This window comes from Gelidibacter sp., assembly GCF_053579655.1.
In genome coordinates this window covers 1-114,356 of record NZ_JBMDWE010000003.1, presented here as the reverse complement: position 1 = coordinate 114,356, position 114,356 = coordinate 1, and the positions used below count along the sequence as shown (strand labels likewise).

The 114,356-nt window shown below is 37.1% G+C and carries 119 protein-coding genes and 1 tRNA gene (1 of these 120 running past the window's edge); 71 read left to right on the top strand and 49 right to left on the bottom strand.

Translation table 11 applies throughout. The features are described from left to right. On the top strand, positions 1-655 hold the 3' portion of the coding sequence (locus tag ACOH2D_RS02795) for a CaiB/BaiF CoA transferase family protein (protein WP_449534300.1). The gene continues 404 nt to the left of window position 1, outside the view; 655 of the gene's 1,059 nt are visible here — the last part of the coding sequence; its start codon lies off the left edge, out of view; it ends in the stop codon at positions 653-655. A gap of 127 nt (positions 656-782) precedes the next feature. On the opposite strand, the gene ACOH2D_RS02790 is transcribed toward ACOH2D_RS02795, so the two are convergent. Further along, positions 783-1,205: a DoxX family protein gene (locus ACOH2D_RS02790; RefSeq protein ID WP_449534299.1), complete on the bottom strand. Its 423-nt coding sequence runs from the start codon at positions 1,203-1,205 to the stop codon at positions 783-785. A gap of 483 nt (positions 1,206-1,688) precedes the next feature. Here ACOH2D_RS02790 and ACOH2D_RS02785 point away from each other — a divergent pair, with 483 nt between their 5' ends. Then, entirely contained in the window at positions 1,689-2,090 is a 402-nt protein-coding gene (locus ACOH2D_RS02785; protein WP_348062859.1) for a nuclear transport factor 2 family protein, read from the top strand. Positions 2,091-2,092: 2 nt separating this feature from the next. Here ACOH2D_RS02785 and ACOH2D_RS02780 read toward each other — a convergent pair whose 3' ends face one another. The 5 genes from ACOH2D_RS02780 to ACOH2D_RS02760 all read right to left on the bottom strand — a co-directional run bounded on the left by ACOH2D_RS02780 (position 2,093) and on the right by ACOH2D_RS02760 (position 7,770). Next, a complete protein-coding gene (locus ACOH2D_RS02780; RefSeq protein ID WP_449534298.1) occupies positions 2,093-2,914 on the bottom strand; it encodes an SDR family NAD(P)-dependent oxidoreductase in 822 nt (273 codons plus the stop codon). Between the two features lie 508 nt (positions 2,915-3,422). Beyond that, complete coding sequence (locus tag ACOH2D_RS02775) at positions 3,423-5,330, bottom strand: S9 family peptidase (RefSeq protein WP_449534297.1); 1,908 nt, start codon at positions 5,328-5,330, stop codon at positions 3,423-3,425. A 247-nt stretch (positions 5,331-5,577) separates the two neighbouring features. Then, a complete protein-coding gene (locus ACOH2D_RS02770) occupies positions 5,578-6,552 on the bottom strand; it encodes an NAD(P)H-quinone oxidoreductase (RefSeq protein ID WP_449534296.1) in 975 nt (324 codons plus the stop codon). An 82-nt stretch (positions 6,553-6,634) separates the two neighbouring features. Next, positions 6,635-7,228 carry an FMN-binding negative transcriptional regulator gene (locus ACOH2D_RS02765; protein ID WP_348038026.1) on the bottom strand — a complete coding sequence of 198 codons (594 nt, stop codon included), beginning with the start codon at positions 7,226-7,228 and terminating at the stop codon, positions 6,635-6,637. A gap of 89 nt (positions 7,229-7,317) precedes the next feature. Next, positions 7,318-7,770 (bottom strand): DUF1569 domain-containing protein, encoded by a 453-nt coding sequence (locus ACOH2D_RS02760; protein ID WP_449534295.1) that lies wholly within the window; start codon positions 7,768-7,770, stop codon positions 7,318-7,320. A 141-nt stretch (positions 7,771-7,911) separates the two neighbouring features. Here ACOH2D_RS02760 and radC point away from each other — a divergent pair, with 141 nt between their 5' ends. From radC to ACOH2D_RS02740, 4 genes are all read left to right on the top strand, one after another. After that, positions 7,912-8,610 (top strand): RadC family protein, encoded by a 699-nt coding sequence (radC, locus tag ACOH2D_RS02755; RefSeq protein WP_348038030.1) that lies wholly within the window; start codon positions 7,912-7,914, stop codon positions 8,608-8,610. Between the two features lie 240 nt (positions 8,611-8,850). After that, positions 8,851-10,152, top strand: coding sequence for a polysaccharide deacetylase family protein (locus tag ACOH2D_RS02750; protein ID WP_449534294.1), 1,302 nt, complete (start codon positions 8,851-8,853; stop codon positions 10,150-10,152). Beyond that, positions 10,142-10,831, top strand: coding sequence for a YjjG family noncanonical pyrimidine nucleotidase (locus ACOH2D_RS02745; protein WP_348062830.1), 690 nt, complete (start codon positions 10,142-10,144; stop codon positions 10,829-10,831). Before ACOH2D_RS02750 ends, ACOH2D_RS02745 begins: the two co-directional genes overlap by 11 nt. A 68-nt stretch (positions 10,832-10,899) precedes the next feature. Beyond that, complete coding sequence (locus ACOH2D_RS02740) at positions 10,900-11,787, top strand: hypothetical protein (RefSeq protein WP_449534293.1); 888 nt, start codon at positions 10,900-10,902, stop codon at positions 11,785-11,787. A gap of 411 nt (positions 11,788-12,198) precedes the next feature. Here ACOH2D_RS02740 and ACOH2D_RS02735 read toward each other — a convergent pair whose 3' ends face one another. Next, positions 12,199-13,479 (bottom strand): replication-associated recombination protein A, encoded by a 1,281-nt coding sequence (locus ACOH2D_RS02735; protein WP_348036045.1) that lies wholly within the window; start codon positions 13,477-13,479, stop codon positions 12,199-12,201. 524 nt (positions 13,480-14,003) lie between these two features. Here ACOH2D_RS02735 and ACOH2D_RS02730 point away from each other — a divergent pair. Beyond that, the gene (locus ACOH2D_RS02730) at positions 14,004-14,810 is read left to right on the top strand and encodes a rhomboid family intramembrane serine protease (protein WP_348036044.1); all 807 of its coding nucleotides are present in this window, start codon (positions 14,004-14,006) and stop codon (positions 14,808-14,810) included. A gap of 316 nt (positions 14,811-15,126) precedes the next feature. Here the strand turns inward: ACOH2D_RS02730 and rlmB are convergent, their stop codons facing one another. From rlmB to ACOH2D_RS02710, 4 genes are all read right to left on the bottom strand, one after another. Continuing rightward, positions 15,127-15,861: a 23S rRNA (guanosine(2251)-2'-O)-methyltransferase RlmB gene (rlmB, locus tag ACOH2D_RS02725; protein ID WP_449534292.1), complete on the bottom strand. Its 735-nt coding sequence runs from the start codon at positions 15,859-15,861 to the stop codon at positions 15,127-15,129. A gap of 161 nt (positions 15,862-16,022) precedes the next feature. Further along, complete coding sequence (locus tag ACOH2D_RS02720) at positions 16,023-17,603, bottom strand: SusD/RagB family nutrient-binding outer membrane lipoprotein (RefSeq protein WP_449534291.1); 1,581 nt, start codon at positions 17,601-17,603, stop codon at positions 16,023-16,025. Between the two features lie 6 nt (positions 17,604-17,609). After that, positions 17,610-20,825, bottom strand: coding sequence for a SusC/RagA family TonB-linked outer membrane protein (locus tag ACOH2D_RS02715; RefSeq protein WP_348038472.1), 3,216 nt, complete (start codon positions 20,823-20,825; stop codon positions 17,610-17,612). A 321-nt stretch (positions 20,826-21,146) separates the two neighbouring features. Then, positions 21,147-22,832, bottom strand: a complete 1,686-nt coding sequence (locus tag ACOH2D_RS02710) for a ShlB/FhaC/HecB family hemolysin secretion/activation protein (RefSeq protein WP_449534290.1) — start codon at positions 22,830-22,832, stop codon at positions 21,147-21,149. A 174-nt stretch (positions 22,833-23,006) separates the two neighbouring features. Between ACOH2D_RS02710 and rpsL the strand changes: the two genes are divergently transcribed. From rpsL to eno, 34 genes are all read left to right on the top strand, one after another. After that, positions 23,007-23,381 carry a 30S ribosomal protein S12 gene (rpsL, locus tag ACOH2D_RS02705; RefSeq protein ID WP_325449940.1) on the top strand — a complete coding sequence of 125 codons (375 nt, stop codon included), beginning with the start codon at positions 23,007-23,009 and terminating at the stop codon, positions 23,379-23,381. A 93-nt stretch (positions 23,382-23,474) separates the two neighbouring features. Beyond that, the gene (gene rpsG, locus ACOH2D_RS02700; RefSeq protein WP_348038467.1) at positions 23,475-23,951 is read left to right on the top strand and encodes a 30S ribosomal protein S7; all 477 of its coding nucleotides are present in this window, start codon (positions 23,475-23,477) and stop codon (positions 23,949-23,951) included. Between the two features lie 6 nt (positions 23,952-23,957). Next, positions 23,958-26,084: an elongation factor G gene (gene fusA, locus ACOH2D_RS02695; RefSeq protein ID WP_348038465.1), complete on the top strand. Its 2,127-nt coding sequence runs from the start codon at positions 23,958-23,960 to the stop codon at positions 26,082-26,084. Between the two features lie 11 nt (positions 26,085-26,095). Next, positions 26,096-26,401 (top strand): 30S ribosomal protein S10, encoded by a 306-nt coding sequence (rpsJ, locus tag ACOH2D_RS02690; protein WP_129018480.1) that lies wholly within the window; start codon positions 26,096-26,098, stop codon positions 26,399-26,401. A gap of 224 nt (positions 26,402-26,625) precedes the next feature. After that, the gene (rplC, locus tag ACOH2D_RS02685) at positions 26,626-27,240 is read left to right on the top strand and encodes a 50S ribosomal protein L3 (protein WP_348038463.1); all 615 of its coding nucleotides are present in this window, start codon (positions 26,626-26,628) and stop codon (positions 27,238-27,240) included. Next, complete coding sequence (gene rplD, locus ACOH2D_RS02680) at positions 27,240-27,869, top strand: 50S ribosomal protein L4 (protein ID WP_348038461.1); 630 nt, start codon at positions 27,240-27,242, stop codon at positions 27,867-27,869. Before rplC ends, rplD begins: the two co-directional genes overlap by 1 nt. Positions 27,870-27,875: 6 nt before the next feature. After that, complete coding sequence (rplW, locus tag ACOH2D_RS02675) at positions 27,876-28,166, top strand: 50S ribosomal protein L23 (RefSeq protein WP_027126033.1); 291 nt, start codon at positions 27,876-27,878, stop codon at positions 28,164-28,166. A 10-nt stretch (positions 28,167-28,176) separates the two neighbouring features. Next, positions 28,177-29,004, top strand: coding sequence for a 50S ribosomal protein L2 (gene rplB / locus ACOH2D_RS02670; RefSeq protein ID WP_348038459.1), 828 nt, complete (start codon positions 28,177-28,179; stop codon positions 29,002-29,004). Between the two features lie 10 nt (positions 29,005-29,014). Beyond that, positions 29,015-29,293, top strand: a complete 279-nt coding sequence (gene rpsS / locus ACOH2D_RS02665; RefSeq protein ID WP_129018485.1) for a 30S ribosomal protein S19 — start codon at positions 29,015-29,017, stop codon at positions 29,291-29,293. Positions 29,294-29,301: 8 nt separating this feature from the next. Beyond that, entirely contained in the window at positions 29,302-29,709 is a 408-nt protein-coding gene (gene rplV / locus ACOH2D_RS02660; protein ID WP_449534289.1) for a 50S ribosomal protein L22, read from the top strand. An 8-nt stretch (positions 29,710-29,717) separates the two neighbouring features. Further along, the gene (gene rpsC / locus ACOH2D_RS02655) at positions 29,718-30,452 is read left to right on the top strand and encodes a 30S ribosomal protein S3 (RefSeq protein WP_348038454.1); all 735 of its coding nucleotides are present in this window, start codon (positions 29,718-29,720) and stop codon (positions 30,450-30,452) included. Positions 30,453-30,471: 19 nt separating this feature from the next. Further along, complete coding sequence (gene rplP / locus ACOH2D_RS02650; protein ID WP_348038452.1) at positions 30,472-30,897, top strand: 50S ribosomal protein L16; 426 nt, start codon at positions 30,472-30,474, stop codon at positions 30,895-30,897. A 12-nt stretch (positions 30,898-30,909) separates the two neighbouring features. After that, a complete protein-coding gene (rpmC, locus tag ACOH2D_RS02645; RefSeq protein ID WP_299397421.1) occupies positions 30,910-31,101 on the top strand; it encodes a 50S ribosomal protein L29 in 192 nt (63 codons plus the stop codon). A 19-nt stretch (positions 31,102-31,120) separates the two neighbouring features. Beyond that, the gene (rpsQ, locus tag ACOH2D_RS02640) at positions 31,121-31,378 is read left to right on the top strand and encodes a 30S ribosomal protein S17 (protein ID WP_027126040.1); all 258 of its coding nucleotides are present in this window, start codon (positions 31,121-31,123) and stop codon (positions 31,376-31,378) included. A 2-nt stretch (positions 31,379-31,380) separates the two neighbouring features. Further along, positions 31,381-31,749 carry a 50S ribosomal protein L14 gene (gene rplN / locus ACOH2D_RS02635; RefSeq protein ID WP_348038449.1) on the top strand — a complete coding sequence of 123 codons (369 nt, stop codon included), beginning with the start codon at positions 31,381-31,383 and terminating at the stop codon, positions 31,747-31,749. A gap of 11 nt (positions 31,750-31,760) precedes the next feature. Next, on the top strand, positions 31,761-32,072 hold the full coding sequence (gene rplX, locus ACOH2D_RS02630) for a 50S ribosomal protein L24 (RefSeq protein ID WP_348038447.1): 312 nt from the start codon (positions 31,761-31,763) through the stop codon (positions 32,070-32,072). Positions 32,073-32,074: 2 nt separating this feature from the next. After that, positions 32,075-32,626, top strand: coding sequence for a 50S ribosomal protein L5 (gene rplE / locus ACOH2D_RS02625; protein WP_348038445.1), 552 nt, complete (start codon positions 32,075-32,077; stop codon positions 32,624-32,626). A 3-nt stretch (positions 32,627-32,629) separates the two neighbouring features. Continuing rightward, complete coding sequence (gene rpsN, locus ACOH2D_RS02620; protein ID WP_348038443.1) at positions 32,630-32,899, top strand: 30S ribosomal protein S14; 270 nt, start codon at positions 32,630-32,632, stop codon at positions 32,897-32,899. 88 nt (positions 32,900-32,987) lie between these two features. Next, on the top strand, positions 32,988-33,386 hold the full coding sequence (rpsH, locus tag ACOH2D_RS02615; protein ID WP_348038441.1) for a 30S ribosomal protein S8: 399 nt from the start codon (positions 32,988-32,990) through the stop codon (positions 33,384-33,386). Between the two features lie 12 nt (positions 33,387-33,398). After that, complete coding sequence (gene rplF, locus ACOH2D_RS02610; protein ID WP_449534288.1) at positions 33,399-33,941, top strand: 50S ribosomal protein L6; 543 nt, start codon at positions 33,399-33,401, stop codon at positions 33,939-33,941. A 10-nt stretch (positions 33,942-33,951) separates the two neighbouring features. Then, on the top strand, positions 33,952-34,308 hold the full coding sequence (gene rplR / locus ACOH2D_RS02605; protein ID WP_348038437.1) for a 50S ribosomal protein L18: 357 nt from the start codon (positions 33,952-33,954) through the stop codon (positions 34,306-34,308). A 6-nt stretch (positions 34,309-34,314) separates the two neighbouring features. Next, positions 34,315-34,839 (top strand): 30S ribosomal protein S5, encoded by a 525-nt coding sequence (rpsE, locus tag ACOH2D_RS02600; protein ID WP_348038435.1) that lies wholly within the window; start codon positions 34,315-34,317, stop codon positions 34,837-34,839. Between the two features lie 11 nt (positions 34,840-34,850). Further along, positions 34,851-35,033 (top strand): 50S ribosomal protein L30, encoded by a 183-nt coding sequence (rpmD, locus tag ACOH2D_RS02595; protein ID WP_325578262.1) that lies wholly within the window; start codon positions 34,851-34,853, stop codon positions 35,031-35,033. Between the two features lie 12 nt (positions 35,034-35,045). Continuing rightward, positions 35,046-35,498 (top strand): 50S ribosomal protein L15, encoded by a 453-nt coding sequence (rplO, locus tag ACOH2D_RS02590; protein WP_348038433.1) that lies wholly within the window; start codon positions 35,046-35,048, stop codon positions 35,496-35,498. A 13-nt stretch (positions 35,499-35,511) separates the two neighbouring features. Further along, complete coding sequence (gene secY, locus ACOH2D_RS02585; protein WP_449534287.1) at positions 35,512-36,858, top strand: preprotein translocase subunit SecY; 1,347 nt, start codon at positions 35,512-35,514, stop codon at positions 36,856-36,858. Between the two features lie 95 nt (positions 36,859-36,953). Continuing rightward, positions 36,954-37,169, top strand: a complete 216-nt coding sequence (infA, locus tag ACOH2D_RS02580) for a translation initiation factor IF-1 (RefSeq protein WP_169933369.1) — start codon at positions 36,954-36,956, stop codon at positions 37,167-37,169. A gap of 55 nt (positions 37,170-37,224) precedes the next feature. Next, positions 37,225-37,341: a type B 50S ribosomal protein L36 gene (ykgO, locus tag ACOH2D_RS02575; protein ID WP_008269159.1), complete on the top strand. Its 117-nt coding sequence runs from the start codon at positions 37,225-37,227 to the stop codon at positions 37,339-37,341. A 2-nt stretch (positions 37,342-37,343) separates the two neighbouring features. Then, positions 37,344-37,718 carry a 30S ribosomal protein S13 gene (gene rpsM / locus ACOH2D_RS02570; protein ID WP_348038428.1) on the top strand — a complete coding sequence of 125 codons (375 nt, stop codon included), beginning with the start codon at positions 37,344-37,346 and terminating at the stop codon, positions 37,716-37,718. Positions 37,719-37,824: 106 nt separating this feature from the next. Beyond that, a complete protein-coding gene (gene rpsK / locus ACOH2D_RS02565; protein ID WP_348038426.1) occupies positions 37,825-38,214 on the top strand; it encodes a 30S ribosomal protein S11 in 390 nt (129 codons plus the stop codon). 176 nt (positions 38,215-38,390) lie between these two features. After that, positions 38,391-38,996, top strand: a complete 606-nt coding sequence (gene rpsD / locus ACOH2D_RS02560; protein WP_449534286.1) for a 30S ribosomal protein S4 — start codon at positions 38,391-38,393, stop codon at positions 38,994-38,996. A 20-nt stretch (positions 38,997-39,016) separates the two neighbouring features. Further along, positions 39,017-40,009: a DNA-directed RNA polymerase subunit alpha gene (locus tag ACOH2D_RS02555; RefSeq protein ID WP_348038422.1), complete on the top strand. Its 993-nt coding sequence runs from the start codon at positions 39,017-39,019 to the stop codon at positions 40,007-40,009. 132 nt (positions 40,010-40,141) lie between these two features. After that, positions 40,142-40,666, top strand: a complete 525-nt coding sequence (gene rplQ, locus ACOH2D_RS02550; protein ID WP_449534285.1) for a 50S ribosomal protein L17 — start codon at positions 40,142-40,144, stop codon at positions 40,664-40,666. Between the two features lie 134 nt (positions 40,667-40,800). Continuing rightward, a complete protein-coding gene (gene carA / locus ACOH2D_RS02545; RefSeq protein WP_449534284.1) occupies positions 40,801-41,904 on the top strand; it encodes a glutamine-hydrolyzing carbamoyl-phosphate synthase small subunit in 1,104 nt (367 codons plus the stop codon). A gap of 224 nt (positions 41,905-42,128) precedes the next feature. Next, positions 42,129-43,421, top strand: coding sequence for a phosphopyruvate hydratase (gene eno / locus ACOH2D_RS02540; protein WP_449534283.1), 1,293 nt, complete (start codon positions 42,129-42,131; stop codon positions 43,419-43,421). A 202-nt stretch (positions 43,422-43,623) separates the two neighbouring features. Here eno and ACOH2D_RS02535 read toward each other — a convergent pair whose 3' ends face one another. Then, positions 43,624-44,379 carry a DUF481 domain-containing protein gene (locus ACOH2D_RS02535; protein ID WP_449534282.1) on the bottom strand — a complete coding sequence of 252 codons (756 nt, stop codon included), beginning with the start codon at positions 44,377-44,379 and terminating at the stop codon, positions 43,624-43,626. A 314-nt stretch (positions 44,380-44,693) separates the two neighbouring features. Between ACOH2D_RS02535 and ACOH2D_RS02530 the strand changes: the two genes are divergently transcribed. After that, a complete protein-coding gene (locus tag ACOH2D_RS02530; protein WP_348038412.1) occupies positions 44,694-45,980 on the top strand; it encodes a citrate synthase in 1,287 nt (428 codons plus the stop codon). A gap of 64 nt (positions 45,981-46,044) precedes the next feature. After that, entirely contained in the window at positions 46,045-46,959 is a 915-nt protein-coding gene (locus ACOH2D_RS02525; protein WP_348038410.1) for a dimethylarginine dimethylaminohydrolase family protein, read from the top strand. A gap of 588 nt (positions 46,960-47,547) precedes the next feature. Here ACOH2D_RS02525 and ACOH2D_RS02520 read toward each other — a convergent pair. The 6 genes from ACOH2D_RS02520 to rsfS form a co-directional block, all read right to left on the bottom strand. Continuing rightward, positions 47,548-47,817, bottom strand: coding sequence for an acyl-CoA-binding protein (locus tag ACOH2D_RS02520; protein ID WP_449534281.1), 270 nt, complete (start codon positions 47,815-47,817; stop codon positions 47,548-47,550). Further along, on the bottom strand, positions 47,814-48,467 hold the full coding sequence (locus ACOH2D_RS02515) for a phosphatidylserine decarboxylase family protein (protein WP_348038406.1): 654 nt from the start codon (positions 48,465-48,467) through the stop codon (positions 47,814-47,816). Before ACOH2D_RS02515 ends, ACOH2D_RS02520 begins: the two co-directional genes overlap by 4 nt. Further along, on the bottom strand, positions 48,457-49,278 hold the full coding sequence (locus tag ACOH2D_RS02510; protein WP_348038404.1) for a phosphatidate cytidylyltransferase: 822 nt from the start codon (positions 49,276-49,278) through the stop codon (positions 48,457-48,459). The genes ACOH2D_RS02515 and ACOH2D_RS02510 overlap by 11 nt, the downstream gene beginning before the upstream one ends. An 80-nt stretch (positions 49,279-49,358) precedes the next feature. Further along, positions 49,359-49,964, bottom strand: a complete 606-nt coding sequence (locus ACOH2D_RS02505; RefSeq protein WP_348038402.1) for an LUD domain-containing protein — start codon at positions 49,962-49,964, stop codon at positions 49,359-49,361. 108 nt (positions 49,965-50,072) lie between these two features. Beyond that, on the bottom strand, positions 50,073-52,088 hold the full coding sequence (gene ftsH, locus ACOH2D_RS02500; RefSeq protein WP_348038400.1) for an ATP-dependent zinc metalloprotease FtsH: 2,016 nt from the start codon (positions 52,086-52,088) through the stop codon (positions 50,073-50,075). Positions 52,089-52,098: 10 nt separating this feature from the next. Then, positions 52,099-52,470, bottom strand: coding sequence for a ribosome silencing factor (gene rsfS / locus ACOH2D_RS02495; protein WP_348038398.1), 372 nt, complete (start codon positions 52,468-52,470; stop codon positions 52,099-52,101). Between the two features lie 95 nt (positions 52,471-52,565). Between rsfS and ACOH2D_RS02490 the strand changes: the two genes are divergently transcribed. Continuing rightward, positions 52,566-53,297, top strand: coding sequence for a biotin--[acetyl-CoA-carboxylase] ligase (locus tag ACOH2D_RS02490; protein WP_348038396.1), 732 nt, complete (start codon positions 52,566-52,568; stop codon positions 53,295-53,297). On the opposite strand, the gene ACOH2D_RS02485 is transcribed toward ACOH2D_RS02490, so the two are convergent. Then, positions 53,294-53,689, bottom strand: coding sequence for an SRPBCC family protein (locus tag ACOH2D_RS02485; protein ID WP_348038394.1), 396 nt, complete (start codon positions 53,687-53,689; stop codon positions 53,294-53,296). The two genes, ACOH2D_RS02490 and ACOH2D_RS02485, sit on opposite strands and share 4 nt — an antisense overlap. Positions 53,690-53,811: 122 nt before the next feature. Next, on the bottom strand, positions 53,812-54,456 hold the full coding sequence (pyrE, locus tag ACOH2D_RS02480; protein ID WP_449534280.1) for an orotate phosphoribosyltransferase: 645 nt from the start codon (positions 54,454-54,456) through the stop codon (positions 53,812-53,814). A gap of 121 nt (positions 54,457-54,577) precedes the next feature. Between pyrE and ACOH2D_RS02475 the strand changes: the two genes are divergently transcribed. Further along, positions 54,578-55,162 (top strand): NUDIX hydrolase, encoded by a 585-nt coding sequence (locus ACOH2D_RS02475; protein ID WP_348038390.1) that lies wholly within the window; start codon positions 54,578-54,580, stop codon positions 55,160-55,162. 315 nt (positions 55,163-55,477) lie between these two features. Here the strand turns inward: ACOH2D_RS02475 and ACOH2D_RS02470 are convergent, their stop codons facing one another. Together ACOH2D_RS02470 and ACOH2D_RS02465 are read right to left on the bottom strand one after the other, a co-directional pair. Next, positions 55,478-55,711 (bottom strand): hypothetical protein, encoded by a 234-nt coding sequence (locus ACOH2D_RS02470; RefSeq protein ID WP_449534279.1) that lies wholly within the window; start codon positions 55,709-55,711, stop codon positions 55,478-55,480. A gap of 201 nt (positions 55,712-55,912) precedes the next feature. Next, positions 55,913-57,646: a M14 family metallopeptidase gene (locus ACOH2D_RS02465; protein ID WP_449534278.1), complete on the bottom strand. Its 1,734-nt coding sequence runs from the start codon at positions 57,644-57,646 to the stop codon at positions 55,913-55,915. Between the two features lie 103 nt (positions 57,647-57,749). On the opposite strand from ACOH2D_RS02465, the gene ctlX reads away from it, so the two are divergent. Beyond that, positions 57,750-58,682: a citrulline utilization hydrolase CtlX gene (ctlX, locus tag ACOH2D_RS02460; RefSeq protein WP_348038384.1), complete on the top strand. Its 933-nt coding sequence runs from the start codon at positions 57,750-57,752 to the stop codon at positions 58,680-58,682. A gap of 300 nt (positions 58,683-58,982) precedes the next feature. Here ctlX and ACOH2D_RS02455 read toward each other — a convergent pair whose 3' ends face one another. Continuing rightward, on the bottom strand, positions 58,983-61,040 hold the full coding sequence (locus ACOH2D_RS02455) for a tetratricopeptide repeat-containing sensor histidine kinase (protein WP_348038382.1): 2,058 nt from the start codon (positions 61,038-61,040) through the stop codon (positions 58,983-58,985). 620 nt (positions 61,041-61,660) lie between these two features. Between ACOH2D_RS02455 and argS the strand changes: the two genes are divergently transcribed. The 4 genes from argS (at position 61,661) to ACOH2D_RS02435 (ending at position 66,509) form a co-directional block, all read left to right on the top strand. Then, complete coding sequence (gene argS / locus ACOH2D_RS02450) at positions 61,661-63,439, top strand: arginine--tRNA ligase (protein ID WP_449534277.1); 1,779 nt, start codon at positions 61,661-61,663, stop codon at positions 63,437-63,439. A gap of 106 nt (positions 63,440-63,545) precedes the next feature. Then, the gene (gene ffh / locus ACOH2D_RS02445; protein WP_449534276.1) at positions 63,546-64,874 is read left to right on the top strand and encodes a signal recognition particle protein; all 1,329 of its coding nucleotides are present in this window, start codon (positions 63,546-63,548) and stop codon (positions 64,872-64,874) included. An 80-nt stretch (positions 64,875-64,954) separates the two neighbouring features. Then, positions 64,955-65,329, top strand: coding sequence for a four helix bundle protein (locus tag ACOH2D_RS02440; protein WP_348037473.1), 375 nt, complete (start codon positions 64,955-64,957; stop codon positions 65,327-65,329). Between the two features lie 298 nt (positions 65,330-65,627). Beyond that, on the top strand, positions 65,628-66,509 hold the full coding sequence (locus ACOH2D_RS02435; RefSeq protein ID WP_348037471.1) for a bifunctional 5,10-methylenetetrahydrofolate dehydrogenase/5,10-methenyltetrahydrofolate cyclohydrolase: 882 nt from the start codon (positions 65,628-65,630) through the stop codon (positions 66,507-66,509). A 125-nt stretch (positions 66,510-66,634) separates the two neighbouring features. Here the strand turns inward: ACOH2D_RS02435 and ACOH2D_RS02430 are convergent, their stop codons facing one another. The 7 genes from ACOH2D_RS02430 to ACOH2D_RS02400 all read right to left on the bottom strand — a co-directional run bounded on the left by ACOH2D_RS02430 (position 66,635) and on the right by ACOH2D_RS02400 (position 72,447). After that, positions 66,635-67,060, bottom strand: a complete 426-nt coding sequence (locus ACOH2D_RS02430) for a VOC family protein (protein WP_449534275.1) — start codon at positions 67,058-67,060, stop codon at positions 66,635-66,637. A 35-nt stretch (positions 67,061-67,095) separates the two neighbouring features. Beyond that, complete coding sequence (rluF, locus tag ACOH2D_RS02425) at positions 67,096-67,878, bottom strand: 23S rRNA pseudouridine(2604) synthase RluF (RefSeq protein WP_348037467.1); 783 nt, start codon at positions 67,876-67,878, stop codon at positions 67,096-67,098. 17 nt (positions 67,879-67,895) lie between these two features. Beyond that, positions 67,896-68,723 (bottom strand): alpha/beta hydrolase, encoded by an 828-nt coding sequence (locus ACOH2D_RS02420; RefSeq protein ID WP_449534274.1) that lies wholly within the window; start codon positions 68,721-68,723, stop codon positions 67,896-67,898. Between the two features lie 17 nt (positions 68,724-68,740). After that, the gene (locus ACOH2D_RS02415; RefSeq protein ID WP_348037463.1) at positions 68,741-69,109 is read right to left on the bottom strand and encodes a cupin domain-containing protein; all 369 of its coding nucleotides are present in this window, start codon (positions 69,107-69,109) and stop codon (positions 68,741-68,743) included. A gap of 177 nt (positions 69,110-69,286) precedes the next feature. Beyond that, positions 69,287-70,270: a YitT family protein gene (locus ACOH2D_RS02410; RefSeq protein ID WP_348037461.1), complete on the bottom strand. Its 984-nt coding sequence runs from the start codon at positions 70,268-70,270 to the stop codon at positions 69,287-69,289. A 17-nt stretch (positions 70,271-70,287) separates the two neighbouring features. Next, positions 70,288-70,842 carry a hypothetical protein gene (locus ACOH2D_RS02405; RefSeq protein WP_449534273.1) on the bottom strand — a complete coding sequence of 185 codons (555 nt, stop codon included), beginning with the start codon at positions 70,840-70,842 and terminating at the stop codon, positions 70,288-70,290. Positions 70,843-70,905: 63 nt separating this feature from the next. Beyond that, positions 70,906-72,447 carry a helicase HerA-like domain-containing protein gene (locus ACOH2D_RS02400; protein ID WP_348037475.1) on the bottom strand — a complete coding sequence of 514 codons (1,542 nt, stop codon included), beginning with the start codon at positions 72,445-72,447 and terminating at the stop codon, positions 70,906-70,908. Between the two features lie 57 nt (positions 72,448-72,504). On the opposite strand from ACOH2D_RS02400, the gene ACOH2D_RS02395 reads away from it, so the two are divergent. Continuing rightward, the gene (locus ACOH2D_RS02395) at positions 72,505-72,951 is read left to right on the top strand and encodes a RidA family protein (RefSeq protein ID WP_348037457.1); all 447 of its coding nucleotides are present in this window, start codon (positions 72,505-72,507) and stop codon (positions 72,949-72,951) included. A gap of 55 nt (positions 72,952-73,006) precedes the next feature. After that, positions 73,007-73,639 (top strand): 7-carboxy-7-deazaguanine synthase QueE, encoded by a 633-nt coding sequence (locus ACOH2D_RS02390; protein ID WP_348037455.1) that lies wholly within the window; start codon positions 73,007-73,009, stop codon positions 73,637-73,639. Between the two features lie 57 nt (positions 73,640-73,696). On the opposite strand, the gene ACOH2D_RS02385 is transcribed toward ACOH2D_RS02390, so the two are convergent. Then, entirely contained in the window at positions 73,697-74,239 is a 543-nt protein-coding gene (locus ACOH2D_RS02385) for a DUF2911 domain-containing protein (protein WP_449534272.1), read from the bottom strand. Between the two features lie 256 nt (positions 74,240-74,495). On the opposite strand from ACOH2D_RS02385, the gene asnB reads away from it, so the two are divergent. From asnB to secDF, 7 genes are all read left to right on the top strand, one after another. Beyond that, positions 74,496-76,166, top strand: coding sequence for an asparagine synthase B (asnB, locus tag ACOH2D_RS02380; protein ID WP_348037451.1), 1,671 nt, complete (start codon positions 74,496-74,498; stop codon positions 76,164-76,166). A gap of 460 nt (positions 76,167-76,626) precedes the next feature. Continuing rightward, on the top strand, positions 76,627-78,567 hold the full coding sequence (gyrB, locus tag ACOH2D_RS02375; protein ID WP_348037449.1) for a DNA topoisomerase (ATP-hydrolyzing) subunit B: 1,941 nt from the start codon (positions 76,627-76,629) through the stop codon (positions 78,565-78,567). 168 nt (positions 78,568-78,735) lie between these two features. Further along, on the top strand, positions 78,736-79,782 hold the full coding sequence (locus tag ACOH2D_RS02370) for a DUF6588 family protein (protein ID WP_348037447.1): 1,047 nt from the start codon (positions 78,736-78,738) through the stop codon (positions 79,780-79,782). 130 nt (positions 79,783-79,912) lie between these two features. Then, positions 79,913-80,833, top strand: coding sequence for a malate dehydrogenase (mdh, locus tag ACOH2D_RS02365; protein WP_348037445.1), 921 nt, complete (start codon positions 79,913-79,915; stop codon positions 80,831-80,833). 94 nt (positions 80,834-80,927) lie between these two features. Further along, on the top strand, positions 80,928-81,590 hold the full coding sequence (locus tag ACOH2D_RS02360; RefSeq protein ID WP_348037443.1) for a DUF4412 domain-containing protein: 663 nt from the start codon (positions 80,928-80,930) through the stop codon (positions 81,588-81,590). Between the two features lie 101 nt (positions 81,591-81,691). Next, positions 81,692-82,372, top strand: coding sequence for a hypothetical protein (locus tag ACOH2D_RS02355; protein ID WP_348037441.1), 681 nt, complete (start codon positions 81,692-81,694; stop codon positions 82,370-82,372). Positions 82,373-82,572: 200 nt separating this feature from the next. Further along, positions 82,573-85,560, top strand: coding sequence for a protein translocase subunit SecDF (gene secDF / locus ACOH2D_RS02350; RefSeq protein ID WP_449534271.1), 2,988 nt, complete (start codon positions 82,573-82,575; stop codon positions 85,558-85,560). Between the two features lie 451 nt (positions 85,561-86,011). Here secDF and ACOH2D_RS02345 read toward each other — a convergent pair whose 3' ends face one another. The 8 genes from ACOH2D_RS02345 to ACOH2D_RS02310 all read right to left on the bottom strand — a co-directional run bounded on the left by ACOH2D_RS02345 (position 86,012) and on the right by ACOH2D_RS02310 (position 93,901). After that, positions 86,012-86,506 carry a DUF192 domain-containing protein gene (locus tag ACOH2D_RS02345; RefSeq protein ID WP_449534270.1) on the bottom strand — a complete coding sequence of 165 codons (495 nt, stop codon included), beginning with the start codon at positions 86,504-86,506 and terminating at the stop codon, positions 86,012-86,014. Further along, positions 86,506-87,336 carry a prolipoprotein diacylglyceryl transferase gene (gene lgt / locus ACOH2D_RS02340; RefSeq protein ID WP_449534269.1) on the bottom strand — a complete coding sequence of 277 codons (831 nt, stop codon included), beginning with the start codon at positions 87,334-87,336 and terminating at the stop codon, positions 86,506-86,508. Before lgt ends, ACOH2D_RS02345 begins: the two co-directional genes overlap by 1 nt. 467 nt (positions 87,337-87,803) lie before the next feature. Further along, positions 87,804-88,037, bottom strand: coding sequence for a membrane protein insertion efficiency factor YidD (yidD, locus tag ACOH2D_RS02335; RefSeq protein WP_348036655.1), 234 nt, complete (start codon positions 88,035-88,037; stop codon positions 87,804-87,806). Between the two features lie 183 nt (positions 88,038-88,220). After that, positions 88,221-89,702 (bottom strand): cysteine--tRNA ligase, encoded by a 1,482-nt coding sequence (gene cysS, locus ACOH2D_RS02330; protein ID WP_348036656.1) that lies wholly within the window; start codon positions 89,700-89,702, stop codon positions 88,221-88,223. A gap of 248 nt (positions 89,703-89,950) precedes the next feature. Next, positions 89,951-90,124 carry a four helix bundle protein gene (locus ACOH2D_RS02325; RefSeq protein WP_348036657.1) on the bottom strand — a complete coding sequence of 58 codons (174 nt, stop codon included), beginning with the start codon at positions 90,122-90,124 and terminating at the stop codon, positions 89,951-89,953. A 116-nt stretch (positions 90,125-90,240) separates the two neighbouring features. Next, positions 90,241-90,918, bottom strand: coding sequence for a GTP cyclohydrolase I FolE (gene folE / locus ACOH2D_RS02320; RefSeq protein WP_348036658.1), 678 nt, complete (start codon positions 90,916-90,918; stop codon positions 90,241-90,243). 298 nt (positions 90,919-91,216) lie between these two features. Continuing rightward, positions 91,217-92,737, bottom strand: coding sequence for an OmpP1/FadL family transporter (locus tag ACOH2D_RS02315; RefSeq protein WP_449534268.1), 1,521 nt, complete (start codon positions 92,735-92,737; stop codon positions 91,217-91,219). Positions 92,738-92,767: 30 nt separating this feature from the next. Further along, positions 92,768-93,901: a hypothetical protein gene (locus tag ACOH2D_RS02310; RefSeq protein ID WP_449534267.1), complete on the bottom strand. Its 1,134-nt coding sequence runs from the start codon at positions 93,899-93,901 to the stop codon at positions 92,768-92,770. A gap of 100 nt (positions 93,902-94,001) precedes the next feature. On the opposite strand from ACOH2D_RS02310, the gene proS reads away from it, so the two are divergent. The 3 genes from proS to rpsT all read left to right on the top strand — a co-directional run bounded on the left by proS (position 94,002) and on the right by rpsT (position 96,018). Beyond that, on the top strand, positions 94,002-95,480 hold the full coding sequence (proS, locus tag ACOH2D_RS02305) for a proline--tRNA ligase (RefSeq protein ID WP_449534266.1): 1,479 nt from the start codon (positions 94,002-94,004) through the stop codon (positions 95,478-95,480). A 188-nt stretch (positions 95,481-95,668) separates the two neighbouring features. Continuing rightward, positions 95,669-95,740, top strand: a tRNA-Glu gene (locus tag ACOH2D_RS02300). 26 nt (positions 95,741-95,766) lie between these two features. Further along, a complete protein-coding gene (gene rpsT, locus ACOH2D_RS02295; protein ID WP_348036662.1) occupies positions 95,767-96,018 on the top strand; it encodes a 30S ribosomal protein S20 in 252 nt (83 codons plus the stop codon). Between the two features lie 200 nt (positions 96,019-96,218). Here rpsT and ACOH2D_RS02290 read toward each other — a convergent pair whose 3' ends face one another. Next, positions 96,219-97,541 carry a phenylacetate--CoA ligase family protein gene (locus tag ACOH2D_RS02290; protein ID WP_449534265.1) on the bottom strand — a complete coding sequence of 441 codons (1,323 nt, stop codon included), beginning with the start codon at positions 97,539-97,541 and terminating at the stop codon, positions 96,219-96,221. A 606-nt stretch (positions 97,542-98,147) separates the two neighbouring features. Beyond that, on the bottom strand, positions 98,148-99,926 hold the full coding sequence (gene rho / locus ACOH2D_RS02285) for a transcription termination factor Rho (protein ID WP_348036664.1): 1,779 nt from the start codon (positions 99,924-99,926) through the stop codon (positions 98,148-98,150). A 221-nt stretch (positions 99,927-100,147) separates the two neighbouring features. Here rho and ACOH2D_RS02280 point away from each other — a divergent pair, with 221 nt between their 5' ends. Further along, complete coding sequence (locus ACOH2D_RS02280) at positions 100,148-100,558, top strand: DUF4293 domain-containing protein (protein WP_449534264.1); 411 nt, start codon at positions 100,148-100,150, stop codon at positions 100,556-100,558. Between the two features lie 145 nt (positions 100,559-100,703). On the opposite strand, the gene ACOH2D_RS02275 is transcribed toward ACOH2D_RS02280, so the two are convergent. After that, positions 100,704-101,195, bottom strand: a complete 492-nt coding sequence (locus ACOH2D_RS02275) for a metallophosphoesterase family protein (RefSeq protein ID WP_348036666.1) — start codon at positions 101,193-101,195, stop codon at positions 100,704-100,706. 128 nt (positions 101,196-101,323) lie between these two features. Here ACOH2D_RS02275 and truA point away from each other — a divergent pair, with 128 nt between their 5' ends. Then, a complete protein-coding gene (gene truA, locus ACOH2D_RS02270; protein ID WP_449534263.1) occupies positions 101,324-102,073 on the top strand; it encodes a tRNA pseudouridine(38-40) synthase TruA in 750 nt (249 codons plus the stop codon). A 1-nt stretch (position 102,074) separates the two neighbouring features. Next, positions 102,075-103,844: an ABC transporter ATP-binding protein gene (locus tag ACOH2D_RS02265; protein WP_449534262.1), complete on the top strand. Its 1,770-nt coding sequence runs from the start codon at positions 102,075-102,077 to the stop codon at positions 103,842-103,844. A gap of 123 nt (positions 103,845-103,967) precedes the next feature. On the opposite strand, the gene ACOH2D_RS02260 is transcribed toward ACOH2D_RS02265, so the two are convergent. The 3 genes from ACOH2D_RS02260 to folP are packed head-to-tail and all read right to left on the bottom strand — an operon-like array spanning position 103,968 to position 106,295. Next, on the bottom strand, positions 103,968-104,750 hold the full coding sequence (locus ACOH2D_RS02260) for a diadenylate cyclase (RefSeq protein WP_449534261.1): 783 nt from the start codon (positions 104,748-104,750) through the stop codon (positions 103,968-103,970). 36 nt (positions 104,751-104,786) lie between these two features. Continuing rightward, positions 104,787-105,467 (bottom strand): hypothetical protein, encoded by a 681-nt coding sequence (locus tag ACOH2D_RS02255; RefSeq protein WP_449534260.1) that lies wholly within the window; start codon positions 105,465-105,467, stop codon positions 104,787-104,789. Positions 105,468-105,470: 3 nt separating this feature from the next. Next, positions 105,471-106,295: a dihydropteroate synthase gene (folP, locus tag ACOH2D_RS02250; protein ID WP_449534259.1), complete on the bottom strand. Its 825-nt coding sequence runs from the start codon at positions 106,293-106,295 to the stop codon at positions 105,471-105,473. A 165-nt stretch (positions 106,296-106,460) separates the two neighbouring features. Between folP and ACOH2D_RS02245 the strand changes: the two genes are divergently transcribed. The 6 genes from ACOH2D_RS02245 (at position 106,461) to ACOH2D_RS02220 (ending at position 110,663) form a co-directional block, all read left to right on the top strand. Further along, positions 106,461-107,000 carry a DUF1599 domain-containing protein gene (locus tag ACOH2D_RS02245; RefSeq protein ID WP_348036089.1) on the top strand — a complete coding sequence of 180 codons (540 nt, stop codon included), beginning with the start codon at positions 106,461-106,463 and terminating at the stop codon, positions 106,998-107,000. 235 nt (positions 107,001-107,235) lie between these two features. Then, positions 107,236-107,391 carry a four helix bundle protein gene (locus ACOH2D_RS02240; RefSeq protein WP_348036090.1) on the top strand — a complete coding sequence of 52 codons (156 nt, stop codon included), beginning with the start codon at positions 107,236-107,238 and terminating at the stop codon, positions 107,389-107,391. 52 nt (positions 107,392-107,443) lie between these two features. After that, positions 107,444-108,538: a BT_3928 family protein gene (locus tag ACOH2D_RS02235; RefSeq protein WP_449534258.1), complete on the top strand. Its 1,095-nt coding sequence runs from the start codon at positions 107,444-107,446 to the stop codon at positions 108,536-108,538. Between the two features lie 76 nt (positions 108,539-108,614). Further along, a complete protein-coding gene (gene tpiA / locus ACOH2D_RS02230) occupies positions 108,615-109,364 on the top strand; it encodes a triose-phosphate isomerase (protein WP_449534257.1) in 750 nt (249 codons plus the stop codon). Between the two features lie 84 nt (positions 109,365-109,448). Continuing rightward, positions 109,449-110,288: a 50S ribosomal protein L11 methyltransferase gene (gene prmA / locus ACOH2D_RS02225; RefSeq protein ID WP_449534256.1), complete on the top strand. Its 840-nt coding sequence runs from the start codon at positions 109,449-109,451 to the stop codon at positions 110,286-110,288. A 99-nt stretch (positions 110,289-110,387) separates the two neighbouring features. Then, positions 110,388-110,663 carry an ATP-dependent Clp protease adaptor ClpS gene (locus ACOH2D_RS02220; RefSeq protein WP_449534255.1) on the top strand — a complete coding sequence of 92 codons (276 nt, stop codon included), beginning with the start codon at positions 110,388-110,390 and terminating at the stop codon, positions 110,661-110,663. 92 nt (positions 110,664-110,755) lie between these two features. On the opposite strand, the gene ACOH2D_RS02215 is transcribed toward ACOH2D_RS02220, so the two are convergent. From ACOH2D_RS02215 to ACOH2D_RS02200, 4 genes are all read right to left on the bottom strand, one after another. Beyond that, entirely contained in the window at positions 110,756-112,162 is a 1,407-nt protein-coding gene (locus tag ACOH2D_RS02215) for an MBL fold metallo-hydrolase (RefSeq protein ID WP_449534254.1), read from the bottom strand. A gap of 301 nt (positions 112,163-112,463) precedes the next feature. Continuing rightward, positions 112,464-112,877, bottom strand: a complete 414-nt coding sequence (locus tag ACOH2D_RS02210) for a DUF6691 family protein (protein ID WP_348038209.1) — start codon at positions 112,875-112,877, stop codon at positions 112,464-112,466. A gap of 88 nt (positions 112,878-112,965) precedes the next feature. Next, positions 112,966-113,526, bottom strand: a complete 561-nt coding sequence (locus ACOH2D_RS02205; protein ID WP_348038211.1) for a YeeE/YedE family protein — start codon at positions 113,524-113,526, stop codon at positions 112,966-112,968. Between the two features lie 55 nt (positions 113,527-113,581). Beyond that, positions 113,582-114,220, bottom strand: coding sequence for a Crp/Fnr family transcriptional regulator (locus ACOH2D_RS02200; protein ID WP_348038213.1), 639 nt, complete (start codon positions 114,218-114,220; stop codon positions 113,582-113,584). Positions 114,221-114,356 lie beyond the last annotated feature (136 nt).

Genomic DNA, 114,356 nt, shown 5'->3' with positions numbered 1-114,356 from the left:
TTTAAAAGCAGGTCACGATATTAATTATTTAGCGACTTCAGGGCTATTGGATTTAAACCGAGATGAACAAGGAAAACCTGTGATTCCCGGTTTTCAAATCGCCGATATTGCAGGAGGTTCTTATATGTTGCTTTCGGCATGTACTTCAGGTTTGTTGGCTCAAAAAATGCAGCAAAAACCACAGTATATCGATTTGAGTTTGCTGGATGCCACTATTCCAATAAACGCCATTGCCCATAGTATGTCGCAAGGGGGAGCATCGTATAAACAAACACCGATTCTAAGCGGTATGCTTGTCAATTATAATGTTTATGATTGCTTGGATGGAAAATGGATGGCATTGGGCGCTTTAGAACTCAAATTCTGGAATGACTTCTGTCAAATGGTTGAAAAACCAGAATGGATAGCAAAATCAGAAATGGAACTTATCAACGGCATTTTTCCCAAAAAAGATTTAGAACTGCTTTTTAAAACTAAAACAAGAGACGAATGGGCAAGTTTAAGTAAGGATTACGATAATTGTTTGTCTCCAATTTTAGAACTTGAAGAAGTCACGCATCATAAGCAAATACAAGAACGCGAGGTTTTTAAAGAAACTACGGTAAATAATACCACCATAAAAACCTATAATTTCCCTTTCAAAACCTATAGCTAACTCCAAATCCTTTCGTTATTATGCCAGAAAATTTAACGCGATTATTCGATTTGCCCGAATATCAATTAAAGCATACGCCTCAAGAAAAGGCGAAATAATAGGTTTCAAAAGGACTTAGTGTTCGAGATTATTTGCTGATGACTTGGTCTAACTCCAAATATTTTTGTTTCATCGTACTTAATGCAAAAGCGCCGGCAGATGCAATAAATACGGAATAATCGAAGGCTCCTTTTATTCCGATTGAAAAGGTCATGGAAAACGCGAAAATTAGTAAAAGAAGTCCGCTCAATTTTGCAAATAGTTCTGTTTTAAATCCAATCAGGATACAAATGGCAAAGACAATTTCGGCTGCTGTGGCAATAATTGCAAGGGTTGGAACTAAGGCGCTCGGAAACCAAGGATTTATGACTTCAGTGTATTGTACAAAATTACCCCAAGTTCCCCATGCCGAAACTTCTTTGCTCCACAGTCCAAATCGGTCGGCAACCGCCGATAAAAATCCGAGTGCAATGGCAATTCTTAAAAATATTTTGACGCTGTTTTTAGTCATTATGATCAGTTGAATTTAGTTAACACTTCTTTTAAATGCGAAGCGGTCTTTGGAAATAAAATCAGGTTTTAAGGTTTTTTTCTCAAGACGTTACTGTTTTTTAAATGAGCTAGAAATCAATCGAATAGATGCTAAAATGCCACATCGATTCTCATCTTTCTTAAATTTATTTCTAAATAAATAAAGGTAAAACAAATTGAGCTATTGACATCTGTAAATGGGAGTTTTATGTCCGAAATTTATCCGTCGTTAACTTCCGCTTAAAAAATGGAACGCCAAATTCAGAAGTGTTTTAAAGGAAGCAAATCTACTTAGTGGAAAAATGATTTCTACAATTGTTAATCCAGCTGAGAAATAAATTATTGTAAATTTGAAGCTGATAAAAAAAAACAAGAAATGCATAAAATAAAAATCTTACCTCTGTTTTTAGCTCTGGTATTTGGATTGCTAGTTGTGAGTTGTGGTTCAAGAAAGAGTAATAAAATGACGGATTCAGAAAAGGAGCTTGTGATTGCACAACAGTATAGTGATGTTGCCGATAGTTATTTGCGTTATTTGAATGAAAAAAATTTAGAGGGTATTTTATCGCTCTATGCTGAGAATGCAACTGTTGAAGATCCCGTTGGCAGCGATGTCATTACTGGTAAGGTGGAATTGCGCAAATTCTACTCGAAGGCCGTTAACATGGACCTAGTGCTTACTCGTACTGGACAGGTTCGTGTTGCTGGAGTTGAAATAGCCTTCCCTTTTCAGTTACGCATGAATGTAGATGGCGTTCCAATGGTCACAGATATCATTGATGTATTCCGTTTTGACGAAGCCGGTAAAATCGTTTCCATGCGGGCGTTCTGGGGGCCATTTAATCATAAGCCAGCCAACGAATAATATTACTTTAACAAATCTTGAATTGTAAAATCAGGATCTATTACGTCTTCAATGATTTCTGCGGGATGATAAAAATCTTGAGGAGTTGATGGATAGTAGCTTCTTACAATTCCTTTGTCGATATAATACCCGATACGGGCATCTCTGGTAGGTGTTGTATCGGAAAGTAAATCAATAGCAGTATCCGCCACTGTCTCTGGGCTGACCGCATCTTTTACCTGGTTAGCTCTAACGGCATCCATCATTTTTTCAGTTGCGACAGTGTTGGGATATAATCGATATAGTTTAACATTTTGAATCCCCTCTTTTTGTAGTTCCTTTTCGATATGAAATAGTCCTGCAGCAAGCCCCATTTTAGCAACGCCATAGCCAAGAGAATTACCTAATACTTGAAGTGCCGCTTGAGAAACAATGGTCAAGATTCTTAAGTCATTGTTTTTCTCTTCCTTAAATCGGCCCGCTAAATAGTGTGCTATTTCATAAGGCGCTTTCATGTCGAGCTCTATCAGTTTCCATATATCCGCAAAGGGAGTATCCAATGAATTACCTTGCCAAGTGCCAGCATTATTGATAAATATATCGAGACGGCCATGGGTTTTGTAAACACTTTCAATCACGTCTTTCATGGCGTCGATATTGGTAATGTCCGCCGATTTAATATCTGCTTTTCCGCCTTGTTGAAGGATTTTCTCTTTAGCTTTTTCCAGTTTCTCTAGTGTTCTTGATACTAAATAAACATGGGTGCCTTGGGTTGCCAAGGCAGAAGCGATACTGAGACCAATACCTTCGCTTCCGCCAGTGATTATGGCTACTTGATTTTTCATCGTTTTAATTTATTAGATTCAAATTAAGTTAAAACTCCTGCCTGAAACTAATCGGGCAGGTATGTACTTTATCTTCGAAAAATTTTGACACGAATTTCACGAATTTTCACAAATTCACTCATCAAAGAAAATCTTGTGTAAATTGTTTACTATAAATTTCACGAAGGCAGCAGACTTTCAGTCTGTTGAAATATTATACGACACCTTCGTGCTTAATTATTATACTTTATTTGTTGTTGTCCGATTAAAACTCTCAGTATGTTGCAAAGGCTTCTATAAATTATAAATAAAGGTTTCTAAAGTTTTATTCGATTACAAGCTTCTTTTGTCTTTTTTGCAAACACTTATAAAAGACATTAATTTTAGAAGTAAGTTTAAAAATAAATCATACGCTTTCAATCATTTACGACAAAAGTCTATTTTCTATGTTATATCAACGCAGTGGTCTTGGTTCTTTTATCGGACAATAGTTACTTTATTTAAATACTCACTATGTTGATGCAATCACTTAAAGGGTCTCCTTAAGCCATTTAAAAAATTCGTTTTGCCATACCATTGCATTTTGAGGTTTCAAAATCCAGTGATTTTCTTCAGGGAAATATAAGAGTTTGCTCTTAATTCCTAACATCTGCGCGGCTTGATAGGCACCTAAACCTTGCTCAATAGGCACACGGTAATCTTTTCCACCTTGAATGATCAACATAGGTGTATCCCACGTTGAAACGTTGGTAATTGGGTTAAACTCGTTATAGGCTTTTAAGGCAATTGGATTGTTTTTGTCCCAATAGTTTCCTCCAAAATCGTTGTTCACAAAAAACAATTCTTCAGTGGTGCCATACATGCTTCGCGTGTCAAAAACGCCATCATGGGAAATGAATGATTTAAAGCGTTTGTTGTGAATTCCCGCTAAATAAAAAACGGAGTAGCCTCCAAAACTGGCACCAACAGCGCCTAAACGATCTTTGTCTACATAAGGTTCTTTGGCAATAGCGTCAATGGTTGATAAGTAATCGTCCATAACCTGACCACCCCAATCTTTGCTAATGGCTGCATTCCATTCGACACCATGTCCTGGCATCCCGCGACGGTTAGGAGCAACCACAATATAGCCTTGTGAAGCCATCAATTGGAAATTCCAACGGTAGGAATAAAACTGTGATAAAGCAGATTGTGGCCCACCTTGTGCATATAATAAAGTTGGATATTTTTTAGTGGCATCGAAATTTGGCGGTAAAATAACCCAAACCAACATTTGTTTGTCATCGGTTGTGGTTACATAGCGTTTCTCAACTTTTGGCAGATCGATACTTGCATATAAGTCACGGTTAATATTCGTTAATTCTTTAAAGGTTTTGTCCTTCAAATTAAAACTGAAAAGCTCAGCTGCATGGTTCATATCGGTTCTTGTAACCAAAAGTGTATTGTCTTTTTGAACCACGATACTGGTCACGTCAAATTGACCTTTAGAAAGTTGTTCAACTACGGGAGCAATACGTTTTTTGCCAGGATAGTTCACCTTGAAAATCTGAATAGTGCCATCAACAGGCGCTGTGAAAAAGATATTATTACCGTCTTTATCCCATAAAAAACTGTTGACAGTACCATCCCAATTCACAGTTAGGTTTTGTTTCACGCCATTATTTAAAACAACAATATCATTTTTGTCGCTTTCATTGCCATCGGTTTTCATCTGTAACCAAGCCAAAGTACCTCCTGAAGAAAAAGCAGGATTGGTATCGTAGCCTTTGTTGGCTTCCGTGATGTTTTCAGTGGTTTTAGACTCCAGATTATATTTGTAAATATCGGTATTGGTGCTGGTAGCGTAAGCTTTCCCCTTTAGTTTTTTGCTGACGTAATATATGCTTTTACTATCGGGAGACCAAACATAATCTTCATCGCCACCAAAAGGTCGTTGAGGTGTGTGGTAAGGTTCATTAGGCATTATATCGGTGCCGGTAGCATCATCTGAACCTTCTTTTTTATAGAATAAGTGGTTATAGCTTCCATCTTTCCACGTATCCCAATGGCGAATATCCAAATCTGAAAAAATATACACATCCGATTTTTCTAGGTTTTTATAGACATCTTTGCCCTCGATGTCTTCAATGTGAACTTCCTTATGAAACAATTTGTAGTTCCCGTCAGGCGAAATGTTTTTATCTTTTACTTGAACATCTTCTTTTTTTATTTCGACAGCAATACCTCCCGTAACAGGCATTTTATAGTATTTGGAGTCGAAATTGTTTCCTTGGATATTTGGTGTTTTCGCTTCGTAAAAAAGTGTTGAGCCGTCTTTGTCCAGTCCCATTACGCTTAGGCGTTCTACTTTCCATAAGAGTTCGGGGGTCATTTTTTGTTGTGCCAACATTAAACTACCACTCAACATTAAGCATATGATTAGGAATGCATTTTTCATAATTGTTTTTTTAAAAATTGAATTTTTGATTATAGTGTGTGATTTTTTAGGAAAGTCAGTGATTTTATATGGGTGTTTTTTCGACTTTTATACATGTGTAAATTTAGAGATTTTCTTTTGTTTAAGTGCTTGATTTAGAAAATACAACCTGCTGCAATGTTTTTTGTCATTAATTCAGCATCTAATTTTAAACCATTTGTTTTAAAAACCAAGGTGTTAACCCGTTCAGCATCAAGCGACGTCGTTGTTAATCCATGGTTAATAAAATCTTCCCGATGTGATTGCCGTTTTCCATAAGACGATGTGCTTCTGCGGCATCTTTCAATGGGAATGTTTTGTAAATAACAGGATGGATTTGTTTGGAATGGAATAGGGGCCAAATCTTTTGCTCCACCGCTTGTGCAATTTGCGTTTTTACTTCGGCAGATTGTGGCTTTAAAAAGCTTCCTGTTAAGTTCAGGTTCTTACTCATGATAGTGCGCAGGTCGATATTAACCTCCATATTTTTCATCCCGTTGATATTAATCAGACGGCCTTTTTGATTAAGAATTTCAAGATTCTTTTGCGTATAATCGCCGCCGACCATATCCAATATGACATCTATTTTTTCGTCTTTAAAAACTTTTTCGAAAGCTTCTTTTTTGTAGTTGATAACCGTTCCGAGATTCATTTTATTTAGAAAATCGGTTTTCTCATCACTTCCGGCAGTGGTGTAAATTTTGAATCCCAAAGCCTTGGCCATTTGTAAACCCATGGTGCCAATGCCGCTCGTGCCGCCGTGTATCAATAGTTTTTCGCCGGGCTGAAGCTTGCCCAAATGAAACACATTGAACCAAACCGTAAAAACCGTTTCTGGAATTCCAGCCGCCTCTGTTAAACTGATGCCTTCGGGTACGGGAAGACAATGTGAACTATCCACTGCAACAAACTCGGCATAACCACCGCTTGCGATTAGAGCACAGACTTTATCGCCAATTTTTTTATCTTTTACATTTTCGCCGACTTGTATTATTTCTCCAGAAACTTCCAAGCCGGGAATCAAGGTTTCCTGAGATGTTTTACCGTAGAGATCTATATTTTGTCGGGTAATCACGTCGCTCCGATTCACGCCAGCAGCTTTCACTTTTATTAAAACTTGATTTTTGTCCGGTTTTGGTTTTGGGCTTTCCTGTAATTGCAATACTTCTGGGCCACCAGATTTTGTAATATTAATAGCTTTCATGGCGTCTGTTTTTATAGATTAAAGATAAAATATTGTGGAGCGCTTCTCTTCTTGCGAAAGTTCATCTGTAGGTGTTATATAGTTAAAACACCTCGTCCAAAAATGCCTTTATACTTTCCTGATTGGCACGGATTAATTCGTTTTTTGCGCTTTCAATATCACTCGGTTTTTTGTCTTGTGAGAGTTTGAATTTGCCTTCCCAATGGGTAATGTCAATTTCAAAGCCTCTCACATAATTGATGAATTGTGCCATTCGTGGATTATCAGGTTCCAAGATGTATTTATGGTCGGGAGCTTCCACAAAGGAGGTCATCTCAATCATCGATTGCTTAATAGTTTTCTCGTCCTTGATTTCATTGACCTTACCTTTAATATGAACCCTAATATAGTTCCAGGTTGGTAATTGTGTGGTGCTATAAATGCTTGGAGAGATATAACACTGCGGGCCAGAAAATATAACGGTAACATCGTTATTATCTTTTAATAATTCTGCTTGGGGATTATATTTATCCAAATGTCCAATCAATTTTCCTTCAGAATAAATCAAAGGTAAATGGGAAATCAATGGCACGTTGTCCTTAACGGAAACAAGCATGGCCAACGGATACGTATTGATGACTTTAATCATGTGCTCACGATGGTCATCTTGATGTTGTTGTGGTGGGTAATTAGGCATGTTGTCATTCCCACGAAGGTGGGAATCTTATGAAATTGTGTTAATATTTTTTTTATACGAAATTGAAATTTAACTCGAAACCAAAAACCTCAAACCCCAAACTGCCGTAAATGATGATCCAAGTGTTTGTATTGCATTCGGCCCCATTGGTCGGTGTTAAAATGTCCAAAAAACGGATGCTCTGGCCAATGCATGTTTAAAGCTTTATTGTGAAATTCGTTAATGGTGGCTTTTAATTTGTCACGTTCAACGGCAAAAACATATTGGTCAGTCACTTTGAAATCTTTGGGTGTAGTGATGTTTTCTGGCCAGGGTTTGTCATTGTACATTATGGGTTTGTATAACTTTAAGACCATTCTTTTTAAAATTCCTATGTCTTCAGAAAGTTCCATTTTTCCTGTAGCCACCAATAACGGCATTTGACAATGTTTGACCATTTGCGCCACATCCATTTTACCCCAAATAGGATTAGATTTTTCCGTCAAATTGTCAATGCGGATCAAAATTTCCTGATGTGCTTTATGGTCAAATAGAGTTTGCATCCGATGTCATTAATAAATTGGTTTATAAATTTACAATTATTATCTTTTCTTTAATATTTATTGCCTATTTTTTGTCAACAAAAACGAGCACTTCTGTAATAATGAATAATTTAATAACCACTTAAAATTTATTTGGCATCTATGTCAGAAAAACAACCTTCATTTTCCATAAAAAACTGGTCGCAAGACGATCGGCCTCGTGAGAAATTAAGAGATAAAGGAAAGTCAGCATTAAGTGATGCGGAGTTGGTGGCGATTTTAATAGCGTCAGGAAGCAGAAATGAAAGTGCTGTTGAGCTCTGCAAACGTATTTTGGCGAGTGTCGATCATAATCTGAGTGCTTTAGGAAAGTTGTCCCTTAAACAGCTTACGGAATTTAAAGGCATTGGTGAAGCGAAGGCCATAACCATCATAGCGGCTTTAGAATTGGGAAGACGACGTAGGGGAGAAGAGGCGTTGCAACAGGATAAAATTGATTCGAGCCAATCGGTTTTTGAACTCATGCAACCTATAATTGGTGAATTGGCTCATGAAGAATTCTGGATCATCTACTTGAATAATTCCAATAAAGTCCTCCAAAAAAACCAACTGAGCAAAGGCGGCATTACGGGAACTTTAGTCGATGTGCGATTGGCGCTCAAAACGGCTATTGAAGTGGGTGCGGTTGGCATTATTTTAACCCATAACCACCCTTCAGGAACCTTAAAGCCTAGTGAAGCCGATAAGCAAATCACACAAAAATTAAAAAATGCAGGCGAGAGTTTGGATATAAAAGTGTTGGATCATCTGATCATTACTGAAAAAGCATATTTTAGTTTTGCAGATGAGGGAATGTTATAAAACTCAATGGTTAAATCCCAATTCCCAAACTCCAAACTCCAAATTCCAAAGGTTTTGTCTCTAGCTAAAGAAATTAAGTTTGCTTAACTCTTGAACATGAGGAATAATGAAAAAACCATAAATTCTAAAAGTGTAAGCATAATAAAATCTTAAAATTTAATTCATTGCCAAATTCAAATACTTTAGAAAAGTTCCTGGTTTGGAATTTGGAATTTTTAACTTTGGAATTTACAAAAGTCAATGTTACTAGTTTATACCCATAAAATAACCCCGCGATTAACCTATGCTTTTAAGCATGTTGTCTTGCGCATTTTGAATGTTCCTGTAAGTTTCACAACCAAGATTGAGGAATTTATCGCACATGACAGCGTGAAAATTTCCTATACTAAAACGCCCTTGAGTAGTGAGTTATTTATAAGAAGTCATGAATTATTATTTGAGCAAGGATTGTCTGATTTGGACATCAATGTTCAGGATTGGGGTACCACAAAATGTTTTTTCTCAACCTCTGAAAAAAGTAGTTTGCCCTTTGATATTTTTGCGGCTACATTTTACTTGCTGAGCCGATATGAGGAATATTTACCGCAGGTAAAAGATGAATATGGTCGGTTTTTAGCGACAGAAAGTCTAGCTTTCAAGGAAGGCTTTTTGCACCAACCTGTCGTCGATATTTGGGCCTATAAATTTAAGAACGCTCTTCAAAGGCAGTTTCCAGATTTTGAGTTTCCTGTTCGGAAATACAATATACAGCCAGTTATTGATGTCCCCATGGCCTACTATTTTAAGGAGAAAGGTTTATTGAGAACTTTTGGCGGGGCGTTAAATGATCTGTTCACGTTAAAATTAAAACAGTTTTACCAACGGTTTCAATCTTTGGCCGGTTTTAAACGCGATCCTTATGATACGTTCAAATGGATCGTGACCAAACAAAAGCAAACTCCTAATAAGTTTATCGTGTTTTTCTTGATAGGTGAATATTCAACTTACGACAAAAACATCAACATCAACAAAAAAAGGTTTGTGTCGCTTATTAAATATGTGGGCGATTATTGCAAAGTTGGGTTAAAAGTATCTTTTTTGGCTTTAGATGATATGGAAATGCTTAAAAAGGAAAAACGAACCATGGAAGCGACCACAAATTACCCTTTGGAAGCCTCAAGAAATTCGTTTTCGAAGTTGAATTTGCCGGAAACTTATCGAAACCTCATAGAGTTGGAAGTTAAACAGGATTTTACAATGGGGTATATCAATTATATGGGATTTAGGGCAGGGACTTGTACGCCGTTTCAGTTTTATGATTTGGATTTTGAAATACAAACTCCCTTGCAAATTAATCCGTTTAATTGTGTGGATTTCGCCTTTTTAAAGCGGCAGTCCCTATTAGACAAAAAACAGGATTTACAACGGTTAATTCAGGAAGTGAAAAACGTTGATGGAACGTTTATTCCCGTGTTTCACAATTATGCCTTTAGTGATTTGGAGCGCTGGAATGGATTTCGGGAATTATTTAAAATGGTATTAGAATCAGTAGATGAAGATTAAAGCTATTAAACACGTTTTTTTTGATTTGGATCATACGCTGTGGGATTTTGATAAAAATTCGGCCTTGACTTTTGGTAAAATTTTTAAGATGCACAATCTTGATCTCCGTTTAGAGACGTTTCTTGAAGTTTATGAACCTGTGAATTTGAGATACTGGAAACGCTACAGCCATGACGAAATTGATCAAATGGAGTTGCGTTATGGCCGATTACGGGATACTTTTAAAGAAATCGGGTTTGGTGTCGATGAGACCTTGATCCATAATCTGTCTGTGGATTATATTAAATATTTGTCAAGTTATAGTCATCTTTTTGATGGTACACTTGAGCTTTTGCAGTATTTACAGCCCAAATACCAAATGCACATCATTACCAATGGCTTTGAAGAGGCACAACTGAAAAAGATGAACTCTTCTGCCATTACCTCCTATTTTAAAACCATTACCAATGCCGAGATGGCAGGTGTGAAAAAACCAAATCCTATAATTTTTGATCACGCGCTAAAAATCGCCAATGCGCAATCTCATGAGAGTATCATGATTGGCGATAATTATGAAGCGGATGTTTTAGGAGCCTTGAATGTAGGTTATGATGCTATTTTTTTTAATTACAGAAAAGATCCAACACAACCCCACATTAAGCAAATCAATCATTTGTCACAAATTAAACTATACCTCTAAAGTTTAAATATTTTTTTTAATACTCAAAATGTTATCTTTATACTCAAATTAATATATCCAAGTATCCTATGAAATCAGTATTAAGTATATGCGTCTTTTTAATGTTATTCAATGTTAAAGGGATCTCTCAAGAAGGTGTCAATGCCTATAAATATGTCATTGTACCAACCTCCTATAATTTTTTAAATGAACCCGATCAATATCAAGTCAACTCTTTGACGAAGTTTTTATTTGAAAAACTCGGATTTACCACTTTAATGGCAGATGCTGAGTTTCCTGAAGATCTGAACAATAACCGTTGTCTCGCTTTGTATGCGGATGTTGAAAAGCATAAGGCGTTTTTAAATACCAAATTACAAGTGCATTTAAAAGATTGCAATAACAAAACGGTGCTTTCTTCAAAAATCGGCGAATCCAGAGAGAAAGAATATAGCAAGGTTTATAATCTTGCGTTGCGGGATGCCTTTAAGAGTTTAGACGACCTTAATTATACCTATCAACCAAGCGCTACTATCACGTCAAAAGGCACAAGTCAGACTTCTGTAGCTGCTGATGAATCTAAAGCTCAAGCAGAAATCGAACGATTAAAAAGAGAAGTTGAGGCCTTAAAGGATAAACAAATTCAAGATGCTGTTGTGGTAACAGAGGTCGCTAAAAATGTACAGGTGGAAAAAGTCCCGTCAGAAGTAAAAGAAGCAGTAAAGCCTAAGATAAATGAGCCTACAAAATCAGATGCAAAATCTCAAGTCTTATCTGCAAACCCGGTTGAAAACGGTTACACCATAACAGATGCATCTTCTAAAGTAGTTTATCACTTGGTTTTTTCTGGTAAGGAAGATGTATATATCGTTAAAGGGCAAGATGCCATTGTTTATAAAATGAACAACGCTTGGATCGTTTCAACCGCCAATGATTCTGGAGTGTCCATGAAAAACCTGAATGTGAAGTTTAATTAAACTTAAACATTCTTTAAAAAAATAAATTCCCCAATCTCGATTATTGTCAAGATTGGGGAATTTTGTTGGTCTCAAATGTAGTTAAAAGCCCGCCAGAATGTAGATCAGACTTAGCGCATCTCACTTTAGCCTCTAAAAAGTTTTGACACGAATTTCACGGATTTTCACGAACTTACTCGTACACTGAGAATGCTAGCTCTAATTTATTACTGTAAATTTCACGAATGTAGCAGACTTTTAGATTTTTAAAAATCCGCGCCAGTATGTTTTTAGTGCTGTTATAGCACTTTAGTCCATTGACCCGTGATCTGACCGAATTCATTAAAACGATCTTTTTATGTCTATTTTCTATATTCTATTTTCTACCCTCTAAAATCTACCCTCTAAAATCTACACTCTAAGTCCTCCCCTCTAATACCCATACTTATCCTTCCAACGCTGTCTTAAAAACTCACGTTGCGCATTTTCTCTGGCGTTATTTCCAGGACTGTAAAGCTGCGTGTTTTTGATTTCGTCAGGAAGAAATTCCTGTGGCGCAAAGTTGTTCTCGTAGCTATGCGCGTATTGGTAATTATCGCCATAACCCAATTCTTTCATGAGTTTGGTTGGTGCATTCCTGACCGATAAAGGCACCGACAAGTCGCCCGTTTGTTTAACCAATTGTTGCGCTTTTCCAATAGCTTCATAAGCCGCATTGCTTTTTGGAGACGTTGCCAAATAGGTGGCACATTGACTCAATATAATTCGTGATTCCGGATGCCCAATGACCGAAACAGCTTGAAAAGTCGTATTCGCCATTACCAAAGCCGTCGGATTCGCATTGCCAATATCTTCACTGGCTAAAATAAGCATGCGTCGGGCAATAAATTTGACATCCTCGCCACCTTCAATCATTCGTGCCAGCCAATAGACCGCTCCATTAGGATCGCTCCCACGAATGGACTTGATAAATGCCGAAATAATATCGTAATGTTGCTCCCCAGTTTTATCATAGCGCACCGTATTGCTCTGTACTTTTTGGAGAACACTAGCATTAGTAATGACAATCTTTTCGTCTTCGCCATATGACGTAATGATGAGCTCAAAAATATTCAAAAGCTTACGGGCATCGCCACCAGATAGTCGCAATAATGCTTCCGTTTCTTTGAGTTGGATGTCACGTTTTGAGAGAATTTCGTCTTCAGTAAGGGCTCGGTTTAATAAAGCTTCCAAATCCTTTTTGTCAAAAGAATTCAGCACATATACCTGAGATCGGGAGAGGAGCGCGGGAATAACCTCAAAACTTGGGTTTTCAGTAGTGGCGCCAATCAGCGTTACCCAACCTTTTTCAACCGCTTCCAATAACGAATCCTGTTGCGATTTACTAAATCTATGGATCTCATCAATAAACAATAATGGATTTTTGGCCGTAAACAGTCCGCCACTGTGTTTCGCCTTGTCGATCACTTCCCGGATGTCTTTAACACCAGAATTAATAGCACTCAATTTGTAAAATGGACGGCTAGATTCGTTGGCAATAATATTCGCCAAGGTCGTTTTTCCCGTTCCTGGAGGCCCCCAAAAAATCATCGACGGAATCACACCGTGTTTGATATGTTGAGTTAAAACCCCTTTATCGCCAATCAAATGGGATTGACTCAAATAATCCTTTAAGTATTTTGGTCGTAATCGTTCTGCCAATGGTGCGTTCATAATACAAATTTACGTCAATTCCTTTGAAATAATTAATAAGGCGTTACACTATTGCAAAACGATGTTTTCAAAGCGAAGCGGTCTTAATTCCTTTGGGCATGCCTTTTTTGTGAAGGACAAAAAAGTCGTGCTCTCGCGGCTCAATCTTTTTGTTTTGAAAAAAAACAAAAAGGATTTCAAACAAACCGCTCCATCACTCATGCAGCGACGTTATAATTTTCAGAAATAGATTCAATGGGTATTAAAGTCTTTAAAAGTTATTGGCCTTATTGTCTAGTTGTTCGGTATCATAAGATTTTTTTGGTATCCTTCTTCCAAGTTTTGTTTTGGTTCAAAACATTTAAAAACTCTTATTTCGATTTATTTTGACCATTGAATTTAAACCAGATGAGATATCATGCTCTACTTCAATTTCAACTTCAACTTCAACTTCAATTTCAACTTCATGTTCGCATAATAGATGACAATTTTTCATATTTCGAACAAATGGAGTCTAATTTGATAAGAAACCTTTAAATTTAACCATGAGCAATCAACAACAGTTTAAATATTCAACGAGCGTCGTGGCCTATCCCGTCTTCTTTTTGATGCTTATTTGGGTAGTGTTTTGGTTACAGGTTCGGTTTTTTCCCATCATAAAAACGTTGGGCATCGTTCCTCAAACCTTGACAGGATTAAGAGGGGTAATCTTAAGTCCACTCATTCACGGAGACATTGAACACATCTATCACAATAGTATTCCAATAGTGGTGCTGACTATGGCTTTGTTTTATTTTTACAGGCCCATTGCATGGAAAGTCTTGCTCTATGGTGTACTGCTTTCTGGGTTAATTACGTGGCTTATCGGAAGGCCTGCCAACCATATTGGTGCGAGTGGTCTTATTTATGTCCTCATTAGTTTTATCTTTTTTAAAGGAATTTTTGCCAAACATTTTCGGTTGGTCGCATTATCCTTAATGATTATATTTCTCTACGGAAGCATGATTTGGTATGTGTTTCCCATTAAGGATGGCATGTCTTGGGAAGGGCATTTAGGCGGACTCATAACAGGTTTATTGTTTGCAGTAATATTCCGAAAATCCATTGCCAAACCAGAACGTTACGTATGGCAAGAACCCTCGTATAATGAAGATGACGATCCTTTTTTGAGGCATTTTGACGAAAAGGGAAACTTTATCGAGAATTTGGAACCTGAAAATGTAATTGAACTTGAACTCGAAGATGAAATTGAAGGTGAAATCGATACTTCGACTATGCTCGGTAGCCAAGTTGAAGAAAGTGCGATCACTCCAAGAGTAAATTATATTTTCAAGGAGAATCCAAAGAGTTAATTAAGCATCTTGAAATCTCAACGTGATTCGTTTGGAACTTGCAACCGAACATCTTTAATTATTTCGAATACTAAGGCTTTTCCTATGTCAATACTAATAAGTTTAACTTTAACAATCAACAATCTTTACGTCCGAATACGCTTAACTTCAAAAATTAAGGTCTAAGCTCTTTGTGCAGCTTTGATTTTCCTTAGTGCAACTCTGTGTTATAGTTTAAGGATAGCAGCAATGCGGATCTTCGTCGATTGTTGAATATGAGTTGGCTATCCCACTTCAAAAATCAAAAATCAAAAATCGTCAATCAACAATCTGCAATCTACATCCTCTGTCTCACCACTTCATACAAAAACGCTCCACACGCCACAGAAACGTTCAACGATTCAATCTCACCCAAAATTGGCAATTTGGCTTTGTCATCCACAATTTTTAAGATGGATGGATTAATCCCTTTCCCTTCCGATCCCATAATGATGGCGCAAGGTTCAGTGAAATTCACATCGTAAAGATTCTGATCTGTTTTTTCAGTTGCGGCAATCACTTTAACGCCAGAAGACTGCATATAGAAAACAGCGTCTTTGATATGGTCTACCTTACAAATTGGGATTTTGAAAATGGCACCGGCACTGGTTTTAATGGTATCTCCATTAACGGGCGCGCCACCTTTTTTCTGAATGATAATTCCTGAAACACCAGTACATTCGGCAGTACGGATAATGGCGCCAAAATTGCGCACGTCACTGATCTGATCCAAAAGTAAAAATAAAGGAGTTTTACCAGATTCTAGGACGTTTGTTACCAACTCTTCCAAAGGGTAAAAACTGATGGGTGCAATTTGTGCGACCACGCCTTGGTGGTTCTTTTGGGTCAGTCGGTTCAGTTTTTCAACAGGAACATAAGAAGAGTTTAATCGCTCTTTGTGCAAGAGCTGTTCCAGTTCAGTAAATAATTCGCCGTGTAATCCTTTTTGTAAAAAGATTTTATCAATGTTTTCACCAGATTTAATGGCTTCTATGACCGCTCTGATTCCAAAAATAGTTGTTTCGTGTTCCATGGCAACAAAGGTATAAAATAAACGCTCTTATTTTGACAAGCTTTGTAAAAAACGAAAGATAAAAAAGTAGGAGTTTAATCAATACAAATATCAATTTATTGTATGAAAAAACCCCTAAAGTTTTTTAAACTGAAGGGGTTTTTTATTAATATGATTTTATTCTAATTAATGTCCCAGAACAACTTACTTAAAACGGTATCTCCATTCGGTAATTTAGAAACTGCATTAGAAAGGTTTTCACCATTAAGCGTTTGTAAAGTTTGAGGATAACGAATTCTAAAAGGCAGGTCTAATGAATTGGGAGCAGCTTTAAATTCATAGGTAGTAAGTTTAGACGCTGCTGCTTGGTCGGCAGGTAATGTGTACGATTCACCTGGTAGAAGTAGAATGTCTGTATTGGGGAATCCTGTCCTTCTATATTCAGCCCAGGCTTCATGCGCTTGCATATAAAGAGCAACATACTTTTGGGTAATGACATTTTCCAAATTCGCCGCTGGTAACCTTGCGACAAAAGCGTCGATAGCTCCAGTTGGGACACCCCATTTTTCCATAGAAGCGCGCACGCCATTTTCGTAGAAGGTTTGATCGAAATTGTTTATTTCCGAAAGCAGGAATTGTACTTCCGCATATTCCATCAATACACTCCCGAAGTCTGGACGTAACACCTTACTGCTCATATAGGAATAAGTACTTCGTGGCAATAGGTTAGTAACAGGGAAAGCAAAGGGTATGCCTTGATAATCGTCTGGGTTAGCACTGATATTATAATCACCGGCCTTTACGCTATTAATGCTAGCCGCTTTCGGTGCTGCCATTTCAAAAAGACGTGGATCAGCACCATACTTACCCGTTTTGCCTTTTAATAGATCAACAAATGGAGCTGCCACAGCAAAATCTGTTCTTGATATAAATGCTCTCCAAAAAGGTGAGGCATTCGCATCCGATGATTCGTATAATTGGACTGCGTTGTCATCATTTGAAGTCATAACACCAGATGCTATTGCGGCAGCAATCGCGGTATTAGCCGCACCAGCCTCGACGGCTTTCAATCGATTTGCAATTCTTAGAATCAAGCTATTCGCAAACTTTTTCCATTTAGCTGCATCACCATTAAAAATGTTATCACCACTAGTGAAAACAGGCTCGTCTACATTAATCATATCTGCGGATTCTCTTAATTCTTTTAGGATATCTGCATAAATTTTCTGTTGTGATGCAAATACAGGCGATTTTACATTATCAATCTGTAGGGCTTGAAAATCAGGATCTTGCGTGCCGTAAGAGTAATAAGGAACATCCCCAAAAAAGTTTGTAAGGTCACTGAATATGCACGCGAGCATAATTCGAGAAGCAGCGATTTGATTTTCATTGTTTCCAACTGTGGCAACGATCGGTACGGTTTTAGGATCTAAATTTAAATCAATAATCGTTTTAAATTCTGTAGCAATAAAATAGGAATTTTGATATATGCTGGTCGCTGAAGTTTCACGATATAAATATCGATCTTCATCTGCATAGGCCGTTTGGCCCCAATATTCCATCCAGTTTAAATCCAGTCTTCCCATATTAAATTCATCTCGGGTAATATCGGAGTACCGCTTAGTCCCATAGTTGAATATAGTATTGGTCAATACAAATTCTGGATTATTAGGATTTACATTTAATTCTTCCAGACCATCATCACATGACGATGTCATTATGAGTGCTGCGAAGGATAGAGTTATTATAAGTATTCTTTTCATGATTTTTTAAAATTTTAATTCTACGTTAAATCCTATTGAGCGAGTAGATGGCAATGCACCACCTTCTGAACCTTGTATGTTACCACTGCCCCCAGTTGTAGATTCAGGATCAAAATTATTATTGTCTAATCCCCAGGTCGCCAAGTTTCTTCCAAATAAAGAAAGGGTAACCGCGACGAAGTCATTCATGACTTTTTTAGGTAAAGTGTAGCTTAAAGTAACTTCACGAAGTTTTACGTAACTCGCATCAAAGATATTTTGTGCATCATTACCGAAATAGAAATCTGTGCCCCAAGCTTGAGCTGGAATTGCCTGTGTGTTTGGAGCTGTATTGGTTACTGTATATGTACCGTCGGCATTATAAGTTACATCACCTGTCACACCTTGGTTTACGACGCCATCAACCCGAATATTGTTTGCTGCAGTTTCTTCCAATATACCTGAATAATGCCCCCAAAGATTAGTTAAAGAACGATAGACACCACCTTTTTGGACATCTACCAACACACCCAAATTGATTCCTTTGTAGGTAAATGAGTTTCTAAAGCCCATATTATAGTCAGGTAGTACGGAACCAAGATTTTCAACATTCCTGGTTTCGAGATAACTTCCGTTTGCACCCACGACTTTATTTCCTTGGGAATCGAAAACGTAGTTAGTACCTCTAATTTGTCCATAAGCTTCACCAACAACAGCATTTAATGTAACACCATTAAACGGATACGTTGCCAATCTCAAAGAATTCACTCCTGGTATAAGCTCTAATAATTTATTTTTGTTTTTCGCAAAATTAAAGGTAAAGTCCCAGCTAAAGTTATCATTGGTAATTGGCGTAATGTTTACTAAAGCCTCAATACCTTTGTTTGAAAGTTTTCCACCGTTCGTAAAAACGGAGTTAAAGCCTGTCGCTGGGTCTAATTGAACAGAGGTAATTAGTTCTGAAGTTATTTGGTCATAATAAGTAAAATCAAATCCTAATCGTCTGTTAAAGAATGCCATTTCAAGTCCAATCTCACTAGTGTTAGTGAACTCAGGCGTTAAGTTTGGATTTCGTTTAACCTCGTCATTTTCATACTGAATGAGTGAGCCATTCGGTCCAAACGGAGGGCGGGATGTAAAGGTGTTTTTTAATTGATAAGGATCAGTATCACTACCAACACGAGCATAACCACCGCGAAGTTTTCCGAAGCTCAACCAGCTGGCATCAATAAGTTGGCTGAATACAAAACTTCCATTAATCGAAGGATAAAAATAGGAGTTATTTCCTGCAGGTAAAGTTGAAGACCAGTCATTTCTAAAAGTCCCGGAAATATATAGTAGTCCATCATATCCAAATGAGGCAGAACCAAAAACACTGTTTATTCTTTTGTTGGAGTCAAACTGAGTAACCAGTAAAGGATCGCTCGAATTGTTCAGCGAGTAAATTCCTGGAGTTGCCAAACCACCTTGTGTTTCTGCACTAACTCTGTGCGTTTGATTATCTCTTCTATTGAGACCGACAAAAGCATTAAAGGTCAATTTATTATTTAAAAAGTTGTCGTCAAAATGTAATCTACCTTCGTAGTTTATTTCTTGAAAGGTTCTATCTGCATTTGAATAGAAAGATTGATCTACTGAGCCAATTGCTCTTCTATTAGTAATACGCAAACTATAGGTATCAATATATAAATTGGCTACGGCATAAAGATTATCGGTGAAATTATATTGTGTGCCGAAATTACCGTACCACCGTGTTCTCTTATCTGTTGAGATATTCTCATTAAGCGTCCAATACGGATTGTCCGAATACAATGGCTCACGATTATCCACGCCAACAATATTCCAGGATCTTTGAGTCCCATCAGGTCTCAAATATTTTTTCAAACGTTCATAATCCAATTGGGTTTGACCAAATTGATACAATTGTTGAATAACACCCTCGCCAGTATATCCTGTGGCCGGTCTATTAAAACCGTCTGTGATTGTCAAATTAACGGTACCATTTACTTTTAACTTATCTGTAAGTTGTGACATTCCATTCATGTTCACTGAAGTTCTGTCTAGTTTTGTATTTGGTACGATACCTTCTTGTTGCGAATTGTTTAGAGAAAATCTCAAATTCGAATTCTCACTACCTTGTGTAAAAGCAACTCCTGTATTTAACGTGACTCCAGTATTAAAGAAATCATTTTTATCATTCTTAGGATAGATCCATGGACGAGGCTTTAAATAGTCTTCTGGATATGAAGGATCTAAATTGTCCCAGTGCAATACAAGTTTGTTAGGGTCGTAAATAGGCCCCCATGATTCATCTGTGCCATAATCTACAATGTTATATTCAACACCGTTGATGATAGCGGTATCAAAAACAGATTGTTCGAATGTATCTGGATTACCAGCGCCACCTCCATATAATTTTTGGACTTTAGGCAATATACTAACATGATCAAAAGTCATCCCTGAATTTACAGTAACTTCAGATTTACCTTTTTTACCTGATTTGGTGGTAATAAGAATAACTCCGTTTGAGCCTCTAGAGCCATAAAGTGCAGCGGCAGCTCCACCTTTAAGAACGCTTACATTCTCAACGTCGCTAGGGTTGATGTCAAAAGAGGCATCACCGTAATCGCGACCTCCACGACCGTTTTGTGCATCGGTGGAGTTGTAATTACTATTGTCCAAAGGAATACCGTCAACAACAATAAGCGGTCTGTTTTCACCTGTCACAGAGCTTGCGCCCCGAAGTAAGATTCGTGTGGAACCACCCAAACCTCCAGTTGGAGTGGAAACAGAAACGCCAGCAACTTTCCCAGATAGTGAGCTGAGCGCATTGGTTGGTTTTGTTTTGTTTATTTCCTCGCCACCTAAATCCTGAACGGAATAACCAAGAGATTTTTTCTCACGACTCACTCCAAGTGCGGTAATTATAACCTCATCAAGCATTGCAGCGTCTTCCTTCATTGTCACGTTGATCAAGTTTGATGATCCTACTGTGATTTCTTGAGGTTTAAGCCCTACATAAGTGAAGGAGAGAATATCACCTATTTTAGCTTCAATGGAATATTTACCATCAAAATCGGATTGGGTTCCTGTTGAGGTTCCCTTTACAATTATATTAACTCCCGGAAGAGGTAAACCAGAACCATCCGATATGGTCCCAGAAATTGTTTTGTCTTGCGCATACGATGTATGAGCGACTAACACTAGAAATAGCGTTAGAATTACACGTAAAAGTGTTTTCATAATTAAATTAATTTGAATTAGCCTGTCATAAAAGTCCTAATAAAAAGTTAAAAAAGCAATTTTATTTTCTTGTAATTTTAATATAATTCATAAAGCCCCTGATTCACAGGCGTTTAGGATGGTTTTTTCAATGGGGTTATTTTGAAAAAGCATCAAAAACATAGCGATAATTGGTTTTTAATGAGAGTGAGAAGTTTGATTCTGAGTGTTTTGAGCCTTAATTGTGATTTGTAGAGGAATTCCAAGTGTTCAGAAGTGCAGGTTCTGTAATTCAAAACAATATGAGATGTGTTATGGAGATCTAATTATAGGCCAATGCAATTAAAATATTGCAGACAGATTGATATGAATTTTGGAATTCGATAACTTAATAGCTTGGTTTTCTGTGCTGCCATTGCTGTAATTCAATTTTAAGAGTCCAGTTTGAGTGAGGATTCCAAAACCAAAACCAAATCCGAACAACTTGCTTTTTGTCTCAAGAATTTGATTTTCATAATAAGCAAAGTCAATAATGGAATTGACATAAAGGCTGTTGGTCAATTTATAGCGGTATTCTGTATTGAACACACCATACAGATTTGCTATCAAGCTGTTTTCTTCAAAACCCCTAATGGAATTGATCCCTCCAAATCGAAATAACTCGTTTTCAACAAAATTGTCCGAATTTAAAATGGCGGCATTCAAATGGCCATAAATACTGTTCCTGAGATTGAGGTTGAAAATTTTAAACGTGTTCAATTCAAACTTGGTCTGTGATTGATCAGCCTTCTTAATAGTTCTTTTTCCCTTTCCTGCGGAAATGTCAAACATAAAATTAATGGGAAACAATTGGTCATAGCGTTGCTGCTGTGTGTGATTATAACCTAAGGTGAAAAATGTAGATTTAAAATCAGTAATTGTGAAGATAGGTTTGTCCAGCAAATTGGTAGATGCCTTTGCGTTAATTCCCAAAGCCACACTGTTTTTTGGATTAATTTGATAATCCACCATGGCAAATTGGGAGGTGGTCACAAACGAAGAGTCCTTTTTGAAAATATTAAGACCCAATTGCATGCCAATGGGGGAGCCGAACAAATAGGGCAGTCTCGTTTTTACATCGAAGGTTTTTTGTTCGCTCTCATCGCTTTTATAGAGCAGTCTGAACGATTCGCCATAATTGAGATTGTTGATGAGGTTGAGATTGAGGTAGCCGTCAAATTCTATTTTGCTGGTTTCGGTGCTCGTGCCAAAACCCAAAAAGCCATCAAAGGTGTTGCTTTTTTGTTTTTCTAGATAAAGGTAGAGTAGGGTGGAATCTTTGGTGAATAGGACTTCTGGATCTTTTATTTGAGAGGCGAATTGTAAATTCTCCAAAGCCTCAGTTTTTTCTTTGATTGTTTTTAAATTGAAAGGCTGTTTGCTTTTGATTTTGAGATATCGTTTTACAAACGATTTTGGAAATTTCTCATAGCCTTTAATAATAATGGTGTCGATAGTTCTTTGCCGTTTATGAGCAACTTTTAAATCGGCGTACAAAATGCCATTCTTTTTTTGGATATTGGTAAGTTGCAGGGTTGCAAATGGATCTCCTGAATTTGAAATTTCGGTATTTAAAGTTTCAAGAGATACTTCGAGTTTATGAACTTCAATTTCGAAATAATTGTCAGTGATCTTATTAGCCACCAATTTCAACATATTTCTATTAAAACCAGAGTCATAATGAATTATCGCCTTGGTATATTGCTCGCCTAAACGATAATTTGCCACAAATGACGAATCATTTACTTGATTAAGAGATAAAAAATCGCTTTCCAAATATCCTAAATTGGATAGGATTTCTGCTATGGATTTGGTTTCCAATTCAAGTGAATTAAAGTCGTTAAATGTGTGTTGGTAATCTAAGGTGTTAAGAATTTTTGTGTCGTTGGCAGAGCTGCCTAAGGCTTTCAGGTGCAGCGATTGGGCAAATATACCCGAGGCGGATAAGCATCCGAAGAGCAAAAAGAATCCCCATATTTTTAAAGCCATCTGAAACTTAAACATCTTCAAAGCTAACCGAAATATTTATCTAAAAATTTGTACAATGTTAAATATTTGAGCAAAGATTTGAAAATTAATCACTTTACATTTGAAAAAAAAGAATTTATTTCTATCTTTGCACCCCTCAAAAGCGAGGAGTAAAACAATTTTATATAGAAATATATGCCAACAATTTCACAATTAGTACGAAAAGGAAGAGCCAAAATAACCAAGAAGAGTAAATCGGCTGCTTTAGATTCGTGTCCACAAAGACGTGGTGTGTGTACTCGTGTTTATACGACGACACCTAAAAAACCTAACTCAGCAATGCGTAAGGTAGCAAGGGTTCGTTTAACAAACGGTAACGAGGTTAACGCATACATCGGCGGCGAGGGTCACAACCTACAAGAGCACTCGATAGTATTGGTTAGAGGTGGAAGGGTAAAAGATTTGCCAGGAGTTAGATATCACATTGTCCGTGGTGCCTTAGACACAGCAGGTGTTACAGGTAGAACGCAACGTAGATCTAAATACGGAACAAAACGCCCTAAGAAGTAAAAACAAGTTAGGAGTTAGGAGTTAGGAGTTAGGAGTGCAAAGCACCTTGACGATTAACAATTAGCAATTAACAAAAAAACTCAAAAAGAAGACATGAGAAAAAGAGCAGCAAAAAAGAGACCGCTTTTACCAGATCCACGTTTCAACGACCAGTTAGTAACTCGTTTCGTGAACATGATGATGTGGGATGGAAAGAAGTCCGTAGCTTTTAAAGTATTCTATGATGCGATTGACATTGTAGAATCAAAGAAAACTGACGAAGAGAAATCAGCTTTGGACACATGGAAAGATGCTTTATCTAACGTAATGCCTCACGTAGAAGTACGTAGCCGTCGTGTTGGAGGTGCAACATTCCAAATCCCAATGCAAATTCGTCCAGATCGTAAAGTATCTACAGCCATGAAATGGTTGATCACTTACTCAAGAAAAAGAAATGAGAAATCTATGCCCGCTAAACTAGCTGCTGAAATCTTAGCTGCGGCTAAAGAAGAAGGTGCTGCTGTTAAAAAGCGTATGGATACTCATAAAATGGCAGAAGCTAACAAAGCATTCTCGCACTTTAGATTCTAATATACCATGGCAAGAGATTTAAAACTTACAAGAAATATAGGAATTGCAGCTCACATTGATGCTGGAAAAACAACAACTACAGAACGTATCTTATTTTATACCGGTGTAAACCATAAGTTAGGTGAAACTCACGAAGGGTCATCAACAATGGACTGGATGGAGCAAGAAGCAGAAAGAGGTATTACCATTACTTCTGCTGCAACGACTTGTGACTGGGTTTTTCCTAAAGAAAATGGAGAGCCTACAGAAGACGCTCAAAGTTATCACTTTAATATTATTGACACTCCAGGTCACGTTGACTTTACCGTAGAGGTAAACCGTTCGTTACGTGTACTTGATGGGTTGGTGTTCTTGTTTAGTGCAGTGGATGGTGTTGAGCCACAATCTGAAACTAACTGGAGATTAGCTGATAACTATAAAGTGCCAAGAATTGGTTTCGTTAATAAAATGGACCGTCAAGGTGCTAACTTTTTAGAAGTTAACAAACAAGTAAAAGAAATGTTAGGTTCTAACGCCGTGCCAATCGTATTGCCAATTGGTGATGAAGGTGACTTTAAAGGTGTTGTGGATTTAGTAAGAAATAGAGCCGTAGTATGGCACGATGAAAACTTTGGCGCTACGTATGACGTAGTTGCTATTCCTGAAGAAATGAAGGAAGAAGTTCGTGAATACAGAGCTTTATTAATAGAAGAAGTTGCAGGTTACGACGAAAACTTATTAGAGAAATTCATGGAAGATGAAGACTCTATTACAGAAGAAGAAGTACACGCTGCATTAAGAGCTGCTGTTATGGATATGGCTATCATACCAATGGTATGTGGTTCATCATTCAAAAACAAAGGAGTTCAATTCTTATTGGATGCTGTTTGTCGTTACTTACCTTCTCCAATGGATAGAGAAAGTGTCATCGGAACAAACCCTGATACAGGTGCAGAAGAAAGACGTAGACCAGATGTTAAGGAGCCTTTTGCTGCTTTAGCATTTAAGATTGCTACCGATCCTTTCGTAGGACGTTTAGCATTCTTCCGTGTGTATTCTGGACGTTTAGATGCAGGTTCTTATATCTTGAACAACCGTTCAGGCAAAAAAGAACGTATCTCACGTATCTACCAAATGCACTCTAACAAACAAAATGCATTAGATTATATCGAAGCAGGAGATATTGGAGCAGCAGTAGGATTTAAAGATATCAAGACTGGTGATACTATGTCTGATGAAAAACATCCTATCGTTTTAGAATCTATGGACTTCCCAGATCCAGTAATTGGTATCGCGGTTGAACCTAAAACTAAAGCAGATGTTGATAAATTAGGAATGGCTTTGTCTAAATTGGCAGAGGAAGATCCAACCTTTACAGCACGTACAGATGAAGCTTCAGGACAGACTATTATTTCTGGAATGGGTGAGCTTCACTTGGATATTATTGTCGACCGTTTGCGTCGTGAGTTCAAAGTTGAAGTAAATCAAGGTGCGCCACAAGTGGAGTACAAAGAAGCAATCACAAGAGCCGCACAACACAGAGAAGTCTACAAGAAACAATCTGGTGGACGTGGTAAATTTGCTGATATTCAGTTTACACTGGAGCCAGCAGATGAAGGTAAAACTGGTTTAGAATTTATTTCTGCAATTAAAGGTGGTAACGTTCCTAAAGAATTTATCCCTTCAATTGAAAAAGGATTTAAATTGGCCATGGTTAATGGTCCTTTGGCAGGCTACGAAGTAGACTCCATGAAAGTGACTTTAACTGATGGATCGTACCACGACGTGGATTCTGATCAACTATCATTTGAGTTGGCTGCAAAAATCGGATTTAGAAATGCTGCTAAAGCTGCGAAAGCGGTTATCATGGAGCCTATCATGAAGATTGAAGTTATCACACCAGAAGAAAACATGGGTGATATTGTAGGTGACTTAAACAGAAGAAGAGGTCAGATGAGTGATATGGGTGATAGAGCTGGAGCAAAAACTGTGAAAGCAACTGTACCATTATCAGAAATGTTTGGATATGTTACAACATTAAGAACATTATCATCAGGTCGTGCAACATCAACAATGGAATTTTCACATTATGCTGAAACTCCTTCAAACATATCTGAAGAAGTGATTAAAGCAGCTAAAGGCATCGAAGCTTAAATCTTACGAAAATGAGTCAAAAAATTAGAATAAAACTAAAATCTTACGATCACAGTTTAGTAGACAAATCTGCTGACAAGATTGTAAAAACAGTAAAAAGCACTGGAGCTGTAGTAACTGGACCAATTCCATTACCAACGCATAAGAAAATTTTCACTGTATTACGTTCTCCACACGTTAACAAGAAAGCTAGAGAGCAATTCCAATTAAGTTCTTACAAAAGACTTTTGGATATCTATAGCTCTTCATCAAAAACAATTGATGCTTTGATGAAATTGGAGTTACCAAGTGGTGTAGAAGTAGAGATTAAAGTATAGTTAGAGACGCAATGCATTGCGTCTGTACGATACAGACGCGAAGCATCGCGTCTCAACATGTCCTAAGCTGCGTGCGAGGGAAAAACGGTAAAAAATACATTCAGGGCTGAAGTATTTTCGGCCCTGAATATTTTTAAATACGTAGGGACAAGTCGCGACTTGTCCATTTAAACAAAAAAGCAAGGACAAATCGCGAGTTGTCCATAACATAACAAATAATTATTATGTCTGGGTTAATTGGAAAGAAAATCGGTATGACCAGCATCTTTGACGAAAATGGAAAAAACATTCCATGTACAGTAATCGAAGTTGGACCAAATATCGTTACCCAAGTCAGAACCGAAGAGGTTGACGGGTATAGTGCTCTTCAACTTGGTTTCGATGACAAGACAGAGAAAAGTTCCACCAAAGCTGAAGCAGGTCATGCTAAGAAAGCTGGTACTTCTGTTAAAAGAAAAGTCGTCGAGTTCCAAGGATTTGAAGAAGGTTACAAATTAGGTGATGCCATCACTGTTGATCATTTCATCGAAGGTGAATATGTGGACATTACAGGTACATCTAAAGGGAAAGGATTCCAAGGGGTTGTAAAACGTCATGGATTCGCTGGTTCAGAAAGAACACACGGTCAACAAAGTATGTTGAGATCACCGGGTTCTGTTGGAGCAGCTTCTTATCCTGGTAGAATATTCAAAGGTATCAAGATGGGAGGTCGTATGGGCGGCGAAAGAGTGAATGTTGAAAATTTAAGAGTTTACAAAGTAGTTCCTGAAAAGAACTTGTTGGTGGTTAAAGGATGTGTTCCTGGTCATAATAACTCTTATGTAATTATTCAGAAATAATGAAAGTAGCAGTTGTAGATATAAACGGAAAAAGCACAGGTAGAGAGGTTGAACTTTCTGCAGAGGTGTTTGCTATCGAGCCTAATAACCATGCAGTTTACTTAGATGTTAAGCAATATCTTGCTAACCAACGTCAAGGAACGCATAAGGCTAAAGAAAGAGCTGAAATCTCTGGAAGTACACGTAAGATTAAAAAGCAAAAAGGTACTGGTACTGCACGTGCAGGATCTATCAAGTCTGGTGTATTTAGAGGAGGTGGACGTATGTTTGGTCCAAGACCAAGAAACTATAGCTTCAAATTGAACAAAGGTTTAAAACGTCTTGCACGTCGATCAGCCTTATCAATGAAAGCTAATGATGGTTCAATCGTAGTAATGGAAGATTTTAATTTTGATGTTCCAAACACGAAAAACTTCACTAACGTATTGAAAGCGTTGGGTGTTGAGAATAAAAAATCCTTGTTTGTGTTGGGTGCTTCAAATAATAATGTATATTTGTCCTCACGTAATTTAAAGGGCTCTGACGTTATAATGAACTCAGAATTAAGCACTTACAAGATTTTAAATGCAAACAAATTAGTCCTTTTAGAAAGTGCTTTAGAAGGAATTGAATCGAATTTAAGTAAATAAGGAAACATGAGCATCTTAATTAAACCTATTATTACTGAAAAAGCAACTATGAATAGTGAGTTAAACAACTGCTATAGCTTCCAAGTAAATACGAAGGCGAACAAGGTTGAAATAAAAAAAGCGGTGGAAGCTGCTTATGGCGTTTCCGTTGAAAAAGTTCGTACTATTAATGTCCGTCCAGATAGAAGAACCCGTCACACAAAGACAGGTATTCAACATGGTAAAACAAATGCTGTTAAGAAGGCACTTGTACAACTGGCGGAAGGTGAATCGATTGATTTATACACTAACATGTAATTAGACAATAATGTCAGTAAGAAAATTAAAACCAGTCACATCAGCGCAGCGATTTAGAGTAGTAAATGGATTTGACGCCATTACTACTGATAAGCCGGAAAAGAGTTTACTCGCTCCGAACACGCGATCTGGTGGTAGAAACAACAGAGGAAAGATGACCATGCGCCAAATTGGTGGAGGTCATAAAAGAAGGTATCGTATTATCGATTTCAAACGTAACAAAACTGGAGTTCCAGCAGAAGTTGCGTCTATCGAGTACGATCCAAATAGAACTGCATTTATTGCTCTTTTGAATTATCAAGATGGTGAAAAGCGTTATATCATTGCTCAAGCAGGACTACAAGTTGGACAGAACGTCGTTTCTGGCGCTGAAGGTATTGCTCCAGAAATTGGAAACGCAATGCTTTTAAAGTATGTTCCGCTTGGTACTATCATTTCATGTATCGAATTGCGTCCTGGACAAGGAGCAATCATGGCAAGAAGTGCTGGTGCATTTGCTCAATTAATGGCGAGAGATGGGAAATTTGCTTCGATAAAATTACCTTCTGGAGAAACTCGTTTGATCCTTGTGGAATGTATGGCAACTATTGGTGCTGTGTCTAACCATGATCATCAATTGATCGTATCTGGTAAAGCAGGTAGATCAAGATGGTTGGGAAGACGTCCAAGAGTAAGACCGGTGGTTATGAACCCTGTCGATCACCCAATGGGTGGTGGTGAAGGTAAAGCTTCAGGTGGTCATCCAAGATCAAGAAACGGTATTCCAGCTAAAGGGTTTAGAACACGTAGCAAAACCAAAGCGAGCAACAAGTATATTGTAGAACGTAGAAAGAAATAACTGAGATAATATGGCACGTTCATTAAAAAAAGGACCTTACATCCATTATAAATTGAGTAAGAAAGTTGAAGAGAATGTTACTTCAAACAAAAAGACGGTAATCAAAACGTGGTCTAGAGCCTCTATGATTTCTCCGGATTTTGTTGGACAAACAATCGCTGTTCACAATGGTCGTCAATTTGTACCAGTTTATGTAACTGAGAACATGGTAGGTCACAAATTAGGAGAGTTTTCACCAACACGATCTTTTAGAGGTCACGCGGGTGCTAAAAATAAAGGTAAAAAATAAGTAGAGCTATGGGAAGTCGTAAAAAACAAATGGCAGACGCTATTAAGGAAGAAAGAAAGCACATCGCTTTTGCAAAGCTTAATAACTGTCCTACATCGCCAAGAAAAATGCGCTTAGTTGCGGATTTGGTTAGAGGACAAAAAGCTGAAATGGCTCTTAATATCTTAAGATTTAGTCCTAAAGAAGCATCTCGTCGTTTAGAGAAGTTGGTGCTTTCAGCAATTGCCAACTGGCAAGCAAAAAACGAAGATGCAAGCATTGAAGATGCTGACTTATTCGTAAAAGAGATCAGAGTTGATGGAGGAGCAATGTTGAAAAGATTGCGTCCAGCACCTCAAGGTCGTGCACACAGAATTAGAAAACGTTCCAACCACGTAACCGTGGTAATAGGAGCAAACAATAACACACAAGCTTAAATAGAGATATGGGACAAAAGACAAATCCAATCGGAAATCGTTTAGGAATTATCAGAGGATGGGAATCTAACTGGTATGGTGGCAATGATTATGGAGATAAACTTGCTGAAGACGATAAGATTAGAAAATATGTTCACGCTCGTTTATCCAAAGCAAGTGTGTCGAGAGTAATTATTGAGCGTACGCTTAAACTTGTAACCGTTACTATCACTACTGCAAGACCTGGTATCATTATCGGGAAAGGTGGCCAAGAGGTAGACAAGTTAAAGGAAGAGCTTAAGAAAATTACAGATAAGGAAGTTCAATTGAACATCTTTGAGATCAAGAGACCAGAATTGGATGCGTTTTTAGTTGCATCTAGCGTTGCTCGTCAAATCGAGAATCGTATTTCTTACAGACGTGCCATCAAAATGGCAATTGCTGCAACAATGCGAATGAATGCTGAAGGAATCAAGATTCAAATTAGTGGCCGTTTGAACGGTGCTGAGATGGCACGTTCTGAGCACTATAAAGAAGGAAGAATTCCATTATCAACGTTTAGAGCCGATATTGACTATGCTTTAGTTGAGGCACATACTACTTACGGTAGATTGGGTGTTAAAGTTTGGATCATGAAAGGTGAAGTATATGGTAAAAGAGAACTTTCTCCGTTAGTTGGTTTATCCAAAAAACAAGGTGGCAAAGGAGGAACTGAAGCACCAAGACGAGGTGGGAACGCTAATAAGTCCCGTCGTAGAAAGTAATTTTTAAAGTAAAAGAAAAATGTTACAACCTAGAAAGACAAAATTCCGTAAGCAGCATAAAGGCCGCATGAAAGGAAACGCCGGAAGAGGACATGAACTTTCAAATGGAACGTTCGGTATAAAATCGGTACACGAAACGGGAATGTTTTTAACATCTCGTCAAATAGAGGCAGCTCGTATTGCAGCTACACGTTTTATGAAAAGAGAAGGGCAACTTTGGATCAAAATATTTCCAGACAAGCCTATCACCAAGAAACCTCTTGAAGTACGTATGGGTAAAGGTAAAGGTGCTGTAGAGTATTGGGTAGCTATAGTTAAGCCAGGTAGAGTGATGTTTGAAGTTGGTGGTGTGCCATTGGACGTTGCAAAAGAAGCGTTACGTTTGGCAGCTCAAAAATTACCTGTAAAAACCAAATTCTTAATCGCTAGAGATTACGGAGCTTAATATATTGATATTATGAAGCAATCAGAAATTAAACAGCTTTCTACAGCTGAATTACAAGAAAAGTTAGGTGAAACTAAAAAGAGTTATGCTGACCTGAATATGGCGCACGCTATTTCTCCTTTAGAAAATCCAATTCAATTGCGCAACGTAAGACGTTCAGTGGCAAGAATTGCAACCGAATTAACTAAAAGAGAAGTACAATAATTTGTATTCCCGCGGAAAGATGGAAAAAAGAAACTTAAGAAAAGAACGTATAGGAGTGGTAACTAGTAACAAAATGATGAAATCCATCGTTGTTGCCGAAGTTAAAAAAGTAAAACACCCTATGTACGGAAAATTCGTGTTGAAAACGAAAAAATACGTTGCGCACGATGAGACAAATGACTGCAACATTGGAGATACAGTAAAGATCATGGAAACAAGACCTTTATCTAAATCGAAAAGTTGGAGATTAGTAGAAATAATTGAAAGAGCGAAATAATTATGTTACAACAAGAATCAAGATTAAAAGTAGCTGATAACACTGGAGCAAAGGAAGTTTTGACTATCCGTGTTTTAGGTGGAACTAAAAGAAGATATGCTTCTTTAGGTGACAAGATTGTTGTTTCTGTTAAAGATGCAACGCCTAACGGTAACATTAAAAAAGGAGCTGTTTCAACGGCTGTTGTTATTCGTACCAAAAAGGAAGTAAGACGTCCTGACGGATCTTATATCAGATTTGATGATAATGCTTGTGTACTTTTAAATCCGCAAGGAGAAATGAGAGGCACACGTGTTTTTGGACCTGTAGCAAGAGAACTTCGTGACAAGCAATTCATGAAAATTGTATCATTGGCACCTGAAGTGCTTTAATGACTAATAAGATGACAAAGTTTAAAATAAAATCAGGAGATACCGTACAAGTAATTGCTGGAGACCATAAAGGTACCGAAGGTAAAGTTGTAAAGATCTTAAAAGATAAGAACAAAGTGATCGTTGAAGGCGTGAACATGGTTAAGAAACATACGAAACCAAGTGCACAAAGTCCTCAAGGTGGCATTGTAGAAAAAGAAGCGCCTATTCATATTTCTAACCTTTCACTTTTGAACAAAAAAGGTGAAACTACAAGAGTTGGATATAGAATGGAAGGCGATAAAAAAGTGAGATTTTCTAAAAAATCAAATGAAGTAATTTAGTTATGGCTTATATTCCAAGATTAAAACAAGAGTACAAGGACAAAGTAGTTTCTGCTCTTACAGAAGAATTCGGATATAAAAACGTAATGCAAGTTCCTAAACTTCAAAAGATAGTAATATCTAAAGGAGTAGGTGCAGCCGTTGCCGATAAAAAATTAGTAGACCATGCAGTGGACGAATTGACTAAAATTTCTGGTCAAAAAGCGGTTCCTACATTATCTAAAAAAGATATCGCATCGTTTAAATTACGTAAAGGTATGCCAGTTGGAGCTAGAGTTACATTGCGCGGTGAGCAAATGTATGAGTTTTTAGACCGTCTGGTAACAGCAGCACTCCCACGAGTTAGAGACTTTAACGGTATTAAAGCTACTGGCTTTGACGGAAGAGGTAACTATAACTTAGGTGTTACTGAGCAAATTATCTTTCCAGAAATAGATATTGATAAAATCAACAATATTTCAGGAATGGATATTACCTTTGTGACTTCGGCTCCTACAGATAAAGAAGCAAAATCGCTATTAACAGAATTAGGTTTACCTTTTCAAAAGAATTAAGATATGGCTAAAGAATCAATGAAAGCCCGTGAGGTGAAAAGACAAAGAGTAGTAGATAAGTACGCTGAGAAACGTAAGGCTTTGAAAAAAGCTGGAGATTACGAAGCGCTACAAAAACTACCAAGAAACGCTTCACCTGTACGTTTGCACAACCGTTGTAAATTAACCGGAAGACCAAGAGGATATATCCGTACTTTTGGAATCTCTCGTGTGATGCTACGTGAAATGGCAAACCAAGGCTTGATCCCAGGAGTTAGAAAAGCATCCTGGTAGTAGATGCGCTACGTCGCATCTCAACAAAGAGTATAACTGGACATAGGTTTGGGGGAAACCCAAAAACCACGTCCGCAATTTAATATAAATGAATACAGATCCAATCGCAGATTACCTAACGAGAGTTAGAAATGCAGTGAAAGCCAACCATAGAGTTGTTGAGATTCCTGCATCTAATCTAAAAAAAGAAATTACTAAAATATTATTCGACCAAGGATATATTTTAAGTTACAAATTTGATGATTCTACAGTACAGGGCACTATCAAAATAGCGCTTAAGTACAACAAGGAAACCAAAGAACCGGTTATAAGAAAAATCCAAAGAATAAGTAAACCAGGTTTACGTAAATACGCAGGCTCTAACGAAATGCCAAGGATCCTTAACGGACTTGGAATCGCTATTGTTTCTACTTCTTACGGAGTTATGACAGGTAAGCAAGCGCAAGCGAAAAAGGTTGGTGGAGAATTATTGTGCTACGTTTACTAAAAAAGGAGAGATATGTCAAGAATAGGAAATAATCCAGTAGCAATCCCTGAAGGGGTTACAGTAGACGTCAAAGACAACGTAGTTACTGTAAAAGGTAAGTTAGGAGAACTAAGTCAAGAGTTTTCAAACGTTGAAATTACTGTTGCAGATGGTCAAGTGTCAGTGGCACGCCCTTCTGATAGTAAAGAAGCAAGAACAAACCATGGTCTTTACAGATCATTGGTGAAAAATATGGTAGAAGGCGTTTCTCAAGGCTGGACCAAACAATTAGAATTGGTTGGTGTAGGTTATAGAGCGTCAAACCAAGGACAAAGATTAGATTTGGCTTTAGGGTTTTCTCACAATATCGTTTTGGAGGTTGCTCCAGAAGTTACAGTGGAAACCATTTCTGAGAAAGGAAAAAATCCAATCGTAAAGTTAACTTCATATGACAAACAATTGGTTGGACAAGTTGCAGCCAAAATCCGTGGTTATAGAAAACCAGAGCCTTACAAAGGTAAAGGGATTAAGTTTGTAGGAGAAGTATTAAGAAGAAAAGCAGGTAAATCAGCATAATCGTTTAGTTATGGCATTGACAAAAAATCAAAGAAGATTAAGAATTAAAAACAGAATTCGTAAGGTTGTTTCTGGAACAGAAGCAAGACCTCGTTTGGCTGTATTTAGAAGCAATAAAGAAATTTATGCTCAAATAATAGACGATGTAACTGGTAATACTATTAGTGCTGCATCTTCAAGAGATAAAGACATTAGTTCTGCTAAAGGAACCAAATCTGATATTGCCACTTTAGTTGGGAAATCATTGGGTGAAAAAGCATTGAAAGCTGGTGTTGAAACTATTGCTTTTGATAGAGGTGGATATCAATATCACGGAAGAGTAAAATCATTAGCAGAAGGTGCTAGAGAAGCAGGACTAAAATTTTAAGACGTTATGTATCAAAAATATAAAAACATAGAGCTAGTAAAACCAAGTGGTTTGGACCTTAAAGATCACCTTATCGGTGTGAATAGAGTTACTAAAGTTACTAAAGGTGGTAGAGCATTCGGTTTTTCAGCTATTGTTGTAGTTGGAGACGAGGCAGGAGTTGTAGGACATGGTTTAGGGAAATCTAAAGATGTGGCCACAGCGATCGCTAAAGCCATTGAAGACGCTAAGAAAAACTTAGTTAGAATTCCTATCCTTAAAAAGACATTACCACACGAACAAAAAGGTAAGTTTGGTGGTGCTCGAGTAAATATCATTCCAGCTTGTGAAGGTACTGGAGTTATTGCAGGTGGTGCTGTAAGAACGGTTTTAGAGGCTGTTGGTGTACATGATGTATTATCAAAATCTCAAGGTTCTTCAAACGCTCATAATGTTGTAAAAGCAACTTTTGATGCTTTGTTAAACTTAAGAGATGCTGGAACTGTTGCTAGAGATAGAGGGATTTCACTTGATAAAGTATTTAACGGTTAATCAATAGAATAATGGCAAAGATTAAAGTAAAAAAAGTAAAAAGTGCAATCAACCGTACATTAAGACAAAAGAGAATATTAGAATCTTTAGGCTTGCATAAAATGAACCAGGTTGTTGAGCATGACGACACGCCAAGTATCCTTGGAATGATTAATAAAGTTCAACATTTAGTTTCTGTAGAGGAAACAAAATAATACAGCAGAATAATGGATTTAAGTAATTTAAAACCGGCTGAAGGGTCAGTTAAAAATCAAGGCAAAAGAATAGGTAGAGGACAAGGTTCTGGTAAAGGTGGTACTGCAACAAAGGGTCACAAAGGTCAGAAATCGCGTTCAGGTTATTCTAAGAAAGTTGGATTTGAAGGTGGGCAAATGCCACTTCAAAGACGTGTGCCTAAGTTTGGATTTACAAATATCAATCGTGTAGAATATCAAGGTGTCAACTTGGATAAATTACAAGCATTGGTGGATGATAAAATCATCACAGATACAGTTGATTTGATGAATCTACTTGAACTAGGTATTGTTGGCAAGAATGATCTTGTTAAAATCATGGGTCGAGGAGAATTGAAATCAAAATTAAAAGTAACTGCTCATAAATTTACCGCTTCAGCAAAAGCTGCTATTGAAGCTGCAGGAGGCGAAGCTGTAACTTTATAAGACCATTTAGAGGATGAAATTTATAGAGACTTTAAAAAATGTTTGGAAAATAACAGAACTAAAAGATAGAATCATGCTTACGCTTGGTCTTCTTTTAGTTTACCGTTTTGGTGCTCAGGTAGTTTTACCAGGTATTGACGCAAGTCAACTAGGTGCTTTGGCTGATAATACAGATCAAGGTATTTTAGGACTTCTTAATGCATTTACTGGTGGCGCTTTTGCAAATGCTTCGGTATTTGCTTTGGGGATCATGCCATACATTTCGGCGTCGATTGTGGTTCAGTTAATGGGGATCGCAATTCCATACCTTCAAAAATTACAGAAAGATGGTGCTAGCGGTCAAAAGAAAATTACCCAAATCACACGTTGGTTGACTATTGCTATTTGTTTGGTGCAAGCACCAGGATACTTGGCAAGTTTACCGGCTTTAGGTATTCCTTCTTCAGCATTCTTATTGGGTACAGGAACGATGTTCTATGTGTCTTCGGTAATTATCTTGGTGACAGGTTGTGTCTTTGCAATGTGGTTGGGTGAAAAGATTACAGATAAAGGAATCGGTAACGGTATCTCATTATTAATTATGGTTGGTATCATTGCACGTTTGCCAGCATCATTTGTTCAGAACTTTGCGTCTCGAGTAGAAGGTGGTGGAAACGGTGGATTAATGATGGTATTGATTGAATTGGTAATCTGGTTTGTAATCATTTTGTTAGCTATCATGTTGGTCATGGCTGTTCGTAAAATTGCGGTTCAATATGCACGTCGTACTGCCTCTGGTGGATATGAGAAAAATGTATTTGGATCAAGACAATTTTTACCTTTAAAGTTGAATGCCTCAGGTGTTATGCCAATTATCTTTGCACAAGCAATTATGTTTGTTCCTACTTTAATTGGTAAAGGATTAGGTGAAGGCGCTGTCGGACAGTGGTTGCAATCTAATTTCTCTGACATATTTGGGCTTTGGTACAATATTGTTTTTGCATTATTGATTATCATATTTACGTATTTCTATACCGCGATTACCGTTCCAACCAATAAAATGGCTGATGACTTAAAACGCAGTGGTGGTTTCATACCAGGTATTAGACCAGGAACTGAAACTTCTGAATATCTTGATAAGATTATGTCTCAAATTACGTTTCCAGGTTCTATCTTTTTAGCACTTATTGCTGTGTTCCCAGCGATTGTCGTAAAATTGATGGGTGTTCAGCAAGGTTGGGCTTTGTTCTTCGGAGGTACTTCATTATTGATTATGGTAGGTGTTGCAATAGATACGATGCAACAAATTAATTCATACTTGTTGAACAAGCATTATGATGGTTTAATGAAAACCGGTAAAAATAGAAAAGCAATAGCTTAAATTGGAAAGATAGTGGATAGTGGTTAGAGGTTAGTGGCTCTAAATTATCAAAAGGAAATACTACCAACTACCTACTAAAAACTAAAAATGTAACGATGGCAAAACAATCAGCAATAGAACAAGACGGATCAATTATAGAAGCATTATCCAATGCTATGTTCCGTGTTGAATTAGAAAATGGACATATTGTAACAGCGCATATCTCTGGTAAAATGCGTATGCACTATATTAAACTATTACCAGGGGACAAAGTAAAATTAGAAATGAGCCCTTATGATTTATCTAAGGCTCGCATAACTTATAGGTACTAATAATGGTGCTATCGAAAGGTGGTATCTTAAAGTATAAAACTAATAATAGAAACAGATGAAAGTAAGAGCATCAGTTAAAAAACGAAGCGCAGACTGTAAACTAGTGCGCAGAAAAGGTAGACTTTACGTCATTAACAAAAAGAATCCTAGATTCAAACAAAGACAAGGATAATTATGGCAAGAATTGCAGGGGTAGATATACCTAAACAGAAAAGAGGAGTAATCTCTTTAACTTACATCTACGGGATAGGTGCAAGCAGAGCTAAAGCAATTTTGGCGGAAGCTAAGGTTGATGAAAACACAAAAGTTCAGGATTGGACAGATGACGAAATAAGTGGTATTCGTGAAGCTGTTGGTGCTTTTACTATTGAGGGTGAATTACGTTCAGAAATTCAATTAAACATCAAACGTTTGATGGATATTGGATGTTACAGAGGTATTCGTCATAGAGTTGGACTTCCATTAAGAGGACAACGTACTAAGAATAACTCTAGAACTAGAAAAGGTAGAAGAAAAACTGTTGCTAACAAGAAAAAAGTAACTAAATAATAACAAGACATTAGTCATTAGTCATTAGGGCGTTAGATGAATCTGTCTGAAATGTAAAAGTCTAGGATTCTAACAACTAAAAGCTAACAACTAGAAACTAAAAATTATGGCAAAGTCAAGTACAAAAGTTAAAAAACGTAAAGTTATTGTTGAAGCAACTGGAGAGGCACACATCGCCGCTTCATTCAACAACATCATTGTTTCTTTAACAAACAAAAAAGGTGATGTGATTTCTTGGTCATCAGCTGGTAAAATGGGCTTCAGAGGTTCTAAAAAGAATACTCCGTATGCTGCTCAAGTAGCCGCTGAAGATGCTGCAGGTGTAGCAAAAGAAGCTGGATTGAAGAAAGTAAAAGTTTATGTTAAAGGACCAGGTAACGGTAGAGAATCTGCTATCCGTTCTATCCACAATGCAGGTATTGAAGTGACAGAAATTATTGACGTTACACCATTACCACATAACGGATGTCGCCCTCCAAAACGTAGACGTGTATAATTTATAACGTATTTATAATCAATATCAATCATTTTAAATGGTTGATATTGATTTTTTATATGTAAATTTGCAAACTGAAAAAAATTATTAACAAGTATCAAAAACGGGAGATCACTGTTTATCGAAGGATAGATTAAGACCTTAATTCATAGACACTCTCAAAATCAAATTAAGAAATGGCAAGATATACTGGTCCTAAAACTAAAATAGCCCGAAAATTCGGCGAAGCTATTTACGGAGATGACAAAGCTTTCGAAAAAAGAAACTATCCTCCAGGTCAACACGGTGCGAACAAGCGTCGTGGAAAGAAATCTGAATACTCAATCCAGTTAATGGAGAAGCAGAAAGCTAAATATACTTATGGTATTTTAGAAAAGCAATTCAGAAACATGTTTAAGAAAGCAACTGCGGCATCAGGAATTACTGGTGAAGTATTGTTACAATTATGTGAGTCTCGTTTAGATAACGTGGTTTTCAGATTGGGATTAGCGCCTTCACGTAACGGAGCGCGTCAATTAGTTTCTCACAGACATATTACTGTTAATGGGGACATCGTAAACATTCCTTCTTACCAATTAAAAGCTGGCGACGTTGTTGCCATCAGAGAGAAATCAAAATCTCTTGATGTTATTACAACAGCATTGTCTAACTCTAGCAACGTTTACGAGTGGATGACATGGAACAACGAAACCAAACAAGGGACGTATGTTTCAATTCCAGCTAGAGTACAAATTCCAGAAAATATCAACGAACAATTTATCGTCGAATTATACTCTAAATAATAACTGATACAAAACGCAATATGGCAATATTAAATTTTCAAAAGCCCGACAAAGTGATTATGATTGATTCAACTCCTTTTGAAGGGAAGTTTGAATTCAGACCTTTAGAGCCTGGCTATGGATTGACAGTAGGTAATGCTTTAAGAAGAGTTTTGTTATCTTCTTTGGAAGGGTTTGCAATTACATCTGTAAGAATAGAAGGTGTTGATCACGAGTTTTCTACAATTGCTGGCGTAGTTGAAGATGTTACTGAAATAGTTTTGAACTTAAAGCAAATTAACTTTAAGCGTCAAATTGATGAAATTGATAACGAAACCGTTACGATTTCTATTTCAGGACAAGAGCAAATTACGGCTGGAGATTTCCAAAAATTTATCTCAGGATTTCAAGTTCTGAACAAAGATTTGGTCATCTGTAATCTAGATCCAAAGGTGAGCATCAATATGGAGTTGACCATTGAAAAAGGTAGAGGATATGTTCCTGCAGAAGAAAATAAAAAAGCATCTGCACCAATTGGAACGATCTTTACAGATTCGATTTATACGCCAATAAGAAACGTGAAGTACGCAATTGAAAACTTCCGTGTTGAACAAAAAACAGACTACGAAAAACTTGTTTTTGAGATCATCACTGACGGTTCAATTAACCCTAAAGATGCGTTAACAGAAGCGGCTAAGATTTTAATCCACCACTTCATGTTATTCTCTGATGAGCGTATCACTTTAGAAGCTGACGAAATTGCGCAAACAGAAACTTATGATGAAGAGTCACTTCACATGAGACAACTATTGAAAACCAAATTGGTTGATTTAGATCTTTCAGTGCGTGCGCTTAACTGTTTGAAGGCTGCTGAAGTTGATTCTTTAGGAGATTTAGTTGCATACAACAAAAATGATTTAATGAAATTCAGAAACTTTGGTAAAAAATCATTAACTGAACTAGAAGAACTAGTGAGTGTTAAAGGTCTTAGCTTCGGAATGGATTTAAGCAAGTACAAGTTAGATAAAGACTAGAAGATTTACGATTGTGGATTTCTGATTTACGATCAGTAACTTCTTTTTTTTTCAAAATAAACAATTATTAACGACACATAATTTGCTCTCCGGATGGATATGGTAGCAAGATGATGTCAAATTTAAAATGTCATGAGACACGGAAAAAAATTCAACCATTTAAGTCGTAAAACGGCACACAGAAAATCAATGTTGGCAAACATGGCTTGTTCTTTAATTGAGCACAAGCGCATCAACACAACGGTTGCAAAAGCGAAAGCTTTACAGCAATTTGTTGAGCCAATGATTACAAAGTCAAAAGAAGACACGACGCACAACAGACGTATTGTTTATAGCCGTTTGAGACAAAAAGAAGTGGTAGCTGAATTGTTTAGAGATGTTGCTCCAAAAGTTGGCGACCGTCCAGGAGGATACACACGTATCATCAAGTTGGGGAATCGTTTAGGGGATAACGCTGATATGGCAATGATCGAATTGGTAGATTACAACGAAATCTACAATGCAGATAAGCAACCTAAAAAGAAAACAACTCGTAGAGGTCGTGCTAAAAAAGCTGACGATACTGTTGACGCAACTGCTGCTGCCGCTAAAGGTACTGCCGCCACTACTGCTGCTCCAGTTGTTGATAAAAAAGCAACCAACGAGGAAGAAGAATAAATGGGTAATCATTTATAATATAAAAAGGATAAACGTTTTAGTTTATCCTTTTTTTTATGCAATTTTGCAAAACTTTGTTCCTGCGCTTGCATTGCGCCTATCGAAATCAAGGCGGGAATCTCATAATAATTAGAATGAAATATACTAAAAGACACAAAGCCATCATTCTTCTTTCAGATGGCACTATTTTCCACGGTAAATCAATAGGAAAACAAGGTTCAGCCTTTGGCGAAATCTGCTTTAACACCGGTGCAACGGGGTATCAGGAAGTGATCACAGATCCATCGTATTTTGGTCAAATAATGGTCGCTACCACTGCACATTTGGGTAATTACGGAACTGTTGCTGAAGAAGTGGAATCTGATTCCATTCAAATAACAGGTTTGGTCTGTAAGAATTTTAGTTATAATTATTCACGACCTGCAGCTGATGGTTCTTTGGAGGAATTCTTCAATAAATTCAATCTCCTTGCTATTTCCGATGTGGATACCCGTGCTTTAGTAAGCTATATTCGCGATAATGGCGCCATGAACGCGGTCATTTCTACGGAAGTGGACAATATAGAAGGGTTAAAGAAGCAGCTTGCTGAAGTACCACAAATGAAAGGTTTGGAACTTGCTTCAAAAGTGAGTACCAAAGATCCTTATTTTGTAGGTAATGAAAAGGCGACCTACCGTGTTGCTGCGTTGGACTTAGGCATCAAAAAGAATATTCTTCGCAATTTGGCCAAAAAGGATGTCTACATTAAAGTGTTTCCATACGATGCCACTTATGAGGAGATGAATGCTTTTGAACCTGACGGATTCTTTCTTTCCAACGGCCCTGGAGATCCACAACCATTGCTCGGCGTCATTGCTTTAACTCAGGAAATTATCAAACACAATAGACCACTTTTTGGAATCTGTCTTGGCCATCAAATCATTGGTTTGGCTAATGGCATTTCAACCTATAAAATGAATAATGGTCATAGAGGGATCAATCATCCAGTTAAAAATCTGATGACAGGAAAAGGTGAAATCACATCTCAAAATCATGGTTTCGCACTCAATAGAGAAGAAACAGAACAACATCCAGACATTGAAATCACACATAACCATTTAAACGATAATACCGTTGCAGGGTTACGTATGAAATCAAAAAATGTGTTTTCTGTACAATACCATCCTGAATCCAGTCCTGGTCCACATGATGCGTCTTATCTGTTTGATCAGTTTATAGAAAACATGCAAAAAAAATAGTAACGAAACCTCAAAAAAACAGCATCTTTTTTGAGGTTTTCTTATAGCGCAAACATTATCGCAGATTTTAAATGTAATTCAGAAACTGGAGCGGGAGTTCCAAGTAAGTATTTCGTAAATTAGCGTGGCTTGCGGCAGTGGTGGTTTAGGTCACTCTGCATAGTCCCAATAGAAATTAATTAATAGTAATAAAGAATAGAATATTAACTTTAAATATTATAACAATGAGTATCATCATTAGCATTCATGCAAGACAAATTTTTGATTCACGTGGTAATCCAACTGTTGAAGTAGATGTCATTACAGAAAACGGTGTCCTTGGACGCGCTGCGGTGCCTTCTGGGGCTTCTACGGGAGAACATGAAGCTGTAGAGCTTAGAGATGGTGGAAAAGCTTTTATGGGTAAAGGCGTTCTTAATGCGGTTGAAAACGTAAACTCAGTAATTGCTCAAGAATTATTGGGAACTTCAGTATTCGAACAAAATAAAGTGGACCAGATGATGATTGATTTGGATGGTACTGCAAACAAATCAAAACTGGGTGCCAATGCCATTTTAGGAGTGTCTTTAGCGGTTGCTAAAGCGGCTGCTAATGAGTTGGGCATGCCCTTGTACAGATATGTTGGTGGCGTTTCTGCCAATACGCTTCCTGTGCCAATGATGAATATCATCAATGGTGGCTCACATTCTGATGCCCCTATTGCATTTCAGGAATTTATGATCATGCCAGTAAAAGCGAAAAATTTCACACATGCCATGCAAATGGGAACTGAGATTTTCCATAATCTTAAAAATGTATTGCACGACAGAGGTTTGAGTACTGCTGTGGGCGATGAAGGTGGATTTGCACCAAATCTGGCTGGGGGAACTGAAGATGCTTTGGATACCATTAAATTAGCCGTTGAAAAAGCAGGTTATACTTTAGGTGATGACGTAATGATCGCTTTAGATTGTGCTGCTGCAGAATTTTATGTGGACGGAAAATATGATTATACAAAATACGAAGGCGCTTCTGGAAAAATAAGAACCAGTAAAGAACAAGCCGATTATTTGGCAGAACTGGCCGCTAAATATCCAATCCTTTCTATTGAAGATGGAATGGATGAGAACGACTGGGAAGGCTGGAAATATTTGACTGAAAAGATCGGCGATAAAGTACAACTGGTAGGTGACGATTTATTCGTAACCAATGTAGAACGATTATCAAGAGGAATTGAAAACGGCATTGCGAATTCTATTCTGATTAAAGTCAACCAAATCGGAACGTTGACTGAAACTATCGCAGCGGTTAATATGGCACATAATGCGGGTTATACTTCGGTAATGTCGCACCGTTCAGGTGAAACAGAAGACAACACCATTGCTGATTTAGCTGTGGCTTTAAACTGCGGACAGATTAAAACCGGTTCAGCATCACGTAGTGACCGTATGGCCAAATACAACCAATTGCTACGTATTGAGGAGGAGTTGGAAGATGTGGCTTACTTTCCTGGGGTAAGAGCTTTTAAAGTAAAATAAATATTCAGCTACCTTTTAAGGTAAGAGTAAATAATTGGGTTAGATTTTTTTGAAATCTAACCCTTTTTTTATGGTAATGAAGGTTGCTTGTACTTTTACGATTAAATTTTAAATCGTAAAAAAATGGTTACATTGTGTTTGTAGAAACTGTTGAACATCAATATTTACGGAAACGAACTTCAAACAAAATTCACCTTGAGTGTTAAAACGTAAACAAAAGCCCATTTGTTAGCTCGTATTGCGATTGTGGTATGGTCACAACAGGGTACGCATCAAAATTATAAATGAAGGTTGTTTTAAAAGCAAGATTCTTTTGAATTTTAAACAAGACACTCGTCGTACTTGAGAGTCTGTAATCGTTTAAGGCATCCAATCGTGGCTGATAATAACTGGTGCTGATAATACCGAGATTTTCCGTAGGATAGAGGCTAAAAGACAGATAAGTGCTTGCACGGAAATCTTTATGAATTCTATTTTCGGCAAGGTCTGAGGCTTTTTCATATTCGTACATGACCAATGTGCCCAGATAAAAACGATAATTTTCGTTGGAGGTTAGTTTAAATCGTGGACCAAGGCCTATCAATCCTCTAAAATCAATTTCTGAAATGGCATCATATTGCGCTTGGGCAAAGGCTTCCATTTTAATCGTTTCCGTAATTCTATGATTGTACCGCAAGTGCTGTGTTCCTTTGTTCACGAAGGATTCTCCTGCCGCTTTTTCAAACTTTAAATCGTTTACAAATAGCCATAATTCTTTTTTGTTATTATATTGAATATCCGACTTGGTCGCGATTTTGAAAATATTATTCTTGTTCCTGATTAAACTGGCATCTAAACTTATTGATCCCGTCCATTTGGCAGAATCCGTCTTTTTTCTTAAAGTTTCTACATTAATCACTTGTGAATAGCTGTTCGTAATTATTAGAAAGAATAAGATGGAGCTAATACTGATTTTCATAGGTGTAATATTAATTGAGTGTAATTTCCGCCGAATACAATTCCTCTTTTGTGGCTCTTCTTACAAGTACCAAAACCAACATAAGTAGGAAAAACCATATTAATATATTTGCAGTTCTGGCGGTGTACACAAAAATAAAAAACTTATGTAAATTCGTTCTTAAAGATAGATTTTCCTATAGTTTTTATATATTCTAAGATTGTTAAAATGCTTGTTAAGTTCTTTTCTATATCATGATATATTTTGTAAATTCGTGACTCCGATCATCCACTAACGATGATCTGTAATTTTAAATATAACTTACAAAAATATATATGTCCGATAAAGCTACAATAGAAATACAAGGTAAAAAATATGAATTTCCTCTCGTCGTAGGCACCGAAAATGAAGTTGCCATCGATATCAGTGATTTAAGAACCACCACAGATAGTGTTATTACACTCGACCCAGGGTTTAAAAATACCGGTTCATGTGAAAGTGCCATCACATTTTTGGATGGTGAACAAGGAATTTTGAGATATAGAGGGTATGCAATAGAAGAATTGGCCGAAAAAGCGGATTTTCTTGAAGTAGCTTTCCTTCTCATTTTTGGTGAATTACCAACCAAAGTAGAATTGGAAAAATTCCATGCAGATATCAAGTCACAATCCGTTGTGGATGAAGATATCCGTAAAATTGTGGATGCTTTCCCAAAATCGGCGCATCCAATGGGTGTGATTGCTTCACTTACCAGTGCACTGACTGCTTTTAATCCATCTTCAGTAAATGTCAATTCTGAAGAAGATATGTACAAAGCCATTGTTAAAATTTTAGGTAAATTCCCAGTGCTTGTGGCATGGACTTTCCGTAAAAAGAATGGGTTGCCGTTGGATTATGGCGATAAAAACTTAGGCTATGTTGAGAACATCCTTAAAATGATGTTCAAACAACCGAATGAAGATTATAAAGTAAATCCTATCGTATTAAATGCGTTGGATAAACTTTTAATCCTTCACGCCGATCATGAGCAAAACTGTTCTACGTCAACCGTAAGAATAGCAGGTTCATCTCATGTAGGTTTGTTCGCATCACTTTCTACAGGTATTTCTGCACTTTGGGGTCCGCTTCACGGCGGTGCTAACCAAGCGGTTTTGGAAATGTTGGAAGCTATCAATTCTGATGGTGGTGATACTGATAAATACATGGCGAAAGCTAAAGATAAAGAGGATCCGTTCCGCTTGATGGGCTTTGGACACCGTGTTTACAAAAACTTTGACCCAAGAGCAAAAATCATCAAAAAGGCAGCCGATGAAGTATTGAATGATTTAGGAGTGGAAGATAAAATTCTTCATATTGCTAAAGCTTTGGAAAAAGAAGCTTTGAAAGATCCGTACTTTGTGGATCGTAAACTTTATCCTAACGTGGATTTCTACTCAGGAATTATCTACAGAGCTATGGGGATCCCAACAGATATGTTTACGGTAATGTTTGCTTTAGGACGTCTGCCAGGCTGGATTGCTCAATGGAAAGAAATGAGATTGAACAAAGAGCCAATAGGACGACCAAGACAAATATATGTTGGTGCAACATTGAGGCCTTTTAAAGCTATTGAAAAACGTTAAATAGAATAGATTAATACAACAAAGCTTCATTTTTAAAGATGGAGCTTTTTTTATACTTTACAACATGCTAAAACTGAATATTAAGAACGAAACATCCCGATTAAGAGCTGTGGTTTTGGGGACTGCCGTTAGCAACGGACCGACACCTAAAGCAGAAGAAGCCTATGATCCAAAGTCATTAGAGCATATTAAAGCGGGAACTTATCCTGTGGAAGCTGATATGACGGAGGAAATGGAAGCGGTAGCCAAAGTTTTTGAAAAATATGATGTGAAGATCTATCGTCCAGAACTGATCGAAAATTATAACCAAATTTTTGCAAGGGACATTGCTTTTGTTATTGATGACCTTTTAATTAAAGCTAATATCCTGCCTGACAGGGAAAAGGAATTGGAGGCCATTCAGTATGTTATTGAGCAAATCGATCCTGAAAAAGTTGTCCGACCACCAGAGGAAGTTCATATTGAAGGTGGCGATGTCATGTTATGGAATGATCATATTTTTATTGGGACTTATAAAGGCAGTGATTATAAGGATTATATTACAGCACGCACCAATATAGAAGGCGTCAACTATATAAAGGAATTATTTCCCCATAAAATTGTCAAGGAATTTGATTTGGTAAAATCGCGAATTGAGCCAAGGGATAATGCACTGCATTTGGATTGTTGCTTTCAACCAGTTGGAAAAAATAAAGGTATCATTTATAAAAGTGGCTTTCGCGAAGAAAGTGATTATATGTACTTAGTCAATTTGTTTGGGAAGGAAAACCTATTTCACATCACACGTGAAGAGATGTATCATATGAATAGCAATATTTTCTCTATTGCAGAAGACGTTGTTATTTCAGAAGGAAATTTTACGCGATTGAATACTTGGCTTCGCAATAATGGTTTTACAGTGGAAGAAGTGCCATATGCTGAAATAGCAAAACAAGAAGGTTTATTACGTTGCAGCACGTTACCTTTGATAAGGGATTAAAAGATTTAAAGCAGTATTATTAATTGTGATGATACCGCTTATTTTTTTATCCTAATTAAACACCAATTATTGCTGAAGTCAAGACAACAGTGCAACAGGCCTATATAAAGTTATAACTGCCTTTTTCTGTCCTGTGAAAATAAATGAGGAAGGCAAAATTTATAAGACCATAAAAAGATATTCCGGTACGAATGAACCCCAAATCAGACTGGAAAGCCACCAAAGCTGACAGAGCTATGATGTTGCTAATAATAAAATATGAAAGCAATACCACAATCCTCCTTTTGTTGTTAGACGGTGTGGAATCATATCTTAAGAATAATTTTATTGGGAAAAAATAGATGCTTGTTAAAAGCGCAATCAGCAGATATATAAACGCAGGAATGACATTTTTTATAGCTAAAAATTAGAGTAGGCTGAGGATTGGTAAAAGTAGATAATCTCTTTTAAAAATTAGTTTAGAAGTCATAGGTATTTAATTTAAAATGCTACTACTCATTTCTCTGGGTAACTATTCAAATCAAATATATTCAAATATAACTTAGGGAATAATTGCCTTATGGAAGTTATTTAAACCAACGCTTAATCTTACTTTCCGTATAAAAAATAATTATTGACCAAATCTATATAGATGCGTTTGGCCTCGTCAGGAGTAACATTCTTTACTTGAAATAGCGCATTCGTCTTAAATGCTGTAATCATGGGTTTATTACCCTTAGGACTTTTATAGTTATTCGTTGCTTTTTTATAATACGCATAGAGGCGCAGTAGCAAATCGGCAGGGAAAGGCTTTGTATAGCTATTGATACGATCTACAGCTTCCTTAAATTCAATATCTAAACTGTCTTCTGAAATCATTTTCTTTCGGCAATAACACTTACACCACCTTTTACTTTTTGATTAAGTACTACTTTAATATCTGAATCCAAAGGTAAAAATAAATCTACTCTCGAGCCAAATTTAATGAATCCAGAATCTGCTCCTTGTTTGACGTCATCATTTGCTATAGCATAATTAACAATACGTTTTGCCAAGGCGCCCGCGATTTGACGATAGAGTACTTTTCCGAAGAATTCGTTTTCAACCACAACTGTAGTACGTTCGTTTTCTTCACTCGCTTTTGGATGCCACGCAACTAAAAATTTTCCAGGATGGTATTTACTGAAAACTACTTTTCCTCCAATTGGGTAGCGCGTCACATGGACGTTTATTGGTGACATAAATACGGAAACCTGAATGCGTTTATCCTTGAAAAATTCTTTTTCAAAAACTTCTTCAATCACAACAACTTTACCGTCAACAGGGGAGAGGGCATGATGATCATGCAGGGTTCCAATACGTTTTGGATTTCTAAAAAATTGAAGAATGATGATGAAAAACGCTACAACAATGAGCATTAAGGTGGTTCTTAACCATTCTATTGATACAAAATAATCAATACTCATGATCGCTATTACAACTAGAGCAATCGTAATCATTACAATTTTATGGCCTTCTTTATGAAACATAGGGGAATAGTCTTAAAAATAAATAAAAAAATGGTGCAGCAAAAATAATACTATCTAACCGATCTAGCAAACCGCCATGTCCTGGCATAATCACGCCACTGTCTTTGACTCCGGCCTGCCTTTTGAACTTGGACTCAATCAAGTCGCCCAAAGTCCCAAATACACTTGCAATAATACTTAATATGAGCCAATTTGTGAAATCTAAAGTATCTGTAAATGTAGCGATAAAATAACTTGCTAAACAGGCAAAAAATAAGCCGCCCATAAAGCCTTCGACGGTTTTTTTAGGCGAGACACTTGGAAATAGTTTTTGTTTCCCAAAATTCTTACCTACAAAATAGGCACCGGTGTCATTTATCCAAATCAATACAAATACTCCAAGCAATAGCATTGGCGTGAATATCTTATCGTTATTGGCAATCAAGATTAAAAAAACAAAAGCACTGGCCAAATAAAATGTGGTAAGAATATAACGCTTGGTTTCAAACAGTGGTATGGTCTTTTCTGAAAATAAATCCTTGATTAAAAATAGCTGGACAAAAATAGTGAGGACCTGAAGTATTTTTATGGCTTCGTTAAAACCGGCATCCAATCCAGGGACGATTGCCCACACACTAAAACTAGCATACATCAGGGTAAAGACAATATAAGGTGCTTTGCTTTCTAGCTGAATTAGCTTTTTAAATTCGGCCATGCAAATAATCCCAAATACGAAAAAAAGAGCGACCAATAGATATTGCCAATAAATGGAGAGTATCAGCAATGATATATAAATAGCGCCAGAAATAGCTCTCGTACTAAGTTCTTTCATCTGTAAATTTTAGTAGGTTTTTAATAACAGATGACGCCTTTCAAATAGTGGTTTCCCATGAAATAAAGTGAAAAGTTCCATTATAAATCTTCTAGAAGCAGCAAATATAGGTTTTTTGAGCTACTTCCATAACTAAGAAAGTTTTTATCTTCTATAGTCTTGAAATGTTTGATGGTGGTAATATTAGTTGGGATTTTATCCTTATTCTTATTTTTAATGCCTCTTAGGCCTTCACCAATGTTCTCAACAAACTGACTAGTTGTTGCGTAGATGATAAAGTTAGCAGGTAGATCGCCTAATTTTTTTTCCGCAATTTGATTGGAAGAGATCAATAAAGAACCATCATCGGCTATTAAATATTCGCAAGTAGAAAGGAAATATTGACCTTCTTCAGGTTTTCTGGTGATCGGAAGATCAAAATCCTTGAATAAATCTTTAAGTCTTGTATCTAATAAGAAAACGTTCATGCCTTCCCAATCGTTCTCCTGAAGAATGTTATGTAAAGATTTATGGACTTCTCCCATATTCTCACAATACAGGAATTTTCCACCATTGGCCTTAAAATTTATAGTAAATTTTTCGTCTATAGGTAGTTTAATCTCTGGCATATACTTGCCTCTCTCTTCGCTTTTTATTTTATCTTCTGGCGTATATTTTAAGCCGAAAATTTTACGAAATAGACTCATGAATGGGTTGCTATTAACCTGATTTTACTAATGGTTTCCTCAAATATAAAAAAACTTAAATTAACAAAGGTTTAATTTAAGTTTTTTATATGAATTTGAAATTTTTATTTAAATTAACGGCTCATCTTTTGGGATGTCTTCAACCGGTACTTCAATATCTTGAATTGTGGTAATTGGATGTGTTTGTTTTGCCGTTTCTAAAATCACTTTTTCGTAAGGACGCTTGCCAAAAATACGTTCTAAATTGTCCTTGAAAATGACTTCTTTTTCAAGTAATTCTTCTGCTAATTCGGTCAGTTTATCTTTATTCTCTTCAAGAATTTTGATGGCGCGAGCATATTGCTCTTCAATAATCACAGAAATTTCCTCGTCAATCAACTCTGCAGTCTTTTCGCTATAAGGTTTTGAAAAACCATATTCAGATTGTCCTGAAGAATCATAATAGGTTAAGTTTCCTACTTTCTCACTCAATCCATACACCGTAACCATAGCACGGGCTTGTTTTGTGACTTTTTCTAAATCACTCAAAGCACCAGTGGAAATCTTATCGAAAATTACTTTCTCGGCAGCACGGCCACCAAGAGCAGCGCACATTTCGTCGAGCATTTGCTCTGTTCTTACAATAAGTCGCTCTTCTGGCAAATACCAAGCAGCACCCAATGATCTTCCTCTTGGTACAATAGTTACCTTCACTAAAGGCGCAGCATGTTCCAACATCCAACTTATGGTTGCGTGTCCCGCTTCGTGGAACGCAACGGCGCGTTTTTCATCTGGAGTGATGATCTTGTTTTTCTTTTCAAGTCCGCCGATAATTCTGTCAACAGCATCCAAGAAATCTTGTTTGTTTACAGATTTGTTGCCTTTTCTAGCTGCTATTAATGCCGCTTCGTTACACACGTTGGCAATATCAGCCCCAGAGAATCCAGGTGTTTGTCTGGCAAGAAAATCAATGTCTAAATCTTCGCCTTTTTTGATCGGTCTTAAATGCACCTCAAAAATTTCCTTGCGTTCAACGATATCTGGAAGATCAACAAAAATCTGTCTGTCAAAACGACCAGCACGCATTAAGGCCTTATCTAAAATATCAGCTCTGTTGGTTGCAGCAAGAACAATCACGTTAGTGTTGGTTCCAAAACCGTCCATTTCAGTCAATAACTGATTCAAGGTGTTTTCACGCTCGTCGTTAGAACCTGACATGGCGTTTTTACCTCTGGCACGTCCAATGGCGTCAATCTCATCAATAAAAATGATAGATGGTGATTTTTCTTTGGCTTGTTTAAATAAGTCTCTCACTCTGGAAGCTCCAACACCCACAAACATTTCTACGAAATCTGAACCAGATAAAGAGAAAAAAGGAACTTTAGCTTCACCAGCAACAGCTTTTGCCAATAGCGTTTTACCGGTTCCTGGAGGTCCTACAAGAAGTGCTCCTTTTGGAATTTTACCACCTAAAGAAGTATATTTTTCTGGAGTTTTTAAGAAGTCTACAATTTCTTGTACTTCTTCTTTGGCACCTTCCAAACCGGCTACATCTTTAAAGGACGTTTTGACATCGGTGTTTTCATCAAACAATTTTGCCTTGGATTTTCCGATATTGAATATCTGTCCACCAGCACCACCGCCAGCACCACCAGACATCCGTCTCATGATAAATATCCAAACGCCAATAATCAATACAAATGGCAAGAGGCCTAATAGGAAATCGCCCCAAACGTTATGCTCTGTCTCAAACGTAACTTTAGTATTGGTAAGGTTATTGTCTTTAATAACTGTGCTTATTTGCTCCTGAAAGAGCGCTAAGTCTCCAAACTCAAATTTGTAATTTGGACTCGGCGTTACAGAAGGCAAAATGTTGTTAGGCTTGCTGCCTTTATGTTTTTCTAATTTTAAAGCTTCGTCAGTCAAGTAAACTTTGGCTTCTCTATTATTGACAATTTCAACTTTGGCAACATCACCATGGCTCAAATACTCGAAAAATTGAGCAGGGGTTGTTTTTTTAGTATCCTGTCCACCAAAACCACCGGAGAATATTTGAACTGCAAAAAACGCAGCGATCACCATTCCGTAAATCCAATAGGGACTTAGTTTCGGTTTTTTGTTTAAGTTTTTATTTTCTTTTGACATTAATTTTCTTTTAGTAACTAGTTTCTATAACGGTTGTTTTTGCGTCGCCCCATAGTCCTTCAATATCATAATATTGTCTAATGTGTTTTTGGAAAACATGTACAACAACGTTGACGTAATCCATTAAAACCCATTCGGCGTTCTCGCTTCCCTCCACATGCCACGGATGGTCTTTAAGTGTTTTGCTGACTTTCTTTTGAACTGCATTTACAATAGCGTTCACTTGTGTGTTTGAGTTTCCTTCGCAAATAATGAAATAATCACAAACCGTATTTTCAATATCCCGTAAATCGAGAATTTTTATCTCTTTCCCTTTGACGTCTTCAATGCCTTCTAAAATAGTGGATATCAGTGCGTCTGAGTTAATGTTTTCTTTCGCCATTAATTTAAATTAAATTTGTGCAAAGTTATTGTTTTATTTATTCTTTTGAGACTTTATATTTCATAAGAAATTTATAATTTATTTAAAGCTTGCACATGCGTATTATCAAACTTGATGCCATTGACTCTACCAATACTTACTTAAAACAGTTGAGTGTTGCGGGTAATGCCGAAGACGGCCTGGCGGTAGTGGCTAAATTTCAAACTCACGGGCGAGGTCAAATGGGAACTGTTTGGGATTCTCAAGAGGCCAAGAACCTAACCTTTAGCGTGTTTAAGGATGTTTCTTTTGTCAATATCGCGCAGCACTTTTACATCAGCATGGCCGTGTCTTTAGCCGTTTATGAGGCCTTAAACAGTTTGGGACTGCAGCGCATAAGTGTAAAATGGCCTAACGACATTTTGTCAGACAATAAGAAGATTGCCGGCATCCTAATTGAAAATGTCATTAAACTGAATGTTATTTCAGGGTCGGTAATTGGAATTGGACTTAATGTCAATCAAACAGATTTTGCAGATTTGCCATCGGCGTCCTCCTTACTATTACTTTCTGGACAGGTCAACGATTTGGACGAAGTTTTAAATATTGTTTTAAAGCAGATTGAGATCCATTTTAACTATTTGAAAAATAAACAATTCAAGCTTTTGAAGTCGCGTTATGAATCGCATCTGTTCAGAAAAAACAAACCTTCAACTTTTAGAAATGCTGAAGGTGCGTTGTTTTTGGGATATATTGTTGGAATTTCCGAATTGGGAAACCTATTAATCAGGGTGGAGGACAACATCATAAAAAGTTTTGACTTTAAGGAAGTCGTACTGATGTACTAAACTGCTTTAGACAGGTTAGTCACTAAGGTTTCAATAAACTTTGAAATAGGACCTTTAATCATCATGGCCATCATTGGATTGAAGTCGCCTGCAAAGGTCAATTTCACATCACTCTGATTGTCGTCTGTTTCTTGAATGTCGCCAGTTAAAGAAAAATCCAATTTTCCTCCTGCTGCACCAAGAACGATTTTGTTAGGAGCAATGCTTTCTTTTTTCTTCAATATGATCTCAGGCATGCCTTTCAGGGCAAATAAAAACTTATCGTCGCCTAAAACTTCAAATTTACTGATGTTTTCAGGCATTAATTGTTCAAAATTCTTGACATCAGACAAAAAATCGAAGACTTCCTGCGGACTCTTTTGAAGATTTACTTTTGGTGACTCTAAATTCATGGTTTTGTTATGTTTTGTTCCGCCTGCGCAAATACACCGGACGGATAAATGTTTATTTTTTAACGTTGTATGATTTTCAGTTGCATCAACTAAACGACAAGCAACTTTACAACCTCACTAGCTCAAATGGCATTCCATTCGCTAGGATTGGCATTCCAATCGGCCAAAATTTCCTGTTCTTTACTGGTGATATATTTAGTGTCCAAAGCTTGCTCCAAAAGCGATTCATAATTACTTAAGGTTTGTAAAGTGATATTAGCTTCTTTGAAATTGGCGTTTGCCACTTCAAATCCATAAGAGAAAATGGCCACCATTCCTTTGATGTTTACACCAGCGTCCTCAAGCGCTTTTACTGCATTAAGACTACTTTTTCCGGTGCTGATCAAATCTTCAATGACCACTACGTTTTGTCCTTTGTCAACTCGACCTTCAATTTGATTAAGGCGTCCGTGACCTTTTGCTTCAGGTCGGACATATACAAAGGGCAAGCCTAGATATTCAGCGACCAAAACGCCAATACCAATGGCGCCTGTAGCTACGCCAGCAATAACGTCTGGTTTGCCATGCTGTTGCTCAATATGCTTTGCCATGATTTCACGCACATAATTTCGAATTGGCGGATAGGATAGTATAATCCGGTTGTCGCAATAAATTGGCGATTTCCAACCAGAGGCCCACGTAAATGGTTCATTTGGTTGTAATTTGATCGCGTGAATCTGCAATAGCAGCTCAGCGGTTTTTTTGGCGGTTTGTTTGTTGAGAATCATGCTGCAAAATTAAACAAATTTATAGATTTTGAAATCAAAAACTTCTTGAAAATATTTTTCAAAAGTGCAACTATGAATCAAAAAACTATATTTTTACCAATTCAACACTTCCATGAAAGAAATGACGCACAGAATTTTTGTTAATGACAAGCCCATTATTTTGACCACCAAGGTCAAGAAGGAAAAGCTTTTCAAAAACTATCTCATGAGTACCGTTAATATTGGTAAGGTTATTAAAGAGCTTAACACGACGGATTTGGAGGGTATCCGGATTATTGGTAAAAAAGAAGATAAACTCCTAAAATCATTTCTGAAAAAATTGCCCAACGTCATAGCGGGCGGTGGGAAGGTATTCAATAGTAACGGCGACATTCTTTTTATTTATCGCAACGATAAATGGGATTTGCCCAAAGGGAAAATCGAGGACAACGAAAGTATAGAAGATACTGCCTTACGTGAAGTGGAAGAAGAAACCAAAGTCAATGGGTTGAAAATCGTAAAACCTTTAGAAACGACCTACCATATCTTTAAACGCAATGGCCGACTCCAACTAAAAATCACCTATTGGTTTGAAATGACTTCTACTTATGCTGGGGTCTTGGAGCCACAAGAAGAGGAAGGGATTACTAAAGTGGAATGGCTAAATCCAGCACAGATTAAAGAAGCTATGGAGAATTCTTATGCAAATATTAAGATTTTGGTGTAGGTTTTTTTGTTGACTTTTGGAAAAAAATGCTATAAGGTTAATTTGTTTGAATCATTTCTAGTGCCAAAAAGAGATAAGATTTCAACGCTATTGTTTTTAGTTCGATAATAGAGTTTATTGTATTTTAGTATTACTGCTCTTCGAACATTCTTCTTTTGTTTAGATATTTGAAAAAGATTTGGATTTTTGGAAATCAATTCAAGGGTATGATCTATTTCTTTAGAAAAATTTTCAAGCTCTCTTTCTGTCCAGTTTTATTCAAGATATTTAATTACTTCTCTTAAGTCAGAAATGGCATGATCGGTCCATATTATTTTATAACCATTTTTCATAGAGCTTCCTGACCTCTGAATGTGGTTTCAGATTTCCCGAATCAGCGTCTTCCAATCCTTTTTCAATTGAATCTTTTTCTGCTGAGGAGATTTCATTCCACCAATCCGTTTTTTCGCACTCTCGAAGCTTCATGATTTTTTCAAGGATAGAATTATCGTTCAATGTAGTCAACCATTGAATCAATTCTATTTTTTTATCTTGAATGTTTGTGTCCATAAACCAAATTTACAAATTACAGTTTTAACTTTAATGATTCTGGGGTTGTTTTTTGACAACAAAATTAATAGAGAAAGGCAATTCAAAACCACCTCATGATTGCCATCAATATGGTATTGGAATTTTAGAAAATGAAATTGTTAGAATGTTTTATATCCGGTCCTAAACGAATTTCAACTATTTTTTTTGGAAAGTCAAGTGCTATATTGCTCTATAAACCGGATACTGCATATGCGCCAACTCGTAACTCGAGCTGTGTTTGTGCAACCAATCCAATTGTGCGTACCAATTATTGGCGAAATCTGTTTCTGCTATCTTTTTCGCTTCAAACTCCATTTTTAATTCTCCATTCTTCATTAATAATTCTTCCGCCATGTCTTCCCAGGCATAAGGAGAAAACCCTTCTTTTTGCTGCAGAATGGTATCGAAGAAATTCCAGTTGAAGAAGGAATCTGGAGCTTGTGGTTCCAAAGTTTCCAACAGGTATCTAAAGGCGTTTTGATTGGTAGGTACATAAAAATCGCCTTTTCTGAATTTGACGTCTTGAGTTTTTGAAATTACTTTGGCGTTATAATGTTGGTAATGTCCTTCATAAGCTTGGCTTCGAGTTTGGTAGGTGTCAATCTTATAGCTTTCAACCGTAATTGTTGTGTCCTTTTCAAATATGGACATTTCAACTTGGTTCAGTTTTAATAAATCGATCACGTTCCACCAGCCTTGGGGGACGACATAAGCTTCTGGAATGGTGACTTCAACTGTAGGTTTGAAATAATTCTGATATTTAACAGCTTTGATAAAGGGTTTGTTACGGTCATATTTTAAACGTTTGCCACCAGTAATTTCACTCGGAATCATTTTTCCTTCATAACCTTTAAATGATAGCGTTGTAGATTTTGTGGTGTCAACCTTCCAATCTAGCGGATAGGTTTTGGACGCTTGAAATTGTTTAAGTGCGTTGGATCGTAAGTTTTTAATTTTAACGTGATCTTTTTCAATGATGTCGATCATGGTTTTCATCAATTCATAAGTGCCTTCAACACGAGGCTTGTAAGGTTTGAGCATATGCGTTTCAACCATCATGCCCAAGCTGTTGAATAAAGCAGTATATCCCGCTGAATAACGAGGGCCATCCAAAAACTGACTAAACCCAGCTTCAGGGACTTCGTTGAAAACGTTGACATAGGGCGTGATATCCAATTTTTTAATGGCTAGTTGCTGCTCCAAACTTGGCATCATTTCCGTATGGAGATAATTGCCCAAATCACCTCCAAGTTTATTGTGTTGCGTAAATAAGTGAGTCAGAGTATATTGATAATCGGCACCATTACTGACGTGATTGTCAATGAAAACAGCGGGTTGTACCATATGATAAATCTGGGTAAACGTACGTGCGTTTTTAGTGTCGGCTTTTATAAAATCCCTGTTCAAATCATAGTTTCGGGCATTGCCTCTAAAACCGTATTCCTCTGGGCCATCTTGGTTGGTGCGAGTGGTTGAATTTCTATTGAGGCTGCCACCAATATTATAGATGGGAATGGTCACTAAAACAGTGTGTTTAGGTATTTTAATTTTTCCTTGTGCAAGATCTCTGAACAAAAGCATCGTGGCATCAATGCCATCAGGTTCGCCAGGATGAATGCCGTTGTTGATCAGTAATATTTGCTTGGTTTTTCTGATGGTTTCGAATTCGAAAATTTTATCCGGGTTAAAGGTTGCGATATGCAAAGGTTTGCCAGCATCCGTCATTCCTATACTGTCCAAGTGAATTTGAGGAAAACTATCTGCTAAGAGCTGATAATACGCGATTACTTCCTGGTAAGCCGCAGTTTTAAGTCCGTCGCTTTTTTCAAAAACAGTCAAGAAATCTTTATTTGAATTTTTATTTTGAGCAATACCAGAAAGGCATATCAAAAAGCAGAGGAAAGTGGTTTTCATTAGGAATTATTTTCGATTCAGATTCATGTATAATTAATAAACACAATGTCTTCCAAAATTACTCAAATTAAACTAATTTTGCAGGCATAAATTTGACTTCACCATGCACCAAACCACAAATACAATCTTGATGATTCGTCCGGTAAATTTCAGGATGAATGAACAAACCGCTGTCAATAATTATTTTCAGGAAGATTTAGATCTGAAAAATTCGGAAATTAATAAAAAAGCACAAGCTGAATTTGATGCTTTTTTTGAAAAACTCACAGCTGTCGGTGTTAATGTTATTGTAGAAAATGATGACATCGCTAACGATACTCCAGATTCGATTTTTCCGAATAATTGGGTGAGTTTCCATGAAAATGGCGATTTGGCGCTCTATCCTATGTTTGCAGAAAACCGACGCAAGGAACGTCGTGAAGAGCTGTTTGACCGTTTGGAAGATGAGGGATTTGAGATCAACGATATTATGGACTATACCAGTGCTGAAGAAGATCATTTCTTTTTGGAAGGTACAGGAAGTATCATTTTGGATCGTGTCAATAAAAAAGCTTACTGCGCATTATCGGCAAGGGCAGATGAAGAATTATTTATTGAATTCTGTGAAGACTTCGATTATTTTCCGGTAATTTTTACGGCTTATCAAACTGTAGATGGCGAGCGATTGCCTATTTACCACACCAATGTCATGATGTGTATTGCTGAGACTTTTGCAGTCATTTGCTTGGATACTATTGATGATAAAAAGGAACGCAAGAATGTTGTGGAGCATCTTAAAAAAGATGGTAAAGAAATAATTGCAATTACTGAAGAACAAATGCATCATTTTGCTGGTAATATGTTACAGGTAAGAGGAGCAGATGAAAAACGTTATTTGGTCATGAGTAAAGCGGCTCATGAGAGTTTAACGAGCTTGCAGATTTCAAAAATATCTATGCATTGCGATGTGCTCTATAGTGATTTAGAAACTATAGAAACCTGTGGTGGTGGAAGCGCACGTTGCATGATGGCAGAAGTGTTTTTGCCGAAAGCATAATGAAGTTGAAATTGAAATCGAATTTGAACTTGAAATCAAAGTCGAATTTGCTTGCCCGTCAGTAACTTTAGTGGAGAGGCGCGAAATCGAACTTGAATTTGAAGCTTTTTTAGTTCTGTACTTCGGTTTTCGTCTTAAAATTTGATATCGACATTTTCAGTTCTTTCTACCTAGATGTGGCCTTGATTAAGTTCTATTAATTTCTTGTAGATTGTTAATCCTAAGCCAGTGTCTTTTCGTTTTGGGTCTCTCTATAGGAGAACTCGAAACAAGAAACCTGAAACAAAAAACTTTTTAATTTCACTCTTGCATTTTCTTCTTAGGAAGCTCAATATAGAACTTGGTTCCGACATTGACAATACTTTCTACCCAGATACGACCGTGATTGAGTTCGACTAATTCCTTGCAGATGGTCAATCCTAAACCGGTGCCTTTTTCGTTTTGGGTGCCGATAGTTGTGAAATTGTTGTTTTTGAAAAGTTTCTTGAGGTTCTCCTTTGAAATACCCACACCCGTATCTTCCACACAAATCAAGGATTTGCCATGGTGCTCTTTATTTGAGATGGTAATAATATCGCCCACACGACTGAATTTTACCGCATTGGTAATGAGGTTTTGAATAATAATTTCGACCATGCTCTTATCGGCGTAGACAAATTCACGTTGCGTCTCATCAATAACCACAAGGCGTTTTTGTTCTATTTTTGGTTCTACTAAATTGATTTTGTCATGGAAAATTTCCTGGATATTGAGAAGTTCAGGATTAGGTTCCAAATTTTGCATTTGAGACTTTGACCAATTTAATAGATTGAATAATAATAAGGAGGCATTATTGGCGTTTTCACTCAGTTCTGGAATCAATTCATTAAACTCTTCTTTGCTGATATTTTCTTCATTAAGTAAATCCAAAAAACCTTTAATGGATGAAATCGAATCCTTTAAATCATGCGAAACAATGGAGAATAAGCGATCCTTAATATTGTTGATCTCTTCAAGATCGCGCTTCTGCTCCATAATAGCATCATGTTGAAGTTGAATTTGCGTATTCTTTGTCTCTAATTCCTGAGTATATTGAATAGAACTTTTTCTCTTCAGATAGATTAAAAGTAAAATGGTTAGAGCTGTTAAAAACGCTATAATCAGTCCATAAGACAGAAGTTTTAAATTTTTGACCTGGTCATTTTGACCGACGGTGGCATTATGAGGCGTAATTACAACAGTATCAGCTTCGGATTTTTTCTCTATAATCTCCTCGATAGAATCGGTATTTGTTGGGAGTTTAGGTTGGTTTTCTCTATCGATAAGGTGTTTTAAAGTAAAATATTCTCTTTGCCATTTATAAGCATTTTGAAACTTGCCTTTGGTGGAGTCCAAAGTCATCAAGAGTTTATAGTTTTTTAGAAGCTCCTCAGTGTTTTCAGTGTTTTTAGCCAACTCGTGAGCTTCGTAAATCTGGCTTTCGGCAAGTCGTGTGTTCTTTTTTTCGAGGTTAAGATGCCCAATAGAATTTAAGGCTCTCAAAATACCGTCGTTATTGTTTGTTTTTCTGTTGTACTTTAATCCTTCCATCAAATATTCGGAAGCCTTGTCATAATCATTAAACTTTAGATATTCCTCTCCAATGCGCGGTAACACTTCGCCTCTAAGCTTTTGGTCGGTTTCAGGGTTGAGCATTGCTAAAACAGCTTCATAATATTCAATGGCCTTTCGGTGTTCCTTGCGTTCTGAATACAAACGTGCAATGTTTTTTGTGGACATTTTAATGCCTGTGCTATCCTTTAGGCGTTGTCTTATATTCAGTGCTTTCATGTTGAATTCAAGAGCTTTGTCAATTTGATGTGTTTGGAAATACGCTTCGGCCAAATTATTGTACGCCGCACCAAGATCTTCATATAGATTTTGGGTTTCGAATATTTTGATCGCTGCCAAAGAATTTACTAATCCCGTGCTGTAATTGCCTCTTTTGATTTCGATGAGGCCAATGCTGTTGCTTACTTTGGCAATTCCAATGGAATCATTGAGGTCGGAAAACAGTTTTTTGGATTTATTGAAATGATCAATCGCGTTGTAATAATCATTCTTATTGGAATAAATAAGCGCCTTATAATAGTTGGCTTCTGCTATGCCCTTATTGTAATTTAGTGAGATTGAAAGCTGTTCGGTCTCGGAAATATATAAGAGTGCCTTTTGGTAATCTTGTGTTTTGTAAAGGGCTTTGATAAGTTCAATTGACGTATCGACTTTGGATAAATCCTGTTTTTGATAAGCTAATTGTATAGCAAGGCTGTCTATCTTTTTGGTTTGGGCATGACCATATAAGATAGCAAAAAAGGCAGCTAAGACAATTAACCGATTCATTTTTTGGCAATTAGTTATAAAATGTAATGTTGATGTGATAAGAGCTTGCCTTGAGGGAGAGGTTAGGCACGTTCACAGTATACAATAACATTGCTGTTAAGGATTTTTAAAAATGGTGCATCAACGTTTTTGGGACTTTGATTAATAGCTTCGTCAAAAATGACTAAAAGCGTTCTGAAAATCTAATTTTCGGGTTTTAATGCCAAAAAATTAGATAAAGTGATACTTATTCTTTTTTGGATAAATTCCCTTATCGATGAAAGGTAAAAATCATAGAAATACGACCTTTCTGTCGATGAAATGGAAATTCTTTCGACTACTCCTATTTGTTGTACGTTTTGTCTTATTATTCGATGGTCAGGAAACATAAAGTATACCAATAGTTACTGCTGTGACTTATTTGGAATTATGTTTTTATTGATTAAAAGCAAAAAGCCTTACTAATGGCTTCGGTAAATCATAAGGTGTTTTCTTATTCGAATTTAATCAATTTTGGACGAGTGATATTCCTTAGAGTTAAAAGCGCCTGCCGTGCGTATCTATTTTGCACAACATTACAGTTTTGACGACTCAAAAATTTAATAAAAATCCTATCTTTGCAAGCTTAAATTATACAACAGATGAATCTTCAGGAGACCATATCACATCAGGTAAAAAAAGCAGTAAACGATATTTTTGGCGCGACCATAGAGTCGGTAGAATTGCAATACACGCGCAAAGAGTTTGTGGGCGATATCACTGTAGTAATTTTCCCGATGCTACGTGTGGTGAAAGGAAATCCGGTTCAAATTGGCGAACAAATTGGTCAATATCTTTTGGATAATGTTGCTGAAGTAAAATCTTTCAATGTGGTGAAAGGGTTTTTAAATGTTGAAATTGATGCGGTCTATTATCTTGATTTTTTTCAGTCGATAAAAAACCAAAATACTTTCGGATTTGTTACTCCTAATCCAGAAGATAAAGCGATTATGGTCGAGTATTCTTCGCCAAATACCAACAAACCTTTGCATTTGGGACATATCCGAAATAACTTATTAGGATATAGTGTTGCCGAAATTTTGAAGGCATCGGGTAAAAAAGTCTATAAAACCCAAGTCATCAATGACAGAGGAATTCATATTTGTAAAAGCATGTTGGCCTGGGAGCGTTATGGAAATGGCGAGACACCGGAATCCACAGGTTTAAAAGGTGATAAGCTCGTTGGGAATTACTATGTCAAATTCGATCAAGAATATAAAAAGGAAATTCAGGAGTTAATCGCCCAAGGAAAAACTGAAGAAGAAGCCAAAAAGCTAGCACCGATTATTATTGAAGCACAAGACATGCTTTTAAAATGGGAGGCCGGCAATGCAGACGTTGTGACGCTTTGGGAAAAAATGAACGGCTGGGTTTATAAAGGTTTTGATGAAACCTATAAAAATTTAGGTGTTGATTTTGATAGTCTTTATTACGAAAGTCAAACCTATCTTTTAGGAAAGGAATTTGTAGCCGAAGGTTTGAAATCAGGCGTGTTTTTCAAAAAAGAAGATGGTTCCGTTTGGTGTGATCTGACGGCAGATGGTTTGGATGAAAAAATCGTTTTACGTTCAGACGGCACTGCGGTTTATATGACGCAAGATATTGGTACAGCTATTCAGCGTGTTAAGGATTTTCCTGATGTTGGCGGGATGGTTTATACGGTTGGAAATGAACAGGAATACCATTTTCAAGTCTTGTTTTTGATTATTAAAAAGCTTGGTTTTGAATGGGCGAAAAACCTGTTTCATTTAAGTTACGGAATGGTCGATTTACCTTCAGGAAAAATGAAGAGTAGAGAGGGAACCGTTGTGGATGCTGATGATCTGATTGTAGAAATGGCACAAACTGCCGAAGAGATTTCTGAGGAATTGGGCAAATTAGACGGCTATTCAGAAACCGAAAAAGCAGCACTTTACCAATCTATCGGTTTGGGGGCATTAAAATATTACATCTTAAAAGTGGATCCGCGGAAGCGTATTCTTTTTGATCCGAAGGAATCCATCGATTTTCAAGGGAATACCGGACCATTTATACAATATACCTATGCTAGAATCCAATCGATATTAAGAAAGGCCGATCAAGATGTGCCTATCGATTTCAAAACAATTAGTTTGCACGAAAAAGAAAAGGAACTTATAAAATTTATCATGTTATTTCCTGAACTGATTCAGAATGCAGCGGAGAATCATAGTCCTGCTTTAGTGGCCAATTACACCTATGATTTAGTGAAGGAATTCAATTCTTTTTATCAAAATGTATCCATTCTTGGTGCTGAAAACGACAATGAAAAAGCTTTCAGAGTGGCATTGTCCAATAAGGTTGCCGTGACCATTAAGAAAGCATTTGGTTTGTTGGGAATTGATGTGCCAGAACGTATGTAATTTATTAAGCCCTTAGGTTTTATAAATACACATCAAATATGTAAATTTGCAACTCAAAATTTAATTCTTGTGGTTTTAAACACTACAAACAGAAGACTGAAAACATATGTTTAATAATTTAAGTGAAAAGTTAGATAAAGCCTTACACGTTCTTAAAGGACATGGAAGTATTACGGAAGTAAACGTTGCCGAGACTTTGAAAGAAGTTCGAAGAGCATTGTTGGATGCCGACGTTAACTTTAAAATTGCGAAGGAATTTACCAACACCGTGAAGGAAAAAGCAATGGGTCAAAATGTATTGACCACCTTGCAACCTGGACAGTTGATGGTAAAGTTGGTGAAGGATGAATTAACTGAACTTATGGGTGGTGAGGCTGAAGGATTGAATCTTTCAGGAAATCCAAGCGTTATTTTGATGTCTGGTTTACAAGGTTCTGGTAAAACGACGTTTTCCGGAAAATTGGCGAATTTTCTTAAAAATAAAAAAACAAAAAAACCTTTATTGGTTGCCTGTGACGTGTATCGTCCTGCTGCTGTTGATCAACTTCACGTTGTAGGAGATCAAATCAATGTTGAGGTATTTAGTGATCGCGGTAATACCGATCCTGTAGCGATTGCCAAAGCAGGTGTTGCTTATGCTAAAGCTAATGGCTTTAACGTGGTTATTATAGATACCGCTGGACGTTTGGCAGTTGATGAGGCAATGATGACCGAGATTTCGAACATTCATAAAGCTATTCAGCCGCAAGAAACCTTGTTTGTGGTCGATGCCATGACCGGTCAAGATGCTGTTAATACAGCAAAAGCCTTTAATGACGTCTTAAATTTTGATGGTGTTATCCTTACCAAATTAGATGGTGATACTCGTGGTGGTGCGGCCATTTCGATTAAAGCTGTAGTCAATAAGCCGATTAAGTTTATTGGTACTGGTGAGAAAATGGAAGCTATTGATATCTTCTATCCATCACGTATGGCCGATCGTATTTTGGGGATGGGTGACGTTGTTTCTCTTGTTGAACGTGCTCAGGAGCAGTTCGATGAAGAGGAAGCACGCAAACTTCAGAAGAAAATTGCAAAGAATCAATTCGGTTTTGATGATTTCTTGAAGCAAATTCAGCAGATCAAAAAGATGGGGAACATGAAGGATCTTATCGGCATGATTCCTGGAGCTGGAAAAATGATGAAAGATGTTGATATCGATGATGATGCTTTCAAAGGTATTGAAGCGATCATCCACTCCATGACGGTTGAGGAAAGAACTAATCCATCAATCATTAATGCTAGTAGAAAGAAGCGTATTGGTAAAGGTTCAGGAACTTCGGTTCAGGAAGTGAATCAGTTGCTGAAACAATTTGACCAAATGAGCAAGATGATGAAGATGATGCAAGGTGGCAAAGGAAAGGCCATGATGCAGGCGATGAAGAATATGAAGTAGGTTTTTAGTTTTTAGTCTCAGTTTTCAGTCTCAGTCGCGGTGGACAGTCTCAGATTTTGGTCACAGTAAAAAAACTAAGTATGGATTTCAAGAAATTAATAGCATATAAAAAATCATTTGATTTAGGGATGGCTATTTATGATTTTTCTAAATCCTTTCCAAAAGAGGAAACTTACGCTTTAACTGATCAAATTAGAAGAAGTTCCCGATCTGTTTCTGCAAATATTGCAGAGTCATATCGAAAAAGAAGATATCCCAGGCATTTCATTAGTAAATTGACAGATGCTGATGGAGAAAATTCAGAAACAAGTGTATGGTTGGATTATGCCCTGGCTTGTGAATATTTGAAAAGAGAAGATTTTGAAAAATTAGAAAAAGAAGTCATTGAAATTGGAAAGTTAATTAATTATATGATTAATAATCCTGACAAATTTGGAGTGAAACCAGAAGAGTGAACCTTTGAGTCTCAGTTTTCAGTCTCGGTTTTCAGTCACAGTAGTGGAGCGATAATAGATGATTTTGAAAAGTTAGAAAAGAAGTAATTAAAATAGGAAAGTTGATTAATTATCCTGATAAATTTTGAGTAAAACCGGAAGAGTGAGTACTGAAAACTGACACTGCGACTGAAAACTATTAGAGAAGTTAATTATATGATTAACGACCCTAATTGATTTGGGAAAAACCTCAAGAGTAAGCAACTGAATACTGCCACTGCGACTGAAAACTACTCGCAGCTAATCAAATATAAAACACATGGTATTACTAGACGGAAAAAAAGTAAGCAACGACATTAAGAATGAAATTGCTGAACAGGTTAAAAAAATGAAAGCTAATGGCGAAAAGGCACCGCATCTTGCTGCGATAATAGTGGGCAATGATGGTGCGAGTTTAACTTATGTGGCTAGTAAAGTGAAAGCCTGTGAGCGTGTGGGATTTGATTCTACCATGGTGCGGATGTCCAACACCACCAGTGAAGTTGAATTGCTGGAAAAAATTCGTGAGTTAAATGAAAATCCAGATATTGATGGGTTTATTATTCAGCTGCCATTACCAAAACAGATAGACACTCAAAAAGTACTTTTAGCTGTAGATCCAAATAAAGATGTGGATGGCTTCCATCCGATGAACTTTGGAAGAATGGCTTTGGATATGTCGACATTCATTCCTGCAACGCCGTTTGGGATATTGGAATTGTTGGACAGATACGGTGTGGAAACGCAAGGAAAACATACGGTTGTGATTGGTAGAAGCCACATTGTTGGAAGGCCGATGAGTATTTTGATGGGTAGAAAAGGATTCCCAGGAAACTCAACCGTTACTTTAACGCATAGCCATACCAAAAATATCACTCAAATTACTTCTCAGGCAGATATCATTATTTCTGCACTTGGCGTTCCGAATTTCTTAAAAGCGGAAATGGTTAAGGATGACGTAGTCATTATTGATGTTGGAATTACCAGAGTTCCTGATGAGAACAGCGAAAAAGGCTATCGAATTACAGGCGATGTGGATTTTGAAAACGTCAGTAAAAAAGCAAGCTTTATTACACCAGTACCTGGAGGTGTTGGGCCAATGACGATTGCCATGTTGCTTAAAAACACCTTGTTGGCACGCGAACGTCAATTTAAAATCTAATTAAATCTTAGGAATTACAAATCAGTATTTCGAAATTTAACTTATATAAAAATACGCTTAATCGTGTCAAGGATGACAACAGATTAAGCGTGTTTTTATTGATATAGCTTTAGATGTATTTTTTGCTATTTGGCAAATAATTGTCCCATATCCTTAAAGGCTTTAAATTCGAGTGCATTGCCAGCTGGATCTAGAAAAAACATGGTTATCTGTTCTCCAACCTGACCCTCAAATCGGATATAAGGTTCTATTATAAATTGAACACCTTTAGCTCTGATATTTTCGGCAAAATCATGAAATACGTCCCATGGGAGCACTACACCATAATGAGGTACGGGCACATGCTTGCCATCCACAGGATTGGTGTGTAAATCTTCGGCTGATTTTTCTTTATAATGAATGACCAATTGATGTCCGAAGAAATTAAAATCCACCCAATGGTCAGAGCTTCTACCTTCCTCACAGTTTAAAATGTCCTTGTAAAAAGTTCTACATTCTTCAAGATTGTGAACGGGAATGGCAATGTGGAATGGCGAAAATTCTGTAGTCATAGTTTATGGTGTTGATTTAATCAAATAACGTTTTACTAACTTTTTCTTCTGGATGGACGTTCTGCTGTCGGGATTTTTTTCGTTGGGTTTTCTATGACTTGTTTTGATGAATCTTCTAAGAGTTCATTTAAGTTTTTAAACTCCGCTTCAGTCAATTCGCGATGTGTACCAACCGGAATATCCAATTTGATATTCATGATTCGGATACGTTTTAAGGCCACAACTTCATAGTCCAAATACTCACACATCCTGCGGATTTGTCGGTTCAAACCTTGGGTCAGAATAATCCTGAATTCGTAGGTTCCTAATTTCTCAACCACACATTTGTTCGAAATACGATCTAAAACGGGTACGCCATTCGACATGCGTTCAATAAAAGTTTGGGAAATAGGTTTGTCTACCGTTACAATATATTCCTTCTCGTTATTATTGGTGGCTCTTAAGATTTTGTTGACGATGTCGCCATCATCTGTGAGAAGGATTAAACCTTCACTGGGTTTGTCGAGTCGGCCAATTGGAAAAATGCGTTTAGGATACTTGATATAATCAATGATATTATCTTTTTCAACACGGGTATCGGTCGTGCATACTATTCCGATAGGTTTGTTGAAGGCCAAGTAAACAAATGCTTCCTTGGTATCTTTGATTGGTTTTCCATCCACATGAACGACATCCTTTTCTGAGATTTTTGTGCCCATTTCCGGGATTTTTCCGTTGATGGTTACGCGGCCTGCTTCAATGAGTTTGTCAGCTTCCCTGCGCGAGCAATAGCCAACTTCACTTAAAAATTTGTTGATTCGTTTGAGATTTTCTTCCATAAAACAAAGGTAATAGTTTATGCGTCAATAAATGCGTAAATATGTTCAGCAACTGAGGCATCGATTAAGGAATGGCCCAAACCTTTTGTAGTAATCAGTTTGCTGTTTTTGAAACTGTTTTTTATAAGCAAAGCATCCTTGTATGGAATAATACGATCATCTTCATCATGAATAATCAGTCCTTCGGATGCGATGGTTTCAAGAAATTTTGCCGTTGAAAAAGTCTCTGCCGGACTGCCAAAGCGTTCAACAATAGTGTGTTGTAATTCTGAAACAATGCGTTGATTATAGCCTAACATATCTGTATAGCGTTTCATAACATCTTTAAATTCTGACGGAGATCCAAGCAGAACTAATTTTTTTAATGGTGCGAATTGATATTTATGCTGAAAATAAACTGATGCCATCCCACCAACAGAATGCCCAATGATGATGTCTGGTGAAAACCGATTGGCAACAACATTTATGAACTCGGCGTATAATAGGGCATTAAATATGTTTCCCCCTGATCTTCCGTGAGCTGGTGCATCAAGAGCAACAACATTGAAACCTTTCTTTTTAAGATCGATGATTAGTTTTTTCCATCGCGCAGAATTGCTCTCCCAACCATGAGTTAAAAGTATGGTTTGTTTTGTGCCAAGCCATCTATAGGTCATGATCCGATGGTTTTCAAACTTCAACTCTTCTTGATAGGCGGTTTGTAAAAAGTCGGACTGCTCCTCGTTTACTTTTCCAGCTCTTGGTGTCGTGAATAAATACATCGCCTTGTTGGCTGCATAAGGTTTGGATATATAACTCAGCATATTGATATAATTCCCGATTAATTTGACTACGAGTTCTTTCATAAATCTCTAAATAGGGATTAGTCTTCTCTGTTAACGAGATCCATAGAAAATGCTGGGAGACAAATAGCAAGGTATTCACAAGGCTCGGTATAAGGATTGGAATATTGAACCCGAGTGTTTTTTTGAATTTTTATCGATTCGCCAGCCGATAAGATTATGGTGTCTCCTTCGATGATAAATTGTTTTTTACCGCTGATGATAAATGTGTATTCATCAAATTCTGGGGTTTGAAAAGGTTCACTCCAACCTGCCGGTGCGACCATATGCGCAATGCTGATTTGGGAATTACCATCTGTAGCCCTTCCAAAGTGCTCTTTGATTATTTTTCCATCGGTTGTTGGTACAACAAATGGAGCGTTTTGAATTTTATAGCGTTTATTTGACATTCGTTTTTTCTGTTTTTAAATTTTAATCAATCAGTCCTCAGCCTGTCCGTACCGAAAAGGAACGTTCGGGCGGGTCATCAGTCCTCAGTCATCAGTCCTCGGTCTTCTGTCCTCGGTCATCAGTCCTCGGTCATCAGTCCTCGGTCATCAGTCCTCGGTCATCCGTCATAAGACGCATCACTTTTTACTTTTATTTAAAGGTTTCCGTTTTATCATTCCGCCTTTAGTATCCTTCACAAGTCCCATGATAATAAATGCGTGTTCGTCAATTTTGTCGATTTCTGTATGTAGTTTCGCGAGTTCCAATCGGGTTACAACGGTATAGATAATATCTTTTTCATAGCTTTCGCCATGTGCGCCATAGCCGCCTTTTCCAGCATAAATGGTACAGGCGCATTTTAGTTTTGTAACAATCATTGTTTTGAGTGCTTGATGTTTTTCCGAAATGATGGTAACCCCAACATATTGTTCAACCCCATCCACAACAAAGTCGACCGTTTTTGCTGCAGATAAATAGGTCAATATCGCATATAGTGCAATTTCTATAGATAAAACATAGGCTGCAAACGAAAAAATGATAATATTAATCAGCAGTAATACGTCGCCAACTGTGATGGAGAGTTTTTTGCTGAGCCAAATGGCCAATACTTCTGTACCGTCAATAACACTGCCGCCTCTCATGGCTAACCCGATGCCCAACCCAAGAAAGAAACCTCCGAAAACTGCAATCAATAAACGATCTTCTGTTATTATTGGATAGTCCACATAATGTACGACGAGGGCTAATAAGGCAATGGTAATGCCACTTTTAATCGCAAATTTTGTGCTGAATGTTTTTATTGCAAGAATTAAAAAAGGAATGTTCACCAAAATTAGTAAATAACTCAAATCAATTTCGGTAAAATTATCTAAAAGTAAGGAAATACCCGTGGCACCGCCATCTATAAAACGATTGGGCAATAAAAACCCCTTCAAGCCAAAACCGGCTGAAAATACGCCAATGAGAAGAGAGGTGTAATCCTTTATCGCGTGCTTGATTTCTATTTTAATCTGTCGCGCTAAAGGGATGACTTGTCTATTTTTTATTGTTGCAGACGAGTTCTCTTGCTCAAGTTTTTTCCGAGCAATCGTGACTAACAGTTTTGAGAAAAATGAACTCATCTTTTATTTTTGTTGGTTTAGTTCCAATGCACGAAAAAATATTTAATTTTTGCGTTGTCCGGAATTTGAGAAGCCACAATCGATATGCTTCTATCAAAGCGAAGATTGGAAGGCAACTCGTTTTTGTCAATCGTGAACGAGGCATTGATTTCCTTGACGTTAACAATGATGAAGCTGATAAGATTATCGATTTTTGAAATGGTATAGGCCTTTTCGATATCCTTGAACGTGCTTAAAGTAGAAATCCCTTTCTCAGTCTTATATCGTGGATCCAAGATGCGAACACTGCTCACTGTTGCGGTTGAATCTGCTTTTGTTTTAGGAGAAATACTCAATAGCGGCTTGCCATCTTTGTCAAAGATGTTGATATCACTGATGTTTACCGTAAATTCATCTGCGCCTTTGTAATTGGCAATAGAATCTTTCTCAAAAATCATTTTTAAATATTTGACTTGAGTGGAATCCGTTAAGTTTCCAATATTTTGTTTTTGAATCAGAAAAGGATCTTGATTTTTTCCGCAACTGGTCAATAAAAGAGAAACTATAGCAATGTAAATAAATGATTTATGCATTTGAAATATTGATTTTAACTCCAGTGAAATGGAGGTTTGTTATTGGGTGATAATGGTTTGTGATTACTTTTTCTTCATGACTTTGGACAAAATGCCAAAAACACTTCTTATAAATGTAGCGCTGGTTAGCACCTTTAAAACAGGATTCATTGCTGAACTGCGACGTGTGGTCGTCGGGCGTGGTTTGGACTGTGTTTTTTTTGAAGCTTCCGATGCTTTCTTGTCATTTTCTATTTGCTGTTCAGCCGCTGCACTTTTAATTTTTCTGTTCAACATTTCATAAGCACTGTCTCTGTCAATAGTGTCGTTGTATTTTTTGATCAATTTCGACTTTGAAAGTAAGCTCGATAGTTCGTTGTCAGTTAAAATATCCATTCTGCTCATGGGCGCACGCACCATGGTAGCCGCGAGAGGCGTTGGTTTGCCTTTTTCGTCCAAGGCGCTAACCAATGCTTCGCCAGTTCCTAGTGAAGTTAAAACACTTGCCGTGTCATAGTAGGACGAGTCGGGATAATTTTGGGCTGCTAACTTAATAGCTTTTCTGTCGTTTGCCGTAAATGCCCGTAAAGAATGCTGTACTTTTAATCCTAATTGACTCAATACAACTTCAGGAACGTCAGTTGGGTTTTGGGTTACAAAATAAATCCCGACACCTTTACTTCGGATGAGCTTGACAATAGTTTCAATTTGGTTTAAAAGCGCTTTCGATGCTTCATTAAAAATCAAATGTGCTTCTTCAATAAATAAGATAAGTTCCGGTCGGTCGGTATCTCCTTTTTCAGGAAAAGTAGTATAGATTTCAGCCAAAAGACTTAACATAAAAGTCGAAAACAATTTTGGGCGATCTTGAATGTCGGTCAATCTAATAATATTGATGTAACCTCTGCCATTTTCATCAACTCTCAGTAAGTCATCGACCTCGAAAGAGGTTTCTCCGAAAAACAAATCGGCACCTTGCTGCTCCAGTTCTACAAGTTTTCTTAGGATAGTACCTGTTGAAGCGGTTGAAATTCGGCCATATTCTTCCTCAAATTCAACTTTTCCTTCTTGGGTGGAATATTGCAAGATTTTTTTGAAATCCTTTAAATCCAATAGTGGCATTTGATGATCATCACAGTATTTGAAAATCACTGCAACAATACCCGACTGCGTATCTGACAAATCGAGAATGCGCGACAAGAGGACAGGGCCAAATTCGCTAATCGTCGCCCTTAATCGTACGCCATCTTGTTGAGATAGCGTTAAAATCTCAACAGGAAAAGCTTTTGATTCATAAGGAATGCCAATTTTTGCCTGACGTTCATCAATTTTTTGGTTTCTAGCACCTGCTTCTGCCAATCCGCTTAAATCGCCCTTAACATCCATTAATAGGACGGGGATTCCTTTTTCAGAAAGGTTTTCAGCTAATACCTGAAGGGTTTTGGTTTTTCCAGTTCCTGTCGCCCCAGCAATCAGTCCGTGTCGGTTCAATGTTTTTAAGGGAACATTTACAAAAGCGCCGGCAATAGGTTCGCCATCCAACATGGCGGTGCCTAAAGTAATAAACCCGCCTTTATTGGTGTTTCCGTCTTGAATCTGTTTTAAAAACTCATCTTTTCTGGCCATGAATTCTAAATTTTGCATAAAAATAGTGTAATTTTAGTCAAGTTAAAGAGATAAAAAATGAAACTTAAATCTGTTTTTTCCATCGTTTTACTCATGATGTTTGTCCTTGGGTGCAAACAGACTCCCAATGTGGTTGTGTTTCATGATTCGCATGAGCCAACAAAGCAAGACGCGCCGTTTAGTGATCTGGTTGAGAGCAATGGCTTTTTGTTTTTAAGCGGCCAAGTAGGAATGAATCACCAAACGCGAACGCTTGTTGATGGCGGAATTGAGGCGGAGACTAAACAGTGTATAGAAAATGTCAAGGCTGTTTTAGAGCATCATAAGTCATCTTTAGATAAAGTGGTTAAGTGTACCGTCATTTTAAGTGATATTGAAGATTTTGCTGCATTTAATAAAATATACAAGGAATATTTTCCAAATAAACCTGCGCGAACAACCTTTGCTGCAAGTGGTCTGGCGGTCAATGCGAGCATAGAAATTGACGTAATTGCCTCCAAATAAAAACTTCTATTACTTGCCATCCAACTTTTAGGATTATGAAGTATCTTTGCACCCTATGACAAAGAGTGAAAAACAAGAATTGATAGATAAAGGTCTTTTATTGCCTTTAATGGAGGAGTTTTATACGATACAAGGCGAAGGTTACCATAAGGGAACGGCGGCTTATTTTATAAGACTTGGGGGTTGTGATGTGGGATGTCATTGGTGTGATGTCAAAGAAAGCTGGAATGCTGAACTGCATCCACCAACCATGATAGACGCTATTGTTGAAAATGCCGCTCGATATAGTAAAACCATTGTGATTACTGGAGGAGAACCTTTAATGTGGGATATGGATCCCTTAACTGCAAAATTAAAGGAGAAAGGGATGCAAACGCATATTGAAACCTCTGGTGCTTATCAATTAACCGGAACTTGGGATTGGATCTGTCTCTCTCCCAAAAAGTTGAAACTCCCTACTCAAGCGGTTTACGAAAATGCCAACGAGTTAAAATGCATTATCTTTAATAAAGACGATTTCCGGTTTGCCGAAGAGCAGGCTGCAAAAGTGACTGCCGATTGCATTTTATATTTGCAACCAGAATGGAGCAATCGCGATAAGATGGTGCCATTAATCGTTGATTATGTGATGGCAAATCCGCAGTGGAAAGTGTCCTTGCAAACGCATAAATATTTGAATATTCCATAAAATAAAAAAGAGTCTAACAAAATGCTAGACTCTTTTTTTTATCTCAAAAGATAATGACTATAGTATCGTAAAAGGCACTTTGATTCTTAACGTGCCCCATCCCATATACATCTCTGCTCCTGTTGGTGATTCTTCAAAAACAATAGAGAAAGCTTCTAAAATATCCTTGCTTTTGGTTACGGGCACTTTTATGCGAGCCACATCATTTTCTTGTTTGTAAGTATAAGCACCCCAAACATTAATTTCTGAACTCAAAATAATCGTCCATTCTTTGTCTCCAGGAATTGTAAATAAAGAATAGGTTCCCGGTTTAACCTTGGTATTTCCAAACTTCACAGGTTTGTAAAAGGTAATTTCAGTGGCCTCATTGGCACCTGTTCTCCAAACATCATCATTTGGTGCTAATTTGTTCAGGTCACGTCCTTTTAATTGTGGTCGGCTATAAATAACTTTTATGGCCTTTTCAGAAATTTTATAACTGCTCGGGTAGGTTGCAGCATCCATTGGACTTGGATCTAGATCTGGAAATTTTTGTGCATTGGCCGTAAAAGTGAATGCCAAAGTCAAGGTTAATGCTAGTGATTTAAAGACTGTTTTCATAGAATTCTATTTTGTTTTGAGGATAAATTTAAGAATTAATTGTCTTAAAGTAATTATAAAGTTTATTGCTAAGACGGAAGTTTACATTTATTATAAAATTCCAGCATTTAAAATAAATGAGCTTTTAAATTAAAGATAAAAACTGTTATTTAGTTACAAATTGTAACCATTTTTGACTAATTGGTTTTATAATTAGTATGATGTTCGCATATTTGCCTAAGGTTTATAATAAATATTAATACTAAAGAATATCATCATGTGTGGAATTGTATGTGCCTTTGATTTAAAACAGAAAGCAGAAGATTTAAGACCTCAATTATTGGAAATGTCTAAAATAATCCGTCACCGCGGACCGGATTGGAGTGGCGTTTTTAATAATGACAAAGCGATCATGACCCATGAGCGTTTGGCGATCGTTGACCCTGCTTCAGGAAAGCAACCTTTATTTAGTGAAGACAAAAAATTAGTCTTGGCTGCGAATGGCGAAATCTACAATCACAGAGCGTTAAGAAAACAATTTCCTGATTACAAGTTTCAAACTGAAAGCGATTGTGAAGTGATCTTGGCTTTATATCAAGAAAAAGGGGTTGATTTTATTGATGAGATGAACGGTATCTTCGGATTTGCCATTTATGATGTTGAAAAAGATGAGTATTTCATAGCTCGTGACCATATGGGAATTATTCCTTTATATATTGGATGGGATCAAAACGGAACCTTTTATGTCGCTTCAGAATTGAAAGCGTTGGAAGGTTACTGTACAAAAATTGAATTATTTCCTCCAGGGCATTATATGAGCAGCAAGGATGGCAAATTCGTGCAGTGGTACAAACGCGAATGGGTCGATTTTGATGCGGTCAAGGATAACGAAACCAGCATTAAAGCCATTAAAGAAGCTTTAGAGGCTGCTGTGCACAGGCAATTGATGAGTGATGTGCCTTATGGGGTGTTGCTTTCTGGCGGATTGGATTCGTCGGTAACATCGGCCATTGCTAAAAAATATGCCGACAGACGCATCGAATCTGATGATACGCAAGCGGCTTGGTACCCACAATTGCATAGTTTTTCTGTAGGATTGGAAGGTTCGCCAGATTTGGCTGCCGCAAGAGTCGTGGCAGATCATATCGGAACCGTTCATCACGAAATAAAATTTACCATTCAAGAAGGTTTGGATGCATTGAGAGATGTTATTTATAACCTCGAAACTTATGATGTCACTACTATTCGTGCCAGTACGCCAATGTATTTGATGGCGCGTGTGATCAAGTCGATGGGTATTAAAATGGTGTTGTCTGGAGAAGGTGCGGACGAATTGTTTGGGGGTTATCTTTATTTCCACAAAGCGCCAAATCCTCGCGAATTTCATGAAGAAACAGTGCGTAAATTGAGTAAATTGCATATGTACGATTGTTTGCGTGCTAACAAAAGCTTGGCAGCATGGGGAATTGAAGGTCGTACACCATTTTTAGATAAAGAATTTATGGATGTTGCCATGCGCGTTAACCCACAAGATAAAATGATCAACGGCGAGCGTATGGAAAAATGGGTAGTTCGTAAGGCATTTGAAGATATGTTGCCAGAAAGTATCGTTTGGAGGCAGAAAGAACAATTTAGTGATGGTGTAGGCTATAGCTGGATTGATACCTTAAAATTAATGGTAAACAACGAAGTGAGCGATGAGCAATTGGCAAATGCCAAATACAAGTTCCCATTGCAAACGCCAACAAGCAAGGAGGAGTTTTATTACCGTTCTATTTTCGCAGAATATTTCCCAAGTGATACGGCTGCATTATGTGTGCCTCAGGAAGCCTCAGTGGCTTGTAGTACAAAAATTGCTTTAGAGTGGGATGAGAGCTTTAAAAACATGAACGACCCTAGTGGACGTGCAGTTTCAAAAGTACATACAGATGCTTATGTGAAAGCTTAAATCCTTTATAAACTTGAATTTTTAAATTTCAAAATCTCGCCTTAGCGAGATTTTGTTGTTTTTACTCTTTTTAAGAGATGTTAAAGTCTGTTGAAATCTATTTTAAGGTGTTTTTTAAGCGATTTAAGCTCTTTTTAAGTAATTAACAAATGTTGATAATTTCAACAGTTAATCCGTGAAATACTTTTAAAAGGCCTCTGTATTTCGTATCTTTGTGAGTATCCAAAAATGATGCGCGAGTATCATTTTTTTTATGGCTTTTAATCAGCCGGGATAAGAACCTCAAGTCGAATTTCTTTGATTCAATAGTATAGAATATTGAGTTGTTGGAATGGATAATAGAAAATAAAAATAATTAATAGACAATTATATATGAAACGAGCATGCTAAAAATTAATCGCCCAAGGGAATGATTAATTGCGAACAGCATGTGACCATTAAAAACAATAAATAAAAACACATGAAAGAAGAGTTTAATAAGGATAATTATTCAGCGGATAGCATTCAGGCCTTAGAAGGCATGGAGCACGTGCGTTTGCGTCCTTCCATGTATATTGGAGACACGGGAACGCGAGGTTTGCACCATTTGGTTTATGAGGTGGTGGATAACTCCATTGATGAGGCCATGGCCGGACATTGTAATAATATTACGGTAATCATCAATGAGGATAATTCTATTACTACCGAAGATGATGGTCGTGGAATTCCTATTGATTTACACAAAAAAGAAGGCGTTTCTGCACTAGAGGTCGTTATGACCAAGATTGGTGCGGGTGGGAAATTCGATAAAGATTCCTACAAGGTTTCTGGTGGATTGCATGGTGTTGGTGTCAGTTGTGTGAACGCACTATCTGAACATTTGACGGCATTGGTTTATAGAAATGGCGAAGTCTGGGAGCAGGAATACGAAAAAGGGAAACCAATGTATCCTGTAAAGAAGGTGGGAGAATCTGATAAAAGAGGAACGTCGATTACTTTTAAACCCGATGCAACAATTTTTACGCATACCGTAGAATATAGTTATGATACGTTAGCAAGTAGAATGCGTGAGCTCGCCTATCTTAATAAAGGAATTACAATTCACTTAATTGATAAACGTCATAAAAAGGATGACGGCACTTTTGAGGGTGAAACATTTCATTCAGAAGAAGGTCTTAAGGAGTTTATCAAGTTCTTAGATGGAAATCGTGAGCCATTAACGAAAGATGTTATTGCGTTTGAGGGGGAGAAGAATGGTGTTCCTGTTGAGGTTGCCATGATTTATAATACCAGTTATGCTGAAAACTTGCACTCCTATGTTAACAATATTAACACGCATGAAGGTGGAACGCATTTGTCAGGATTTAGACGTGGTTTGACCCATACGCTTAAAAAATATGCGGATGATTCCGGATTGCTTAAAAATTTGAAATTCGAAATTGCAGGTGATGACTTCCGTGAAGGATTAACGGCCATTATTTCTGTAAAAGTTCAAGAGCCACAATTTGAAGGGCAAACAAAAACTAAGTTAGGAAATAGAGAAGTTTCAGCATCGGTAAGCCAAGCGGTTTCTGAAATGTTGACTAATTATTTGGAAGAACATCCAGAAGATGCTAAAATTATTGTTCAAAAGGTAATTTTAGCAGCTCAAGCACGTCACGCCGCTCAAAAAGCACGTGAAATGGTACAGCGTAAAACTGTCATGAGTATTGGAGGTTTACCTGGGAAACTGAGTGACTGTTCCGAACAAGATCCTGCACTATGTGAAGTGTTTCTAGTCGAGGGTGATTCGGCAGGTGGAACTGCAAAACAAGGTCGTGACAGAGCGTTTCAGGCCATCTTACCTTTACGAGGTAAAATCCTGAACGTTGAAAAAGCAATGACCCACCGTGTTTTTGAAAATGAAGAGATCAAGAATATCTTTACAGCTTTGGGCGTTACCATTGGTACCGAAGAAGATAGTAAAGCGCTTAACCTTTCAAAATTACGTTACCATAAAGTAGTAATTATGTGTGATGCTGATATTGATGGTAGCCACATTGCTACTTTAATTTTGACGTTCTTCTTCAGATATATGAAAGAATTGATTGAAAACGGTCATATATATATTGCCACACCACCTTTGTATTTGGTTAAAAAAGGCCAAAGAAAAGAGTATGCTTGGAGTGATAAGGAACGTGATGAAATCTCAGAACAATTTGGTGGAAGCGTAGGAATCCAACGATATAAAGGTCTTGGGGAGATGAATGCCGAGCAGCTTTGGGATACGACCATGAATCCAGACTACCGTACCTTGCGTCAAGTTCAAATTGACAATGGCGCAGAAGCTGATCGTGTATTCTCAATGTTGATGGGTGATGAAGTGCCGCCACGTAGAGAATTTATTGAGAAAAATGCAATTTATGCGAAAATCGATGCCTAAACGGATCTGATTGTTATTTAATAATGTAAAAAACACCTTAATTCTTAGGTGTTTTTTTATGGCCATATGTTTCGTGGATTAATATTTAGTGTTAGCTCATAAAATCAAGGGATGTGTTGTTTATTAGGGAATTTGTATAAATTTGCCGCGATTTTAATCTACCTTCAAATGAGAAAATTTATTGCCTCTTTTATTATAATTCTTAGTGTCCAATTAAGTAAAGCGCAAGAACTGGAAACTATTTTATTAGCAGCAGATGACGCGAGTTTGTTAACTCAAAAATATTTAAATCCTGGGATGAAGGGCTTAATGTTTAGTATAAATGACGGATGGGCAACCACGGCTAAAGTTCATAAAAAATTTGGTTTCGATATTACTATCGGGGTCAATGCGTCGTTTGTACCAAATAATGCGAAGAACTTTGCGTTCGTGGCTAGCGATTATAAATATGTAAGCCTGCCAGATGGAGAAACTCAATTGCCAACTGTTATGAGTGATAATGATGCCGAGATTAGGGTAGATATCTCTGTGCCCAATGGAAACGGAACCTATCGCGTTGGAAGTTTTACAATGCCAGGGGGAATTACTAAAGATTTACCTGTTAATGCCGTGCCAGCACCAACGGTGCAGATTGGGTTTGGATTACCTTTCAATACGGATATTAAAGCACGCTTTGTACCAAAATTAAATTTTGATGAGGATTTAGAAGCTAGCTTATATGGTCTAGGCTTGCAACATGATTTAACCCAGTATTTTGGACCAATGGAGAATTTGCCGTTGAGCATTTCTGTATTAGGTGCCTTTACAAATATGAGCGTCGGGTATGCCATATTGGATGAAGATCCTAATGATGATGTGGCCGTGACCAATGGCAAAGTCGATTATAAAATGAACACATGGACTGTTCAGGCTTTGACGTCTTTGGACTTTAAAATTATTACCTTATATGGGAGTGTAGGTTATAACAATGGCAAAACATCGGTTAAAATGAAAGGAGACTACGTTTTAACTTATGATATTGAAGATGCCAACGGAAATCTGATTGGTACCACTCAAGAATCCATCAGCAATCCTTTAAATTTAGATTTTGAAGCCAATGGTATGAGAGCAACATTAGGTACGCGACTTAACCTAAGTATCTTTAAGATATTTGCAGATTATACCTTCCAGAATTACAATACGGCAACGGTTGGTATTGCATTTAGCGTGAGATAATTGATTTTACTATATATTAATGCAGAAAGCACAAGAGGAAATTTTGTGCTTTCTTTATTAAAAGCATTTTTATTCGTAATTTCGCTATCATTTTAAACATGAAGTTTCACATTAAAAAACATATATAATTATGAAAGTTACAGTAGTTGGAGCAGGAGCCGTTGGAGCAAGCTGCGCAGAATATATCGCAATCAAAAATTTTGCAAGTGAAGTTATTCTGTTGGATATTAAAGAAGGTTTTGCTGAAGGTAAAGCAATGGACTTGATGCAAACCGCTTCCTTAAATGGTTTTGACACAAAAATATCAGGAGTCACTAATGATTATTCAAAAACGGCAGAAAGTGATGTTTGCGTAATTACCTCTGGTATTCCTCGTAAACCAGGAATGACACGTGAGGAATTAATTGGTATTAACGCCGGTATTGTAAAAGAAGTATCTTCAAGTTTAATTAAATATTCTCCAAACACCATCATTATCGTCGTCAGTAATCCGATGGATACCATGACTTATTTGGTTCATAAATCGACAAATCTTCCAAAAAATAGAATTATTGGAATGGGTGGCGCGTTGGATTCTGCACGTTTTAAATACAGATTAGCAGAAGCTCTTGAGGCTCCAATAAGTGATGTTGACGGAATGGTTATTGGTGGTCATAGTGATACAGGAATGGTGCCTTTAACACGTTTGGCGACTAGAAACAGCGTGCCAGTATCTGAGTTTTTATCAGAAGAGCGCTTAAGCCAAGTTATGGAAGACACCAAAGTAGGTGGTGCAACATTGACCAAGTTATTGGGTACGTCAGCATGGTACGCGCCGGGAGCAGCGGTTAGTGCAATGGTTCAGGCGATTGCATGTGACCAAAAGAAAATGTTCCCTTGCTCCGTATTGTTGGAAGGCGAATACGGATTGAATGATATTTGTATTGGAGCTCCCGTAATTTTGGGTCGTAACGGTATCGAAAAAATTGTAGAAATTGAATTGAGCGATGCTGAAAAAGCGCACATGATTGAAAGCGCTGATGGTGTTCGTAAGACTAATGATTTACTGTAATCAGTAAATTATAAGTATGTAGAATTATATGTGCCTAAAGTCGGAAATTATGATTTTAGGCACTTATCTCATTAATTTAAAACCAAACAAAACCATGAGAAAAATACTGTTTATTACAATGTGCATCTTGAGCGTTTCCATGTACGCTCAAAAGCAAATTGATGAAGGTGTCATCATTTCAAAGCAAACGATGTCAAGTGATAATCCACAAATGAATGCACAGTTGGCCATGTTGGGCGAAATGATTTCAACGACTTATTTTAAGAATGATAAATCCCGTTCTGAAACAAGTAGTCCGATGGCCGGAACGACAGTGTTTATTGCAGACAATGCTTCGAAAAAGGCGATGGTGTTAATGGACAATGCCATGATTGGTAAAAAATACATGGAATCAGACATTCAGCCATCGGAGGAGGATTTAAAGAATGTGACCATCGAAAAAACCAATGAGAAAAAGACGGTGCTTGGCTATGAATGCACAAAGTACAATGTGACCATGAAAAAGGATGGTGCAGATGTGAAAATGGCAATTTATACTACCGATAAATTAAAAGCTATTTCTCAGCAAACTGCGGCACTTGGAAAGGATTTTAAAGGATTTCCATTGTATATGACTGCAGCAGTTGCTCAACAAGGCATGACTTTAAATATGACTATTGAAGTTACAGAGATCAAGGCAGAAAAAGTATCTGACGATAAATTTAATTTGACGCCACCTGAAGGCTATTCAAAAGTGGATAATCTTCCAGGTATGTAAGCCCATTTGAATACTTTAATAATACTTGAGGACTGTAGAAATGCAGTCTTTATTTTTTCATATATTTGGCGAATTGAAAATCCGCGCCCAAATTTTAATTTTTGAAATTCCAAAACGGATCCAAGCCCTACGCGTTGAAAAACATTAAAGACATAATCATCCAACCAAAATGGTACCTCGGTGCAGCACTCATCTTTATTGCTGTATTAGGAAGTGTTTTAGGGCAGCAGCAAACCACAATTCCAAATCAGGAAATTGTATTGCAGTTTACCAATGAGGACATTTCTTTAAACGACGCCCAACGTACAATTGATATTGTAGAGCAAGAGTTACAGCGCATTGGTGTTGCAGATATTCAGGTTAGTGAAAAAGAAGATGGCCGATTGGTCATCAGTTATTACAGTAAAACCAATGTAGAGCGAATTAAAAAATTGTTATCTACTCAAAAAGAACTTGCTTTAGGCTTTGTTTCTTCGGATAAAAATGAATTTCCTTTCCAATTTCCTTCAAAAGAGACATCCATAAGCTATAATCTTGATGTTTATGAAATTCATCATGGTCAAACGTCGTATTCGAGTTTAGGTGGCAAATGTGCTATCGAACTTAAGTCAGGCCAACAGCGATTTTTAAATCCTAACTTTTATATTCCTTGTGAAGCACCATTTATTGTTAACACAGAACAAATTTTAAAAGTAAACTTCAGCTTTCAAAGAGCTGTTGTAATTGCAAAAGATTACCGATCACATAAAATCCCTGAAGTCAGGGCAGGCCCTTTGTCCTAAAGGGTTTAAAGTTTTTTTGCTTTTAATAATTCCTTTTTACCTTCAAAATAAACGATGAGACGTTCAAAAAGCAGCACTCATTTCTATAAAGCTATATGAGCTTTAAACAATTCATACTTAATCATTAAAAACAATTGTCAAATCGTCCGTAAACTCTATATTTGCGCGTTGAAAAATTTGACTTAAAAAAAATTAAAGTAATGCAAAACAAAGGATTAGTAAAGCTGTTTGCTGTGTTATTTGGTTTGGTAAGTATCTACCAATTATCATTTACATTCAAAGCGAACCAGATTGATGATCGTGCCGAGGAATATGCGGCGCGTAAATCTGATGACCCAATAAAACGAGCAGCAGATGAGGCAAGTTATTTAGATTCCATTTCAAACCAAAAGGTGTTTGACATGGGGATTGCAAGTTATACTTACAATGAGGTAAAAGACAAGGCTATGAACTTGGGGCTTGACCTTAAAGGTGGTATTAACGTTATTCTTCAAATTTCTGTTAAAGACGTTTTAAAAGGTCTTTCAAACAACAGTAAAGACCCTGTTTTTAATAAGGCTTTAGATGATGCCACTGAGCTTCAAAAAACAAGTCAAAATCCTTATGTTGATGACTTTTTTATCGCTTTTGATAAAATAAAAGGCAATCAAAAATTAGCGTCTCCAGAGATTTTTGCTAACAGAACCTTAAGTGAAGAAATCACTTTTGATATGTCTGATCGTGCGGTACAGCCAATCATCAGAAAAAAAGTTGACGAGTCTATTATCTCTGCCTTTGAAGTATTGCGTAAACGTATTGATAAATTTGGAGTTACTTCTCCAAATATTCAGCGTTTAGGAAATACAGGACGTATCCTTGTAGAACTTCCTGGAGCCAAAGATGTAGAACGTATCAAAAACCTATTGCAAAGTACTGCACAGTTAGAGTTTTGGGATGTTTATAAAGGTGAAGAGTTTCTTCCGTTTTTAGCGCAAGCTAACGAAACATTAAAGCCTTTAGTAAACAAAGGAGTTAAAAGTGAAGTTGTTGAAACTGAAATTGTAACTGATACAATTGATGATGCCGATAGTAAAATTAAGGAATTGACTGGTGTCATTGCCCAAACAGATTCAACTGAAGTTGGCGAAAACCCAATTTTAGATTTATTAAGAGGTTACGGATCTGGTGGTCCAGTAGTGGCTACTTTTGAAGCGAAAGATAAAGATCAAATCATGGCTTATTTAAATATGCCACAAGTTCGTTCTTTATTGCCAGCCGATCAACGTTACGTGAAATTTGCATGGGGAATCCAAGCAAAAAACAGTGAGTTTGTCGATTTATATGCCATTAAAGGCAACAGAGATAATACACCAGAATTGAGTGGAGCTGTTATCACTGATGCAAGTCAACAATATACCCAAAGAAATCAACCTTCTGTAAGCATGCAAATGAACACAAAAGGCGCTAAGATTTGGGAGGAAATGACTGGAAGAGCTTATGCTCAACAAAGTCAAATTGCTATCGTTCTTGATGATATCGTATATTCTGCTCCAGGTGTGACTACAGGTCCTATTTCTGGTGGAAATTCAGAAATCTCAGGGTCTTTTACACTTAACGAAGCCATTGACTTAGCAAACGTTTTAAGAGCTGGTAAATTACCTGCAAAAGCTGAAATCGTTCAAGCGGACGAAGTTGGTGCGTCATTAGGTCAAGAGGCTATTCAAAGTGGTACGTCGTCTTTCTTAATTGCTTTGGGCTTAGTATTAGTTTGGATGGTTATTTATTATGGTAGAGGTGGTCTTTTCGCCGACGTTGCTTTATTGTTGAACATCTTATTGATTTTTGGTGTGCTTTCGGGATTAGGCGCGGTGTTAACGCTTCCTGGTTTAGCGGGTATCGTATTGACCATTGGTATGTCCGTGGATGCGAACGTAATTATCTTTGAGAGGATTAAAGAAGAATTAGCCAAGGGCAAGAGTCAGGTTGAAGCTGTAAAAGATGGTTTTAGCAATGCATTGTCTTCTATTTTAGATGCGAATATCACAACCTTATTAACGGCCATCATCTTATTTGTATTTGGTACTGGTCCGATTAAAGGTTTTGCAACGACTTTAATCATTGGTATTATTACATCATTATTTACCGCGATTTTCATCACAAGATTGTGTATCGATTGGTATATTAGTAAAGGTAAAAAATTGACCTTCTACACAGCGGTAACCAAAGGACTTTTCCAAAACCTGAATATTGATTTCATTGGGAAAAGAAAAGTGGCTTATATCATTTCTTCAATAGCTATTGTATTGAGTATATTTTCTTTATTCACAAACGGTTTAGATCAAGGTATTGATTTTGTAGGAGGTAGAACTTTCCAAGTACGCTTTGCACAAGAAGTGAATCCTGAAGAAGTTAAGGCAGATGTTTTAGCTGCTTTTGGAAGTGCTGAGGTCAAAACTATTGGTAGCTCTCACCAATTAAAGATTTCTACTAAATATATGGTAGATGTTAATACTGCTGAAGCAGATGATCAGGTTCAATCAGAACTTTTCGTCACTTTAGCTAAATACCTTCCAAAAGGTATGACTTTTGAAGACTTTAAAACGGGTTCAGGAGACAAGAAAATTGGACAGATGTTCTCAAGTAAAGTAAGTCCAACCATTGCTGATGACATTAAAACAGAATCATTCTGGGCTGTTATAGGATCGATGGTTGTGGTGTTCTTATATATTCTATTACGTTTTAGAAGATGGCAATTCTCGCTTGGTGCAGTTGCGGCTGTTATCCATGACGTGATTATCGTATTAGGAATCTTTTCGTTCACCTATACCTTTATGCCTTTCTCAATGGAGATTGACCAAGCGTTCATTGCGGCGATCTTGACCGTAATTGGATACTCGCTGAATGATACGGTTATTATCTTTGACAGAATTAGAGAAACAGTTCTGGAGCGTGGTGGATTTGCTGGTGGTCGTAACGTCAACTATGCAATCAACAGTACAATCAGTAGAACATTGAACACGTCATTAACAACTTTGGTAGTGTTATTGGCTATGTTCCTATTAGGTACAGATTCATTAAGAGGCTTGTTATTTGCTATTATTGTGGGTATCGTAGTAGGTACTTACTCTTCTATACTTTTAGCAACACCAATTATGTATGATACCTTAAAAGACAAAGGTGAAGTTCTTGATGAGAACTCAAAAATATAAGGTTATTAAAATCTTTTAGAATATAAAAATGCCGCTCATTGAGCGGCATTTTTTGTTTTTATAAGATAAGACAAGAATGAAGGTTTTTGTTTTTAAGGAGTTTTTTTTGGTAGCATGAAGGCCGTTAAAGTGGATCAGGACATGCTCTTGTGGGGAACTGCAGATTGTGCATCGAATTTAGTTTATCTATGCTGGAAGAATTTGAAATCTTTAAATCCTTAATAATTAGTTTTTTTCAAACCATTAAGGCATTAAGAATATTAAGATACAATACTTCCAACCAAGCCCTTAATGCCCTTAATACCTTAATGTTTTTCTTAATGGTTATTCTTTTAAACCATTTAGGCATTAAGATAATTAAGGTGCTTCTGTTTTGAGATGAAGTGGGAATCAAGGAATATTGTTGTTTTCAATTTCAACTCCAACTTCAATTTCAACTTCAATTTCTACTTCAATTTCGAGTATACTCAATTTTATCTCCAACCTTCAATCCCCATTGATCTGCTAAGCCTCCATTAATTTCTAAAACATATTTTGCAGGAACATTTGAAGGTAAAGAAGTTTCACTGTAAGGCTGGGCATTCTTCTGAAAACTCACTATGTTGTTGTCGGCATCAATATATATAATGTCTAAGGAGAATTTGGTGTTTTTCATATAGAACGCATGGTAATCTTCCTCTGGAAACACAAATAACATGGCTTGATTCTGTCCCATCGAATCACGGTACATTAAACCGGTTTGAGTTTGATACTCATCATCGGCAATTTCGATATCTAAATTCTTAATGATGCTGTCATTAGCTGTTTTTAGAATCAGTTCACCTTCTTTCTTGAATTCGACCACAACAGGTTTTACCGTTTTTTGATCGTCTTTACAAGCTTGGAATTGAAAACAGAAAGCACTTAAAGTAAGTATGATTATGAGTTTAAATGCAGATTTTTTCATTAGGTCAATTGTTTTTTGGGTTTGTAAGCAAACATAAAGTACAAGCCAATTAGAATAAAAGGAATACTTAGCATTTGACCTGTATTGAGCGCTGAGGTTGCGATGTATTCATGTTCGCTTTGAGGTTCTTTGAGAAACTCCACAAAAAAGCGAATTGCCCAAAGAAGAACTAAAAAGAGTCCAAACAAAAATCCTTGTTGCTCGCTTTTTTTGGTTTTCCAATAAAAAAACCAAAGTAAGATAAATACAAAAACATAACATACCGCTTCATAAAGTTGCGCTGGATGTCGCGGGAAAGCCTCACCATTTTGAGCAAAAACCACTCCAAAATCAGTGCCTGTTGGCTTACCTACAATCTCAGAGTTGATAAAGTTACCAAGCCTTACAAAAACAGCGCCTGAAGCGACAGGAACTACCACGCGATCCAAGATCCAAAGGACCGATTTGTGCAATACTTTTTTATTATAGAGGTACATGGAAATAATCATCCCTATTGCGGCACCATGGCTCGCCAAGCCTTGAAATCCTGTAAATTCAAACCCGCCCTTAAATTTAACAGGTAAGAAGATGCTAAAAAAGTCTTCCGAGAATAATTCGCGTTGATAAAAAATAACGTGGCCCAAACGCGCGCCAAGCATAATCCCAATCACGGAATAAATAAATAAGGAATCTAAAGCTTCTTCAGATTGTTTTTCATTTTTAAAAATCCGCTTCATTATTAAGAAACCCAAAATAAAGGCCACAATCCACATCACACTGTAAAAGTGTAATGTAAAACCAAGAATATCTATGCCTTTAGAAGGATCCCAAACAATTTTAAGTGCGTGCATTGTATATAATTTAATTAGAAGGGTAAATATAATATTTTGAAAAGTAATAAGCGCCCAAGGTTTCGAATTTTACGAAAGCTTTAGTAAAAATGAGTGATTGCTATGAAATATAAATGCAGTATTTTAAGAGGAGGGAAGTGCTTTTAGAAATTTATTCCGATCAGTCCTAAGTTAATTTGAAATTATTAGTGCGTCTTATTTTTGCTGCTAAAAGTTTTGACACGAATTTCACAAATTTTCACAAATTCACTCATTTCCTGAAAATTTAGATGTAAATGATTAACTAGAAATTTCACGAACGGTACAGACTTTTAGTCTGTTTAAAAAAGACTTACAGGATGAATAGTTGGGTTGGCGTGCCAGGGAATATGTTGAGCTGCTGTGATGCTTTAGGCCATAAATAAAACTACTGATTAACTTTTACTGACTTAAAAGTTCTTTTTTGTCTGCGAATATAGAATGGACTATTAGTCTTCTTTCTCTGGAACGGGATCATAACCACTGCCACCCCAAGGATGACAACTAAAAATACGCTTTGTCGCCAACCAACCGCCTTTAAAAAGACCATGTTTTTCCAAAGCTTCCTTGGCGTATTGGGAACACGTCGGTTGAAACCTGCAACTGGCGGGCGTTAATGGGGAGATAAAGGTTTGGTAGACTTTAATCAGCAACAAAAACGGATATGTGAGAATCTTTTTCAACGATATATGTTGTTTAGTTGTGAGTTGTTTTAATTGTAAGATTATCATTTCATTATACTGCTGCTTTGTAAAACAGATTATATGCCTTAATAACTAAAGTAGTAGTAAATTCTATGTGTTATTCAGACAACACGACTCCACAACAAACAACCAACGGCAAACGACAAACAACTCCGAAACAAACTAATTGGTCGTAAAAGTCGTCCCTTCTTTACCGTCATTCAATTGAATTCCTGCCGCAGCGAGTTCATCGCGTATTTTATCAGAGGTAGCAAAATCTTTATTCGCTCGTGCGTCTTGTCGTAATTGGATTAAAAGTTCCACGGCACCTGAAAGTTTTTCAGTGCCATCTTCGGATTGTGTCGCATTTATCAATCCTAAAACATCAAACACAAAGGTATGAACCGTACTTTTTAATAAATTGAGATCGTCTTGAGTAATCGTGGCAGTTCCTTCTTTTATTTGATTGATGAATTTAACGGCCTCAAACAAATGGGCAATGAGTATTGGCGTATTGAAATCGTCATTCATCGCCTCATAACATTTGTGTTGCCATTCTTTGATATGGAATGTTGAGGTGGATCCCGCTTTTAATTCGTCTAAATCATTAATGGCGTCCATTAACCTGAAAAAACCCTTTTCGCTAGCTAAAAGGCCATTATTGGTAAAGTCTAAAATACTTCTATAATGGGCCTGAAGCATGAAAAATCGAGCCACACTTGGTAAAAATGCTTTGGTAATATGCGGGTTGTTTCCTGAAAATATTTCAGTTGGTAATATAAAATTTCCGGTCGATTTTGCCATTTTCTTGCCATTCATGATCAGCATATTGGCATGCATCCAATAGTTTACAGGAGCTTTATCATTACAGGCTTCAGCTTGAGCAATCTCGCATTCGTGATGTGGGAATTTCAAGTCCATACCACCTCCATGAATGTCAAAGTGGTCGCCCAAATATTTTGTACTCATAGCAGTACATTCTAAATGCCAACCAGGAAAACCATCACTCCAAGGTGAAGGCCATCGCATAATATGTTGCGGTTCGGCTTTCTTCCAAAGGGCAAAATCCTGCGGGTTTTTCTTATCACTCTGTCCATCAAGTTCGCGTGAATTGTGCATCAAATCTTCAACGTTACGCTTGCTTAAAATGCCATAAGGCTTCGATTCATTGTATTTTAATACATCAAAATACACAGAACCATTTATTTCGTAAGCCAGTCCCTTTTTAAGAATATTTTTAGTGATTTCAATTTGTTCAATAATATGTCCAGTAGCAGTTGGCTCAATGCTTGGCGGTAAAAAATTGAACTTATTTAAAATGTTATGAAAATCGACCGTGTAGCGTTGGACAACCTCCATCGGTTCTATTTCCTCTAAACGTGCTTTTTTTGCAATACGGTCTTCGCCTTCATCGGCATCGTTTTCCAAATGTCCGGCATCTGTAATGTTTCTGACAAATCTTACTTTATATCCTAAATGTTTCAGATATCGAAAAATGACGTCAAAGGACATAAAAGTTCTCACATTTCCCAAATGGACGTTGCTATAAACAGTTGGTCCACACACATACATGCCAACATAACCGTCAATTATTGGTTTAAATGTTTCCTTTTCTCCTGATAGTGAGTTGTATAATTTGATCTGGTTATCTTTGTAAAGTGGCATTTGTGTTGGGTGTTTGTTGTGAGTTCCGACTTCGCTATAGCTACGGACGGATAAATGTTTGTTGTGAGTTTTTTGTTGTCCTACGATTTTAAAAGGTGATTTCTCAATGCATTTGTTGGTAATGGACTCAATATCTTTTCTGATATCTAAATAGTTCTCTTCAGAAATAAAATTCAGTTCCTGGGAAATTTAAAAGTTCGATAGCTGAACAATAGGCCATGATCATGAGCTTTGTCTTTATAAGTCAGTCAAGCTGTACCTTCAGCATTTTTTGACGAACCTGAAACTGAGCATCGACGCATTTGTGACCTTAGTCCAAACTTTTCATCAGAAGGAAATAAATTTGTAGTATTATAAGTTTTAACTACTAATTTTATAGCTTCTTTCCAAACTTCCAGTTTTTCAATCGAAATAATATGCATGTTATAAAAGTTTAAGTTGTTATGTTAAAAGTAATATATTGGATTAGAACTTAAAAAGCGAACTTATTTTTCTGACTTTCACAACTTAACAACAAACAACTCCACAACTCACAGAATTAAAATTGCGTGTCTAACTTAATATAATCTAAAAATTCCCGACGGGTTTCTTGCTTTTTAAATGCACCACCAAACTCTGCTGTGACCGTGCTACTTTCAATATCTCTAATGCCACGAGAGTTCACACATAAATGTTTGGCATCAATTACGCAAGCTACATCTTCAGTACCTAGTACCTGTTGCAATTCTTTCACAATTTGAATCGTTAATCGTTCCTGCACTTGAGGGCGTTTAGCGTAATAATCGACAATGCGGTTCATTTTGGATAACCCTACCACTGTGCCATTGCTGATATAAGCAACATGAGCTCTTCCTACTATTGGCAATAAATGGTGTTCGCAAGTAGAATATAGGGTGATGTTTTTTTCCACCAACATCTCACCGTACTTATATTTGTTCTCAAAAGTGGATGCATTAGGTTTTTTCTTTGGGTTTAACCCTCCAAAAACTTCGTTGACAAACATCTTGGCAACCCGTAATGGTGTGCCTTTAAGACTGTCATCAGTAAGATCTAATCCTAAAGTTTCTAATATATGGCGAACATCTTCTTTGATGATGTCTATCTTTTCATCTGAAGAAAGTTTAAAGGCATCACTGCGCAAAGGTGTATCTGTTGATGTGCCAACGTGATCATCACCAAGGGCATCAATATCTTGAATATTCTTATCTGTTTTCATAGTCATTTTGTAAATCGATCACTGTCACAAACCCTATTGTTCTAGCGTTTTGATTGAAATAAGGTGCAAAGATAAACAAATATAAAATCATAACATTAGGATGAAGATGATTTTGCTTTTGCGTAAGTGGAAATTTTAAAGCCTGTAATTAGCGCTTAAAATAAATGGTTTACTAAGTGAAGCGCTCTCGAAATTCAAAACTTAAGATTTATGGAATAACAATATTTAATTGATGCTAAAAGCAAAAAGCACCCTATTAAAGAGTGCTTTTGCAAATCATCGTTTTTTCATTAAAGTTTTATAAGCTAAATCCTAAAGTCAAGGTGAAATTCGAGTTTTTGCTATCAATTTGAGCAGCGTCCGTTAAACCTACAGCATATAACTGGTGGTTGTAATCTCTTTGCGCATGGTCATAAGCAACATCCAATTTGACATTTCCAAAATTATAGCCCAGCCCAACAGAGTAGCCATTCAAATTACCATAAAAAGAATCGTTTTTATAAGGGCTTTCTTCAAATCGGTAGCCACCTCTTAAGCTAACTTGCTGAATTCTGTATTCACCGCCTAATCTGTAGGTAGAAGCATTTCTTAAAGTATTGTTCATAATACCGTTCTGCGAAGCGAAGTAGGGATCAGAGGTTGGTTTGAATTTTGTATTCCCATAATCTTTTAGAGAATAATCAAAACTAATCAGACCAGTATCTCCAAAAATATAGGCTAAACTGCCTGTAATTTTTCCTGGAGTTTGCAGTTTATAATCTGGATAAACGTTGACTACATGAGGATCAATAATTTGTGTCATATTGGAGCCACCTTCAGTTCTTATAGTTCCAAGATATTGAGTGGTTTCTTCAGAAATGGTATACCAAGTAGGAGAGTTGTATGACAATCCAACACGCAAAGCATCTATTTTTGCAATGGCACCCAATTGAAATGAAAATCCAGAGCCAATGGTTGATAGAGTATTTTGAAACCGGACATCTTTAATCAATGAGCCAACATTAGTATTGCTTTCCTGAAGGTCAGTAAATTTATCATAATTGATAAAATGTGAATTCAAATTAAGTCCGAAATAGAAATTGTCACCAACCTGTGTTGAGGCATTGAAGCTGAATTTTCCGTTATATCCTGTCGCTGCGTAAGTGTAGGACTGATCAAAGTTGTTTCCACGAATATTAGATTGATAAGAGGTGTTGTCATCGGCATCTATACCAGGTTCAAGAATATACGATTCATAACCTAAAAAAGCTTGTTGATTACTAAAACCATAAAGTCTATTGATTTCAGAATAAGCGGTGGCTAAACTTTCGTTATCTAGAGCAGAAATTTGATCTAATCTCAGGCCTTGGGCGTAACCAAGAAAATAGTTTCCGATGTTGTTGGAATTCGTGTTGACGCCTCTTGATCTCCATGAATTCTCAAAATTTGATATTTTATCATAAGATACACCCAGTGCAAATTTTCTCCAAGGAGAGTCGGAGTTCATGTTATTAAAAACGAATGCTGCTCCAGTTTGATTTAAATCGAACTTAGAATCAGATGAAGAACTCAACCCATTAAAATAGTTAATGTCATTTTTGGTGCCAACATTAGATATAGAAATGGACGCATGACTGTGTGTGAAAATCGAGGATCCGGCAGGATTGATGCTTACTGCAGACATATCTCCGCCAAGTGCTCCAAATGCGCCACTCATACTTCTAAAACGAGCGGTTCCCTGGACTTCATCTTGTGAATATCTTACAGCGTCAGAAATATCCTGAGCCATAACACTAGACATAGATAGGACTCCTATGAATAGTAAATTTAACTTTTTCATATTTTTAATTTTTTTTATTATTCTGAAATTCTAGTTACCACCGCGTCTTGAAGATCCACCAGAACCGCCTGCTGGTGCAGAGGATCTTGAAGGAGAGCTACCTGAGCTTCTTACTTCTGAAGAGCTTGAGCTAGAACGTGCAGGTGCTGTGTAATTTTGAGTTCTACTTGGGGTAGAGACGTTATTTCCACTGCTTCTTGAAGCGCCACTACTTCTTCTGGTACCAGGATTATTGGTTCCAGGATTATTGGTTCTGGTCCGTGTAGCTGGTTGTGTCTGATTATTTGGTCGTGAACTAGGTTGTACGTTTCTGTTTGTATTCGTATGAGTTCGGGTAGCATCACTGCTTCTTCTGTTTGTATTCGTGTTTGGAGTGTTTACACTCGGTCTTGAATTTGAAGAGTTGATAGTGGTACGTCTGCCGTTATTGGTGTTCGTTCTATTTATCGTAGATGATGAATTTCTGTTTAAAGAAGATGATGAACGATTCATGTTCGTGTTTGCACCTCCACGTCTTCCATTGCTGTAAGAGACATCTCTGCCATTGCGGTAATAATAATTCCCGTAATAATTGTTATAACGATTACCGTAATATGGAGAATACCCATATCTGTAATTATATCCGTAGTAAGGATAAAAGCCGCCGTAGCCATAGCCATTGTAATAACCGTAAGAATAATAAGGATCATAAAAGCCGGAGTACCCCCAACCTGAGTAACCCCATCCACGATAAGGGCTGTAATAGCCATAGCCGCCATAAGGATAGAAGCCATTATTATAAAAACCAGTATTGTTATAGTATATGTTGATATCTACATTTTTACTGTTCTGACCCCAGCCAGCGTAGCCTTCTTGATATTGAATGTCGCCATTTTCTTCGGAATAATTCCCTTCGTATTCGTCTATATTAGTGAAGATGACATTGTCATTTTGAGCAATATGTTCAAATTGTTGGGATTTTTCTCCAAAATATTCTTTGTAATAGCTGTTGTTATTGTTTGGAGCTGTTTCATAATAGATTTCTTGAGGAGGGAGTTCAGAGCCGTAAATACCATCATTTTCATAACCAGCGTACTGATATGAACCACAAGAAGCTACACCGAAGAGTAAACTTAGTGCAACAAAAAATGGCAATTTGCGATATAAGGAGGTTTTAAATAGCATATCTATTTGTTTTTATTGTTGAACAATACAAAAATAGTTAGTTTTGTCGAACTATTTTTTTATTTAACATAAGCGCAACTTTTGTGCCAAAACCCTAGTAATGAGCAAAAATCTTACAAGTAGAGCGGAAGACTATTCCAAATGGTATAATGAACTGGTCGTAAAAGCCGACATGGCCGAGAATTCAGCAGTTAGAGGATGTATGGTAATAAAGCCATATGGCTATGCTATTTGGGAGAAAATGCAGGCGGAATTGGATAGAATGTTTAAAGAAACAGGACATCAAAATGCGTATTTTCCTCTTTTTGTACCGAAAAGTTTGTTTGAAGCAGAAGAGAAGAACGCTGAGGGTTTTGCAAAGGAGTGTGCCGTTGTGACGCATTACCGTTTACAAAATGATCCTGATAATCCGGGGAAATTGCGTGTAGACCCTGAAGCAAAACTAGAAGAAGAACTCGTGGTTAGGCCAACTAGTGAAGCTATTATTTGGAGTACCTATAAAGGATGGATTCAAAGTTATCGAGATTTACCAATTTTGATCAACCAATGGGCCAATGTGGTGCGTTGGGAGATGCGTACGCGCTTATTTTTAAGAACTGCTGAGTTTTTATGGCAGGAAGGTCATACGGCTCATGCTACGAAATCGGAGGCGTTGGCTGAAGCACAACTAATGAATCAGGTGTATGCTGATTTTGCAGAAAACTTTATGGCGATTCCGGTCATTCAAGGTGTGAAAACTGAAAGTGAACGGTTTGCTGGTGCTGAGGAAACTTACTGTATTGAAGCCTTGATGCAAGATGGGAAAGCCCTGCAAGCAGGAACATCGCACTTTTTAGGACAGAACTTTGCGAAAGCATTTGACGTGAAATTCACGACCAATGAAGGTAAGCTGGAACATGTTTGGGCAACTTCTTGGGGTGTTTCCACACGTTTGGTAGGTGCTTTAATTATGACGCATAGTGATGATAAAGGCCTTGTGTTACCTCCTAATTTGGCGCCAATTCAGGTGGTTATTGTTCCTATTCATAAAACGGATGAGCAATTAGAGGTCATTACTAATGTGGCTCAGAATTTAATTCGTGAGTTTAAAGCAAAAGGCATCAGTTGTAAGTATGATGGTAGAACGACCCAGCGACCAGGAGCTAAATTTGCACAATACGAATTGCAAGGTGTGCCTTTAAGAATTGCGATCGGCCCAAAAGACTTAGAGAACGAAACTGTCGAATTAGCGCGACGCGATACGTTATCAAAAGAAAATGTAGCCCTTGATGGTTTGGTGGATAAAATTGATGGATTGCTCACGCAAATTCAAGATGATTTATTTAAAAAAGCATTGGATTTTAGAAATTCGCACATCACTGAGGTTAATAATTTTGATGACTTTAAAGCCGTTTTGGAGGCTAAAACAGGCTTTATATCAGCGCATTGGGACGGTACTGCCGAGACAGAGGAGAAGATCAAGGAAATTACGAAAGCGACAATAAGATGCGTGCCTTTGGATCAGAAAAAAGAAGCTGGAAGCTGTGTATTCACTGGTAAACCATCGATTGGAAGAGTGTTATTTGCGAAGGCTTATTAAAGTTTTTTAAAAAAGTTTGCTTTGGGCTTGCAGCATCTAAAAATAGATGTATCTTTGCACCCGCTGAAAGACATGAGTACATAGTATGAATGTCGGACAGGCACACAAAAAAAAATATTGTGTGTTCATTTGAAAAGTTTGCATATTAATAAAAAAAGCTATTAATTTGCACTTCAAATAAAACAAATGGCCCGTTCGTCTATCGGTTAGGACGCCAGGTTTTCATCCTGGTAAGAGGGGTTCGATTCCCCTACGGGCTACAATTTTTTAATAAGAGAGAAAGAAAATGGCAAATCATAAGTCAGCGTTAAAAAGAATCAGAAGTAACGAATCTAAGCGTTTAACCAACAGGTATAAACACAGAACTACTCGTAATGCTATTAAAAAGCTACGTGAAATGGAGAATGCAACTGAAGCTCAGGAGCTTTTCCCTACAGTATCTGCTATGATCGATAAATTGGCTAAGAAGAATATTATTCATTCTAACAAAGCAGCTAACTTGAAATCTGGTTTGGCTAAACACGTTGCTTCTTTATAATTAAAAGAAACGGTTTAAATCCTATGTAAAATCCATTCAATTTGAATGGATTTTTTTTTTGTGTCTTATTCTCACAGTTTTCGATAGCTCGAAGGCGTCAGCAATAGCGATTTTAGAAAACTTTCCAAGTCTTAGAGGATCAAGTCAAAAAGTTGTGGGATTTTAAGATTACGCATAAATTGTTGTTAATAATTAAAGACCTAAATTCGCTCTTTTGGTATATTCTCTTTGAGTTTATTGACTACGAATTTTCGTTTTCCTGAAGAAAGCAAAGGTATATCTTCAACATATTCCAATCGGATTTCGGCGTCGTTACCCAAATGATTTTTAAATTCTGTTACAATGTTTTCAGCACTGTGGAATTCAGGGAGCACGTTCAATTTAATTGTATATTGTGTTTTGGTCTCTTGAATAAATTGGTATTGAGCTATATGTGGATATTTCAATATGTGATATACCGTAAATGGAGACATCAATTTCCCACTGGTGTTAAGGATCATGTCCATTTTTCTTCCTTCTATGCTGTCCAGAACCATATGGGTTTCACCATTTTTTACACTAACTGCTAACTGGCCGATATCTCCGGTATCATATCGAATCATGGGCATACAATAATTATATAAATCGGTAATGACAATGCGGCCTAAGGTTCCTGGCTTTGTGGGTACATTGGTATCCATGTCTAATATCTCTACGATATAGCTGGCCCAATTAATATGAAACTCTCCAGAATTCACGTCTTGCTGTGCTAAAATTCCGTTTTCTACATTGGAGTATCGCGAAATCACCGGTGCTCCAAAATATTTTGACATTGTAGATTTGGAATCGTCTTTTAAAGCTTCAGAAATCGCAATTATAGATTTTACATCTTTAACCACTGGTGCAGTATCCGTCCCTTCTAAATAGTTCTTCATCTCATCCAGAACTGATGCATAACAAATAATTCCTTTGGTAGAAACATCTTCAGACATTTTTTGCAGTAGATTTTCAACATCAGGCTTTGACAATTTGGATACTGGATGCATATATATATTCTTCAGCCTGGTAATCCAGGGCTTGGAACTATTATATTGGTCCCAATGTCTTATGTAGTACAGTTTATGCCCAACTTCGAAACCCGCTTTTTGAGCAAAATAGATGACATCTGCAGAGTTTCTGTCCCGTTTATTTTTATCGTGTAACAATTTAAATGGCGTTCCGGTAGATCCACTGGTATAAGCCGAATAATTTTTTTGATCCTTGAAGGTGGAGGACTTAAAGTCATCATAGTAATCTCGAATAACATTCTTGTCAATCACCATGAAATCCTCTAGTCCCTTATAGTTAGAAAAGTCTTTGTAAAAAGGAGTGCTGTTAACCGCATGCTTCAAAAGCTCTTCTAAACTTTGGGCTCTTCTACTTTTTGACTCCACAGAATCTAAATTCCTTAAAATAAAATCGATATCATTATAATGTGATCGTAAATTGCCCCCCTTTAAGGAGTCTAGAGACCAGAATAGTTTTTTTCTAATTATCTGTAGCATAATTTTCTTATTTTATGAAAACTTCAGTTTTAACCATAATTATTAGAACTGTGAGCCTTGTGTCTGATTAAAAATAAAGGACAAGAATCGAGATAAATTTGTATACTATCCTTTTAATGTGGGGTTTTTAAAGGATTGGACAATCAGGGTTTTAGCCTTTGAATTATTGAAATCGAATTTAATAAATCTAACCGATAATTTCATCAAAAATCTATGAATGGACTGTAAAACTACCTGAACTGCATAATAAAAGGTTTTATACGTTTTTTTGGGACAAGGAGCCTCTTCCAATTTTAATTGATTACTCTTTTTACTACTCTCTATTGTATCTGTAAAACAACATAGAATGTATTATGTTTCCTATTCCATTACCTAGGATTAGAATTAAAAAAATTTAAAACACGCTTAGTGTCATTTGTCTCAAAGCTTTCTTTGGCCTTTAGTTTTTTGGGTAAAAAAGGGTTATATGCTTTCCTCAATTAATAATGAAGTAAACTTGGTTAGGGAATGACGATATATTTGTAGGAATAGAAACTTAGGTCTTAAAATAGAGAAGCCCCAAGTTTAAAAACTTGGGGCTTCTTTATTATACAACTGAATTATTAATTAACCATTCATTGATAATAAGAACTCTTCGTTGTTTCTGGTTTTTTTGAATCGGTCGTTGATGAATTCCATGGCTTCTACAGGATTCATGTCGGCAAGGTATTTACGCATTACCCACATTCTCTGAATCGTGTTTTCATCCAATAACAAATCATCTCTACGTGTGCTCGAAGAGGTTAAATCGATAGCAGGGAAGATACGACGGTTAGAGATTTTTCTATCCAATTGTAGTTCCATGTTACCTGTTCCTTTAAATTCTTCAAAGATCACTTCGTCCATTTTAGACCCTGTCTCAGTTAATGCTGTGGCAATAATGGTCAAAGATCCGCCGTTTTCGATATTTCGTGCCGCACCAAAGAAACGTTTAGGTTTGTGTAGTGCGTTGGCATCAACACCACCACTCAATATTTTACCAGAGGCTGGTTGAACGGTATTGTAGGCGCGCGCCAAACGTGTAATGGAATCTAAAAGAATAACTACGTCATGACCACATTCAACCAAGCGTTTTGCTTTTTCTAAAACGATATTGGCTATTTTAACGTGTTCGTGCGCTTCTTTATCAAATGTTGAAGCAATTACTTCTCCGCGAACATTACGTTGCATATCGGTAACCTCTTCAGGACGTTCGTCAATCAATAGAATCATTTGATATACTTCAGGATGGTTTGCAGCAATCGCATTCGCAACATCCTTCAAGAGCATAGTCTTACCTGTTTTGGGTTGCGATACAATCATACCACGTTGTCCTTTTCCGATAGGAGAGAACAAATCCATGATACGTGTAGAAATGGTGCTTTGTTTATCCGCAAGATTAAATTTTTCCTGAGGAAATAGTGGCGTTAAATGTTCAAAAGATACGCGGTCTCTAACTACTTCAGGTTTTTGTCCATTAATTTTACTGACCTTAATTAAAGGGAAATATTTCTCGCCTTCTTTCGGAGGTCTCACATGTCCTAGAACCGTATCTCCAGTTTTTAAACCAAATAACCGGATTTGTGATTGTGATACATAAATATCGTCAGGTGATGATAGGTAATTGTAATCTGAGGAACGTAAAAATCCGTAACCGTCTTGCATGATGTCCAAAACGCCTTCGCTTTCGATAATGGCATCAAATTCAAAATCTGGTTCTCTGTAACGATTTCTACTGTCTTTATTCCCATTATTTACTTTAGAGGATGCGTGAGCACTGTTGTCACGGTTATTGTTGTCTCTATTGTCTTTGGGGTTAGACTTATTCCCATTAGTGTCATTAGAGTGTTGAGGTCTATTGTCTTTTGGTTGGGGTTTATTGTCTTTAGTTTGAGGTTTGTTGGTGTTGTCCTTTTCCTTAGGAGTAAACTGTTTTTTTTCTCGATGCTCTACTTTTTTGACAGGAGTTGATTCTTTTTTAGAATCGGTTGCATCTTGTTTTGGGGATACTGCTGATGGTGTAGAGGTTGTTGCTGCTGGAGTTATGGCTTTTGCTTCAGTTCTAACTTCTGGCAAATCCATTTTTTGTTGTGTTTGTACTGGAGCTTGAGCAGGAGTAGGTTTCTTTTCAACACGCTCTCTTTTTTTCTTTAGAGGTGCCTTTGTAACTATTGGAGCTTCAGATTTAATATCAGCCGCTTGCGCGATTTCTGCTTTAACTACCTCTGGATTTGCAGCTTGTAAATCTAAGATTTGATAAACCAAATCTAATTTTTTAAGCGTACGATACTTAGGTACATTTAATTTTTGAGCTATTTCCTGTAATTCGGAAAGCTTCTTTTCCTTTAATTGCGAAATTTCAAACATGTATGTTTATGAATATTATTATAAAATTGAAATTGGATTCATTCCGAAACTTATTCAGATATTAAGTATGAGGAAAAAACCGAATGTAATTTTGAAGATTTAACAGCCTATCACTCTGTTGGTCATGAATTGTGAATGCAATAATACAATTTTATTTTAAAAATATGAGTATGTTTAAAAAGAAACTGCTAATTTTGGGCTTTAATTTTTTAGATTAATTCATGTTACAGCGTATTCAAACCGTTTATTTACTCATAGCAGCTATTTTTTCTGGTGGCCTGATATTTGTATTTCATTTATGGACCAATGCAAATGACGTTCCCGTTTATGCGAAAGATGATATGTTGTATTTGGCAATGTTTTTTGGGTCGGCTGCATTATCTTTGATTTCTATTTTTAATTATAAAAACAGGAAGTTCCAATTTGTGTTGGGACGACTTAATATCATATTGAACTTTATTTTACTAGGATTATTCCTGTATCTGTTGCTAATGACGTCTGGAGAGACTCAAATCTCTGAGAAAGGCGTTGGGATTTTTATTCCTATTTTTTCTATCGTGTTTTTGGTGTTAGCCAATAAGGCCATAAAAAAGGATGAAGATCTTGTAAAATCTGTCGATCGATTGCGATAAACCTATTATCTTAATTTATTTAGTGCGTAAACCCGAGGTGAAGATCTCGGGTTTTTTTATGGTTAAAACCTCAAAAAATTTGAAAGCTGAGGGCGTATTGGAATTTGCTGGTTGATCTCATCTTTGGGAGAACCTTTTATGACTTCTACTTCTTAAACTCAATGACCTCCAAATTATCAATCTTAGGGCCATCAATAGTAAACCGCAACATAGTTCTAACATTTTGGAACCCGTGTTTCCCAATGGCGCCAGGATTCATGTGAAGCAAATTTAGTTTTTTATCGGGCATCACTTTAAGGATGTGTGAATGGCCACAAATAAAAAGTTTTGGCGGATTTTGATAAATTGTTTCTCTAATACACGGACTGTACTTTCCTGGATACCCGCCAATATGCGTGATTAAAACATCGACACCTTCGCACATAAACCGATTGTCTTCGGGGAATTCCATTCGGGCTTTGGTGTCATCAATGTTGCCATAAACTGCTCTTAAAGGTTTAAGCTTTTTTATGGTATCCGTCACGATGAGGTTGCCAATATCTCCAGCATGCCAAACTTCATCGGCTTGTTGGACGTATTTTAAAATATCGTCATCAATATAACTATGAGTATCGGAAAGGAGTAGGATTTTTTTCAAGGATCGCGTTTTCTAAGTGTTGTTTCAATTGCATAGTTCAAAAATCGACAATCGTCAATCGTTAATCGTCAATCATGTATTATCTTTGCCATTAGCAAAAATAACATATTACCACCAAAAGAAACCCATTGAGATATTTTATCGAATTGTCATATAACGGAAAAGCCTATCATGGGTGGCAGAGGCAACCAAATGCCGCTTCGGTGCAGCAGGTTTTGGAGCATGCATTATCTACATTATTAAGGATGCCCATTAAAGTGATGGGTGCCGGCCGTACCGATACTGGTGTTCATGCCTCTCAAATGTTTGCACATTTTGATATGGACGACGCTTTTGATATTGACACTTTAATCTTTAAAATCAATTGGTTTTTGCCGCATGACATTGCCGTTCATCGTATTTTTGAAGTTAGGGATAAGGCTCATGCCCGATTTAATGCATTGAGCAGAACTTATCACTATCGCATTTCTAACACAAAAAATGTTTTTACGCATGATTTTGCTTATAAAATCCATCTGCCTTTAGATGTTGATAAAATGAATAAAGCCTGCGAGATTTTAATGCAGTATAAAGATTTTGAATGCTTTTCAAAAAGCAATACGGATGTGAAAACGCATTTTTGTGATATTAAGGAAGCCTATTGGGTTTTAAATGATACGGAGCTAACCTTTGTTATTACCGCCGATCGTTTTTTACGAAACATGGTGCGTTCTATAGTTGGTACCATGGTTAACATCGGGCTTGGTAAGCTTGATGTTGAAAAACTGCATGACATTATCAAATCAAAAAACAGGAGCGAAGCAGGTTATTCTGTGCCCCCACAAGGATTATATTTAATGGATATTCAATATCCAAATACAATTTTTAACGCTATATAATATGAGTGCTAAGAAGAAAGCCAAAGTTTATGACGTGAATCTCTTCAACCGCTTAATGCAATACATTAAGCCGTATAAGTTGGTCTTTACTTTGACTTTGATATTTGTTATAGGGCTGGCCGTTTTTGGTGCTATGCGACCTTATGTCTTACAACAAGCTATCGACAAACATATCGAACTTCGAGAATATGATGGGTTTATGTACTACATCATCATCATGATTGCGCTGTTGGTTTTAGAGGTCGTATGCCAGTTGCTTTTTATCTATTATTCGAGTTGGTTGGGACAATCCGTGGTTAAGGACATTAGGGTTAAACTGTTTAAGCATATCATGAGTTTCAGAATGAAATACTTTGATAATTCTTCAGTTGGGGTCTTGATTACCCGAACGGTTACTGATATGGAACGTATTTCGGATATTTTTGGAGAAGGTCTTTTTATGATTTTCAGTGATATCCTTAAGATGTTGGTCGTTGGTGGTGTCATGATTTATATGAATTGGAAGCTCAGTGTTTTAGTGTTTTTGACCTTGCCGATTGTGCTTTTTGCTACCGCCATATTCCAGAAGTATATGAAAGTTGCTTTTGAGGATGTGCGTAATGAAGTTTCCAATCTCAACTCTTTTGTTCAGGAACGTGTAACAGGAATGAAAATTCTCCAACTTTTTACAAGAGAGGAAACTGAGTATCGAAAATTTAAGGAAATCAATGCCCGACACCGAAAAGGCTGGTTGAAAACAGTATGGTATAACTCTGTGTTCTTTCCAATTGCTGAGTTTTTATCGTCGTTGACCCTTGGTGTTGTCGTGTGGTATGGCGGACTTAATGTCCTTTCAGATAATTTGGCTTCTCAAGGCGATTTGTTTGCCTTTATTATGATGATTCCGATGTTGTTCAGACCCTTGAACCAAATTGCCAACAGATTCAATACTTTTCAAATGGGGATTGTTGCGGCTAATCGTGTTTTTGAGGTTTTGGATACCACCTCGCAGATTGATGATTCGGGGCAAATTGAAGCGCCAGAGTTTACAGGAGATATCAAATTTGATAAGGTTCACTTTTCATATATCGACGACGAAGAAGTCTTAAAAGGTATTTCTTTTGAAGTAAAACCGGGGCAAACCATTGCGATTGTTGGCGCAACAGGAGCTGGGAAATCGACCATTATCAATTTATTGAACCGTTTTTACGACATCCAAAAAGGCAGTATTTGTATTGATGGTATTAATATTAAGGATTTGAGCTTAAAATCCTTGAGAGCTCAAATTTCTGTCGTGCTTCAAGATGTTTTTCTTTTTGCAGATACCATTTTGAATAATATTACACTAAACAATCCAAACATTACCGAAGCCCAAGTCCAACAAGCGGCCAAGGATATCGGCATTCATGAATTTATTATGAGCTTGCCTAACGGCTATCATTATAATGTGAAAGAACGCGGCGTCATGCTTTCTTCAGGACAACGCCAATTGATTTCATTTTTGAGGGCGTATGTGACCAATCCGAGTATTTTGGTTTTGGATGAAGCGACATCCTCTGTAGATTCCTATTCTGAACATTTGATGCAAGTTGCCACTGATAAAATCACCAAAGACCGAACGTCTATTGTCATTGCGCATCGTTTGGCAACCATTCAAAGAGCAGATAATATTATTGTTATGGATGCTGGTCAAATTGTGGAACAAGGCACTCACAAGGAATTACTTCAAAATAAAGATGGCTATTACAGAAACTTGTACGAGGTGCAGTTTTTGAAACAAGAAACTGTTTAGTTTTCTGATTCGCCATTTATATGACCCAAACATGGCTTTTCGATTATCAATTTGTATATGGGAGTAAAAGAGAAGGATTTTCAGAATTAAACGGTTTCTGATAACATTTTTTCCGACAGTCTATTAGGTCAAATCCTTTTTGATCATCGCGATGAGTTCGGCGTTGTCCTTAAACATGACAAATTCGCCATTTTTTATGTAGGAGATCTGTCCTGTTTCTTCACTAACAGCAATAGCCAAAGCATCTGTTTTTTCAGTAATCCCAACCGCTGCTCTATGACGTAATCCAAAGCGTTGTGGAATATTTCGATCACTACTAACCGGTAGAATAACCCGTGTGGCTTTTACTATATTGTCGGCAATGACGATGGCGCCATCATGGAGTGGGCTATTTTTAAAAAAGATACTTTCAATGATAGGCTGGGTTACGGCAATATTCATCGCATCGCCTGAACTGGTTAAAAAGTCGAGGTTGTTATTGCGCTCCAATACAATCAAGGCGCCTGTTTTTGTCGATGCCATTTTTTGGCAGGCCGAAATGATAACATCTACATCGGTTTGTATCTGTCCTTCCGTTTTTAAGAAGATGAGGTGTCTTAAAAATCGGCGTTTATTTCCGAAATTAGTAGAACCTACCATCAAAAGGAATTTTCGAATTTCTGGTTGAAAAACTACAATTAAAGCAATAATTCCAACATCCATAAACCCACTGAAGATGGAGCTCAATAAGCCCATTTTTAGAAATATGGTCAGTTTCCATATAAAATAGATGATGATAATACCAATAAAAATATTGATGGCAACAGTGCCTTTTACTAGCTTGTACACATAATACAGAAGTATGGCAACGAGGAAAACATCGATAAAATCAATAATTCCGAAATCCCAAATTTTTAGCTGGTCCAAATGTTTTCGTGTTTTTATAAAATTAAAAAAATAGGCTTAATAAATGAATTCGTTTTCGTTTATGGTCACTTTCGATGAGTTTACTTTAGAAAGTGTTGCTTTGAAAGTGATATACTCCTGAAAGTTTAGTTGGTCGTTGATATTTAAAAATAATTCATAGGAGGCGTCTTGTGGCAATGCCTCAATATCTTCTTTTAGATGTTCCAACGATGATTTTTTGATAATTGAATCTTTATAAACACTGACCAATTTGATATCCCTAGCACTTTTAAAATCAATAATGATGCGTTTTTCTCTTGGATTGTCATAGTCTGCGGATATGTTAGGCGACACATAGTTTGTTTTGTAAATCACCTTTGTAAAATCCAAAAAGCCTAAGTTTTTAATGCTCGTATCATTACAAGTATAATAGTTTCTAGAGTTTTCATTTTTGTGGGCTTCAGCATTCCTTTTTTTATCCTGTAACACGATGATTTTAGGAATGACTTGACCTAAAGTAAGTCGTTTATCTACGTTGACGAGCCAATTGGTGGAAGTAATCAAATTCGCACGGTTGAGTTCGAGACTGTCTGTTTTTGTTTCATCATAAAAAATATAAATAGGAGAGACGTCGTGAACTTCCGTTACGTCAGCATGAATTATTTCAGGAAGCAGTATCGTTTTCTCGTTATTACAGGAGAAAGTTAAAAACAGCAAGGGAAGTAATAGAGATTTCATGGATTATAAGTTTAGTTGTTGCGTGAGTTGAATGCATTCCATAGCCTCTTTAACATCATGCACCCTTAAAATAGACACCTGCTTTTGTAGCGCAATGGTGTTTAAAACAGTCGTGCCATTAAGTGCTTCTTGTGCTGATATGTTAAGAGTTTTAGAGATCATTGATTTTCTTGAAAACCCAACTAGAATAGGTTTTTCGAGCATTTTAAATACTTCCAAATGCTTCAATAGTTCGTAGTTTTGAGCGGTGGTTTTTGAAAACCCGAATCCAGGATCTGCAATGATATCTATAATTCCTAAACTTTTTGCAGCGGCCATACGCTCAGAAAAATAAAAGAGAATGTCCTTAATTAAATGATCGTATGTGATGTTTTGTTGCATGTTTTGCGGAGTGCCTTTCATATGCATCATAATATAAGGAACTTTTAGTTGTGCAATGGTCACCAACATATTCTCGTCCATTTTTCCGGCAGATATGTCATTAATCATACATGCGCCAACGTTAATGGATTGCTTGGCCACTTCGGCTCTAAACGTGTCAATAGAGATTAAAATATCTGGAAAACTGGCGATTAAAATTTTTATGATAGGAAGCAAACGCTCTAACTCTTCGGTTTCACTAATGTGAACAGCATTAGGTCTTGAACTGTAAGCGCCGATGTCAATAAAAGTTGCGCCTTCGATCAGCATCTTCTCGACTTGCCTTAAGATATCGGCTTCGTTTTTATAAGCACCACCGTCATAAAAAGAATCTGGGGTCAAATTTAAGATGCCCATGACCTTTGGGATTGTCAAATCGATAAGCTGTCCTTTACAATTTATGGTCATAATGTTGATTTTGAGTTCTAAGTATGTAATTCAAAATATATGATTAGGCAAAAGTCAAATTTATGGATATTTAGCAAATTTACTTTTATATCGATAAAACTTTGAACCTTGAACTTTGCACTCTGAACTATTTAGGCGAAATTTACGCAAAATTACAAGTTTTCTATGCAAAATACCTCAAAACAATACGATGCTGTGATTGAAAAATGCAGAACTCTTTTTGTTAATAAAATGTCAGATTATGGAAGTGCGTGGCGCATTTTGAGGCTGCCCTCATTAACCGATCAAATTTTCATCAAGGCCCAGCGGATAAGAGGTTTGCAGCAAAATGCTCAACGTAAGGTCGATGAAGGCGAGGAGAGCGAATTTATCGGCATCATCAATTATTGCACGATGGCCTTAATTCAATTAGAAAAAGGGATTGCTGAAAAACCGGATATGAATGTAGCTGAAGCGACCAAACTCTATGACGATAAAATTTCGTTGACCAAACAACTCATGATGGATAAAAACCATGATTATGGTGAAGCTTGGCGTGATATGCGCGTCAGTAGTTTGACCGATTTGATTTTGCAAAAGCTATTACGAGTCAAACAAATTGAGGACAATGCCGGCAAAACTTTGGTAAGCGAGGGCATCGTCGCCAATTATCAAGATATGATTAATTATGCAATTTTCGCCTTAATTTTGCTTGAACAAAATTAAGGCAATATTCAAAAATATTAAATTCCAAATTCCAATAGATGAACGAAGAGAGAATTTATAATCTGGAAGAGCGAACTTTTGAGTTCGCAAGGGACTGTAGGTTGTTTTTGAAAAAATTAAGCAGAACAATTTCCAATATTTAGGATTCTAAGCAATTGGTAAAATCCTCGGGTTCAGTTGGAGCAAATTATATCGAGGCCAATGAAAAACTTGCGATAAGGATTTTTTATTTAGATTGAAAATATCAAGAAAAGAAGCAAAGGAAAGTAAATATTGGTTACGATTAATCAAAGCAACAAATGAAGATTTTCTTGTAGAAATTGAAAAGCTAATCATTGAAGCAGAAGAATTAAGACAAATTTTATCAGCAATAATAAATAAAGTACAATAGTTTTTCAAATATCCATTTATTGGAATTTGGAATTTTAAAAATTGGAATTTTCATGAAATATTTAGTTCACATTAGTAGAATATTAGTTGGTATCCTGTTCATCATTTCAGGTTTTGTAAAATTGAATGACCCTTTGGGATTTTCATATAAACTGCAAGAGTACTTTGGAACCGATGTTCTAAATCTGCCGTTTCTGGAGCCTTATGCTTTGGGGATTGCTGTGATTGTGGTGGTTTTTGAAGTGGTTTTGGGTATCTTTTTGCTCATCGGTTACAAACCAAAATTTACCGTATGGAGTTTGTTGTTGATGATCGTTTTCTTCACATTCCTAACTTTTTATTCTGCTTATTTCGATAAAGTAAGAGAATGTGGCTGTTTTGGAGACGCACTTCCTATGACGCCATGGCAAAGTTTTACCAAAGATATTGTGTTGTTGGTTTTAATTTTGATCCTCTTTTTTGGTGTCAAACATATCAAGCCGATTTTCAGTAAGCTGGGAACTACAGTTGTGGGCCTTGCAGGATTTTTAGCCTCGCTTTCGTTTGCTTATTATGTGTTGATGCATTTGCCAGCCATCGATTTTAGAGCTTATAAAATTGGCGACAACCTGCAACAAAATATGGAGCTTGCAGCAAATGCCAAAAAAGCGATTATTGATTACGTTTGGACCTATACGCTAAACGGAGAAGAAAAAACCTTAACTGATCGTGGGCAAGGACCATCAAAATATGATGAAATTGTCAATGTAGAAACCAAAGAAATTCAAGCCGCTGATCTTCCTAAAATTCAGGATTTCTCCATTGAATCTGAAGATGAAGATTTGACTTCATATTTCTTAGAAAAAGATAAATTGCTCATGATTGTTGCTTACAATCTGAAATCGTCCGAAAAAGAGGGGCTTGAAAAACTGAAGACTCTTTCTGACGAAGCGCTTAAAAAAGGTTATACGGTTATTGGATTGACCACTTCTGATGACGCTACAAAGCAAGCTTTCAAGGCACAGTATGGATGGGGTTTTGATTTTTATCTGTGTGATGAAAAAGTGTTGAAAACCATTGTGCGTGCCAATCCGGGTGTTGTTGTTCTAAACAAGGGCACGGTCATGCAAAAGAAACATTGGAATGATATTGAGGATTTGAAATTGTAAAATAAAATATAAATTAAATAAAAATCCTTCCCGTGCCTGCATTGAGCGCAGTCGAAATGAGAAGGTAGAATAGGATATGAGAAAAAAAATAGTAGCAGGAAATTGGAAAATGAACAATGATTTGGCACAAACCGAAACGTTGATTACAGAACTTAAAGCGCAATCCAATCCAGCGGAGGTTGAGGTCATGATTGCACCTTCTTTTACGAATCTTTGGCAGGCGTTCAATTCATTGAAAGATGATTCGATTGAAGTGATTGCTCAAAACATGCATTTTGCTGAGTCTGGTGCTTACACTGGAGAAATCAGCGCAGCAATGCTTAAAAGTCTTGGTATTAAAACCGTGATTTTAGGACATAGCGAACGTCGTGCTTATTTTAATGAAACGGATGAATTATTAGCTAAAAAAGTAGATGCTGCACTAGCAAATGACATGCGCATTATTTTCTGTTTTGGAGAAGAACTGGCCGATCGTAAATCGGGTAACGAAGAAGTTGTTGTTGAAAGTCAAATAAAGAATGCGTTATTTCATTTGGGCGCTGATGCTTTTAAACATATCGTTTTGGCTTATGAGCCGGTTTGGGCCATCGGAACTGGTGAAACTGCAAGTCCAGAGCAAGCGCAGGACATGCACGCGTTTATCAGAAAAACAGTGGCTGATACCTACGGAAACGACGTTGCGAATAATGTTTCTATCCTTTATGGAGGCAGTTGTAAACCATCAAACGCTAAAGAAATTTTCTCTAAACCAGATGTTGATGGTGGTTTAATTGGCGGTGCAGCACTTAATGCGGCCGACTTTTATGCAATCGCTAACGCATTTTAGTTTTATAAGAAAATCATTCAATCAACGCAAGGCTTCTAAATGAAGCTTTGTGACGTTATATTCATATTAAATCATAAGTAAAAAATGTCCAACACAATATATATCGGATATCAATTTAAGGTGGAGCCTTTACAGCCGGGAACGGAAATTCTGATTGCCGAATTGGGCTACGCAGGTTTTGAAAGTTTTGTTGAAACCGAAGAGGGCGTGACCGCGTACATTCAAAAGGACGAATGGAATGCGAATATTCTTGATGATATCTATATTTTAAGTTCAGATGAATTTAAAATTTCGTATTCGTTTGAAGAAATTGAACAAGTCAACTGGAATGAGGAATGGGAAAAGAATTTCAATCCTATTGTGGTCGATGGAATCTGTTCAGTGCGTGCACCATTCCACGAAAAGCCAAAAACTGAATACGATATTGTTATCGAGCCTAAAATGAGTTTTGGAACTGGCCATCATGAAACCACGCACATGATGATCCAGCATATTCTAAAAAACGAATTTACTGGTAAATCGGTGTTAGATATGGGATGTGGAACTGGTGTTTTGGCAATTTTGGCCGAAATGAAAGGAGCTAAAACTGTTGACGCCATCGATTATGACAATTGGTGCTACCTGAACAGTTTGGAAAATGTGGAACGAAATAACTGTGCGCACATCACTGTTTTGGAAGGCGATGCAAGTTTGCTTACAAATCAAAAATACGATACCATTATTGCGAATATCAACCGAAATATTCTGTTAAATGATATGGCATCTTATGTGAAATGCCTGAATCCGGAGGGAACGCTTTTCGTCAGCGGTTTTTATAACGACGATATTCCAGCCATTGAAGAAGAATGTAATAAATATGGATTGACCTGCGTTGAAAGTTTGGAAAGAAATAATTGGGTTGCTTTAAAATTCGTAAATTTGTAGAATGCTGAAAATAAGTAGAGTAATACTTCATTGTTACAGCATCAATTATTATAATTATCTACTGCAGACTGTGGACTGCGGACTGAAGACTTAAGAAAAATGAGTACAAAAGAGAAAATTCAGGAAGACCTTCTCGTTGATACCTTAGAAAAAAACCAGAACGAGATCGTATTGTATAATGACGATGTCAATACATTTGACCACGTAATCGATACACTAATTTATGCTTGTGACCATACGCCGGAGCAAGCGGAACAATGTTCCATATTAGTGCACTACAAAGGTAAATGCACGGTAAAAACAGGATCTTATGAAGATCTTAAACCGCGTTGCACCATGCTTTTGGAAGCTGGTTTAAGTGCGGAAATAGTATAAATTCTTATCAATAAAAAAACCTCTCAGGTTTTGAAAACCTTAGAGGTTTGATATTTCAACTTCCCGCCTCTGCGTCTCCGCGAGAGAAAATCTTACAACGTCGAAGGGCAAACAAATTCCGTAATCGGCAAATCCGTTTCTTTAAGGGCAGCAAATCCGCCATCAACATCCACCAGATTATTAAATCCGCGTGCTTTTAAAATAGAAGCGGCAATCACGGAGCGATAACCACCGGCACAATGAATATGGTAGGTTTTCTTAGGATCGATCTGATTCATATTTTCATTGATGAAGTCCAATGCGAAATGTTGTACATCTTCCAAATGCGAAGCTTCATATTCGCCATCTTTTCTTACATCTAGAATATTTAACTTTTCTGTTTTAACTTTTTCAGCAAGCGCTTCCGCAGAAATGGAATCCAAAGTACTGACTTCTTTGCCTGCGGCTTTCCAAGCGTCAATTCCGCCTTCTAAATAGCCTAAAGTGTTGTCGTAGCCCACACGAGACATACGTGTCACAGCTTGTTCGCTTTGGCCTTCAGGAACGACAAGAATCAAGGCTTGCTTCAAATCGGTAATTAACGCGCCAACCCAAGGGGCAAATTGTCCGTTAAGACCGATAAATATAGAGTTTGGGATATGTCCTTTGACAAAATCACTTTGCGTTCTTACATCAAGTACCATAGCCTCTTCGTGATTGGCCATAGCCTCAAAGTTTTCAGGGGTCAAGGGGACATTTCCTGTTTTCAAAACCTGATCAAAAGCCTCATAGCCCGTTTTGTTCATCATCGCGTTTTTTGCAAAATACTGTGGCGGCGGTGGCATTCCATCCAACACTTCCTTTACAAATTCTTCCTTGGTCATATCGGCACGAAGCGCATAATTTGTTTTCTTTTGGTCGCCAATAGTCCCAACGGTTTCTTTACTCAAATTCTTTCCACAAGCTGAACCTGCACCGTGCGCTGGATAAACGATGATGTCATCTGCCAAGGTCATGATTTTGGTGCGGAGTGAATCATAGAGCATTCCGGCTAAATCTTCTTTGGTTAAATCAGATTTAATAGCCAAATCTGGTCGGCCTACATCTCCTAAAAACAACGTGTCTCCTGAGAAAATCGCGTGGTCTTTTCCGTCTTTATCAATCAATAAAAAACTTGAGGACTCTAAGGTGTGTCCTGGTGTATGGAGTACTTTTATGGTGATATTTCCGATTTTAAAGATTTCGCCATCGGTCGCCGAATGAATGTCGTAAGACGTTTCAGCTCCAGGGCCAAAAACAATAGTAGCTCCGGTTTTGTTGGCTAAATCGACATGTCCAGAAACGAAATCGGCATGAAAATGAGTTTCAAATACATATTTTATTTTTGCGTTTTCAGCGTTTGCCTTGTCAATATAGGGTTGAATTTCCCGTAGTGGATCAATAATGGCCACTTCGCCTTCAGACTCGATATAATAGGCACCCTGTGCCAAACAACCTGTATATATTTGTTCTATTTTCATAATTTAAATTTGATTTTTATGCCCTTCGTAACTATAGGTTTTATAAGGACTTCTGTTGTTTTTATTTAATTACAATACTTGAAATGTTTCTTTCATTTATTTGATTTTCAAAGATACAAAAGCTTAAAAGGAAGTAATGTGACAAAAGTCACATTGATAATGGATGTTGAAATGCACTACTGTTAATCCATTGGCATTCATCCATTTATATTTGAGATAAAATTATAAAACCCGTTTGCTATATGATTCCTATGAGATCATTTGCAAACGGGTTTTTAGCTAATATTTATCTGAATTCTATTTAGTGAGGCAGCTTGTCTTTTAGAACACCATAAACGTAAGTGCCTAAAATGGCCGCTAAAATAACGATGAGCATTGTGAAAACACCAGTGCCGACCAAGATGTACATTGGGCCAGGGCAAGCGCCAGATAAGGCCCATCCCAATCCGAAAAGGGTGCCGCCTACAATATAGCGGGTCAAGCCTTTTTCTTTATCAGGAACTTTCATCAAACCGCCTTCAATGTTTTTAAACTTGAATTTTTTTGTGATCAACAGTAGTATAATTCCTGTAGTAATTGCCGTGCCTATAATGCCGTACATGTGAAAGGATTCAAAGCGGAACATTTCATAGATGCGATACCAAGAAACGGCTTCTGATTTTACCAGAATGATTCCAAACACAATGCCGACGAGTAAAAATTTTAAAAATTTCATCTGTATATATTTATTGTTTTTTAAATGTCAGATGCATGATCCAAATTAACTTTTCGGTTGATTAAGAGGTGCAAATGAACAGGTCGTGTTAGCCAAAAATTAAAGGGAATAATAAATGCACCATAATCAATCCGCCAAGAAAAAAACCGATGACGGCAATTAAAGAAGGCAATTGCAAACTGCTTAAACCAGTGATGGCATGACCAGAAGTGCAACCCCCAGCATAACGTGTTCCGAAGCCTACCAAGAAACCACCAATGATTAAGATGGATAATCCCTTCAAGCTAAAAACCGCATCCCAGCTAAAGAGTTCAGCAGGTAGCAAGGTTTTTCCGGCATTTTCAAATCCTAATTGTGATAAACTTTCAACAGTTACAGGATTTAAATGGATGTCCACTGGATTGGACAATAATGTACTGGCAATAAATCCGCCAATTACGGCACCCATAACAACGACCAAATTCCATCGTTGGGATTTCCAATCGAAGTCAAAGAATTTTGTTTTTTTACCTGCTCCTGCAATGGTGCAAAAGGTTCTTAAGTTAGAAGACATGCCAAAAGTTTTTCCAAAATAAATAAGGATAAACATGATCATGGCCAGTAAGGGGCCAGAAACATACCAAGGCCAAGGTTGTAATATAAATTCCATTAAAATAATTTTTTTCAAAGGTAAGTTTAGTAATTGATTCGGTTTGTGATAATTGTTACTTAAAATCGAGAACTTCAATTTTGTTGCGACTTAGAATAATTTTTTTCTCGTTTTCCAATTGTTTCAACAAACGCGAAATAACCACACGCGAGGTATTTAAATCTTCCGCAATGTCCTGATGGGTTTTTGAAATGGTTTCAGAAGCGTTCAATTTAACATGATCTATGAGATATTTATAAAGACGTTCGTCCATTTTCATGAAAGCTAAAGTGTCGATGGTTTCCAACATTTCGTTGAAACGGATCTGATAGCTCTGTAAAATAAAGTTTCGCCAACTTTCATTGCTATGGAACCATTCGGTCATTTTTTCATTGGGAATCATAATGACACTCGAGTCTTTATCGGCTACCGCTCTAATTTTGCTTTTGGATTTTGCCATGCAGCAGGTTAAGGACATGGAGCAGGTATCTCCCTCTTCCAATACATATAAAAGAAGTTCGCTACCGCTTACATCTTCACGCAGCACTTTGATGTGGCCTTTTAAGAGGAGTGGTACATGGGTAAGACTTTGTCCGATATCCATGATGATGTCATCTTTTTGAAAATGTTTGATCATGCCATACCTAGAAATATTTTTGATGATAAAGTCATCGAAATAGTTGGCAAACTGAGTTAATAAAGCTTCTTGTATCATAGTTCAAAAATAAACATTTTAAAATTTGAAATAAAAGTTTGGTAGTCTTTTAATAAAAGTGTTATATTTGCACCCACTTAAAAAGGCCTCGTGGCGCAACTGAATAGCGCACTTGATTACGGCTCAAGAGGTTACT

What these genes read in the sequence shown, in the direction of transcription:
- ACOH2D_RS02790 (WP_449534299.1), bottom strand. Translation starts at nt 1,205, where the DNA reads ATGACTAAAAACAGCGTCAAAATATTTTTAAGAATTGCCATTGCACTC.
- ACOH2D_RS02785 (WP_348062859.1), top strand. Translation starts at nt 1,689, where the DNA reads ATGACGGATTCAGAAAAGGAGCTTGTGATTGCACAACAGTATAGTGAT.
- ACOH2D_RS02780 (WP_449534298.1), bottom strand. Translation starts at nt 2,914, where the DNA reads ATGAAAAATCAAGTAGCCATAATCACTGGCGGAAGCGAAGGTATTGGT.
- ACOH2D_RS02775 (WP_449534297.1), bottom strand. Translation starts at nt 5,330, where the DNA reads ATGAAAAATGCATTCCTAATCATATGCTTAATGTTGAGTGGTAGTTTA.
- ACOH2D_RS02770 (WP_449534296.1), bottom strand. Translation starts at nt 6,552, where the DNA reads ATGAAAGCTATTAATATTACAAAATCTGGTGGCCCAGAAGTATTGCAA.
- ACOH2D_RS02765 (WP_348038026.1), bottom strand. Translation starts at nt 7,228, where the DNA reads ATGCCTAATTACCCACCACAACAACATCAAGATGACCATCGTGAGCAC.
- ACOH2D_RS02760 (WP_449534295.1), bottom strand. Translation starts at nt 7,770, where the DNA reads ATGCAAACTCTATTTGACCATAAAGCACATCAGGAAATTTTGATCCGC.
- radC (WP_348038030.1), top strand. Translation starts at nt 7,912, where the DNA reads ATGTCAGAAAAACAACCTTCATTTTCCATAAAAAACTGGTCGCAAGAC.
- ACOH2D_RS02750 (WP_449534294.1), top strand. Translation starts at nt 8,851, where the DNA reads ATGTTACTAGTTTATACCCATAAAATAACCCCGCGATTAACCTATGCT.
- ACOH2D_RS02745 (WP_348062830.1), top strand. Translation starts at nt 10,142, where the DNA reads ATGAAGATTAAAGCTATTAAACACGTTTTTTTTGATTTGGATCATACG.
- ACOH2D_RS02740 (WP_449534293.1), top strand. Translation starts at nt 10,900, where the DNA reads ATGAAATCAGTATTAAGTATATGCGTCTTTTTAATGTTATTCAATGTT.
- ACOH2D_RS02735 (WP_348036045.1), bottom strand. Translation starts at nt 13,479, where the DNA reads ATGAACGCACCATTGGCAGAACGATTACGACCAAAATACTTAAAGGAT.
- ACOH2D_RS02730 (WP_348036044.1), top strand. Translation starts at nt 14,004, where the DNA reads ATGAGCAATCAACAACAGTTTAAATATTCAACGAGCGTCGTGGCCTAT.
- rlmB (WP_449534292.1), bottom strand. Translation starts at nt 15,861, where the DNA reads ATGGAACACGAAACAACTATTTTTGGAATCAGAGCGGTCATAGAAGCC.
- ACOH2D_RS02720 (WP_449534291.1), bottom strand. Translation starts at nt 17,603, where the DNA reads ATGAAAAGAATACTTATAATAACTCTATCCTTCGCAGCACTCATAATG.
- ACOH2D_RS02715 (WP_348038472.1), bottom strand. Translation starts at nt 20,825, where the DNA reads ATGAAAACACTTTTACGTGTAATTCTAACGCTATTTCTAGTGTTAGTC.
- ACOH2D_RS02710 (WP_449534290.1), bottom strand. Translation starts at nt 22,832, where the DNA reads ATGGCTTTAAAAATATGGGGATTCTTTTTGCTCTTCGGATGCTTATCC.
- rpsL (WP_325449940.1), top strand. Translation starts at nt 23,007, where the DNA reads ATGCCAACAATTTCACAATTAGTACGAAAAGGAAGAGCCAAAATAACC.
- rpsG (WP_348038467.1), top strand. Translation starts at nt 23,475, where the DNA reads ATGAGAAAAAGAGCAGCAAAAAAGAGACCGCTTTTACCAGATCCACGT.
- fusA (WP_348038465.1), top strand. Translation starts at nt 23,958, where the DNA reads ATGGCAAGAGATTTAAAACTTACAAGAAATATAGGAATTGCAGCTCAC.
- rpsJ (WP_129018480.1), top strand. Translation starts at nt 26,096, where the DNA reads ATGAGTCAAAAAATTAGAATAAAACTAAAATCTTACGATCACAGTTTA.
- rplC (WP_348038463.1), top strand. Translation starts at nt 26,626, where the DNA reads ATGTCTGGGTTAATTGGAAAGAAAATCGGTATGACCAGCATCTTTGAC.
- rplD (WP_348038461.1), top strand. Translation starts at nt 27,240, where the DNA reads ATGAAAGTAGCAGTTGTAGATATAAACGGAAAAAGCACAGGTAGAGAG.
- rplW (WP_027126033.1), top strand. Translation starts at nt 27,876, where the DNA reads ATGAGCATCTTAATTAAACCTATTATTACTGAAAAAGCAACTATGAAT.
- rplB (WP_348038459.1), top strand. Translation starts at nt 28,177, where the DNA reads ATGTCAGTAAGAAAATTAAAACCAGTCACATCAGCGCAGCGATTTAGA.
- rpsS (WP_129018485.1), top strand. Translation starts at nt 29,015, where the DNA reads ATGGCACGTTCATTAAAAAAAGGACCTTACATCCATTATAAATTGAGT.
- rplV (WP_449534289.1), top strand. Translation starts at nt 29,302, where the DNA reads ATGGGAAGTCGTAAAAAACAAATGGCAGACGCTATTAAGGAAGAAAGA.
- rpsC (WP_348038454.1), top strand. Translation starts at nt 29,718, where the DNA reads ATGGGACAAAAGACAAATCCAATCGGAAATCGTTTAGGAATTATCAGA.
- rplP (WP_348038452.1), top strand. Translation starts at nt 30,472, where the DNA reads ATGTTACAACCTAGAAAGACAAAATTCCGTAAGCAGCATAAAGGCCGC.
- rpmC (WP_299397421.1), top strand. Translation starts at nt 30,910, where the DNA reads ATGAAGCAATCAGAAATTAAACAGCTTTCTACAGCTGAATTACAAGAA.
- rpsQ (WP_027126040.1), top strand. Translation starts at nt 31,121, where the DNA reads ATGGAAAAAAGAAACTTAAGAAAAGAACGTATAGGAGTGGTAACTAGT.
- rplN (WP_348038449.1), top strand. Translation starts at nt 31,381, where the DNA reads ATGTTACAACAAGAATCAAGATTAAAAGTAGCTGATAACACTGGAGCA.
- rplX (WP_348038447.1), top strand. Translation starts at nt 31,761, where the DNA reads ATGACAAAGTTTAAAATAAAATCAGGAGATACCGTACAAGTAATTGCT.
- rplE (WP_348038445.1), top strand. Translation starts at nt 32,075, where the DNA reads ATGGCTTATATTCCAAGATTAAAACAAGAGTACAAGGACAAAGTAGTT.
- rpsN (WP_348038443.1), top strand. Translation starts at nt 32,630, where the DNA reads ATGGCTAAAGAATCAATGAAAGCCCGTGAGGTGAAAAGACAAAGAGTA.
- rpsH (WP_348038441.1), top strand. Translation starts at nt 32,988, where the DNA reads ATGAATACAGATCCAATCGCAGATTACCTAACGAGAGTTAGAAATGCA.
- rplF (WP_449534288.1), top strand. Translation starts at nt 33,399, where the DNA reads ATGTCAAGAATAGGAAATAATCCAGTAGCAATCCCTGAAGGGGTTACA.
- rplR (WP_348038437.1), top strand. Translation starts at nt 33,952, where the DNA reads ATGGCATTGACAAAAAATCAAAGAAGATTAAGAATTAAAAACAGAATT.
- rpsE (WP_348038435.1), top strand. Translation starts at nt 34,315, where the DNA reads ATGTATCAAAAATATAAAAACATAGAGCTAGTAAAACCAAGTGGTTTG.
- rpmD (WP_325578262.1), top strand. Translation starts at nt 34,851, where the DNA reads ATGGCAAAGATTAAAGTAAAAAAAGTAAAAAGTGCAATCAACCGTACA.
- rplO (WP_348038433.1), top strand. Translation starts at nt 35,046, where the DNA reads ATGGATTTAAGTAATTTAAAACCGGCTGAAGGGTCAGTTAAAAATCAA.
- secY (WP_449534287.1), top strand. Translation starts at nt 35,512, where the DNA reads ATGAAATTTATAGAGACTTTAAAAAATGTTTGGAAAATAACAGAACTA.
- infA (WP_169933369.1), top strand. Translation starts at nt 36,954, where the DNA reads ATGGCAAAACAATCAGCAATAGAACAAGACGGATCAATTATAGAAGCA.
- ykgO (WP_008269159.1), top strand. Translation starts at nt 37,225, where the DNA reads ATGAAAGTAAGAGCATCAGTTAAAAAACGAAGCGCAGACTGTAAACTA.
- rpsM (WP_348038428.1), top strand. Translation starts at nt 37,344, where the DNA reads ATGGCAAGAATTGCAGGGGTAGATATACCTAAACAGAAAAGAGGAGTA.
- rpsK (WP_348038426.1), top strand. Translation starts at nt 37,825, where the DNA reads ATGGCAAAGTCAAGTACAAAAGTTAAAAAACGTAAAGTTATTGTTGAA.
- rpsD (WP_449534286.1), top strand. Translation starts at nt 38,391, where the DNA reads ATGGCAAGATATACTGGTCCTAAAACTAAAATAGCCCGAAAATTCGGC.
- ACOH2D_RS02555 (WP_348038422.1), top strand. Translation starts at nt 39,017, where the DNA reads ATGGCAATATTAAATTTTCAAAAGCCCGACAAAGTGATTATGATTGAT.
- rplQ (WP_449534285.1), top strand. Translation starts at nt 40,142, where the DNA reads ATGAGACACGGAAAAAAATTCAACCATTTAAGTCGTAAAACGGCACAC.
- carA (WP_449534284.1), top strand. Translation starts at nt 40,801, where the DNA reads ATGAAATATACTAAAAGACACAAAGCCATCATTCTTCTTTCAGATGGC.
- eno (WP_449534283.1), top strand. Translation starts at nt 42,129, where the DNA reads ATGAGTATCATCATTAGCATTCATGCAAGACAAATTTTTGATTCACGT.
- ACOH2D_RS02535 (WP_449534282.1), bottom strand. Translation starts at nt 44,379, where the DNA reads ATGAAAATCAGTATTAGCTCCATCTTATTCTTTCTAATAATTACGAAC.
- ACOH2D_RS02530 (WP_348038412.1), top strand. Translation starts at nt 44,694, where the DNA reads ATGTCCGATAAAGCTACAATAGAAATACAAGGTAAAAAATATGAATTT.
- ACOH2D_RS02525 (WP_348038410.1), top strand. Translation starts at nt 46,045, where the DNA reads ATGCTAAAACTGAATATTAAGAACGAAACATCCCGATTAAGAGCTGTG.
- ACOH2D_RS02520 (WP_449534281.1), bottom strand. Translation starts at nt 47,817, where the DNA reads ATGATTTCAGAAGACAGTTTAGATATTGAATTTAAGGAAGCTGTAGAT.
- ACOH2D_RS02515 (WP_348038406.1), bottom strand. Translation starts at nt 48,467, where the DNA reads ATGTTTCATAAAGAAGGCCATAAAATTGTAATGATTACGATTGCTCTA.
- ACOH2D_RS02510 (WP_348038404.1), bottom strand. Translation starts at nt 49,278, where the DNA reads ATGAAAGAACTTAGTACGAGAGCTATTTCTGGCGCTATTTATATATCA.
- ACOH2D_RS02505 (WP_348038402.1), bottom strand. Translation starts at nt 49,964, where the DNA reads ATGAGTCTATTTCGTAAAATTTTCGGCTTAAAATATACGCCAGAAGAT.
- ftsH (WP_348038400.1), bottom strand. Translation starts at nt 52,088, where the DNA reads ATGTCAAAAGAAAATAAAAACTTAAACAAAAAACCGAAACTAAGTCCC.
- rsfS (WP_348038398.1), bottom strand. Translation starts at nt 52,470, where the DNA reads ATGGCGAAAGAAAACATTAACTCAGACGCACTGATATCCACTATTTTA.
- ACOH2D_RS02490 (WP_348038396.1), top strand. Translation starts at nt 52,566, where the DNA reads ATGCGTATTATCAAACTTGATGCCATTGACTCTACCAATACTTACTTA.
- ACOH2D_RS02485 (WP_348038394.1), bottom strand. Translation starts at nt 53,689, where the DNA reads ATGAATTTAGAGTCACCAAAAGTAAATCTTCAAAAGAGTCCGCAGGAA.
- pyrE (WP_449534280.1), bottom strand. Translation starts at nt 54,456, where the DNA reads ATGATTCTCAACAAACAAACCGCCAAAAAAACCGCTGAGCTGCTATTG.
- ACOH2D_RS02475 (WP_348038390.1), top strand. Translation starts at nt 54,578, where the DNA reads ATGACGCACAGAATTTTTGTTAATGACAAGCCCATTATTTTGACCACC.
- ACOH2D_RS02470 (WP_449534279.1), bottom strand. Translation starts at nt 55,711, where the DNA reads ATGGACACAAACATTCAAGATAAAAAAATAGAATTGATTCAATGGTTG.
- ACOH2D_RS02465 (WP_449534278.1), bottom strand. Translation starts at nt 57,646, where the DNA reads ATGAAAACCACTTTCCTCTGCTTTTTGATATGCCTTTCTGGTATTGCT.
- ctlX (WP_348038384.1), top strand. Translation starts at nt 57,750, where the DNA reads ATGCACCAAACCACAAATACAATCTTGATGATTCGTCCGGTAAATTTC.
- ACOH2D_RS02455 (WP_348038382.1), bottom strand. Translation starts at nt 61,040, where the DNA reads ATGAATCGGTTAATTGTCTTAGCTGCCTTTTTTGCTATCTTATATGGT.
- argS (WP_449534277.1), top strand. Translation starts at nt 61,661, where the DNA reads ATGAATCTTCAGGAGACCATATCACATCAGGTAAAAAAAGCAGTAAAC.
- ffh (WP_449534276.1), top strand. Translation starts at nt 63,546, where the DNA reads ATGTTTAATAATTTAAGTGAAAAGTTAGATAAAGCCTTACACGTTCTT.
- ACOH2D_RS02440 (WP_348037473.1), top strand. Translation starts at nt 64,955, where the DNA reads ATGGATTTCAAGAAATTAATAGCATATAAAAAATCATTTGATTTAGGG.
- ACOH2D_RS02435 (WP_348037471.1), top strand. Translation starts at nt 65,628, where the DNA reads ATGGTATTACTAGACGGAAAAAAAGTAAGCAACGACATTAAGAATGAA.
- ACOH2D_RS02430 (WP_449534275.1), bottom strand. Translation starts at nt 67,060, where the DNA reads ATGACTACAGAATTTTCGCCATTCCACATTGCCATTCCCGTTCACAAT.
- rluF (WP_348037467.1), bottom strand. Translation starts at nt 67,878, where the DNA reads ATGGAAGAAAATCTCAAACGAATCAACAAATTTTTAAGTGAAGTTGGC.
- ACOH2D_RS02420 (WP_449534274.1), bottom strand. Translation starts at nt 68,723, where the DNA reads ATGAAAGAACTCGTAGTCAAATTAATCGGGAATTATATCAATATGCTG.
- ACOH2D_RS02415 (WP_348037463.1), bottom strand. Translation starts at nt 69,109, where the DNA reads ATGTCAAATAAACGCTATAAAATTCAAAACGCTCCATTTGTTGTACCA.
- ACOH2D_RS02410 (WP_348037461.1), bottom strand. Translation starts at nt 70,270, where the DNA reads ATGAGTTCATTTTTCTCAAAACTGTTAGTCACGATTGCTCGGAAAAAA.
- ACOH2D_RS02405 (WP_449534273.1), bottom strand. Translation starts at nt 70,842, where the DNA reads ATGCATAAATCATTTATTTACATTGCTATAGTTTCTCTTTTATTGACC.
- ACOH2D_RS02400 (WP_348037475.1), bottom strand. Translation starts at nt 72,447, where the DNA reads ATGGCCAGAAAAGATGAGTTTTTAAAACAGATTCAAGACGGAAACACC.
- ACOH2D_RS02395 (WP_348037457.1), top strand. Translation starts at nt 72,505, where the DNA reads ATGAAACTTAAATCTGTTTTTTCCATCGTTTTACTCATGATGTTTGTC.
- ACOH2D_RS02390 (WP_348037455.1), top strand. Translation starts at nt 73,007, where the DNA reads ATGACAAAGAGTGAAAAACAAGAATTGATAGATAAAGGTCTTTTATTG.
- ACOH2D_RS02385 (WP_449534272.1), bottom strand. Translation starts at nt 74,239, where the DNA reads ATGAAAACAGTCTTTAAATCACTAGCATTAACCTTGACTTTGGCATTC.
- asnB (WP_348037451.1), top strand. Translation starts at nt 74,496, where the DNA reads ATGTGTGGAATTGTATGTGCCTTTGATTTAAAACAGAAAGCAGAAGAT.
- gyrB (WP_348037449.1), top strand. Translation starts at nt 76,627, where the DNA reads ATGAAAGAAGAGTTTAATAAGGATAATTATTCAGCGGATAGCATTCAG.
- ACOH2D_RS02370 (WP_348037447.1), top strand. Translation starts at nt 78,736, where the DNA reads ATGAGAAAATTTATTGCCTCTTTTATTATAATTCTTAGTGTCCAATTA.
- mdh (WP_348037445.1), top strand. Translation starts at nt 79,913, where the DNA reads ATGAAAGTTACAGTAGTTGGAGCAGGAGCCGTTGGAGCAAGCTGCGCA.
- ACOH2D_RS02360 (WP_348037443.1), top strand. Translation starts at nt 80,928, where the DNA reads ATGAGAAAAATACTGTTTATTACAATGTGCATCTTGAGCGTTTCCATG.
- secDF (WP_449534271.1), top strand. Translation starts at nt 82,573, where the DNA reads ATGCAAAACAAAGGATTAGTAAAGCTGTTTGCTGTGTTATTTGGTTTG.
- ACOH2D_RS02345 (WP_449534270.1), bottom strand. Translation starts at nt 86,506, where the DNA reads ATGAAAAAATCTGCATTTAAACTCATAATCATACTTACTTTAAGTGCT.
- lgt (WP_449534269.1), bottom strand. Translation starts at nt 87,336, where the DNA reads ATGCACGCACTTAAAATTGTTTGGGATCCTTCTAAAGGCATAGATATT.
- cysS (WP_348036656.1), bottom strand. Translation starts at nt 89,702, where the DNA reads ATGCCACTTTACAAAGATAACCAGATCAAATTATACAACTCACTATCA.
- ACOH2D_RS02325 (WP_348036657.1), bottom strand. Translation starts at nt 90,124, where the DNA reads ATGCATATTATTTCGATTGAAAAACTGGAAGTTTGGAAAGAAGCTATA.
- folE (WP_348036658.1), bottom strand. Translation starts at nt 90,918, where the DNA reads ATGAAAACAGATAAGAATATTCAAGATATTGATGCCCTTGGTGATGAT.
- ACOH2D_RS02315 (WP_449534268.1), bottom strand. Translation starts at nt 92,737, where the DNA reads ATGAAAAAGTTAAATTTACTATTCATAGGAGTCCTATCTATGTCTAGT.
- ACOH2D_RS02310 (WP_449534267.1), bottom strand. Translation starts at nt 93,901, where the DNA reads ATGCTATTTAAAACCTCCTTATATCGCAAATTGCCATTTTTTGTTGCA.
- proS (WP_449534266.1), top strand. Translation starts at nt 94,002, where the DNA reads ATGAGCAAAAATCTTACAAGTAGAGCGGAAGACTATTCCAAATGGTAT.
- rpsT (WP_348036662.1), top strand. Translation starts at nt 95,767, where the DNA reads ATGGCAAATCATAAGTCAGCGTTAAAAAGAATCAGAAGTAACGAATCT.
- ACOH2D_RS02290 (WP_449534265.1), bottom strand. Translation starts at nt 97,541, where the DNA reads ATGCTACAGATAATTAGAAAAAAACTATTCTGGTCTCTAGACTCCTTA.
- rho (WP_348036664.1), bottom strand. Translation starts at nt 99,926, where the DNA reads ATGTTTGAAATTTCGCAATTAAAGGAAAAGAAGCTTTCCGAATTACAG.
- ACOH2D_RS02280 (WP_449534264.1), top strand. Translation starts at nt 100,148, where the DNA reads ATGTTACAGCGTATTCAAACCGTTTATTTACTCATAGCAGCTATTTTT.
- ACOH2D_RS02265 (WP_449534262.1), top strand. Translation starts at nt 102,075, where the DNA reads ATGAGTGCTAAGAAGAAAGCCAAAGTTTATGACGTGAATCTCTTCAAC.
- ACOH2D_RS02255 (WP_449534260.1), bottom strand. Translation starts at nt 105,467, where the DNA reads ATGAAATCTCTATTACTTCCCTTGCTGTTTTTAACTTTCTCCTGTAAT.
- folP (WP_449534259.1), bottom strand. Translation starts at nt 106,295, where the DNA reads ATGACCATAAATTGTAAAGGACAGCTTATCGATTTGACAATCCCAAAG.
- ACOH2D_RS02245 (WP_348036089.1), top strand. Translation starts at nt 106,461, where the DNA reads ATGCAAAATACCTCAAAACAATACGATGCTGTGATTGAAAAATGCAGA.
- ACOH2D_RS02235 (WP_449534258.1), top strand. Translation starts at nt 107,444, where the DNA reads ATGAAATATTTAGTTCACATTAGTAGAATATTAGTTGGTATCCTGTTC.
- tpiA (WP_449534257.1), top strand. Translation starts at nt 108,615, where the DNA reads ATGAGAAAAAAAATAGTAGCAGGAAATTGGAAAATGAACAATGATTTG.
- prmA (WP_449534256.1), top strand. Translation starts at nt 109,449, where the DNA reads ATGTCCAACACAATATATATCGGATATCAATTTAAGGTGGAGCCTTTA.
- ACOH2D_RS02220 (WP_449534255.1), top strand. Translation starts at nt 110,388, where the DNA reads ATGAGTACAAAAGAGAAAATTCAGGAAGACCTTCTCGTTGATACCTTA.
- ACOH2D_RS02215 (WP_449534254.1), bottom strand. Translation starts at nt 112,162, where the DNA reads ATGAAAATAGAACAAATATATACAGGTTGTTTGGCACAGGGTGCCTAT.
- ACOH2D_RS02210 (WP_348038209.1), bottom strand. Translation starts at nt 112,877, where the DNA reads ATGAAATTTTTAAAATTTTTACTCGTCGGCATTGTGTTTGGAATCATT.
- ACOH2D_RS02205 (WP_348038211.1), bottom strand. Translation starts at nt 113,526, where the DNA reads ATGGAATTTATATTACAACCTTGGCCTTGGTATGTTTCTGGCCCCTTA.
- ACOH2D_RS02200 (WP_348038213.1), bottom strand. Translation starts at nt 114,220, where the DNA reads ATGATACAAGAAGCTTTATTAACTCAGTTTGCCAACTATTTCGATGAC.